Source organism: Foliimonas ilicis (assembly GCF_039939195.1).
Classification (GTDB): Bacteria; Pseudomonadota; Alphaproteobacteria; order Rhizobiales; family Rhizobiaceae; genus Foliimonas; species Foliimonas ilicis.
The window spans coordinates 167,651-280,841 of record NZ_JBDUUH010000006.1 but is presented as its reverse complement, the minus strand read 5'-3'; the positions used below and the strand labels follow the sequence as shown (position 1 = coordinate 280,841).

The 113,191-nt window shown below is 57.7% G+C and carries 104 protein-coding genes, 15 pseudogenes, 1 riboswitch and 1 other annotated feature (2 of these 121 cut by a window edge); of the genes and pseudogenes, 56 read left to right on the top strand and 63 right to left on the bottom strand.

All coding sequences use genetic code 11. From position 1 onward, the window contains the following. The 5 genes from ABFT80_RS15525 to urtE form a co-directional block, all read left to right on the top strand. Positions 1-1,221, top strand: partial view of an urea ABC transporter substrate-binding protein gene (locus ABFT80_RS15525; RefSeq protein ID WP_455189948.1) — the 3' portion only. The gene continues 21 nt to the left of window position 1, outside the view; the window shows 1,221 of its 1,242 coding nt (coding positions 22-1,242); the start codon falls outside the window, past its left edge; its stop codon occupies positions 1,219-1,221. 86 nt (positions 1,222-1,307) lie between these two features. After that, positions 1,308-2,174: an ABC transporter permease subunit gene (locus tag ABFT80_RS15520; protein ID WP_347972810.1), complete on the top strand. Its 867-nt coding sequence runs from the start codon at positions 1,308-1,310 to the stop codon at positions 2,172-2,174. Positions 2,175-2,178: 4 nt separating this feature from the next. After that, positions 2,179-3,246: a branched-chain amino acid ABC transporter permease gene (locus tag ABFT80_RS15515; RefSeq protein ID WP_347972809.1), complete on the top strand. Its 1,068-nt coding sequence runs from the start codon at positions 2,179-2,181 to the stop codon at positions 3,244-3,246. Continuing rightward, on the top strand, positions 3,246-3,962 hold the full coding sequence (locus ABFT80_RS15510; RefSeq protein WP_347972808.1) for an ABC transporter ATP-binding protein: 717 nt from the start codon (positions 3,246-3,248) through the stop codon (positions 3,960-3,962). The genes ABFT80_RS15515 and ABFT80_RS15510 overlap by 1 nt, the downstream gene beginning before the upstream one ends. Further along, complete coding sequence (gene urtE / locus ABFT80_RS15505) at positions 3,955-4,665, top strand: urea ABC transporter ATP-binding subunit UrtE (RefSeq protein ID WP_347972807.1); 711 nt, start codon at positions 3,955-3,957, stop codon at positions 4,663-4,665. Before ABFT80_RS15510 ends, urtE begins: the two co-directional genes overlap by 8 nt. A gap of 85 nt (positions 4,666-4,750) precedes the next feature. On the opposite strand, the gene ABFT80_RS15500 is transcribed toward urtE, so the two are convergent. The 9 genes from ABFT80_RS15500 to ABFT80_RS15460 all read right to left on the bottom strand — a co-directional run bounded on the left by ABFT80_RS15500 (position 4,751) and on the right by ABFT80_RS15460 (position 16,367). Next, complete coding sequence (locus ABFT80_RS15500) at positions 4,751-5,491, bottom strand: sulfite exporter TauE/SafE family protein (protein ID WP_347972806.1); 741 nt, start codon at positions 5,489-5,491, stop codon at positions 4,751-4,753. Positions 5,492-5,591: 100 nt separating this feature from the next. Beyond that, on the bottom strand, positions 5,592-6,347 hold the full coding sequence (locus ABFT80_RS15495; RefSeq protein WP_347972805.1) for an SDR family NAD(P)-dependent oxidoreductase: 756 nt from the start codon (positions 6,345-6,347) through the stop codon (positions 5,592-5,594). A 13-nt stretch (positions 6,348-6,360) separates the two neighbouring features. Beyond that, a complete protein-coding gene (locus tag ABFT80_RS15490; protein WP_347972804.1) occupies positions 6,361-7,956 on the bottom strand; it encodes a rhodanese-like domain-containing protein in 1,596 nt (531 codons plus the stop codon). 56 nt (positions 7,957-8,012) lie between these two features. Continuing rightward, positions 8,013-9,080 (bottom strand): ABC transporter substrate-binding protein, encoded by a 1,068-nt coding sequence (locus ABFT80_RS15485; protein ID WP_347972803.1) that lies wholly within the window; start codon positions 9,078-9,080, stop codon positions 8,013-8,015. 46 nt (positions 9,081-9,126) lie between these two features. After that, a complete protein-coding gene (locus ABFT80_RS15480) occupies positions 9,127-10,515 on the bottom strand; it encodes an LLM class flavin-dependent oxidoreductase (protein ID WP_347972802.1) in 1,389 nt (462 codons plus the stop codon). 13 nt (positions 10,516-10,528) lie between these two features. Next, positions 10,529-12,094 carry an FAD-dependent oxidoreductase gene (locus ABFT80_RS15475; protein ID WP_347972801.1) on the bottom strand — a complete coding sequence of 522 codons (1,566 nt, stop codon included), beginning with the start codon at positions 12,092-12,094 and terminating at the stop codon, positions 10,529-10,531. Between the two features lie 11 nt (positions 12,095-12,105). Next, the gene (locus ABFT80_RS15470; RefSeq protein WP_347972800.1) at positions 12,106-13,845 is read right to left on the bottom strand and encodes an ABC transporter permease; all 1,740 of its coding nucleotides are present in this window, start codon (positions 13,843-13,845) and stop codon (positions 12,106-12,108) included. Further along, complete coding sequence (locus ABFT80_RS15465; protein WP_347972799.1) at positions 13,842-14,993, bottom strand: ABC transporter ATP-binding protein; 1,152 nt, start codon at positions 14,991-14,993, stop codon at positions 13,842-13,844. Before ABFT80_RS15465 ends, ABFT80_RS15470 begins: the two co-directional genes overlap by 4 nt. A 36-nt stretch (positions 14,994-15,029) precedes the next feature. Further along, positions 15,030-16,367 (bottom strand): LLM class flavin-dependent oxidoreductase, encoded by a 1,338-nt coding sequence (locus ABFT80_RS15460; RefSeq protein WP_347972798.1) that lies wholly within the window; start codon positions 16,365-16,367, stop codon positions 15,030-15,032. Between ABFT80_RS15460 and ABFT80_RS15455 the strand changes: the two genes are divergently transcribed. The 10 genes from ABFT80_RS15455 (at position 16,361) to ABFT80_RS15410 (ending at position 26,195) form a co-directional block, all read left to right on the top strand. Further along, positions 16,361-16,528: a hypothetical protein gene (locus tag ABFT80_RS15455; RefSeq protein WP_347972797.1), complete on the top strand. Its 168-nt coding sequence runs from the start codon at positions 16,361-16,363 to the stop codon at positions 16,526-16,528. The two genes, ABFT80_RS15460 and ABFT80_RS15455, sit on opposite strands and share 7 nt — an antisense overlap. Positions 16,529-16,922: 394 nt before the next feature. After that, a complete protein-coding gene (gene tauA / locus ABFT80_RS15450) occupies positions 16,923-17,936 on the top strand; it encodes a taurine ABC transporter substrate-binding protein (RefSeq protein ID WP_347972796.1) in 1,014 nt (337 codons plus the stop codon). Between the two features lie 21 nt (positions 17,937-17,957). After that, positions 17,958-18,731 (top strand): taurine ABC transporter ATP-binding protein, encoded by a 774-nt coding sequence (locus ABFT80_RS15445; protein ID WP_347972795.1) that lies wholly within the window; start codon positions 17,958-17,960, stop codon positions 18,729-18,731. After that, on the top strand, positions 18,728-19,609 hold the full coding sequence (locus ABFT80_RS15440; protein ID WP_347972794.1) for an ABC transporter permease subunit: 882 nt from the start codon (positions 18,728-18,730) through the stop codon (positions 19,607-19,609). Before ABFT80_RS15445 ends, ABFT80_RS15440 begins: the two co-directional genes overlap by 4 nt. A gap of 32 nt (positions 19,610-19,641) precedes the next feature. After that, positions 19,642-20,964, top strand: a complete 1,323-nt coding sequence (locus tag ABFT80_RS15435) for an LLM class flavin-dependent oxidoreductase (protein ID WP_347972793.1) — start codon at positions 19,642-19,644, stop codon at positions 20,962-20,964. Between the two features lie 214 nt (positions 20,965-21,178). Further along, complete coding sequence (locus ABFT80_RS15430; RefSeq protein WP_347972792.1) at positions 21,179-22,198, top strand: isopenicillin N synthase family dioxygenase; 1,020 nt, start codon at positions 21,179-21,181, stop codon at positions 22,196-22,198. Positions 22,199-22,327: 129 nt separating this feature from the next. Further along, positions 22,328-23,512, top strand: coding sequence for an FMNH2-dependent alkanesulfonate monooxygenase (ssuD, locus tag ABFT80_RS15425; RefSeq protein WP_347972791.1), 1,185 nt, complete (start codon positions 22,328-22,330; stop codon positions 23,510-23,512). A gap of 38 nt (positions 23,513-23,550) precedes the next feature. Continuing rightward, positions 23,551-24,552, top strand: coding sequence for an ABC transporter substrate-binding protein (locus ABFT80_RS15420; RefSeq protein ID WP_347972790.1), 1,002 nt, complete (start codon positions 23,551-23,553; stop codon positions 24,550-24,552). After that, positions 24,533-25,372, top strand: a complete 840-nt coding sequence (locus ABFT80_RS15415; RefSeq protein ID WP_455189947.1) for an ABC transporter ATP-binding protein — start codon at positions 24,533-24,535, stop codon at positions 25,370-25,372. Before ABFT80_RS15420 ends, ABFT80_RS15415 begins: the two co-directional genes overlap by 20 nt. After that, on the top strand, positions 25,365-26,195 hold the full coding sequence (locus tag ABFT80_RS15410) for an ABC transporter permease (RefSeq protein ID WP_347972789.1): 831 nt from the start codon (positions 25,365-25,367) through the stop codon (positions 26,193-26,195). The genes ABFT80_RS15415 and ABFT80_RS15410 overlap by 8 nt, the downstream gene beginning before the upstream one ends. A 12-nt stretch (positions 26,196-26,207) precedes the next feature. Here ABFT80_RS15410 and ABFT80_RS15405 read toward each other — a convergent pair whose 3' ends face one another. The 4 genes from ABFT80_RS15405 to ABFT80_RS15390 form a co-directional block, all read right to left on the bottom strand. After that, positions 26,208-27,071, bottom strand: coding sequence for an NADPH-dependent oxidoreductase (locus ABFT80_RS15405; protein WP_347972788.1), 864 nt, complete (start codon positions 27,069-27,071; stop codon positions 26,208-26,210). Positions 27,072-27,334: 263 nt separating this feature from the next. Then, the gene (locus ABFT80_RS15400; protein ID WP_347972787.1) at positions 27,335-28,600 is read right to left on the bottom strand and encodes an autotransporter outer membrane beta-barrel domain-containing protein; all 1,266 of its coding nucleotides are present in this window, start codon (positions 28,598-28,600) and stop codon (positions 27,335-27,337) included. Next, positions 28,597-31,431, bottom strand: coding sequence for a cadherin-like beta sandwich domain-containing protein (locus tag ABFT80_RS15395; protein ID WP_347972786.1), 2,835 nt, complete (start codon positions 31,429-31,431; stop codon positions 28,597-28,599). Before ABFT80_RS15395 ends, ABFT80_RS15400 begins: the two co-directional genes overlap by 4 nt. 322 nt (positions 31,432-31,753) lie before the next feature. Continuing rightward, complete coding sequence (locus ABFT80_RS15390) at positions 31,754-31,801, bottom strand: hypothetical protein (RefSeq protein WP_347972885.1); 48 nt, start codon at positions 31,799-31,801, stop codon at positions 31,754-31,756. Between the two features lie 169 nt (positions 31,802-31,970). Here ABFT80_RS15390 and ABFT80_RS15385 point away from each other — a divergent pair. The 3 genes and pseudogenes from ABFT80_RS15385 to ABFT80_RS15375 all read left to right on the top strand — a co-directional run bounded on the left by ABFT80_RS15385 (position 31,971) and on the right by ABFT80_RS15375 (position 32,970). Continuing rightward, a pseudogene (locus tag ABFT80_RS15385) lies at positions 31,971-32,127 on the top strand (cold-shock protein). Positions 32,128-32,351: 224 nt separating this feature from the next. Continuing rightward, a complete protein-coding gene (locus ABFT80_RS15380) occupies positions 32,352-32,627 on the top strand; it encodes a ribbon-helix-helix domain-containing protein (RefSeq protein ID WP_347972785.1) in 276 nt (91 codons plus the stop codon). Then, entirely contained in the window at positions 32,611-32,970 is a 360-nt protein-coding gene (locus tag ABFT80_RS15375) for a type II toxin-antitoxin system RelE/ParE family toxin (protein ID WP_347972784.1), read from the top strand. Before ABFT80_RS15380 ends, ABFT80_RS15375 begins: the two co-directional genes overlap by 17 nt. A gap of 246 nt (positions 32,971-33,216) precedes the next feature. Here the strand turns inward: ABFT80_RS15375 and ABFT80_RS15370 are convergent. From ABFT80_RS15370 to wrbA, 5 genes and pseudogenes are all read right to left on the bottom strand, one after another. Then, a pseudogene (locus ABFT80_RS15370) lies at positions 33,217-33,624 on the bottom strand (recombinase family protein); the annotation flags it as partial. After that, positions 33,543-33,785, bottom strand: coding sequence for a type II toxin-antitoxin system HicB family antitoxin (locus ABFT80_RS15365; protein ID WP_347972889.1), 243 nt, complete (start codon positions 33,783-33,785; stop codon positions 33,543-33,545). The gene ABFT80_RS15365 and the pseudogene ABFT80_RS15370, both read right to left, overlap by 82 nt. Positions 33,786-33,951: 166 nt before the next feature. Continuing rightward, complete coding sequence (locus ABFT80_RS15360) at positions 33,952-34,428, bottom strand: MucR family transcriptional regulator (protein ID WP_347972884.1); 477 nt, start codon at positions 34,426-34,428, stop codon at positions 33,952-33,954. 335 nt (positions 34,429-34,763) lie between these two features. After that, positions 34,764-35,990, bottom strand: coding sequence for an MFS transporter (locus tag ABFT80_RS15355; protein ID WP_347972783.1), 1,227 nt, complete (start codon positions 35,988-35,990; stop codon positions 34,764-34,766). After that, entirely contained in the window at positions 35,990-36,616 is a 627-nt protein-coding gene (wrbA, locus tag ABFT80_RS15350; RefSeq protein WP_347972782.1) for an NAD(P)H:quinone oxidoreductase, read from the bottom strand. The genes ABFT80_RS15355 and wrbA overlap by 1 nt, the downstream gene beginning before the upstream one ends. Before the next feature lie 102 nt (positions 36,617-36,718). Between wrbA and ABFT80_RS15345 the strand changes: the two genes are divergently transcribed. Next, positions 36,719-37,633 (top strand): LysR family transcriptional regulator, encoded by a 915-nt coding sequence (locus ABFT80_RS15345; RefSeq protein ID WP_347972781.1) that lies wholly within the window; start codon positions 36,719-36,721, stop codon positions 37,631-37,633. 819 nt (positions 37,634-38,452) lie between these two features. Then, positions 38,453-39,595, top strand: a complete 1,143-nt coding sequence (locus tag ABFT80_RS15340) for an MFS transporter (protein WP_347972883.1) — start codon at positions 38,453-38,455, stop codon at positions 39,593-39,595. A 452-nt stretch (positions 39,596-40,047) separates the two neighbouring features. Here ABFT80_RS15340 and ABFT80_RS15335 read toward each other — a convergent pair. After that, positions 40,048-40,122 (bottom strand): annotated as a pseudogene (locus ABFT80_RS15335) (ATPase); the annotation flags it as partial. A gap of 545 nt (positions 40,123-40,667) precedes the next feature. Between ABFT80_RS15335 and ABFT80_RS15330 the strand changes: the two are divergent. Then, positions 40,668-41,795, top strand: a complete 1,128-nt coding sequence (locus ABFT80_RS15330; protein WP_347972780.1) for a Fic family protein — start codon at positions 40,668-40,670, stop codon at positions 41,793-41,795. Continuing rightward, the gene (locus ABFT80_RS15325; protein WP_347972779.1) at positions 41,792-41,935 is read left to right on the top strand and encodes a hypothetical protein; all 144 of its coding nucleotides are present in this window, start codon (positions 41,792-41,794) and stop codon (positions 41,933-41,935) included. Before ABFT80_RS15330 ends, ABFT80_RS15325 begins: the two co-directional genes overlap by 4 nt. Positions 41,936-42,698: 763 nt before the next feature. Here the strand turns inward: ABFT80_RS15325 and ABFT80_RS15320 are convergent. Further along, positions 42,699-43,748 carry a DUF4238 domain-containing protein gene (locus tag ABFT80_RS15320; protein ID WP_347972882.1) on the bottom strand — a complete coding sequence of 350 codons (1,050 nt, stop codon included), beginning with the start codon at positions 43,746-43,748 and terminating at the stop codon, positions 42,699-42,701. A 207-nt stretch (positions 43,749-43,955) separates the two neighbouring features. Between ABFT80_RS15320 and ABFT80_RS15315 the strand changes: the two genes are divergently transcribed. From ABFT80_RS15315 to ABFT80_RS15300, 4 genes are all read left to right on the top strand, one after another. Further along, positions 43,956-44,390, top strand: coding sequence for a transposase (locus tag ABFT80_RS15315; RefSeq protein WP_347972778.1), 435 nt, complete (start codon positions 43,956-43,958; stop codon positions 44,388-44,390). 42 nt (positions 44,391-44,432) lie between these two features. Continuing rightward, positions 44,433-44,558: a hypothetical protein gene (locus ABFT80_RS15310; protein ID WP_347972777.1), complete on the top strand. Its 126-nt coding sequence runs from the start codon at positions 44,433-44,435 to the stop codon at positions 44,556-44,558. 470 nt (positions 44,559-45,028) lie between these two features. Beyond that, complete coding sequence (locus ABFT80_RS15305) at positions 45,029-45,313, top strand: helix-turn-helix transcriptional regulator (protein ID WP_455189949.1); 285 nt, start codon at positions 45,029-45,031, stop codon at positions 45,311-45,313. Then, entirely contained in the window at positions 45,303-46,625 is a 1,323-nt protein-coding gene (locus ABFT80_RS15300) for a type II toxin-antitoxin system HipA family toxin (RefSeq protein ID WP_347972881.1), read from the top strand. Before ABFT80_RS15305 ends, ABFT80_RS15300 begins: the two co-directional genes overlap by 11 nt. A gap of 386 nt (positions 46,626-47,011) precedes the next feature. Here ABFT80_RS15300 and ABFT80_RS15295 read toward each other — a convergent pair. The 8 genes and pseudogenes from ABFT80_RS15295 to ABFT80_RS15260 all read right to left on the bottom strand — a co-directional run. After that, positions 47,012-47,356 (bottom strand): annotated as a pseudogene (locus ABFT80_RS15295) (Tn3 family transposase); the annotation flags it as partial. Between the two features lie 103 nt (positions 47,357-47,459). Next, on the bottom strand, positions 47,460-48,305 hold the full coding sequence (locus ABFT80_RS15290) for a fumarylacetoacetate hydrolase family protein (protein ID WP_347972775.1): 846 nt from the start codon (positions 48,303-48,305) through the stop codon (positions 47,460-47,462). Positions 48,306-48,349: 44 nt separating this feature from the next. Continuing rightward, a complete protein-coding gene (locus tag ABFT80_RS15285; protein ID WP_347972774.1) occupies positions 48,350-49,135 on the bottom strand; it encodes a glutathione S-transferase family protein in 786 nt (261 codons plus the stop codon). Positions 49,136-49,152: 17 nt separating this feature from the next. After that, positions 49,153-49,935, bottom strand: a complete 783-nt coding sequence (locus ABFT80_RS15280; RefSeq protein WP_347972773.1) for an SDR family oxidoreductase — start codon at positions 49,933-49,935, stop codon at positions 49,153-49,155. A gap of 62 nt (positions 49,936-49,997) precedes the next feature. After that, entirely contained in the window at positions 49,998-50,978 is a 981-nt protein-coding gene (locus tag ABFT80_RS15275) for an ABC transporter substrate-binding protein (protein WP_347972772.1), read from the bottom strand. Between the two features lie 27 nt (positions 50,979-51,005). Continuing rightward, the gene (locus ABFT80_RS15270; protein ID WP_347972771.1) at positions 51,006-51,809 is read right to left on the bottom strand and encodes an ABC transporter ATP-binding protein; all 804 of its coding nucleotides are present in this window, start codon (positions 51,807-51,809) and stop codon (positions 51,006-51,008) included. A 1-nt stretch (position 51,810) separates the two neighbouring features. Continuing rightward, a complete protein-coding gene (locus tag ABFT80_RS15265; protein ID WP_347972770.1) occupies positions 51,811-52,638 on the bottom strand; it encodes an ABC transporter permease in 828 nt (275 codons plus the stop codon). 1 nt (position 52,639) lies between these two features. Then, positions 52,640-53,662, bottom strand: coding sequence for a polysaccharide deacetylase family protein (locus tag ABFT80_RS15260; protein ID WP_347972769.1), 1,023 nt, complete (start codon positions 53,660-53,662; stop codon positions 52,640-52,642). Between the two features lie 71 nt (positions 53,663-53,733). Between ABFT80_RS15260 and ABFT80_RS15255 the strand changes: the two genes are divergently transcribed. Further along, positions 53,734-54,444, top strand: coding sequence for a GntR family transcriptional regulator (locus tag ABFT80_RS15255; RefSeq protein ID WP_347972768.1), 711 nt, complete (start codon positions 53,734-53,736; stop codon positions 54,442-54,444). A 65-nt stretch (positions 54,445-54,509) separates the two neighbouring features. Here the strand turns inward: ABFT80_RS15255 and ABFT80_RS15250 are convergent, their stop codons facing one another. After that, positions 54,510-55,430 carry a LysR substrate-binding domain-containing protein gene (locus ABFT80_RS15250; protein WP_347972767.1) on the bottom strand — a complete coding sequence of 307 codons (921 nt, stop codon included), beginning with the start codon at positions 55,428-55,430 and terminating at the stop codon, positions 54,510-54,512. 183 nt (positions 55,431-55,613) lie between these two features. Between ABFT80_RS15250 and ABFT80_RS15245 the strand changes: the two genes are divergently transcribed. From ABFT80_RS15245 to ABFT80_RS15215, 7 genes and pseudogenes are all read left to right on the top strand, one after another. Further along, complete coding sequence (locus ABFT80_RS15245) at positions 55,614-57,662, top strand: NADH:flavin oxidoreductase (protein ID WP_347972880.1); 2,049 nt, start codon at positions 55,614-55,616, stop codon at positions 57,660-57,662. A gap of 36 nt (positions 57,663-57,698) precedes the next feature. Beyond that, positions 57,699-59,321: an ABC transporter substrate-binding protein gene (locus ABFT80_RS15240; RefSeq protein WP_347972766.1), complete on the top strand. Its 1,623-nt coding sequence runs from the start codon at positions 57,699-57,701 to the stop codon at positions 59,319-59,321. A 97-nt stretch (positions 59,322-59,418) separates the two neighbouring features. After that, a complete protein-coding gene (locus ABFT80_RS15235) occupies positions 59,419-60,369 on the top strand; it encodes an ABC transporter permease (protein WP_347972765.1) in 951 nt (316 codons plus the stop codon). A gap of 2 nt (positions 60,370-60,371) precedes the next feature. Then, a complete protein-coding gene (locus ABFT80_RS15230) occupies positions 60,372-61,229 on the top strand; it encodes an ABC transporter permease (protein WP_347972764.1) in 858 nt (285 codons plus the stop codon). A 1-nt stretch (position 61,230) separates the two neighbouring features. After that, positions 61,231-62,892, top strand: a complete 1,662-nt coding sequence (locus ABFT80_RS15225; RefSeq protein WP_347972763.1) for an ABC transporter ATP-binding protein — start codon at positions 61,231-61,233, stop codon at positions 62,890-62,892. A 61-nt stretch (positions 62,893-62,953) separates the two neighbouring features. Beyond that, positions 62,954-63,139 (top strand): annotated as a pseudogene (locus ABFT80_RS15220) (AraC family transcriptional regulator); the annotation flags it as partial. A 113-nt stretch (positions 63,140-63,252) separates the two neighbouring features. Continuing rightward, a complete protein-coding gene (locus ABFT80_RS15215) occupies positions 63,253-63,420 on the top strand; it encodes a helix-turn-helix domain-containing protein (protein ID WP_347972762.1) in 168 nt (55 codons plus the stop codon). 21 nt (positions 63,421-63,441) lie between these two features. On the opposite strand, the gene ABFT80_RS15210 is transcribed toward ABFT80_RS15215, so the two are convergent. Next, positions 63,442-63,987: a MarR family winged helix-turn-helix transcriptional regulator gene (locus ABFT80_RS15210; RefSeq protein ID WP_347972761.1), complete on the bottom strand. Its 546-nt coding sequence runs from the start codon at positions 63,985-63,987 to the stop codon at positions 63,442-63,444. A 680-nt stretch (positions 63,988-64,667) separates the two neighbouring features. After that, positions 64,668-64,723: a sequence feature (sul1 is cis-regulatory element that is thought to sense ions involved in sulfur or methionine metabolism; They are found in Alphaproteobacteria), on the top strand. A 76-nt stretch (positions 64,724-64,799) separates the two neighbouring features. On the opposite strand from ABFT80_RS15210, the gene ABFT80_RS15205 reads away from it, so the two are divergent. Continuing rightward, positions 64,800-66,287, top strand: a complete 1,488-nt coding sequence (locus ABFT80_RS15205; RefSeq protein WP_347972760.1) for a SulP family inorganic anion transporter — start codon at positions 64,800-64,802, stop codon at positions 66,285-66,287. Between the two features lie 392 nt (positions 66,288-66,679). Here the strand turns inward: ABFT80_RS15205 and ABFT80_RS15200 are convergent, their stop codons facing one another. The 5 genes from ABFT80_RS15200 to ABFT80_RS15180 all read right to left on the bottom strand — a co-directional run bounded on the left by ABFT80_RS15200 (position 66,680) and on the right by ABFT80_RS15180 (position 70,340). Continuing rightward, positions 66,680-67,858 carry a GGDEF domain-containing protein gene (locus tag ABFT80_RS15200; protein WP_347972759.1) on the bottom strand — a complete coding sequence of 393 codons (1,179 nt, stop codon included), beginning with the start codon at positions 67,856-67,858 and terminating at the stop codon, positions 66,680-66,682. A 37-nt stretch (positions 67,859-67,895) separates the two neighbouring features. Beyond that, on the bottom strand, positions 67,896-68,249 hold the full coding sequence (locus ABFT80_RS15195) for a hypothetical protein (protein ID WP_347972758.1): 354 nt from the start codon (positions 68,247-68,249) through the stop codon (positions 67,896-67,898). Between the two features lie 92 nt (positions 68,250-68,341). After that, a complete protein-coding gene (locus ABFT80_RS15190; RefSeq protein ID WP_347972757.1) occupies positions 68,342-69,595 on the bottom strand; it encodes an AAA family ATPase in 1,254 nt (417 codons plus the stop codon). 11 nt (positions 69,596-69,606) lie between these two features. After that, complete coding sequence (locus ABFT80_RS15185) at positions 69,607-70,041, bottom strand: type II toxin-antitoxin system VapC family toxin (protein WP_347972756.1); 435 nt, start codon at positions 70,039-70,041, stop codon at positions 69,607-69,609. Next, positions 70,041-70,340 carry a ferritin family protein gene (locus tag ABFT80_RS15180; RefSeq protein WP_347972755.1) on the bottom strand — a complete coding sequence of 100 codons (300 nt, stop codon included), beginning with the start codon at positions 70,338-70,340 and terminating at the stop codon, positions 70,041-70,043. Before ABFT80_RS15180 ends, ABFT80_RS15185 begins: the two co-directional genes overlap by 1 nt. Before the next feature lie 213 nt (positions 70,341-70,553). Here ABFT80_RS15180 and ABFT80_RS15175 point away from each other — a divergent pair. From ABFT80_RS15175 to ABFT80_RS15145, 6 genes and pseudogenes are all read left to right on the top strand, one after another. Beyond that, a pseudogene (locus tag ABFT80_RS15175) lies at positions 70,554-70,823 on the top strand (DUF3363 domain-containing protein); the annotation flags it as partial. 110 nt (positions 70,824-70,933) lie between these two features. Continuing rightward, complete coding sequence (locus tag ABFT80_RS15170) at positions 70,934-71,185, top strand: type II toxin-antitoxin system Phd/YefM family antitoxin (protein ID WP_347972754.1); 252 nt, start codon at positions 70,934-70,936, stop codon at positions 71,183-71,185. A 5-nt stretch (positions 71,186-71,190) separates the two neighbouring features. Then, positions 71,191-71,628 (top strand): PIN domain-containing protein, encoded by a 438-nt coding sequence (locus ABFT80_RS15165; protein WP_347972753.1) that lies wholly within the window; start codon positions 71,191-71,193, stop codon positions 71,626-71,628. 85 nt (positions 71,629-71,713) lie between these two features. Beyond that, a riboswitch (TPP riboswitch) is annotated at positions 71,714-71,828 on the top strand. An 80-nt stretch (positions 71,829-71,908) separates the two neighbouring features. After that, on the top strand, positions 71,909-72,556 hold the full coding sequence (locus tag ABFT80_RS15160; protein ID WP_347972752.1) for a TenA family protein: 648 nt from the start codon (positions 71,909-71,911) through the stop codon (positions 72,554-72,556). A gap of 3 nt (positions 72,557-72,559) precedes the next feature. Next, positions 72,560-73,222 (top strand): thiaminase II, encoded by a 663-nt coding sequence (tenA, locus tag ABFT80_RS15155; RefSeq protein WP_347972751.1) that lies wholly within the window; start codon positions 72,560-72,562, stop codon positions 73,220-73,222. Positions 73,223-73,879: 657 nt separating this feature from the next. Next, entirely contained in the window at positions 73,880-73,993 is a 114-nt protein-coding gene (locus ABFT80_RS15145) for a polysaccharide deacetylase family protein (RefSeq protein WP_347972750.1), read from the top strand. Positions 73,994-74,518: 525 nt separating this feature from the next. On the opposite strand, the gene ABFT80_RS15140 is transcribed toward ABFT80_RS15145, so the two are convergent. Both ABFT80_RS15140 and parS read right to left on the bottom strand, forming a co-directional pair. Further along, the gene (locus ABFT80_RS15140) at positions 74,519-74,980 is read right to left on the bottom strand and encodes an RES family NAD+ phosphorylase (protein ID WP_347972749.1); all 462 of its coding nucleotides are present in this window, start codon (positions 74,978-74,980) and stop codon (positions 74,519-74,521) included. Beyond that, complete coding sequence (parS, locus tag ABFT80_RS15135; RefSeq protein WP_347972748.1) at positions 74,980-75,417, bottom strand: type II RES/Xre toxin-antitoxin system antitoxin; 438 nt, start codon at positions 75,415-75,417, stop codon at positions 74,980-74,982. The genes ABFT80_RS15140 and parS overlap by 1 nt, the downstream gene beginning before the upstream one ends. 534 nt (positions 75,418-75,951) lie before the next feature. Here parS and ABFT80_RS15125 point away from each other — a divergent pair. Next, on the top strand, positions 75,952-76,707 hold the full coding sequence (locus tag ABFT80_RS15125; protein WP_347972879.1) for a L,D-transpeptidase: 756 nt from the start codon (positions 75,952-75,954) through the stop codon (positions 76,705-76,707). Here ABFT80_RS15125 and ABFT80_RS15120 read toward each other — a convergent pair. After that, positions 76,682-77,296 carry a transposase family protein gene (locus tag ABFT80_RS15120; RefSeq protein ID WP_347972747.1) on the bottom strand — a complete coding sequence of 205 codons (615 nt, stop codon included), beginning with the start codon at positions 77,294-77,296 and terminating at the stop codon, positions 76,682-76,684. The two genes, ABFT80_RS15125 and ABFT80_RS15120, sit on opposite strands and share 26 nt — an antisense overlap. Before the next feature lie 940 nt (positions 77,297-78,236). On the opposite strand from ABFT80_RS15120, the gene ABFT80_RS15115 reads away from it, so the two are divergent. The 3 genes and pseudogenes from ABFT80_RS15115 to ABFT80_RS15105 all read left to right on the top strand — a co-directional run bounded on the left by ABFT80_RS15115 (position 78,237) and on the right by ABFT80_RS15105 (position 79,605). After that, positions 78,237-78,509, top strand: coding sequence for a CopG family ribbon-helix-helix protein (locus ABFT80_RS15115; RefSeq protein ID WP_347972878.1), 273 nt, complete (start codon positions 78,237-78,239; stop codon positions 78,507-78,509). Beyond that, entirely contained in the window at positions 78,497-78,790 is a 294-nt protein-coding gene (locus ABFT80_RS15110) for a type II toxin-antitoxin system RelE/ParE family toxin (RefSeq protein WP_455189946.1), read from the top strand. Before ABFT80_RS15115 ends, ABFT80_RS15110 begins: the two co-directional genes overlap by 13 nt. A gap of 102 nt (positions 78,791-78,892) precedes the next feature. Next, positions 78,893-79,605 (top strand): annotated as a pseudogene (locus tag ABFT80_RS15105) (IS6 family transposase). A gap of 99 nt (positions 79,606-79,704) precedes the next feature. Here the strand turns inward: ABFT80_RS15105 and ABFT80_RS15100 are convergent. Then, entirely contained in the window at positions 79,705-81,702 is a 1,998-nt protein-coding gene (locus ABFT80_RS15100) for a CocE/NonD family hydrolase (protein ID WP_347972876.1), read from the bottom strand. 82 nt (positions 81,703-81,784) lie between these two features. Continuing rightward, positions 81,785-83,350 carry an ABC transporter substrate-binding protein gene (locus ABFT80_RS15095; RefSeq protein WP_347972746.1) on the bottom strand — a complete coding sequence of 522 codons (1,566 nt, stop codon included), beginning with the start codon at positions 83,348-83,350 and terminating at the stop codon, positions 81,785-81,787. Positions 83,351-83,458: 108 nt separating this feature from the next. Between ABFT80_RS15095 and ABFT80_RS15090 the strand changes: the two genes are divergently transcribed. Further along, positions 83,459-84,244: a helix-turn-helix transcriptional regulator gene (locus ABFT80_RS15090; protein WP_347972745.1), complete on the top strand. Its 786-nt coding sequence runs from the start codon at positions 83,459-83,461 to the stop codon at positions 84,242-84,244. Between the two features lie 127 nt (positions 84,245-84,371). Here ABFT80_RS15090 and ABFT80_RS28110 read toward each other — a convergent pair. From ABFT80_RS28110 to ABFT80_RS15060, 7 genes and pseudogenes are all read right to left on the bottom strand, one after another. After that, positions 84,372-84,699 (bottom strand): annotated as a pseudogene (locus tag ABFT80_RS28110) (DDE-type integrase/transposase/recombinase); the annotation flags it as partial. A 320-nt stretch (positions 84,700-85,019) separates the two neighbouring features. Then, positions 85,020-86,969, bottom strand: coding sequence for a MacB family efflux pump subunit (locus ABFT80_RS15085; RefSeq protein ID WP_347972744.1), 1,950 nt, complete (start codon positions 86,967-86,969; stop codon positions 85,020-85,022). Between the two features lie 7 nt (positions 86,970-86,976). Further along, positions 86,977-88,170, bottom strand: coding sequence for an efflux RND transporter periplasmic adaptor subunit (locus tag ABFT80_RS15080; RefSeq protein ID WP_347972743.1), 1,194 nt, complete (start codon positions 88,168-88,170; stop codon positions 86,977-86,979). Positions 88,171-88,265: 95 nt separating this feature from the next. Then, positions 88,266-89,615 (bottom strand): sensor histidine kinase, encoded by a 1,350-nt coding sequence (locus ABFT80_RS15075; protein WP_347972742.1) that lies wholly within the window; start codon positions 89,613-89,615, stop codon positions 88,266-88,268. A 1-nt stretch (position 89,616) separates the two neighbouring features. Beyond that, a complete protein-coding gene (locus ABFT80_RS15070) occupies positions 89,617-90,291 on the bottom strand; it encodes a response regulator transcription factor (protein ID WP_347972741.1) in 675 nt (224 codons plus the stop codon). A 212-nt stretch (positions 90,292-90,503) separates the two neighbouring features. Continuing rightward, complete coding sequence (locus ABFT80_RS15065; RefSeq protein ID WP_347972740.1) at positions 90,504-90,788, bottom strand: YMGG-like glycine zipper-containing protein; 285 nt, start codon at positions 90,786-90,788, stop codon at positions 90,504-90,506. Positions 90,789-90,940: 152 nt separating this feature from the next. Continuing rightward, positions 90,941-91,644 (bottom strand): annotated as a pseudogene (locus tag ABFT80_RS15060) (IS6 family transposase). Between the two features lie 507 nt (positions 91,645-92,151). Between ABFT80_RS15060 and ABFT80_RS15055 the strand changes: the two are divergent. The 4 genes and pseudogenes from ABFT80_RS15055 to ABFT80_RS15040 all read left to right on the top strand — a co-directional run. Further along, entirely contained in the window at positions 92,152-92,619 is a 468-nt protein-coding gene (locus ABFT80_RS15055) for a mobile mystery protein A (RefSeq protein WP_347972739.1), read from the top strand. Next, positions 92,616-93,212: a mobile mystery protein B gene (locus ABFT80_RS15050; RefSeq protein ID WP_347972738.1), complete on the top strand. Its 597-nt coding sequence runs from the start codon at positions 92,616-92,618 to the stop codon at positions 93,210-93,212. The genes ABFT80_RS15055 and ABFT80_RS15050 overlap by 4 nt, the downstream gene beginning before the upstream one ends. Positions 93,213-93,274: 62 nt before the next feature. Beyond that, entirely contained in the window at positions 93,275-93,430 is a 156-nt protein-coding gene (locus ABFT80_RS15045; protein ID WP_347972737.1) for a hypothetical protein, read from the top strand. A gap of 4 nt (positions 93,431-93,434) precedes the next feature. Continuing rightward, a pseudogene (locus ABFT80_RS15040) lies at positions 93,435-93,915 on the top strand (DUF4158 domain-containing protein); the annotation flags it as partial. A gap of 125 nt (positions 93,916-94,040) precedes the next feature. Here ABFT80_RS15040 and ABFT80_RS15035 read toward each other — a convergent pair. Continuing rightward, entirely contained in the window at positions 94,041-95,024 is a 984-nt protein-coding gene (locus ABFT80_RS15035; RefSeq protein WP_347972736.1) for an NADPH:quinone reductase, read from the bottom strand. A gap of 143 nt (positions 95,025-95,167) precedes the next feature. Between ABFT80_RS15035 and ABFT80_RS15030 the strand changes: the two genes are divergently transcribed. Continuing rightward, complete coding sequence (locus ABFT80_RS15030) at positions 95,168-95,479, top strand: winged helix-turn-helix transcriptional regulator (RefSeq protein WP_347972735.1); 312 nt, start codon at positions 95,168-95,170, stop codon at positions 95,477-95,479. Between the two features lie 147 nt (positions 95,480-95,626). On the opposite strand, the gene ABFT80_RS15025 is transcribed toward ABFT80_RS15030, so the two are convergent. Together ABFT80_RS15025 and ABFT80_RS15020 are read right to left on the bottom strand one after the other, a co-directional pair. After that, positions 95,627-96,346: a DUF4143 domain-containing protein gene (locus tag ABFT80_RS15025; protein WP_347972734.1), complete on the bottom strand. Its 720-nt coding sequence runs from the start codon at positions 96,344-96,346 to the stop codon at positions 95,627-95,629. 69 nt (positions 96,347-96,415) lie between these two features. After that, positions 96,416-96,565, bottom strand: a pseudogene (locus tag ABFT80_RS15020) (DDE-type integrase/transposase/recombinase); the annotation flags it as partial. 321 nt (positions 96,566-96,886) lie between these two features. Between ABFT80_RS15020 and ABFT80_RS15015 the strand changes: the two are divergent. Beyond that, positions 96,887-98,474: pseudogene (locus tag ABFT80_RS15015) on the top strand (ABC transporter substrate-binding protein). A gap of 93 nt (positions 98,475-98,567) precedes the next feature. On the opposite strand, the gene ABFT80_RS15010 reads toward ABFT80_RS15015, so the two are convergent. Next, positions 98,568-99,338: a class II aldolase/adducin family protein gene (locus tag ABFT80_RS15010; RefSeq protein WP_347972733.1), complete on the bottom strand. Its 771-nt coding sequence runs from the start codon at positions 99,336-99,338 to the stop codon at positions 98,568-98,570. 80 nt (positions 99,339-99,418) lie between these two features. On the opposite strand from ABFT80_RS15010, the pseudogene ABFT80_RS15005 reads away from it, so the two are divergent. Next, positions 99,419-99,634, top strand: a pseudogene (locus tag ABFT80_RS15005) (Tn3 family transposase); the annotation flags it as partial. 243 nt (positions 99,635-99,877) lie between these two features. On the opposite strand, the gene ABFT80_RS15000 reads toward ABFT80_RS15005, so the two are convergent. Then, entirely contained in the window at positions 99,878-100,195 is a 318-nt protein-coding gene (locus ABFT80_RS15000) for a type II toxin-antitoxin system RelE/ParE family toxin (RefSeq protein ID WP_347972731.1), read from the bottom strand. Further along, complete coding sequence (locus ABFT80_RS14995; RefSeq protein WP_347972730.1) at positions 100,192-100,443, bottom strand: antitoxin; 252 nt, start codon at positions 100,441-100,443, stop codon at positions 100,192-100,194. Before ABFT80_RS14995 ends, ABFT80_RS15000 begins: the two co-directional genes overlap by 4 nt. A gap of 257 nt (positions 100,444-100,700) precedes the next feature. Between ABFT80_RS14995 and ABFT80_RS14990 the strand changes: the two are divergent. Beyond that, positions 100,701-101,406: pseudogene (locus ABFT80_RS14990) on the top strand (IS6 family transposase). Here the strand turns inward: ABFT80_RS14990 and ABFT80_RS14985 are convergent. From ABFT80_RS14985 to ABFT80_RS14975, 3 genes are all read right to left on the bottom strand, one after another. Continuing rightward, positions 101,340-101,669 (bottom strand): DUF4158 domain-containing protein, encoded by a 330-nt coding sequence (locus tag ABFT80_RS14985; RefSeq protein WP_347972729.1) that lies wholly within the window; start codon positions 101,667-101,669, stop codon positions 101,340-101,342. The pseudogene ABFT80_RS14990 and the gene ABFT80_RS14985 sit on opposite strands and share 67 nt — an antisense overlap. Before the next feature lie 235 nt (positions 101,670-101,904). After that, on the bottom strand, positions 101,905-103,248 hold the full coding sequence (locus ABFT80_RS14980; protein ID WP_347972728.1) for an MFS transporter: 1,344 nt from the start codon (positions 103,246-103,248) through the stop codon (positions 101,905-101,907). 33 nt (positions 103,249-103,281) lie between these two features. Then, entirely contained in the window at positions 103,282-104,103 is an 822-nt protein-coding gene (locus ABFT80_RS14975) for a carbon-nitrogen hydrolase family protein (RefSeq protein ID WP_347972727.1), read from the bottom strand. A gap of 97 nt (positions 104,104-104,200) precedes the next feature. Between ABFT80_RS14975 and ABFT80_RS28105 the strand changes: the two are divergent. Both ABFT80_RS28105 and ABFT80_RS14970 read left to right on the top strand, forming a co-directional pair. After that, positions 104,201-104,380 (top strand): annotated as a pseudogene (locus ABFT80_RS28105) (LysR family transcriptional regulator); the annotation flags it as partial. A gap of 63 nt (positions 104,381-104,443) precedes the next feature. Then, the gene (locus ABFT80_RS14970; protein WP_347972726.1) at positions 104,444-105,094 is read left to right on the top strand and encodes a LysR family substrate-binding domain-containing protein; all 651 of its coding nucleotides are present in this window, start codon (positions 104,444-104,446) and stop codon (positions 105,092-105,094) included. Positions 105,095-105,246: 152 nt separating this feature from the next. Here ABFT80_RS14970 and ABFT80_RS14965 read toward each other — a convergent pair whose 3' ends face one another. The 7 genes in view from ABFT80_RS14965 to ABFT80_RS14935 are tightly spaced (at most 59 nt apart) and all read right to left on the bottom strand, a layout consistent with a single transcriptional unit that may run on beyond the window. After that, entirely contained in the window at positions 105,247-105,867 is a 621-nt protein-coding gene (locus tag ABFT80_RS14965) for a sarcosine oxidase subunit gamma (RefSeq protein ID WP_347972725.1), read from the bottom strand. After that, positions 105,860-108,832, bottom strand: coding sequence for a sarcosine oxidase subunit alpha family protein (locus tag ABFT80_RS14960; RefSeq protein ID WP_347972724.1), 2,973 nt, complete (start codon positions 108,830-108,832; stop codon positions 105,860-105,862). The genes ABFT80_RS14965 and ABFT80_RS14960 overlap by 8 nt, the downstream gene beginning before the upstream one ends. Next, on the bottom strand, positions 108,829-109,143 hold the full coding sequence (locus ABFT80_RS14955; protein WP_347972723.1) for a sarcosine oxidase subunit delta: 315 nt from the start codon (positions 109,141-109,143) through the stop codon (positions 108,829-108,831). Before ABFT80_RS14955 ends, ABFT80_RS14960 begins: the two co-directional genes overlap by 4 nt. A 9-nt stretch (positions 109,144-109,152) precedes the next feature. Further along, complete coding sequence (locus ABFT80_RS14950; protein ID WP_347972722.1) at positions 109,153-110,403, bottom strand: sarcosine oxidase subunit beta family protein; 1,251 nt, start codon at positions 110,401-110,403, stop codon at positions 109,153-109,155. Positions 110,404-110,462: 59 nt separating this feature from the next. Continuing rightward, the gene (gene glnT / locus ABFT80_RS14945; RefSeq protein ID WP_347972721.1) at positions 110,463-111,770 is read right to left on the bottom strand and encodes a type III glutamate--ammonia ligase; all 1,308 of its coding nucleotides are present in this window, start codon (positions 111,768-111,770) and stop codon (positions 110,463-110,465) included. A 24-nt stretch (positions 111,771-111,794) separates the two neighbouring features. Next, the gene (locus ABFT80_RS14940; protein WP_347972720.1) at positions 111,795-113,123 is read right to left on the bottom strand and encodes an FMN-binding glutamate synthase family protein; all 1,329 of its coding nucleotides are present in this window, start codon (positions 113,121-113,123) and stop codon (positions 111,795-111,797) included. Between the two features lie 13 nt (positions 113,124-113,136). Next, positions 113,137-113,191 carry the 3' portion of a GXGXG domain-containing protein gene (locus tag ABFT80_RS14935; protein ID WP_347972719.1) on the bottom strand. It continues 632 nt past the right edge of the window, so 55 of the gene's 687 nt are visible here — the last part of the coding sequence; the start codon falls outside the window, past its right edge — the gene reads right to left on this strand; it ends in the stop codon at positions 113,137-113,139.

The following is a 113,191-nucleotide window of genomic DNA, read 5'->3' as shown; positions in this document are numbered from 1 at the left end:
GCACTTGCCGGAAGTTTTCTGGTCGCAGCCGCCACGTCTGCCATAGTCCCGGCCTTCGCCAGTGAGCCTATCAAGATCGGTGTTCTGGAAGATCAATCCGGCGATTTCGCGCTTGCGACATCTGGGAAAGTGGAGGCTATCCAGCTTGCGACCGAAGAGATCAATGCCAAGGGCGGTATATCCGGACGGCCGATCGAACTCGTCATCTACGACACCCAATCGGAAAATACCCGTTATCAGGAGTTTATGCGCCGGGTTCTTCAGCGTGATAAAGCCGACGTCGTATTCGCCGGTTATTCATCGTCGGAGCGCGAAGCCTACCGGCCGATCGTCAACCAGCTCGACGGTTTTGTCTTCTACAACAACCAATATGAGGGCGGCGTCTGCGACGGCAATATGGTGATTACCGGCGCGGTGGCCGAGCAGCAGATTTCGACGCTCATTCCCTGGATGATGGAGAAATACGGCAAGAAGGTCTACACGATCGCTGCCGATTATAGCTTCGGCTGGATTTCAGCCGAATGGATGCACACGATCGTCAAGGAGAATAACGGCGAGTTGGTCGGTCAGGAATTGATCCCGCTCGGAGTTTCGCAATTCTCCCAGACCATCCAGAACATCCAGCAGGCAAAACCTGATTTCGTTGTGGTTCTGCTGGTCGGCAACGCGCAATCCTCCTATTTTGAACAGGCTTCCGCTGCAAATTTGAATCTGCCGATGGCCTCTTCGATCGGTGTCAATCAGAGCTATGAGCACAAGCGGTTCAAGCCGCCGACACTAGCCAATATGCATGTCACCACGAACTTCATCGAAGAGATCGACACGCCTTCGGCCAAGGAATTCGTCGCTCGGTTCAGGAAAAAGTTTCCGGATATTCCCTACATCAATCAGGAAGCCGAAAACTCCTATCTGGCCGTCTATCTCTACAAGGAGATGGTCGAGCAGGCGAATGGATCAACAAAGCGCGCGGATCTGCAGAAGGAGATCGCCAAGGGCAACATCTGCACGGATGCGCCGGAAGGAAAGGTCTGCATAGACCCAAAAAGCCAGCATGTCTCCCACTCGATCTATCTCGCCAAGGTCGGCGAAGATCACTCGATCACCTTTCCTGCCTATTGGCAGGACGTACAACCCTACTGGCTGGGGCAGGCCGGTTGCGATCTGACGAAATACGATCCCAGCACGCAATATTCTCCTGACAATCCTCCGCCGAAAGATTGATGAAGCGTTTTCCGATATCGATTGATTGGATTGCCCCGGCACCAGTTGCCCGGGCGATCTCCCTACATTTTATAACAGGCCCTTGAATGGAAACCGGCTATCTCGCCTTCGCCATGATGATGCAATTCGCGGATGCTTTCGCGTTTCTGGTGCTGGCCGCCTGCGGTCTTGCCATCGTCTTCGGCATGATGGGCATCGTCAATCTGGCCCATGGCGAGTTCATCATGTGCGGGGCCTATGTAACGGTGGCCGCCGTTCATGCCGGCGTGCCACTGCCTCTGGCCATCGCAATCGGTGCAATCATCTCCGCGCTTGCCGGGATGGTCATCGAGTTCATATGCATACGCCATCTCTACGGTCGCCCCCTGGATTCCATCGTGCTGACATGGGGGATCAGCCTTGTCGTCACGCAGGCAACCCTGATCACGCTCGGCTCCAACATGCCAGGCATCGGAACGCCCTATGGCAGCTTCGAGGTCGGACCCTATTCCTACTCGGTCTACCGCCTCGTCCTGTTCGCAGCGGCAGTGGCCGTTCTGGCCGGTCTTTATATTCTCTTCAACTGGACGCGCTTCGGGATTGCGGCGCGCGCAACTATGCAGGTGCCGCATATGGCCTCGGCTTCGGGAGTGGACACAAGACGCGTCTACAGTTGGACATTTGCCATCGGTGCAGGACTGGCAGGTCTCACCGGTGGGCTCTATGCGCCCACCATGACGCTCGTGCCGACAATGGGCACGAGCTTCATGACCGAAGCCTTTGTCACAGTTGTCGTCGGTGGCGCGGATGTGTTTCTCGGAACCGCACCCGCCGCCGCCATCCTGGCTGTCATCAAGGCAGGAATGACATATTGGAAAGGACAGCTTTTCGGCCAAATCGGCCTTCTTATCGCGGCAATCATTGTCATTCGCCTATTGCCCAAGGGCATCTCCGGCTTTCTGACGCGTGACTGAAATCATGCAATCAATTCGCCGCTTTTTCAGCTTGCTCGAAGGACCGCAAACGATCGGCAGGGGCCGCCCCTTCTGGTCCGGCTTTGCATTCCTCATCGCTGTGGCACTTGTCTATCCTCTCCTTGCCGATGGCTATACAGTTGGCAACACTGTCTACTTTCTCAACTCGATCTTCATCGCGATGGGCCTATGCCTCATCTGGGGCTATGGCGGCGTGTTGAGCTTCGGGCAGACCGCCTTTTTCGGCATCGCCGGTTACAGCTATGCGGTGCTTACGATCAATCTTGGCACCGCCTACGGGTTAACGTTCGCTGCGCTTGCACTGTCGATCCTTGCTGCATCGCTATTTGCCGCGATTCTTGGCTGTTTCCTGTTCTTCAGCCGTATCAACGGTGTCTTTCTCGGCATTGTGACCCTCTCGGTAACGTTGGTGCTGGAGCGCTTTATGGCGCAGACATCCGGCCCCGAATGGAAGATAGGAGTCGCCCGGCTCAACGGAACCAACGGCATGAACACCATGCCGCCACTGACCCTGCCCTGGAGCGGCAGCGATATCGTGTTCTATCCCGATCCACCGCTTTACTACCTCGTGCTCGGCCTGCTTCTGATCATTTATCTCGGCCTGCGAATCCTGCTCAATTCGCGGTTCGGAAACGTTCTTGTCTCCATTCGCGAAAACCCGGAGCGCAGCGAGATGCTCGGCTACGACATACGGAAATATCAGCTTGGCGCATTCGTAATCGGTGCGGCTCTCGCCGGTCTGTCCGGCGCCCTCTACACTGCATGGGGCCAGTATATTACCCCATCCAGCATGGGCATGACGGCCGCGGCGCTCCCCATCGTCTGGGTCGCGGTGGGCGGTCGATCCGATATTACCGCCGCAGCAATCGGAACAGTCATCGTGCTTGCCGTATTTCAGGCACTCACCATCTATGGCAATCAATATGCGCTGGTCGTCATGGGCGCACTACTCATCCTGACCGTCCTGCTCATGCCAGACGGGCTGATCCTTACCGGTATAGCAAAATTCGCGAAGCTGGCCCAAAAATACCGTGGCCGGAGCGACAACTGATGGCCCTTCTCGAAATTCAGAACCTAGCCAAAAGCTTCGGTGGCCTGCAAGCCACGGCAGGCGTCGATTTCAAGCTGGAAACGGGCGATCTGCACTGCCTTATCGGACCGAATGGGGCGGGCAAAAGCACGTTGTTCAGGCTTATTCTCGGGGCACTCTCTCTCGACAGCGGGAAGATATTTCTCGCAGGAAAAGACATCACCCGGCTGAAGCCGTTCCAACGGGTGCGCGAAGGCATGAGCGTCAAATTTCAGGTGCCGGGGATATTCAAGGCACTCAGCGTCAGGCAGAACCTCCAGATCGCAATGCAATATCACTGTGATGCAGGGGAGCTTGACGAAAAGATCGCCGATCTGCTCGCTTTTCTCGGATTGGCCGAGGAAGCTGCAAAGCCGGCAGGAAGCCTCAGTCATGGACGAAAGCAATGGCTCGAAATCGGCATGGCGATCTGCCTGAAGCCGCGCCTGCTTCTGCTAGACGAACCCACCGCCGGAATGTCGCCAGATGAGACACATGCAACGGGTGAACTGGTCAAGTCCCTGAATGCCGGAGGCGTGACGGTGCTGGCCGTTGAGCATGATATGGAATTCGTCCGCCAAGTCGCACAACGCGTTACAGTCATGCATCTCGGACGCGTCTTTGCTCAAGGGACCGTCGACGAAATCATGGCCGATGAGCGCGTCGAAGCCATCTATCTGGGGCGGCCTCATGTCTGACGTTGTTCTCAAGGTGAACGGTCTGAAAAGCGGGTATGATGATAAGCCCGTTCTCCAGGGAATTGATTTTGAAGTTCGCCAAGGAGAAATCACGGCGATCGCTGGCCGTAACGGCGTGGGAAAATCGACTCTGATGAAGACATTGATCGGCCTTCTTCCGGTTACGGCCGGATCCATAGTCTTCGAGGGTGAAACTGTCCAAAACCTGCCTGTTCACAAGAGAGCACGACGCGGCATCGGTTATGTTCCACAAGGGCGCGATGTCTTTCCGCGGCTGACAGTATCCGAGAATCTTGCGATCGGAGCGATGGCCGCACAAAATCCGGACAAACACTACCAGGAGCGTGTGTTCAGCTATTTTCCGATACTTGCGGAAAGATTGAATCAAAGAGCCGGCATTCTATCAGGAGGGCAGCAGCAGCAACTTGCCATTGCACGAGCGCTTGTCGCAAAACCGCAGCTTCTGCTCATGGACGAACCATCAGAAGGAATCCAGCCAAACGTCACCCAGGACATTGCGCGCATCATAGTTCGTCTCAAGCAGGATACGAATCTCAGTATTATTCTGGTGGAACAGAATATCGATATGATCTGCTCCGTGGCGCAGCGGGTCTACGTCATGGAAAAAGGCCTTATCGTTGCCAAATTTGAATCCGGGGACCATCTCGATCCGGATGTCTTGCGGCGTTATCTTGCGATTTAAGCGGGATTTGTTGAATAATCTCGACGGTAAGTTCTTAGATTACCGCATCTGCGACGACACCCCTCATCTTCCGGGATAGTAAAACTTATAAAATCAGTTGCAGAACGCCTCGCGAAAAATAGACGGCGCCGATCGCTGTTACGATCCATCGCGTCCACAGACGAAAATTCCTGTCCGACATACGGTGCAAGATGATGTTGCCGGCTCGTGTGCCAATGATGGCAATCGGCGCTGCGGCGGCGACAGCCATCCACCCTTCCGTGGAAAGGGTCATTGCCGCATTCCAGTAAAAGACGACCTTGGTTGTGTGTGTGATGAACTGAAACGCTGCTTTCGTGGCAATGATCTTGCGACGGTCCATGGTGGTGCGAATAAAGAAAAGATCAACCGTCGGACCTGAAACCCCGAGCCCAATTGCCAACCCGCCGGAAATGAAGCCACAGATGAAAGCGTGCAACGGCCGCTGCCCGTCGAGTTGCAGTTTTCCAAGAGGCAACCAAACAAGGATAGGCATTAAGCCGATTGTGATCGACACCACCACGAGGCTTGGGCGGTAATTGACGAAGAGCAGCAGGCTCGCGGCCAAAACGAGCCCGAGTATCAGCAGAAGCAGTGTGCGCGAATCCAGATAGCTGCGGGAGAACCATGCCCGCGAGCCGTTCGATACCATCTGCACCATTCCGTGCACGGCGATCGCTGTTGCTACTGGCATTGCCAGCATCAAGACCCAAAGCAGGACAAGCCCGCCCGCCATGCCAAAAATGCCTGACAGCAGTGACGTAAGGAACACGACCACTGTCATACCGGCAAGGAGGGCAATCGTCACAAGTCTTGTTCCATCGGTGGCGTCAGGGCTCACGGCCCCGCAAGATCAGGTATCTGATTCGCAACTCGGCGCTTCCACCAAAGGCGAATTCACCATCCCATCAGGGCAAATAGAGACCGCCGCTGACGTGAATGGTCTGTCCGGTTATGAAGCCCCCTGTAGGCAGGGCAAGCAAGCGGACGATCTCCGATACGTTTCTAGGTTCGCCCTCATGGCCGACAAGCGTGCATCCGCCGCCGGGAAACTTGCCGCCTGCCCCGGAAGTCGCCGAACGCTGTCCGCCGATACGCCCCGGCACGACAATGTTGGACGTCACGCCATGTTCACCGAATTCAGCCGCCAAAGCCTTGGCAAAACCGACCAGCGCAGCCTTGGCAGTCGCGACATGCAAACGTTCAGATACGCCTGCGTGAGCGCTGACACCACCGATGGTGATGATACGCCCGAAGCGGCGCTTCGCCATGTCGGGCACTACGGCCTGCGTAACGAGAAAGGCTCCTTCTACCGCAACGGCGTAAACCGAGCGAAAGGTTTCCAGATCCAGTTCCGCCAGCGGTTTCTCGCCACGAATTGCAGCATTGTTGACGAGAATATCTACCGGGCCTGCTTTTTCCCGGATGCGCGCGATCAATTCGGCTACGGCGTGTTCATCCGTGATGTCCGCAAGCAGAGCAGTCGCCTGCCCGCCTGCCGCACGAATCTCTTCGGCAACGGCCTCGATCTCGTCCAGCGAAGAGCGTGCATGCGTGATAATGTGTGCGCCTTCTTCCGCCAATGCGAGCGCCGTCTCGCGACCAATGCGTCGCGCCGATCCGGTGACCAGCGCGACTTTTCCGGCGAGCGGTCGGTTCGTCATGCCACGCTCCTCGTCAAAGATTGAAGGACAATGTGCCGTCGCGGCGAACCTGTTCAACGAGATCGAGTTCCCATTGAAGGTACTGGCGCATCGCTTCCTCACGTTTTTCGCGACGCTCAAATGCCTTCAGGAACACATCGTTCGGTTCCGAGGCTAAAAATTCCTCATTACGCTGCAGCGCAAGATCAGCCTGGACCCAGCCGTTGGTTCCACCTTTCAGAACAGTCACGGAAGCGCCGGTGGCAGCCGCCAGTTCGGCTCCACCGAGCCGGGCAAAGACTCCATCCGGCGACGTCACCACATAATGCTCCGCTTTTGGAAGCGCGGCCACATCTTCGACAAGACGACCGCGAACGGCGAACCACGCACCGGGAATGTGACCTGCGCGATACTGACGGCTCGTGGCGAAATCAACGACGACTGTCTCGTTCTTTCCCACCAACGACGCCAGTTCCGACGCGGAAATCTCTTCTACTGAAACAGCGTCAAGCGTCAGGATCGTCTCCGGCGCATCGCCTGTCTCAAGCTCGGCATCTCCATCTTGCGCATCAAGCACGAACACCCAGGCGAAACCCATTCGGTTGAGCCATGCAGCGGCAGTGCGAGCCCGTACGCCATCGCTATCGGTCAGCACAATGCGTGCCTGACGCACGGCGATGAATGTGTCTGTCGCCTGAACAAGCTGCCCGCCGGGCGCCGACAGAAAACCTTTCAAATGTCCGGCCCGGAATTCCGCCGGATCGCGGACATCGAAGCGATAAAGCGCGACGCTGTCCTGTTCGCTCACAAACTGCGCCAACTGATCGGTCGAGACAGTCTTAACCCCGAAATTTTCCGATAACCGCGCGGCTGCCGATCGCGCCCAATCGAGAGCCTCTGCCGTCGGCTGTGGCGCAATACGGGTCGCGCCGCGTTCGACTTCACGACCCGAGAGATGCCATCCTTGCGTTCCGTCTTTCAGCGAAACGACCTTGTTGGGCAGGCCGGCATCGATGAGTGTCTGCGCGCCAATGATCGAGCGTGTCCGCCCGCCGCAATTCACCACTACCAGCGCAGAGTCATCCTTCACCGTTTCCTTCACCCGCAGCACAAGTTCACCCCCGGGCAAATCGATGGCACCGGGGATTGTAATCCAGTTGTATTCGTCGAAGGGACGGCTATCGATCAGGACGACATTTTCGCCCGCGTCGCGTTTCTGCTCAAGTTGGGCAGCGGTAATGTGTGGTGTCTCATAGCTCACCTCCACGAATTCGCCGAAGGCTTTGCTGGGCACATAGACACCCTCGAACGTCTCAAATCCCGCAGCCTTCCAGGCAGCTACACCGCCTGAAAGTACGGAAACCTCGACATAGCCCGCGTGGCGGAACAAGGGTGCCGCACGCTCCGCCAGGCCTTCGCCATCGTCCACGAGAACGATCGGCGTGCCGACCCGCGGCACCAAGGCGCTGAGTATCCGCTCGATACGGCTGAAGGGCACATTGGAGGCGGCGAGAATATGATCCTCGGCAAACAGGCCCTCCTCCCTTATGTCCAGCAAGGCAAGCTCTTTGTCAGCGCGCAGTCTGGCGTGAAGGGTCTTTGCGTCGATGCTCGGCAAGGTGGCAGTCAAGATTTATCTCCGGTGATTGTGCCGACCCCGCCTGTGAGGACGGGGCCGTAATCTGCTCACTGACGTTTGAAGACCTCGTCGAACTTTTCAAGGAATTCCTCAGACGCCTTACCACCGATGTCCTGATCGGCGACAATGATCTTGAGTTCGCTCAAGCGCGGCAGTCCGCCCGGGATCGGCGTGTCGGGATGGGTCGGGATGTAAGATCCCGCCTGCGAGACGACGTCCTGACCTTCGGCGCTTGCAAGAACCTCGACCAGCAGCTTTGCCGCTGCCGGGTTCGGGCCGCCTTCAAAGATCGCCAGATACTGCTCGTTCGCAACCACGCCTTCTTCCAGAATGTAGGACTCGATGTTTTGGCCGCGTTCCTTCGCTGTGATCACATTCTGCGAGGAGATCAATGGCGACAGGTCGCGCTCGCCGGCAACGAGCAGGCGAACCGATTCAGCATTGCCGCGCGTGAAGAGAAAATCCTGTTCGGCCAAGCCGGCGATCGTATCCCAATCGATGATCTTGTGGGCCAACAACGTCTGGAACCACGTCAACTGCGAAGAAGCCGTGCGCGGATCGGAAAACACGATCTTTCCCTTCCATTTCGGGTCGAGGAAGTCGGTGATCTTCTTGGGCAGTAGGGACGGATCTGTGTACACTTTTGGATTGTAGGCCGCGGACAAAAGCGTCGCGCCGACGGCTGTGAAATACCCGTCATCCTCGCGGAAGTACCCGCTGATCTTCTCGAAATCGCTCACCTTATGTGCGGTCAGCCAGCCCTTGTCGCGCCATCCATTGAGAATGAAGCGCTGGCTGATGAAGGTGACATCCGGATTTGTACGGCCCGCGGCTTTTTCAGCCTCGATTGTCGGAATGAGATCCAGTGTCTGTTTCTGGACGATGTTCAGACGAACGTCGGGAAATGTCTTGCGCCAGAAGTCCAAGACAGCCGTGCTCGTTTCCTGACGGTAGGATGTGTAAAAAACGACCTGCCCTTCCTTCTTCGCTTCTGCGTAGAGATCGGCGAAGCGCTCCGGCAGCGTTTCGGCCGAAGCTGAAACCGGCGCGTTCAGGGTGGCGGCAAGACTCAACGCTGCAACGGCCTTGAGGAAATGTCTTTTGGTGATCGTCATCAATGTTGCTCCAAGAGTAATGGGTTCAATTTTCAACTGGATTTGGTCAGCTTTCGACTGCCGCTTCTGCATGCGCGGCACCATCGATCGCCTTGTTATGCTTGTGATTTCTGGCCGGACGTTTGAGCCCAAGATGCTCGCGCAGGGTCCGGCCTTCATATTCGGTTCGGAACAGGCCGCGCTTTCGCAGCTCCGGCAGAACCAGTTCTATGAAGTCGGTCAGACCTCCGGGCAGGTAAGGCGGCATGACGTTGAAACCGTCAGCACCGCCATTGACGAAGCGATCCTCCATCGCGTCAGCAATCTGTTCGGGCGCTCCCACAACCTGCCAGTGGCCGCGCGCTCCGGCGACCCGAAGCGCCAGTTGCAGGATCGACAGCTTCTCGCGCTGCCCCAGTTCCAACAGTAGTGTCTGGCGACTCTGGGCCGCATTGGTAATCGGAATATCCGTGGGCACCGGCGCATCGTGCGGCAGGTGGCGCAGAGGTATGCCGAGCCTGTGCTCCAGTATCGACAAGGCGACATCCGGATGAATAAGATTCTGAAGCTGGTCAAATTTGGCCCGCGCTTCTTCTTCCGTGCGCCCGACAACAGGGAATATGCCCGGCATGATTTTGACGTCATCGGGCGAGCGCCCATGCTCTACCGCTTGCTGTTTCACGTCCCGATAAAAGGCCTGCGCATCGGCAAGCGTCTGTTGCGCAGTAAAGACGATCTCGGCGGAAGCACCGGCAAGCGCCTTGCCGGCACCCGAAGATCCCGCCTGCACCAGAACCGGCCAGCCCTGAGGTGAACGCGGAATGTTCAGCGGACCACGGACGCCGAAGAATTCACCGCGATGGTCCAGCTTATAGACCTTGTCGGGGTCGAAGAATACACCGCTTTCCTTGTCGCGGATGAAAGCCTCGTCTTCCCAACTGTCCCACAGGCCCTGGGCGACACCCAGAAACTCGGTCGCGCGCCGGTAGCGGTCTCCATGGGCAAGATGCTGCTCCCGGCCGAAATTGTAAGCTTCCGCCTCATTTCCCGAAGTTACGAGATTCCAGCCTGCGCGCCCGCCGCTGATATGATCGAGCGACGCAAACTTGCGCGCCAGTATGTAAGGCTCGTTGTAAGTGGTTGAAGCGGTGGCGACGAGGCCGATGCGCTCGGTGACGGCCGCCAGCCCACTGAGAAGAGTCAGCGGCTCAAACTGCGCGACATAGTGTGTTGAGAAGCGTGCCAGAGCGCCCCAATCTTCGCCTCTGGCTCCGGCGCTATCCGCCAGAAACAGGAGATCGAACTTCGCCGCTTCGGCAGCTTTGGCAAGTTCCGCATAATGGCGGAAATTAACGCCTGCATCGGCCTGCGCATCAGGATGGCGCCAAGCCGCAGCGTGGTGGCCCGTAGGATAAAGAAAGGCTCCAAGGGCCATATGTCCAGATTTAGTGGTCATGTTCGGAAATCCATTACTGGCTCACGGCCAGAAGCTTGCTGGCACTCTCGGTCCAGTCCGATTGGCTTGCAGCTTCCTTGCCCGCGATCTGGCCGGTGACGAAGCACTCGGCGAGATTGCCTGCGCCGAGATAGAGAAAGCCCCAGATCGAGCCTATTTCACCGGCCTCGTAGAGCCGCGGGATGACTTCGCCATGCGCATTGATGACCCGCTGCTTTTCATCATGCACAGGCCCGCCCTGCGTGTTGTTAACGACCGGCCAAAGCGTGCCGACGTAAAACGGCGCTTGCTTCACCGCAAAGAGAGAGCCACCGGGGCGGCCGAAAGCCGTGTCTTCTTCCGCCTCGACTGAGGCGTTCCATCGATCCAGACTTTCCGCCAAAACCTTCGGATCAGCACCGATCAGAGCCGCGAGTTCTTCAACCGTGTCGGCCCGCTTCAGTATGCCGTTCTCGACCTCGCGCAGATTGTCGCCGCTCCACTCATAGGGCTCCACCGAGCTATCGTTCACGACAGCCTGACCGAGAGGGTAGAGCTTGCGCCCCTCCTCATCCAGAATGAGATAGGCCGGGATTTTCGGGAACTTTTGCGTCACCGGATCGAATTCATCGAGCGGGCGATGACCGGTATCCTGCACATAGGGATGGTATTCGTTCATGAAGCGCCGCCCTGTGCTGTCGAGGATGATCCACGACATGCGAACGTCAGGCTCCCGCACCTGCGGCGTCCAATCCGGCAGGCGCTTCACACGAAGCGCATAAGGATAATCGGGGTCGGGATGGCGGAACCCGTAAGAACCATGGAAATTCCACATATGCCAAAGATCAGCCCCCACAGCCTGCGCCATGCGGATGCCGTCGCCGGTGTTGCCACGCGTGGCAACAGGCAAGACCGGGCGTATCTGCCAATATTTGCGTTGGAATTCCGGGTCTGCCTCGAACCCGCCTGTCGCAAGGATCACGCCACGCCGCGCGGCTATTCGACTGACAGCATCCCCTTGCCGGACGACCGCCCCCGTCACCTCGCCCGACTCCGTAATCAGACGCTCTGCCGCAGTGCTCAGCCGCACCTCGATGCCACGCGAGCGTATATTGTCGTGAAGCAGCTTGAACACATTGGGTCCAAGCAGGCGTCCACGCGCATGCGGATATTCTTTGCGTGCATCGAAGCCGGGAATGGATGCGACCTCGACGATGCCAAGCGCATCGTGCCCCGGAAACGGATAATTACCGCCGCGATCGCGCAGCACGATTTCAGCACCGTTCACCTTCGCGAGTTCGCGAAAATACGCCTCCAGTTCGGTCATGCCCGAAGAAATGGCATCGAGCACGACATCGGGCACATCCGGCCCTGCGCTGTGGCGAATGTATTCGCGCCCGCGCGGCAGATCGGTGATGCTGCGAACGCCGCCACCCGCGCAGATTGAGATGCCGCCGGGGTCAGGCATTTTTTCTATCAAAAGCACCCGTGCGCCTGCATCGTGGGCAGCGATTGCCGAAGCCGCGCCGGCAAAGCCGAAGCCCACGACCAGAACATCCCATGTCTCGTCGAATGGTTTGGGCGAAAATTCTCGTGTCATTGCTGTTCCTGTTACGTGATGGCGGTCGTCTTTTTACGATTGAAGGCGCGGGCCAAAAGCAGCATCGCCAAGCTGACGCCGACGATAATCACCGCGAGTGCTGCCGCGAGTTCCACCGCACCGTCCTCGATGAATTGCAGCACCACAGTCGGCATCACTTGCGTGTCCGACTGGGCGAGGATTGCCGACATGGAAAGTTCGCGAAGGCTGAGAGAGAAGACCAAGACCCAGGCGATGCCGACAGCGCCGCGCACCAGCGGGAAAGTCACGTCGCGGATGCTGCGAAGCCAGCCTGCACCGGATATGCGTGCCGCCTCTTCCAGATCGGTCGACAATTGCTGGATGCCGTTGCGCACCATAACAAAAGCGATCGGCAACAGCTTGCCAGCATAGGAAATCAGAATCAGTGTCAAAGTGCCGTAGAACAAATCCACATAGCCCATAAGAACACCGACCGCATAGGCGATCGAGGGGAACCCGTAGGCGATCATCACGAGAAAAGTGATCAGCTCGCGCCCGAAGAAGCGAAACCTCTCGACGATCCAGCCAAGCACCAGCCCAAGTGTCGCGCAGACTGTCGCGGTCGCGAGCGCCAGCAGGATCGAATGCAGGATCGAGCTCCACGCCGGATAATATGGATCGATGATCAGAGCGTAGTGCTTGCCGACCAGATTTCCGAAATTGATATCCGCACCGAAATTCGTCAGCAGCGAAAGCAGAACCAGCGAACCCAGCGGCAGGATCGCGGTTACAACCGCGACAAGCAGGCAAAAGCCCCCTGCCAGCCAACGCCAGCGACCGAGCGTGACGACCTGCTCCGGCGTTGCTTTGCCCGAAAGCGTACGGAAATTCTCGGCGCGGATCACATATTTCTGGATCAGCAGGCTGATGGCCGTGAAAAGCATGATCGGCATGGCGACCGCCGCCGCATAATTGAACTTTGGCGGGAAAGTCAGCAAATCGTATATCTTGGTGGTGATGACCGAGAAATTGGCCATGGTCCCGATGGCGGCAGGAGCGCCGAAGGACGACAACGCATCCAGCATAACCAGAATGACTGCCGAAAGGATTGCCGGGCGCACCAGCGGCAGCGTGATGGTGAGCGTGCTCCGCAGACGATTTGCGCCGAGCACGCGGGCAGCCTGTTCATGGCTGGAGTCGATATTGTTCAGCGCCACGTTCACGGCAAAGAACACCAGCGGGTAGACACCTATGATTTCGATGAAAACCAACCCGCCGAAGCTCATAATATTCAATGGCGCATGCGTAAAACCGAGATATTCGATCGCAAACTTGTTGAGATAACCGGAGTTTGGCGCGGCCAGAAATATCCACGAGATAACCGAAATGAAGGTCGGGATAACGAAGGAAATTCCTGCTGACAGGAAGACCAGCGATTTTCCCGGCGCATCGGTGCGCGCCACGATCCAGGCCAACGGAATTCCGAGTGCGCAGGCTCCCAGCGTGACCCAGAAAACCAGCCACACCGAATTCATCGTGGCCGTCAGCATACCCCGGCGCGAGAACGCCTCGCCAAAAGTGTCGAAGGTCAAATTTCCCTGTTGATCGATAAGGCTGTAGCCAATCAGCAGCGTCAGAGGATATGCGATCAGCGCGAACAAAATGGCCAGTGCCGCGCCGATGACGACCACGCGAACGGGCTGAATTGCCGAGATTCGACGACGCAATGTCGTGCCGAGAGAAAACTGACGCGTGTCGTAACGCTGGTGAGGTGCAGCTATGTCGGTCATACGACAATCCACGCGCTGTCCGGCCGCGCCCAAAGCCGGGTCTTGCCGTCCACAAAAGAACCGCGCTCGCGTGCCTGCACGCGCAGCAGCGTGTCGGCGGCTTGAAGCTTCAACTCATAATGCCTGCCGAGAAAGGCTTCCGAGACGAAGTTCGCCTCGATCGGCTGCTCCTCGGAAGCCGAGGTCTCTACCTTGAAACGCACATCCTGCGGACGCAGCAACGTCGTCGCCTGCGCGCCGACCACAACCTGCTCTACCCAAGCCTTCGGCCCGTTGCTCCAGAACTGCCCGCCAATATCGAGCTTCAAAAGTACGCGGCCAGCCTTGGCATCGACCTTTACGACGGTGCCATCCAGCAGATTGGCACTTCCCACAAAACTGCCGACAAAGCGGCTCGCTGGCTTGCGGTACACTTCTTCCGGAGTACCGATTTGCTCGATCCGACCCTTGTTCATGACCACGATGCGGTCAGCCAGCACGAGAGCCTCGTCCTGATCATGGGTGACGTAGAGAGACGTGATCCCCAGATCGCGCTGGAGATTGCGCAGCTCGAACCGCATTTCCTCGCGCAACGAGGCGTCAAGATTTGACAGCGGCTCGTCCAGAAGCAGAAGCGAGGGCCGCGTCACCAACGCGCGCGCCAGTGCCACGCGTTGCTGTTGCCCGCCCGAAAGCTCTGCTGGATAGCGCTTTGCGAGGGAACCGAGTTGCACGAGTTCCAGCGCGGAGGTAACGCCTGCCTGAATCTCAGCCCGCCGTTTCCCCGCCATCTTCAAACCATAGGCGACATTCTCGGCTACCGTCTTATGGGGCCAAATCGCATAGGTCTGGAACACCATTCCCAGATGCCGCTTTTCCGGCGGGAGCGCAAAACTGGCATCCGACGCCATAACCCCGTCGAGATGAATCTCGCCTGCATCAGGCTGTAGAAACCCTGCGACCATGCGCAACGTCGTCGTTTTGCCGCAACCGCTTGGCCCCAAAAGGACCACGCTTTCGCCGGTCGCAACTTCGAGGTCGATGCCATTGACGGCAGCCGTGTCACCCAGCTTTTTCTTGAGACCGCGCAGAACCAGCCGGGCGGAAATGCTCTCATTATCCTGAGATGCGGTCCGCTGCGTTGGAAGATGTAAGTAAGAAGCAGGCAATGAAATCTCCAGAAAACTAGGCGTCAGCCGGGCGCATCACGCGGTGCGCGCGTAGCGGCTTGGTGGCCGAGGAAGGCCAAAATGATCGCGCAGCGTCCTCCCGGCATATTCTTTACGAAACAGTCCGCGCTCGCGCAGGATCGGCACGACCTCGTCGACGAATTCCGACAGACCGGAAGGCACGATAGCGGGCATGATGTTGAAGCCGTCAGCCGCACCATTTTCGAACCAGAACTGAATGTGATCGGCCACCGCCTTCGGCGTCCCGGCCAGAACCTTGTGGCCGCGTCCACCTGCCAGCCTATGTAGAAGCTGCCTCAACGTAGGCTGCTCGCGTTTCACGATTTCCAAGATCACACCGGCACGGCTTTGCGCGCCCTGAACTGTCTCCGGCACCGGAAAAGCTTCGATCGCAATTTTCTCGTCCAAAGGAAAACCGGTGAAGTCGAAGCCATCGAAGCGTTGCGAAAGATGCTTGAGGCCGACGGCTGGAAGCGTCAGCTCGTTCAGCGCCTGTTCGTTGGCGCGGGCTTCGGCCTCGGTCGATCCCAATATCGGAGAAAGGCCCGGCAGGATCTTTATGCCCGATGGATCGCGTCCGAACGCGCGTGCCCGTCCCTTCACATCGTCAAAGAATACCTTTGCATCAACGAATTCCTGTTGGGCGGTGAAGATCGCTTCGGCATAGCGGGCAGCAAAATTGCGGCCGCTTTCCGAAGATCCCGCCTGAACAAGAAGCGGATAGCCCTGCGGCGAACGCGGCTGGTCAAGTGGCCCGCGCACGTCGAAATGCTCGCCATGGTGATCAATTTGATGGATTTTGCCTGTGTCGGCATAAATTCCAGCGGACCGATCGTAGACACGTGCATCGTCTTCCCAGCTATCCCAGAGCTTACCAACCACATCAATGAATTCGGTTGCGCGCTGATAGCGGCTCTCATGCTGGCTACGCTCCGAACGTCCAAAATTCCCGGCGGCCTCCGCAGACCATGAGGTAACGATGTTCCAGCCTGCGCGCCCGCCACTAATGTGATCGAGCGAGGCGAACTGACGTGCAAGATTATAAGGCTCGTTGTAAGTGGTGGTGGCCGTCGCGATCAGGCCGATCCGCTCCGTCGACCCGGCCAATGCAGCGAGAAGCGTTAATGGCTCCAGCTTGCCCTGCGCAATATGGCGTACGCTGCGCCCAATGGCCAGCTGATCGGCGAGAAACAGACTATCGAAACGTCCGCTCTCCGCAATGCGCGCGATTTCACGATAATAGCCGATATCAGTTATGCGATCGGGCTGCGACTTCGGATGCAACCACGACGCTTCGTGATGCCCGGTTGTCGGAATGAATACATTGAGATGCAAAGACGTGTCAGATGTCATTTTATTTTCTTGAAGATATTGACTGGGAAAAAAGTCGCACGCCGTGCAATCAAAAACCCGCCAGCGCAGCAGATATTGCCGCGCAGCACAAATCTTATGAGTTTCAGAAAGTATTCGCTGCAGAAGAGGTGATTATTGGCGTATCAACACGCCGCATTTAGCCCAAACATTGCCTTAGCCAGTCATTTACTCAATCTTTCGTTGACTGCGTAACGATAGACAGAGAGCATCACTGCCAACAGAGAAAATAATCTAATATCTATAAAATTAGTAGATTAAACGCATCCTTTGGGCAGAGGATGGTTTGCGCGACGCTATAAGCCGTGCCGGTTTGAAAACCCCATTAACGTCGTTGGGGTTTGTAGGATGGCGTCATCACATCTCTAAGCATCGCTCAAGGAATGGCCGCGAGTTACGTTGTCGGCATAGCGTGCGCCGCTAAAGTTCAGCAGGAATTTTCTTCTTGGCCCACTGAAGTTGGAATGGACTGGCTCTCCCGGATTCACAAAACCCTCCATGATTAGCGGGAATTCAGCCAACCAAGGATATCTCCTCATGGATGCAATCAACCGTCGAACCGCAGTTTCTGCTTTAGCCGCATTCGCAACGCTTACATTCACACTGCCCATCTTGGCAGAAGACCTGAAGCTCACCATCGGATATCAGACCGTCGTTGAACCGTCGAAGGTCGCACAGGCAGATGGCCTGTATGAGAAAACGCTCGGCGCAACGATCGACTGGCGCAAATTCGATTCCGGCGCAGATGTGATCGCAGCAATCGCTTCGGGCGCAATCGACATTGGCTATGTCGGGTCTAGCCCGCTTGCTGCGGCCGCCAGCCGTGAGCTGCCCATCCAGACGATTTTCGTCGTCGGGCTGATCGGGGAATCCGAAGCGCTCGTCGCACGCAACGGTTCGGGTATTGCAAAGATCGCTGATCTGGCTGGCAAGAAAGTGGCGGTACCTTTCGTATCGACCACGCATTACAGCCTTCTCGCCGCTCTGAAGCATGAAGGCGTGGATCCGAAAACGGTCGAAATCCTCAATCTTCGCCCTCCGGAAATCGCGGCAGCATGGGAACGCGGCGACATCGATGCCGCCTATGTCTGGGACCCCGCGCTGGGACAAATCCGTACGAATGGCGAGATCATCGTGGATTCCGCCAAGGTCGCCGAATGGGGCGCGCCGACTTTCGACGCGTGGATCGTGCGGACTGAATTTGCCGAAAAATCTCCAAAAGCCGTCACCGATTTCGTCAAGGTCACCGGCGCTGCATATGCCGAATTCCTGAAAGCACCGGATTCCTGGAGCACATCTTCAGAACAGGCTGGAAAGATCGCAAAATTGACGGGCGCAAATGTCACTGATGTTCCGCTGCTTCTCAAAGGCTATGTTTTCCCATCACTTACCGATCAGGCTTCAAGCGACTTTCTCGGCGGCGGCACCGTGAAGGCAGTTGCTGCTACCTCCGAATTCCTGAAGGAACAAGGACGCATCGACGCAGTGTTGCCGGATTATGCAAACTACGTGACCTCCAAATATGCGACCGAAGCCGCGGCCTCGAACTGATCGATCTGCAAGGAGCGCGCGATGGGAACGCTGAAACTGAACAATGTGGTCGTTCGCTATGAAGGCCAGTCGTCGGTTGCGGTCGATCGCGTGTCTCTTTCCGTGTCTTCAGGCGAGTTTGTCGTTCTTACCGGAAGGTCCGGTTGCGGGAAAACATCGCTTTTGAATGTTGCCGCCGGCTTCATCACGCCAGCTTCGGGATCGGTTGCGGTCGACGGCCGGGCGGTCATCTCGCCCGGAGCTGACCGGGCCGTCGTTTTTCAGAACGATGCATTGTTTCCGTGGCTCTCGGCGATGGACAATGTTGCATTCGCATTGCGTATGCGCGGCGTGGCGCGGGCCGAGCGAAAAGCGCGAGCGCTGGATTTGCTCTCTCAGGTGCGGCTCGGTGATGTCGGCAGCAAGCCGATATGGGAACTTTCCGGAGGCATGCGGCAACGGGTGGGACTTGCCCGCGCGCTTGCCGCATCGCCTGACTTCCTGTTGATGGACGAGCCGCTCGGTGCACTCGACGCGCTGACCCGAGAAAGAATGCAGACGTTGTTGCTCGACATATGGGCAACAACGGGTGCCGGTGTGCTCATGGTCACGCATGGCACCGAGGAAGCATTGCTTCTCGCGACAAGCGTCATCGTCATGGCCCCAGGCCCCGGCCACATCACGCACCGGATCGAAACCGGTTTCGGCCGTCGTTACGCTGATGGAGAGCCGCTCAAATCCATCAAGGCTGATCCTTCCTTCGCCGCAACACGCGCAGAACTTTCCGATGCGATATTCGAGGGAGAAGCGGCATGAGCATCGCGCAACAATCCACGTCGCTTGAGCGCGGCTTGCCAAACGAACATTCGGCCAAGCGGGTCGTGCCGGATGCATCTGCCGTGCCGTGGTCGGGTCCAGCACGAAAGCGCTCGCTGAGCGCACGCAGCATCAGCCTGTTGACCGTCTTGGTCCTGCTGCTCGTTTGGGCGCTTGCTGCCGAGCTTCGGGTCGTGTCGCCTGTTTTTCTACCTTCACCGCTGGTCGTGGCGAAAAAATTCTTCGTTCTGATCGACAAGGGCTATGTGGACGCGACGCTGCTTGTGCATTTAAAAGCGAGCCTCTGGCGGGTCTTTTCCGCATTGCTGGCTGCGCTGGCGCTCGGCGTTCCGATAGGTCTGGCTGTGGGCCTAAGTCCCGTCGGCAGAGGGATTTTCGATCCTCTTCTGGAATTTCTGCGGCCCATACCGCCATTGGCCTATCTGCCGCTGGTTATCATCTGGTTCGGCATCGGTGAATTGTCCAAGGTTCTGGTGATCGCCATAGCGATGCTGGCGCCTATTGCCCTGTCAGCGGCGTCAGGCGTGCGCAACGCGGGACAAGAAAAAATCAACGCAGCGCGCGCCTTGGGCGCTTCTCGCGGACAGGTGATTTATCACGTCGTATTGCCAGCAGCGCTTCCCTCTATCCTGACCGGCCTGCGTATAGCGCTGGGTGTCGGCTGGACCACATTGGTCGCAGCAGAACTGATTGCTGCCACTCAAGGGCTAGGCTTCATGATACAGTCAGCCGCACAGTTTCTCGTCACCGATATCGTGATCGTCGGGATTTTTGTCATCGCTGCCACCGCTTTCGTTTTCGAGTTCGCGATAAGACGCATTGAAACGATTTTTGTGCCGTGGTCCGGGGAAAACTGACCGAACAGGCAAACTAAGAGAACCCCTTTGATATGACGCAGCCACGCAAACTCAAGCTGGGCGCATTCATGCGCCCGGTCAGCCTTCACACTGGAGCTTGGCGTTATCCGGGCGCGGTTGCGGACGCCAATTTCAACTTTCCGCTTCTGAAAAAGATGATCCAGACGCTGGAGGCAGCGAAGTTCGACGCTTTCTTCATGGCAGATCATCTTGCCGTACTGAATATGCCGATTGAAGCTTTGAAGCGAAGCCACACAGTCACGTCTTTCGAGCCATTCACGCTTCTGTCCGCTCTTGCAGCCGTTACCGAGAAAATCGGACTGGTTGCGACGGCGTCCACGACATTCGACGAGCCCTATCACGTCGCACGTCGTTTCGCGTCGCTCGATCATATCAGCGGAGGTCGCGCCGGATGGAATATCGTGACGACCTCCAATCCGGATGCGGCACGCAATTTTGGTCGTGACGAGCATGTAGATCATGCGCATCGATACGCCCGCGCGCGCGAATTCTACGATGTCGTCACGGGCCTATGGGACAGCTTCGACGACGATGCATTTACCCGAAATCAGGAAAGCGGGCTCTATTTCGATCCCGAAAAAATGCATGTGCTTGGCCATAAGGGTGACCAGCTTTCGGTGCGCGGACCGCTGAACATTGCAAGGCCGCCACAGGGCTGCCCGGTCATCGTTCAGGCGGGAGCATCAGAGCCCGGACGGCAATTGGCGGCCGAGACTGCAGAAGTGGTATTTGCGGCGCCTGACAGTCTCGCCGCTGGCAAGGCGTTCTATGCAGATGTGAAATCCAGAACGGAAGCTGCGGGCCGTCACCGCGATGACATCAAAATCCTGCCTGGAGCCCTCGTGCTGGTCGCCGACACGCAACAAGAGGCCGAAGACAGGCGGGCGAAACTCGACAGTCTTGTCTATTATGAAAGTGCGATTGCCTCGCTTTCCATCGCGCTCGGTCATGACGTCTCGTCGTTAGATTCAGACGCGCCACTTCCTGAGCTTCCTGAAAGCAATGCCAGCAAATCCAGTCGCGAACGGGTCATCGCCTTGGCAAGGGCTGAAAATCTGACGGTCAGGCAGCTTGCGCAGAGGCTGGGCGGCTATTCAGGACTGGCTTTTATTGGGACGCCGGAAAGCATAGCGGACGAGATGGAGCAGTGGCTTCTTGAAGAAGGATCTGACGGATTCAATGTAAGCTTTCCGTATCTTCCTGTCGGGCTGGAAGATTTTGTCACCAAACTCATTCCTGAATTGCAGCGGCGCGGTATTTTCCGGTGCGAATATGAAGGCTCAACGTTGCGCGAAAATCTGGGACTAGCCCGCTCCAAGAGCCGTTTCCTCTGACGAGGCTTGGAAGAACGAATTTCACGCCGCTATCGGAATATCTTAAACGCGATACACGCCCGTTTAGGCCTTTATTCCCCTGCCGACCGACATCACGCACGGCTGTTTCTGTGCTTAAGAACTCAGCCGTGCCAGTATTTTCATGAGAGAATCTGGCGGCGACAGGCATCTGGATCTGGTGCCTTGCTCCGCAGCTTTCCTGCAGGAGGAAAAGTTGCCCCGAATAGTGCCTATACTTGATTTGGCCCGCTTCGATCAGGGTGCATCGGAGCGCCGGTTGTTTCTGGCAGACTTGCGCTCTGCTGCACGCGATGTCGGCTTTTTCTACCTCGCCGGCCATGGCATTCCGCATTCAGAAATTCACGACGTGCTTTCGGCCTCGCGACACTTTTTTGCGCTGCCCGAGGCTGAAAAGCTGGCAATAGAAATGGTCTACTCATCACAGTTTCGTGGATACACGCGGGCTGGCGGCGAGTTCACCAAGGGTAAGGTCGACTGGCGCGAGCAGCTCGACATCGGTGTGGAACGTGACGCGATCGAGCAGAAAAACGGGATTCCCGCATGGACCCGGCTGCAGGGTCCGAACCAATGGCCAAGCGCCCTGCCCGCGCTGAAACCGGCATTATTGGCCTGGCAGGCACGGGTGACGGATGTCGCGATCAGGTTGCTGAAAGCTTTCGCCCTTGCGCTCGATCAGGCTGAAGATGCCTTCGATCCGATATACGCCGATCAGCCCAATCATCGCATGAAGATCGTTCGTTATCCCGGGCGCGACTCCATAGAAGACGACCAAGGTGTCGGCGCGCATAAGGATGGCGGATTCCTGACTTTGCTTTTGCAGGATGAGCATAAGGGCCTGCAGGTGGAATATGACGGAGAATGGATCGACGTTGACCCCATCTACGGCACCCTCGTCGTCAATATCGGCGAATTGCTTGAGCTTGCCTCCGATGGATTCTTGCGAGCCACTGTGCACCGGGTGCTAACGCCTCCGACCGGAACTGACCGTATCTCCGTGCCGTTCTTCTTCAGTGCCAGACTTGATGCGACGATCCCTCACCTCAATCTGCCGGAGGAATTGGCCAGCCAGTCTCGCGGGGCTGCAAGCGATCCCGATAATCCGCTGTTTCGCGATGTCGGCACCAATGTGCTGAAGAGCCGGTTACGGTCTCATCCTGACGTAGCACGTCGGCATTATGCCGACTTGCTGGAAACGAGCAGCGCAACAGGTTGAGCAGATTGTGCACCTCGCCTGAATAACGGCCGCAAGGGGGATATCGAACTCTTCAAGATGCTATTTTTGGAATAATCTACCTTCTCTATCGAAATTAGAAAATTACGGTATCGTCACGGGAGTTCATTCATGACGATATCGAAAATTTCGCCCAAAACCGCTTCTGATCCACTTCATTTCTTCTGGTTCATTCCGACCCATGGAGACGGAACATATTTGGGCACCGAGCATCTGTCCCGGCGCCCGGATTATCGTTATTTCAAGCAGATAGCGGTGGCTGTCGACCAATTGGGCTTCGAGGGCGTTCTGCTTCCCACCGGCCAGAGCTGCGAGGATTCCTGGATCACCGCGACCGGACTTGCAACGGTCACGGAGCGGCTGAAATATCTGGTGGCATTGCGTCCCGGCGTTACCTCGCCAACCTTTGCCGCCCGCCAGACAGCAGCACTCGACAGGCTTTCGGACGGGCGACTTCTTCTCAATGTCGTCGTCGGTGGAAATCCCACCGAACTTGCCGGTGACGGCATCTATCTCGGCCATGACGAGCGCTATGAACAAGCTGGCGAATTCCTCGACATATGGAAGCGTCTGCTTACCGGCGAGACCGTCGATTTTGAAGGTAAATATTATAATTTGAAGGGCGCACGCGTCGATTTCCCGCCCGTACAGACGCCGCACCCGCCGCTTTACTTCGGAGGGTCGTCTGGCGCGGGACAGGATCTCGCAGGCGAAACCGTCGATATGTATCTGACCTGGGGTGAGCCGGTAGATCAGGTGCGCGAAAAGCTCGAGCAAGTACGTGAACGCGCTGCCCGTTTCGGCCGCAAGTTGCGATTTGGAATGCGCATCCACTTCATCGTTCGCGAAACGGAAGAGGAGGCATGGCGCGCAGCCGACAAGCTGATCGAGAATATTTCGGACGAGCAGATCGAGCGGTCCTACAAGCGCTTTCAGCAGGAAATGGACTCGGTCGGCCAGAAACGCCAAGCCGAGTTGCATGGCGGACGTCGCGACAAGCTCGTCGTTGCCCCGAACCTATGGGCGGGCGTGGGGCTGGTGCGAACAGGCGTTGGCACAGCGCTGGTCGGCACGCCTAAACAGATCGCCGAACGCCTGCGCGAATATCAGGCGCTCGGCATCGATACGATCATCGGCTCCGGTTATCCGCATCTAGAGGAAGCTTACCGCGTCGCCGAGCTTCTCTTCCCCGAACTGGGCATCACCGCTGGCCGTCACGGGCTGCGCGACGCCGTCGCCAATGAATTTTCCGTTGGCAATTATGGCGGATCAAAGCTCGGTGCCGCTGCTGGCTGACACAACAATTTCAAACATTTCGAATGAGGGACGATATCGTGAAGAAATTTTTTGCAGCCATCGCCGCAACCACCATGCTCACCTCGATGTTTGCGGTGACTGGCGCGCATGCAGAAGGCCTAATCCGCATTTCCGAGCAGTTCGGCACGATCTATCTGCCACTGCATGTGATCCGCGATCAGAACCTTCTCGAAAAGCATGCCAAGGCAGTAGGCCTCGATTCAATCGAGGTCGAATGGGCAAAGATCAGCGGTGGTGCAGCCGTCAATGATGCCATCCTGTCGGGTGCGATCGACATTGCCGCTGCCGGTATCGGGCCGTTCCTGACATTGTGGGACCGCACGGATGGTGCCGTGAAAATCATCGGCGGCCTTTCGAACCAGCCGAACTATCTCATCACCAGAAATCCCGAAATCAAGACGCTGGCCGACTTTACAACTGCTGACAAGATCGCTTTGCCCGCAGTTGGTGTATCGGTTCAGGCAAGAATTCTTCAAATCGCGGCTGAACAGGAATTCGGAGTAGGCAATCACAACAGGCTCGATAATATCACCGTTACGCTGCCACATCCGGACGCCACCAATGCGCTGCTTTCCGGCGCGACCGAGGTAAATTCGCATCTGTCGAATACGCCTTTCCAGGAACGGGCACTGCAAGACGAGAAAATCCATCGCGTTTTCTCGTCCTATGACGTACTCGGCGGGCCGGTGACGCCGACCTATGTCTATTCGACGACGGAATTCCGCGAGGAAAATCCACTGACCTACAAGGCGTTCTTCGAGGCGTTCAAGGAAGCGTCGGCATGGATCGAAGCCAACAAGAAAGAAGCCGCCGAAACATATATCCGTGTCGAGCAGTCGAGCCTCGAACCGGAATTCGTGCAGTCGCTCTTGGAGTCGCCGGATTCCAGATACACGCTGGTGCCGTCGGCCTCATTCAAATTCGCCGATTTCCTTCATCGAACCGGCGCAATCAGCAAGAAGGCCGAAAGCTGGAAGGACTACACGTTCGAAGATCTTCATGGCGAAGAAGGCAGCTGATCCAATGCTCGCCCCTGCTGAAAAACGGCCGGCATCGCCACCTGTATTCGAAGCTCGCAATTTGACGATCGATTATTCCACCGATCATGGCACCGTGCGCGCCGTGGAGGATGTCTCGCTTGAGGTTGGTGAGGGCGAACGCCTTGTTCTTCTCGGGCCTTCAGGCTGCGGGAAGTCGACGATCCTCAAGGCAGTGGCGGGGTTCATCAAGCCGAAGGCAGGGGTAATCGAAGTGCGTGGCCGCAAAGTACAGGGGCCAGGACCGGACCGCATCGTGGTGTTTCAGGAGTTCGATCAGCTACTGCCTTGGAAAACGGTGCGCCAGAACGTCGAATTTCCGCTGCGTGTGTCAAAAAAACTCAACAAGGTAGAAATTCGCGACCGCGCCGATACTGCCTTGCGCAAAGTAGGCTTGGAGCGTGTGCTCGATGCGTACCCGCATACACTTTCAGGCGGCATGAAACAGCGCGCGGCGATTGCGCGCGCGCTGGTGACTGATGCCGATATCCTGCTCATGGACGAGCCCTTCGCAGCGCTGGATGCTCTTACGCGCAAGCAGTTGCAGCAGGACCTTCTCGCACTAGCCGAAGACATCGGCTTTACCTTACTGTTCGTCACGCACTCGATCGAGGAAGCGATCCTCATCGGGACGAAGCTGCATCTCTTAAGCCCGCATCCGGGCCGTACCATCGCCAGCTTCGACACCAGCGAATTCGGCTGGGAGCAGTATGGCAATCGCCGCTTCGAGGATGTCTCGAGCGAAGTTCACGATCTGCTTTTCAAGCGGCCGGCAAATCATAAGGAACTCGCCAATGTCTAGCGTCGTGTCGCCCTCCAGCGATGCGGCTGGTTTGCCCCGCTTCGCAGCCAATCTCTGGAAATCGGGATTCGTGCGAAAGACACTGATCCTGATCGCCCTCGCTACGATCTGGCAGATTGCGGCGACCATAAATGCCAAGCCGATCCTGTTTCCGACCTTCACCGCGACAATGTCGGCGCTGTGGAATGCAATTCTCAACGAGAATTTGCTGCTTTCTACATGGGGCTCCCTGTCGGTTCTCCTCAAGGGCTACGCAATCGCAATCGCGCTTGCACTTGTCATCGTGTCGCTCGCCGTAACAAGCGCCTTCATCCGCGAGACGCTGCAGTCCCTGATCGCGATGTTCAATCCTTTGCCGGCAATCGCGCTTCTGCCGCTTGCCATGCTCTGGTTCGGTCTTGGTGAAACAAGCCTGCTGGTGGTGCTCGTTCATGCGGTGCTCTGGCCTTTTGCGCTGGCCACTTTGTCAGGCTTCGACGGAGTACCGGAAACGCAACGCCTGGTGGGCCGCAATTATGGCCTGAAGGGACCAGCTTATGTCGTGAAAATCCTTATTCCAGCGGCCCTTCCATCGATCCTTTATGGTTTGAAGATCGGCTGGGCATTCGCATGGCGCACGCTTATCGCGGCCGAACTGGTGTTCGGCGTCTCTTCGAGTTCCGGTGGTCTCGGCTGGTACGTCTTCCGCAACCGCAACGAGCTTTTCACCGACAAGGTTTTTGCCGGATTGGCGCTCGTGATCATCATTGGCCTGTTAGTCGAAGGCGTGATCTTCCGGCTTACAGAGCGACTGACTGTTCGCCGCTGGGGAATGCAGCGCTGATCAACAGCGCTGCTATTTGAGCGGGAAGCCGAGGCGGTTCAGCACATCGCGTAGAAGATGCCTGCCTTTCAGTGCCGCAACGGTTTGCAGACGCGCAATAACCAGCTCGCTCCACGATGCGGGATCAAGCCCCTGTTCGGCGCGGAACGCCGAAGTGTGGCGGTCGTGGCGCGCTATGGCTTCCTGCTGGGCATCTTGCGAATAGCGCTCATAGTGAAGCACCGCTGCCTGCGGCAGACGCGGCTTGACCGCCGTTTGCACAGATCGGTCCAGATAGCCGACCACCAGCCCAAACACTGCAAAGCTCGATGGCGGCAGGTCGATCTCGGCTGCCACCTCGGCAGGATGATTGCGCAACGCGCCGACATAGACGGTGCCGAAACCAAGCGATTCCGCTGCAACCAAAGCATTTTGCGCCGCGAGCGCGGCATCTATGCTGGCAATCAGGAAAGTCTCTGTGAAGGCAAGCCCTTCAAGTTCGCGGCCTGTTGCTGCCGCGATGTTTCCGGCGCGCGCAAGATCGGCCACCCAGACGAGTAGCAAAGGCGCATCCTTGATGTGCTTCTGGTTGCCCGCAAGCTCGGCAAGGCGGGCCTTGCGAGCCGGGTCCTGCACGGCAACCACGCTCCACGCCTGCAAATTGGAGGATGTCGGCGCAGATTGCGCAGCGGCGACAATCGCTTCGATCGTGCCCTTCGGCAGCGGGTCAGGATGGAAAGCGCGCACGGAACGATGATCGAGCAAGCCTGCAATCGTGTCGTTCCAACCCCTCGCGGTCTGGAGCGGTTCGCGATACCGCTGGCGATAGGCCGCCTGCTGATCGTCCTTATCAACCAGAAGTGTATCGTGGGGTTGGATCACGTCTACGACGCTCATGCCTATACTCCTGAAAGCGAATAGTGAATGTAACTTAGCAGCGTGTAGGCCACGAGCGTATGCGCATAATGCTCCACGTCGCCTTCTATTCCGCCGCCTCGCGGGCTGCGTGAACGTTCGCGGATTAGGGAGACCGAGATTTCCACGCGATGTCGTCGTTTCATATTCGGAGCGGAACAGCCCGCGCCGGCGCAGTTCAGGCACGACCAGATCGATGAAATCAGTCAGCCCGCCGCAATGAACCGAACTTCAGATTCAGGTGTCTAGAACCTTACTCCCAGCTTGGCACCGAATGCATGGTCTTGGTTGCCCGATCCGCCGAAGCTTGTCCGGTAGTCGAAGCCGAGGTTCCAGTCGTTGTCGAAGCCCATGTCGAGCGAAAGGCCGAGTGTGGCATAGTCGCGAACGGTCGGATCGATGTCGATCGCATAGGGCAGCCCGCCGATATCGGTATAGCCAATGCTCGCCCGCGACGATCCATCGAAGTCATGGGTGTATTCGGCCCGAACCCCAGGGGTCAGGACACCCCAATCCATATCGAACGCATAGCTCGCTCGAATGCCGAGAACACCCGACAGGGTGTCGATCGTCTGATCGCCATAGGTCAGCCCGTAGATCCCGCCGCCCTTCTCGGTGAATCCATCCAGCAAGGAACGTGAGAGTTCGGCCCGCCCATAGGGCGAAATCAGCCATTTCGCGCCGCGGAATTCATACGATGCCGCAAGCGAACCGAAGAGTTGCGCGCCGCTGCGGCTACCCTCGGCGAAATCGCCATTGGCGGTGACAAAGCGCCTCGAGTCGAAATCCAGCCGGCTTGCGCCGATGAGGCCATCGATGAAGAAGTTATCGACCGGTTTGTAGCTGCCGTAGAGGGCGCCGCTGAAGGCTGTTCCGCGGCTTCCCGTGCCGTTGGAACCAATATCGGTCTGATCCCTGCTGTAGCCGACGCCGAAACCACCGACGAACCGCTCCGAGAAGCGGTAGTCGACACCGCCGCTGACGCCGACCATGGTGGAGTCGAGATCAATGCCGCCGCTGTCGCGTTCGCTGAAATTTACGAATCCTCCCGACCAGACAGCGAACGGTCCAAAATCAGGAGCCATCAACGGTGAGGAAGACGATAGCTCCGAATTCGCCGTGGAGGCCCGCGATGCCGGGGTGGCGTCGCTCGCCCCATAGGCAAGCATTCCCGGCATCTGCGCCGCTTGTTGGCCGCCGCTGGCGTCCTGGCGCGCGGCCGTCAGTTGTTCGAGTTCCCGCTGCGCGGGGCTGACCGAGCTGTTCTGCTGCAGGCCGAAGCGGACGCTCATGCTCGATGCACGCCGGTCGCCTTCATTATGAAGCTGTTCGAGCCGGCTTCCGAAGTTGCGTGTCTGGGTTTGTGCAAAACGGCGCGCCGCACCAACCTGCGCGTTCAGCAGGCCGATGACCTCGGGGTCCTGCGACGGGTCTGGGCGTGGCACCTCGGCGCGCGTGACGGTCACCGTATAGATCAGGCTCGTGCTGCCGTTCTGGGCGGTCACAGTCACGGAGACTGTGTTCGGCCGATGGCGAGCGGCACCGGCTGGCTGGCGGCACCCGAGGCGGCCGGCTGGCCGGCGATGGTTATGGCGGCGTTGGCGTGCGCGGCGGTCGGGGTCAGCGTCAGCATCTCGACCCCGTGGTCCACGGTGACCGAATATGCCCGCGTACCCGGCGCGAATGCCGGTTCCAGCGTGCCTGCGCTGAGCAGGAGCCCCGCGAGGTTCGCATTGGCCGAGCCTGCGCGCACGATCGTCACCGTATAGGTCTGCGTGCTCATACCGTCCTGCGCCGTCACCACGATGGAGACCGCATTCGTCCCCACCGCGAGCGGCAGTGCTTGACCGGGAGTGCCGGAAGCGACTGCCTGTCCGTTTACGGTCACCGTGGCGTTGGTATCGGCTACCGCCGGTGTGAATGTCAGGCTTTCAGTGTCGTGATCGAGATTGACCGTATAATTTGAGGTTCCGGGTGAAAACGCCGGCTCCAGCGCGCCGGCGCCGATCGACAATGCCGCGAGACTGGCGTTCGACGCGGCAAGGCGATTGACCGTCAGCAGGTAGGAAAGCACCGTCCCGTCTGCAGCGGTCACGTCGATGCGGATCGGCGTCGCTCCGACCGCAAGCGCCACCGGCTGGCTCGCGCTGCCCGAAGCAACCGCCTGGCCGTTGACCGTCACCGTCGCAGTCGCCTCGGCCACCGTCGGTGTGACGGAGAGGCTGTCCACCTCATGGCCGACATTCAGTCCGTAGCCGAGAACAGTGGGCGCGAAGGCGGGATCGATCGTTCCTGCGCTCGTCGCCAGACCGGTTAGCCGGACGTCGCCCGAAGGCGCACGCGTCGCCGTTACCGTATAGGTCTGTGTGCTCGTGCCGTCATGTGCCGTCACGAGAATGGTGATCACATTGGCTCCCACCAAGAGCGGAACCGGCTGGCTTGCGTTGCCCGAGGCGACCGCCTGGCCGTCGACCGTCACCGTCGCGTCGCTGTTCGATACGAGCGGCGTGAGCGTCAGGGTTTCTGTGTCGTGATCGACGGCGAGCGTATAGTTCAGCGTTCCGGGAGCGAAGACGGGGCTGAGCGCGCCTGCGCTGGACACAATCGAGGACAGGCTGGCATCATCCGAAAAGCGCACCCACACCGAGTTGTTGGTGTAGGCGACGTTGCCGTTCCCCGCCGCATCTGTGACCGAGCCGGCCGCTATCTGGATGCCGTAAGTGCCGGGAACGGTCATGCCGAAATCCACCTGATAGGTGATGTTGTCGCTCGTGCGCAGATTGGTCAGGGCCGCAGAGCCTCCAGCCGGCGGAAGGGGCGTTATGCTCCCCACCGCGAACCCCGTCACAGGCTTGGAAAACACGATCTCAAGCGTGACGTTTCCCACGTCGGACGGAGGGCTGCCGACGACACTGACGGCCTGCACCTCCGGCGATGTCGTGTCGACAAGCACGCCGCTGGTATTGCCGGTATTGTTCAAGGCAAGGTTGGCATTGGCGTAAGCAACGCTTCTGATCATGCCGCCATTGGCGCTCAAGGTTCCGACAACGACGCCGTTGGGCGCCAGATCGCCGGCCTGCACGCTGTACCTGAACACAAGGGCGCTGGAGCCACTGCCGCTGACATAGTCCGCAGTGCGCGTGACCGTGCCGACCGTCAGCGCGATTTGAGGCGTGCCGGTAACGGTAACGTCGCGATCGAAGTTGACCGTGAATTGCAGCGGATCGCCGGCCTTGTAGGTGCCATTGGCTGGAACAGCCACGGATGTCACAGTAGGCGTGGGTGCGCCAGTCGGCACGAAAGTGATTGTCCCGTCTGCGCGATCGGCGCCGGTGCATTGCTGCTGAGACGTACATGTCCAGTATGGGGCTGTCCCCGCCCTGACAAATCCCGGATTGTGGAAATCCACATAAAACTCGTCAGGGTCTGTGCTGCCTGTAAGAACCGTTTTAATGTTCCCCCACGGAAAGATAGCACTTCCATTAACCTGATAGCGCCCTCCGGTCGCGTGGCCTGCAAAACTGTAGTCTATCCTTGTCGTACCATAGGGCGCCGTTACCGTGAAATCATTGGCAGTGGGCTTCGGCGGCGTCGTGTCGACAAGCACGCCGGCAGTGCTGGCTATGTTGTTCAACGCAAGGTTGGCATCGATCTGAGCGGCGGTTCTGATCGTGCCGCCATTGGCACTCAGGCCGGTAACGGCGATGCCACTCAGTGCCATATCGCCGGGCTGCACCGTGTGCGTGAAGACAAGGGCGCTGGTGCCGCTCCCGCTGACATAATCCGCATAGCGCGGGCCCCCACCGACATTCAGCGCGATTCGAGGCGTGCCGGTGACCGTGACGTCGAGATCGAAGTTGACGGTGAATTGCAGCGGATCGCCAGCCCTGTAGCTGCCATTGACCGGAACAGCCACGGATGTCACGACGGGCGTAGGTGCGCCCGTCGGCACGAAGGTGATCGTCCCGTCCGCGCGATCGGCGCCGGTGCATTGCTGGTAAGACGTACATGTCCAGTATCGGACAGTCCCGGCCCCGATAAATCCCGGACTTTGGAAGAACACGTAGAAGGCAGGGTCGCTGCTGACCATAAGCGCCGAAGAGGAGGGCCCCAACGGACTGTAATCGTCGGTATCAACCCGATAGGTCCCTCCGGTCGCGTGGCCCGCAAAGCTGTAGTCTATCCTCGTCGAACCATAGGGCGCCGTTACCGTGAAATCACTGGCGGTGGGCTGCTGCGCCGACGCCGGTGCGGTCAGCGCAATCTGAACGCAGGCCACCAGCACAAAAAAGAAAAAACCCACGCGTCCGAAAACCGCGCCGAAGCCGCCCCGCATCGTCATCCCCATACCGCCCTTTTAAGCCCGCGCGCACAATGACGGGTGGCTGGCGGAAAATCAATACACACGGTATGGTTGTTGAAAAGGGCTGGCTGTGAGTTCGTCCGTTGGGAAACCGGGTCGGGCGCATCGAATGCGAGCTGCGCGCGCCACAACCATTGTTCAATGCCGACGCGGGATGGACCCGACGCTAAGTGGACGCTCGGCGTCCACTCTTGCAGTTCAAGCAAAAACTATCTTCACACCGCGCCGCAACTTGGCGAGGCAGTCCAAAATTTTAGCTTCGGCCAGGCCAGCCTCGTCGCGGAGAGGCGGCGGGCCACGGCTACAGTCCGAAAATCTCAAAATTGTCGCGGCCGGAAAGTTCGCGCACGGCATCCAGTTCAACCAAGCGCTCGAACAGTTGCCGCTTGCCCAGGGCGACGGCGAGCTCGTCGTCAATGTTCCGGGTACAGCATCATCGTCGAGAGCAAGCGCAACAGTGGCGATGGGGCTGGCCGGTCACGAGCGAAGCTCGAAGGAGGTGTAGCGCCAGTGCCGAAATCTCCTGCTCATTACCGGACAATCTTGGCCCCGACGTATTCGTTCATATCTCTGCAGTTGGCTTCGGCAACTCACTATGGCCAGAAGGTGAGCTTTGACATTGGCCAGAACTGCAAGACTGGCAAATCAAAAGCTGAGAACGTCACGGTTCTTTGAAGTTGCCAGCCAAACCGCCACTGGTGGGTCGACACAATATCAGGCGGTCTTGATGAGGATCGAACCTTCGGTGCGATTTCCTCTCCCGGCCCTTCCCCCTCCTCTCATTCCAGCTGTCCCTTCGCGAGTCTCGACGGCGAGTTGGCGTTTTCGGTGCCATGGAAGCGAAGATTCTTGCTGTATGCCACTGAGTAGCATATCCTGGTGCCGAAAGGAGATCGAAGATGAGTGTCAAAGCGTCTGTCTCACTAACCGAATCACAAGATTCCTTTGTACGGAATCTTGTGGCTGAAGGCCGGTTTTCCAGCGTAAGTGCGGCTATCCAGCATGGGCTGGAGATGTTGCGCGATGAAACGGAAGCTCGACGATCCCACACAGAAGCACTGAGTGTACTGCTTGCGGAGCGCCGTGCCGGCAAGTTCGTTAGTCTGGAAGAAGGCCGTCGTCAGACCCTGGATATGATCAACAGAAAAAAGGCGGAATATGGCCTTTCGGATTGAACGGTCCGAAGCTGCTGCGGCTGATCTGGAACTGATATTCGATTTTCTCATTACTGCCGGAATTGATTTTGGCGATGATCCGGAGACAGTGTTCGCACACGCATCATCTCGTATTGCGGAGATCGTGCAAGCCATGGAGCGGATCGCAGACGCACCGTTTCAGGGCACCCTCCGCCCCGAGCTGGGGGATGGCATCCGAAACGTGACAAAACATCGAGCCATATTCTATTTTGACGTTCTGGAAGAACAGCAGCCGGTAAGGATTCTGGCCATATTCTTTGGAGGACAGGACCATAAGCGCCGAATGCTGATTAGAATGCTAGGTCGAGCGGAAGGACTGTAAAGACCCTTGCAACGTCGATGATTTAGACCAGTTCCAAAGCTACAGAACCCGATTGCCCTCGAAACAAGGCAATTACATTCAACTTTACCTGTTGATTCCTATCGTCTTTTGGAGGCAGTCCAAATGGGCCGACCAGCCTCGACATCGACCTGCCCCCTGCCGTGCCTTGATCGCGCACTGATGACGCGGGACGGCATGACCTAGGGATTGCGGGCCTTGAGCAACTTCTGAGCCGCCTCGAACGTCTCCGCGCTGCTCGGCCGCGACGACGCGATAGCCGATGGGTGGGCGTGAGCCGTTCCAGAAGCCTTGCCGCGCATTCTCCTTCAAGGCCCGCATGACGTGCTTGGCGTTTTCCTTGGATTGGTATTCATCGAACAGCGCCATGATCTGCCGCATCATGACGTGCATAGGGTCATCGCCCATTTCCTGTGTGATCGAAACCAGCTTCACGCTGTTCTTCGCCAGCTTGCGGACATAGAACTCAAGCTCGAAGTGATCACGGAATAACCGGCTGAACGAATGGACCACGACCATATTGAAGGGCGCGGGCTTGAACGTTCCCGCCTCGATCATGCGCTGGAACTCGGGGCGGCGGTCATTGGTCGCCGACGCGCCCGGTTCAATGAAGGTCTCGACCAGTTGCAGGCCGCGCGGCTCGATACCTTTTCCCGGCACATCTCGAGATAGACGGCCAGCGACTTGCGGCCTTCCTCGATCAGATTGTGGACGCTCTCGGCATAGAAGTCGGCCCCGCCATTCAGACCAACAAACTCGCCGCGCAGCATCTGAATCTCGGGATCGAAAGCGATCACCGCTTTCTCGCCGTTGATTTAAACGACATTGTTCATGGCTTTACTCCTTGTTCGTCCAGCCATTTACGGATGCTGGCAACCGCACCTTTGTCCGTATCCGGGGTCGGTTGCGAGGGCATGAGTACCTTCGATTTCCAGGCCATGTCGAACATATGGATGATGCAGCTTAAGCCGATTTCCTCGCACGACCACGTGTTGCAGCGGCCTTCGAAGGTACCTTTGTAACGGTCTCGCCGGCTCGTCGTCCAAGCCCCATATTTTTTGCGAGCTGAGACCTCGCGGCCGCATAGCTTGGAGCAACCATCGGATAGTCCTTCGGAAGGCCCCACTTCCCCCGATATGCGTCAGGCGTCAGACCGTAATGTGTCATGAGGTGACGCTTCAGAGATTTGAAGCGTTTACCGTCTTCAAGACAGATCAAATAATCGTCGGATATGGATTTCTTGACCGAAACAGCGGGCTTCTGAGGCTCAGTTTCTGGTTCCGGTTCCTTGCTTAGCGATGCGATTGAAGCATGAACGCTGGCTATGAGATTGGCGACCTCCGCAGCCGGTACCGGATTATTAGAAACGTAAGCCGACACAATCTCTGCGGTCAGTTCAATTTGAGTGTCGCTTTTCAAATTCAGGAGTTCATTAGCCATAACGTCACCTTTTCGAAAATTCTCGACGGATGGGTAAGCCATTGAAACTGGTGACGCAAGCAATCGCATTGTTGATGGAGGTCGAAACTTCCGCCCTGTTTTCGAGCGATGCATGACACGCGCTGCAACCATCCTTTGGCTCATGATTTTTGGAGAGACTGGGAGTAGGCAGTGAATAACGACTTCTTTTTGGCCGAGATTGACGCCACTACTGGTGGTGACCATCCTGAACGGCCCCATTTGCGCGGCGGCTGCAATCCGAGCATTCTGGCCAAAAACAGGGCCGACCGGTGCGGGTCTCGTGTCGCCAGGATGGTGGTGATTAAAGTCGATGCTCATTGGAGATCTCCACGTCTATTGCTGACACGCCCTCCTCCGAGCTGCCCTAGCGTCGAGATCACCACGATCACTGTCATCACGGCGGCACCCGCCACAATGTATGCGGCCGATTCCCAGCCAAACCAATCAAGTGCGCTTCCGATAGCTGCCGGACCAAGAATCTGGCCGAGATTGTTGCCCTGCACGATCAGGCCCAAAACCACCGGCACCAGCCCGGCTGCCGGCGCCACGATTGATGCGGAGGACAACAGGATTGCCGGGATCAACCCGCCCACAGCTGAGAACAGGAAGCAGAGGAAGAAGGCGGCACTGCTTGGCAATATGGGGAGAAAGATGCCGAAGCCGGCCAGTCCCATCACGAGGCACGCAGCGATCAGCAATGCAGGCCGGCTGATACCTTTGGACAAAAGCAGGCCCGCCGCCAGATTGCCGATGACATTTACGACTGACACCAGCGCACCGAGCCATCCCGCTGCCTGGTGCGATACGCCCAGCCGCTCCATAAGCAAGACCGGCAGGAAGCTGAACACGGCGAAAAACATCAGGCTATAAAGCGCGAACGTGATTGAAAGCCCAACGGTCCCCCGATCGCTCGACACAGCCATCGTGGCATGGCGCAAGCCACTCCACGACATGGACCGGCCTCGCGCGCTGGCGGGAATGGCGACAGGAACAGCCAGGCAGATAGCCAGCGCCAGCGCACTGCTCGCCCACCACATCATCCGCCAGTCCTCAAACAGCGGCCCTGCCAGCATAGCTGTCGCCAGGCCGACCGGCATGAAGCAGCTCCAGAGCGCAAAGGCCAGATCGCGGTCAGATGGCCGCGTAACAGACGCAAGCAGCGAGGGAGCCGCGACCGTCACCAGAAGAAAGCCTCCCCCCTCAATAACGCGACCGATGAATAGGCTGGGAAGGCCGATAGTCAGCGCGCCAAGTGCGGCACCCGTTGCCGTGACCAGAAGTCCGATGATGAGGATGCCCCTCGCGCCGAAACGCACGACAAACGCCCCGGTCGGAATGCCGCCGAAAACCCCGATCACCGCGAATATCCCGGCCAGCCAGCCAATCGCCGTCATGCCGATACCAAGGTCGGCCTGCAGCAGAGGTGCTGCGATCGCCGCCTTGCCGACCTGCAATGCGGCCGCGACCCCACACCCCACGATCACAAGCACCGCAGGCCAATGGGTGGAAGACGGTTTGGCCGTGGTTGTGATGGCGTCCATCACGACACCTTTGCCGCGTGGCCGACAACGACGGCGGCGGTTATTTTCGCGACATGTCGCCCCTGGAAGCGGGCACCTGCCAGCTCGTTCTCACTGGGTTCACGGTGCCCGCCCTTGCCGTCATCGGCCAGTGTAGATGCGCCATATGGAGAGCAACCGGTGATTTCGTCCATCCGCATCTGCCCCTTGAAGCTGTAGGGAAGCCCGACAATGATCATCCCGAGATGGAACAGAACGGTATGAGTGGACTGGATTGTTGTTTCCTGCCCGCCATGCTGGCTGCCCGTAGAGGTGAAGACGCTGCCCACCTTTCCGACCAGCTTGTCCTCGAACCAGAGCCCGCCGGTCTGGTCGAGAAAGTTCTTCATCTGAGACGCCATATTGCCGAAGCGGGTAGGCGTTCCGATGATGATGGCGTCGTAGTCGACAAGCTCAGCCACGGTTGCGACGGGAACTGATTGGTCGATCTTATATCCGGACTTTGCCGCCACCGCTTCGGGGACAAGCTCAGGCACGCGCCTTATCGTCACCGCTGCGCCCGCCTCACGCACACCATCTGCCACGGCCAAAGCCATTGTCTCGATATGCCCATATGAGGAATAGTAAAGCACCAGCACCTTCGTCATCTCTGTGACCTCGCATTCATCTCGTATGGCGCGGAGGTTGCACCAAATTTCCGAACGGATTAAGTGATATAAAATTCATAAAGATGATCATGAGAATCGATCATGTTGGATACTCTTACGCTTGATCAGATCCGCACGTTCGTGACGATTGCCGATAGCGGTAGCTTTCGCGCCGCGGCCAGGAAACTGTCACGCGTTCAGTCCGGCGTCAGCGTTGCCATCGCCAACCTTGAGACCACGCTTGGCGTCGCGTTGTTCGACCGTTCGGGGCATCGGCCGGTCCTTACACCGCAGGGGCACGTGTTGCTTGGCAATGCACGCGACATCATTCTCCGCGTGGACGTATTGCGCGCTCAGGCCCGCGGCTTCGCGGACGGCGTGGAAACGGAGTTGGGAATTTCTGTCGATACGCTCTTCCCCATGCCGGAGGTTGCGCGCGCGATCTCACAAATGCGACACGATTTCCCCGCCGTCGCCATTCGGGTATGGGCGGAGCCTATGGGTGGCCCGCTCGAAGCTCTTAGAGAGAACCGCTGTACACTTGCCGTGATGGTCGGTGAAGATTTCCGTGACCGCCGCATCAGATTTGAGCCACTGGTATCGATCAATCAGTTCGCCGTGGTTTCAGCAGCGCATCCGCTGGCCCAATGCCATACAGATCACCCGCTTGAATTGATGGATATTGCCGATCATCTCCAGATCGTTCTGTCTGACCCTTCGGACTTATCCGCCGGGCGGGACTTCGGCGTGGTGTCGTCCCAGACCTGTCGCGTCAACACACAGGACACCAAACACAATCTCATCCTGGGTGGAGCAGGCTGGGGTCGGCTGCCGCATTGGGTCGTTGAACGGGATTTGGAACAGGGCAAATTGGTGAGGCTCAATCTCAGCGCCATGGGCCGCAATGGTGAGGTCACGTCAAGCGCCTATGTCGCACATCGGCGGGACGAGGCGCTGGGGCCGGCGGCAAGGCAGTTGGTGAACGATCTAATTCTCCAAGGGACTAACAGCGCCTAGAAAATTATGTGACGAAAATTCGTTGGCGCAATCTGCTAACTGTGCCTGGTTTTCATCGATCGCCCTGGCAAACAAGATGGCGCGTGTAGTCTGGACGAGGCTGACGCGGCAAGAAGATTATCGGAATCCGGCGCAGACGACAGCTGCATGAACGCGGCTATCGTCGAGGTCGGCAAAGAGGTGTGAGAAGTCGATGACCTGAATGGGCGCAAGTTCGAACGATCCGGAACGGTAAAACCAGTACTGCTCTTGGAACTCCGAGCTCGGGAACAAGATTTGGACCTGATCCGCTGATCACCATCCCGGCCAGCGGCTTCTGAAACGCCGCAATTAAAGGCCTGACAGAAGACCGCATTCGATCACACCCTCAAAAGGTCAGAAACGACTTGCACTCCGGGCGCCAAACACAGAAGAGCATTGACTAGATTGGGCCAAGCTTGTTGTCTTGCCATCAACACAAGCATATGACGACGGAGCGTCGGCTTTACTCTGCCGGGGGCGCCAATGAGCCGTTCGCCATCCGCGACGGTCGCCCGATCGCCAGGCAGCAGCAATATAGCAGCGCGTTGACGGCGAAGCTGGAGCTGGAAGCTCTCGACGAATCTTAGGCGTGTGGCTCAAGCTGACCGTGGCCGCGACCATTTGAAAAGCCGTTGGATGGCGATTTAAGGCGCCTTTAGCGGCTATATTGTAGACATAGCGCTCGTCAACATCGGATCGCCTTTCTCCTCCAGATTCCGCTTCCCTACCGCGAGTCAATGAGCCGCATGATTGTGGGCCGATCCGAAATGACCGCGACCGGATGAGCTCGGCACCAGCATCGCCAACATCGCGCTGCCGACGGTGGCCGAAGCCTTCTCCGCACCGTTTTCGCAAGTTCAGGCGGTGGTCGTCGCCTATCTCGGAACCTTGACGATCTCGGTTATCATCGCCGGTCAACTCGGCGACCGTTTTGGCCTGAAGTCGATGCTCGTCACAGGCTTGCTCCTGTTCGCGGTCGCCTCGCTGTTGTGCGCCGTCGCACCGACACTGTGGCTGCTGATTGGCGCGCGGGCGCTTCAGGGCATCGGTGCGGCATTCCTGATGACGCTCGCCATGGCGCTGATGCGCCAGACCGCCAACGAGGCGCATGTCGGGCGGGCCATGGGTATGCTCGGGACCACATCGGCGCTTGGAACGGCACTTGGGCCGTCGCTCGGTGGGCTGCTGATCCCCTTGGCGGGTTGGCGCGGCATCTTCTGGGTGCAGGTGCCGCTGGTGGTTCTCGCGCTAGTCCTCGCTCTCTCCGCGCTGCCAAGCGATCCCGGCAGGGGAAAGGCCCCGTCGGCAAGCCCGTGGTCGGTGATGGACAGGCGACTGGCACCCAATCTTGTCGTCAACATACTGGTTGCGGCCGTCATGATGGCCACGCTGGTGGTCGGCCCCTTTTTCCTCAGCCGCGCTCTTGGCCTGGAGGCGAGGCATGTCGGCTTTATCATGGCGGTCGGCCCCGCGATTTCAATCTTCAGCGGGGTTCCGTCCGGTCGGCTCGTCGATCTATGGGGAAGCCGTCGCGTCCTTGCCATCGGTCTCATCCTGCTGACGGTCGGAGCGTTCCTCTTGGCCCTCTTGCCGAGCATGATCGGCGTTGTTGGCTATGTGTTGTCCATCGTCGTGCTGGCGCCGGGCTACCAGCTCTTTCAGGCCGCGAACAACACAGCGGTCTTGGCGGACGTTTCCAAGGACCGGCGTGGCACGGTTTCGGGGCTGCTCAGTTTTTCCCGCAACATCGGCCTCATCGCAGGCGCATCCTGCATGGGCGCTTTCTTCGCCTTCGGCACCGGAACAGAGGATATCATCCGTGCGACGCCGGCCGCGATCGCGACCGGGATGCAACTGACCTTCCTGCTGGCCGCCGGAATGATGCTCGTCGCTACCGGGATTGCGCTTGGGCTTCGTGTTGCCGCCGAACGCCCGATATAGCCGCCTCTGCCGCGCAGTCGGTGCCGAAAGCCGCCGATTGCCGCCTATCGCGTGATACTGCCGCCGGTCACCGGTTTCCCCGGGGTGAGATAGTAAGCTCCGCCGAACCACGCTACAACCCGATGTAGGTCTTGCGAGCGGCGATGGCGGCTTGCAACCCCATGCACGAACCCGCTTCGCGGGAGGGGCGCTACGGGCTGAGATGGCGTAGTATTCGTAGCTTTTTGAGCAGCTAGCGGCGGGCGAGCCGACCATGGAGTTCCCTTCAACGAGAGAAATTCGCCATGGCTGTCCCGTCGACCGATGCACCTATTTCTCCGCTTCGCCAGCGCATGCAGCACGACATGCTTATGCGGGGCCTGGGCTCCCACACGCAGCACGACTCGTCACGTCCGGTGCTTTGCCGCGTTCCTCGGACGCTCGCCTGACACCGCGACGCCAGAGATATCCGCCGCTTCGGTTTTAAAGCGCCAGGATTCTTTCCCGGTCTCGACTATCTCGCAATAATGGGTCAGGCGATCCAAAAGCTGAGAACGTCACGGTTCTTTGAAGTTGCCAGCCAAACCCGCCACTGGTGGGTCGGCACAATATCAGGCTTCGCCTTGATGGGATACGAACCGTTGGCGCCGCGTGAAAGCAAGGATTTTCAGTGGCTTGATGCTGCAACGCTAACCGGCGTGGTGGATCGCGGGTCTCCACCCGCGGTAAAACCCTATTCCCCCGGATCGAGATGACTGCGATCAAGACAACGCGCTCGACTTGCGCGCCCCGTTGACCAGATCGGCGTGAGTGTAACGCCATGAAGGAGTAGAAAGTAGCTTCTACTGCACCAACAATACCTGCATCTTAACTGATGCCAAATTCAACCATGAGAAGATCGGAAATTACACCTTACAACATTCCGGTACTGAAATGACATCGACATCGTCTTCGACCGGTGTATCACGTGATTTTCGTGGCTTGAAGTCCCCCTGTCCCGTCCTTTCCCCACTTGATACGCGAGCGATAGGAAAACTTGCTATTGCTCGCTGATTGCGGGTAAAATGAGTTATAGAAAGGCGCTCTATAACTCATGATCTGGAACTGGCAGCAGGCCGATTGGCCGGAATTCACCTATGACGCGGCAAAGATCGAACCGCTCGAAAAGCAATTCCTGTTACGCTCGGGCGAGTTTATCGGCGCGTACCGGCATGTACGGCCCGATGAACGGGATATGTTGCGTATCGAGCTTATCAGCGATGAAGCCTTAAAGACCTCGGAGATCGAGGGCGAAATGCTGAGCCGCGAAAGCCTGCAATCCTCGCTCCGCAACCAGTTCGGTCTTGGCTCGGAAAATCAGCGCATCCCGCCAAAGGAGCGCGGCATCTCGGAGATGATGGTCGAACTTTATCAAGGCTTTGCCGATCCGCTCTCCCATGAATCGCTGTTCGCCTGGCACGATATGGTCATGGCCGGGGAGCGCCGGATCGAGACCATCGGTGCCTACCGCAACCATAGCGATCCGATGCATATCGTCTCGGGTGGTATCGGCCAGTCCAAAATCCACTTTGAAGCGCCGCCGTCCAAACAGGTGCCAGCGGAGATGGAACGGTATGTCACCTGGTTCAACAAAACGGCGCCGGACGGAGATGCACCGTTATCGCCCCTGATCCGCAGCGGCATGGCACATATCTTTTTCGAGAGCATTCATCCCTTCGAGGACGGCAATGGCCGGATCGGGCGGGCGCTCTCCGAAAAGGCCTTGGCACAAAGCCTCGGCCAGCCCAGCCTGATCTCGCTTGCTTATACGATCGAACGGAACCGCAAGCGCTATTACGACATGCTGGAAGCCAGCAACAAGGATATGCAGATTACTGACTGGCTTGCCTATTTTGGCCGAACAGTTCTTGAGGCCCAGCACGCCACCATGCGTCGGGTCGAATTCTATATCGCCAAGGCGCGCTTGTATGAACGGATCGGCCATCAGGTCAATGAACGGCAGGCAAAAGCGATCGCCCGCATGTTCAGCGAGGGGATCGACGGCTTCAGGGGCGGGCTAAGTGCCGAGAACTATCTCAGTATGACGAAGGCGTCACGAGCCACCGCCACGCGTGATTTGCACGAGCTGGTCGAGATCGGCGCGCTGACCAGAACCGGGGAGCGCCGCTATACTCGCTATCACCTCAATATTGATACCGATAATGACGAGGCACGCGCATGAGCAAGCGGCCATTTATCCAAAAAGGCATTGAGGAACTGGAAGCGGTGTTTGATGAAAAGCGTGATGATGCCCGCTTCTTGAAGACGTTGATCCATGAGCTCGGACAGGCGCGCGTTCAAAGAGGCGACCGCCAAGGCTGAGAAGGCATTGGCAGCACTGCAAAACGCCCATGAACTTTATGAGGCGATCCGTCTGTGCGGGGCCGATATCGCAACCTTGAGAGCAAAATTGCCACCGCCGCCGTGCAACAACGGGCGTCTGCATTCTTGTCATCCGCCAAGTATGAACATGGAAGACGTAGCGCTAGGTAGGCTAGGGTTTCTGGGTTGAGCGCCGAAGAGAAAGCGCACGATTGAATGACTGAAACGGGGCCGATAACGGACTGGCAGGTTTTGGGCGAGTTTCTAGCATAGTTGCCCTTCTCTGCAACTGCCGCTCATGGCGCGCGACTACATCGCGACCTTTGTCCGCTTCGAATTTGCCTTGAAGCGTGGCGGCTTTCTTGCCAGAAACGTTGGGGCCGGCGCAGAGCCGCCGCTTCGTGGTCCGCAAGAACAGGCCCAAGGCCGAGACCCCGGCAGCTAAATAATTCCGGTACAGAGCCCGCCGGTGACCGGTGGGCTTCGTGCTGTCTCTGCTGTCGAATGTTCCGCTCGCCGCGCGGGCAAGGGCCGCCCCGTCCTAATGGCACAAGGTCGATTTCCATGGCAGCATGGGTCATCGACTTCACACCGGCCCTGACGGCGTTCAGCATTCTCACGGGTGCCGTCGTGGTGTTCATTGTCTTCTGGGACATCCTGTTGTCGCCGGTCATGACCTGTGCGCTCAAGCTGGCGCTTTATGCCGCCAAGGGTGCGGCCGTGTTCGTGCTGTCCACGATGATATTTCACCTGCCGATTGGGGTTAATCCCACAGGTCGGACTGGTCGACGCCGCGCTTTGCGCGGCGGGCACGGACTGTGTAGGAAAGCGTTGTCGGCCAATCCGCGGGCGCGGGTATATTACGTGCGGTATGCAGCAGTTCCCGTCGATCGGGATCGTGGACGTAGCCCTCCGTCACCGCCACAAATGTACCGCTACCAGGCGCGGTCTCCTGCAATGTCTCAACGTCGTACCACATGTCCCGGCGGCGGTGCTTGGCGGCCTGATAGGCCGCTTCGACGAGCACCCTGTCGTTCCAATCCTTGAAATAAAGGTTGGCGTTACCCTTGATGGCTTGCAGCTCGTTATAGGCGACGACGTCCGACACACGATCGATGACGACCGGCTCCGCCGCACGCCCGCCCGGGCTGTAAATGGCCGGATCAAACGACAGCAGCAGCATGTGCGGGGTGAGCGGCATCACCAGCATGCAGCCGGGGCTTGCAAGACCACCGCCTCCCAACACGTCTTTTTGCAGGTGGAAACGATTCGTGTAGATCACGGGATCATCAGAGGTAATGAAGGAAAGCGGCGTGCGGTTGAGAAGGATACAGGTTTCAAGGTGTGACGTAGTGTCGATACTGTTTCTGAAAGCGTAGAGAGCCATTTCGATGGCCATCTCGTGGGTTATGACGAGCCCTTCAAGCAGCTCGGGCGTGGCCTCTGCCGCCAAAAGGTCGCGTTGCGCCTCCGCCATCCGGATTTCTCCTTTCAGCCACGCTGCGCTCCTGTAGGACTGCAACAGCATGAATGCATGCAGCGTCCGCAGGTCATCACGTGATAAGGCACGCGGATCGTCGACGGCCCGCCGCATGTTGGCCGCGTATGCACCTTCGGGCTGCTGCAATGCATTTTCCAGGACCCCGTCCGATCCATAGAAATAGGGCTTGGCACACTGTCCTCGCGCCGGTGCTGCTTCAATGGACCGTTCCCGGGCCATGTTGAAAACGTTGATGGCGGCGCCTGTGCTGTCGGCGCAGAAAGCTCGGAGGTAGCACCTCGGAACGAAATGCTGGGACTTGTTGGCTGGCATGCTGCCTGGAATGATGTGTCGCTTCGGCCGGATATGCAACACGTCAGTGCCCAAGATGCGGGCGCAATCAGGCACTCTTTTGTAACTCCTTTTGCACTGAACTTGTGCACAGAAAGATTTCAACCCGGCTCCTTGGCAGACATGCCCGGATGCGTCCATTTCTGTAACAGAAATCAATAAGGGTCATCGGCATGGATTCGGGCACGCATGGCGGGAACGGAAGAGAGCTGGGCGATGGGCATCGGACACGTCAATGGGCTGGAAGCCATACTGAACGACACGGCTAATGAACTGCCTGATCTCGTACGCGAAGAGGGTCGTGATCTCATGGCGCAAATCGGTGAAAAGACCGTCAGAATTGGCAGCAAAACCCAGAAGCTCGCCTCTCTGGCCAAGCAGACCGATGTGGCGCGGCGTCTTCAGACGATGCCGGGTATAGGGCCGATGACCGCTGTGGCCGTCGAGGCGTTTGCGCCGGCGATGGAAAACTTCAAATCGGGGCGCGACTTTGCCGCTTGGCTCGGCCTCGTGCCGCGACAGTTTTCGTCCGGCGGCAAGGAAAGGCAGGGCAAGGTCTCGAGGGCCGGTCAGATCGACATTCGTCGGCTGCTGATCATTGGCGCCATGGCTCGCGTGAATTGAGCGAGCCGCAAGGAAACATCCATTGATCCCTGGATGATACGTATGCTTGGAAGAAAGCCTCGAATGCTGGTGGCGATCGCGCTGGCGAACAAGATGGTGCGTATGATCTGGGCGATGCTGACGCGGCAAGAGGATTATCGGAATCCGGCGCTGACGGCGGCTGCATGAATGCAGCTACGTCAACGTCGGCAAAGAGATGTGAGAAGTCGATGACCTGAATGGGCGCAAGATCGAACGATCCGGATCAGGAAAACCAGTACTGCTCTTGGAGCTCCGAGCTCGGGAACAAGATTTGGACCTGATCCGCTGATCACCACCCCGGCCAGCGGCTTCTGAAACGCCGCAGAAAGCCTGACAGAAGACCGCATTCGATCACACCCTCAAAAGGTCAGAAACGACTTGCGCAACGGGCGGCAACCACAGAAGAGCAGTGCGAAATCCATATAACGTTTAAAATTATGATCACGAAGCACTCATATGACCAAACAAATGAACAAAACTTGACTTCCCGCTAGCATCACCGCAAAGTGTATAAAATTATGGACATGAAAGCATCTTACGTCCATCTGAATGAACAAAAGGTAACAAAATTGCCCCGCACGAGAAGCTACTCACGAGTGACGCGCCAAGCGCTCACCATGCTCGGAAAGCTGATCCGCATCGGCCGGGCCGAGCGAGGCCTGACGGCGCAGGAACTGGCCGACCGCGCCGGCATCAGCCGGACGACCCTGTCCAGCATTGAAAAAGGCGCGCCAGGCCCCGAGATCGGCATTGTCTTCGAGGTCGCCTCACTCGTCGGCATGCGTCTCTTCGACTATGACGAACGCACTCTGCAGGTGCAGAATGCCCGCCTCGACGAAAAACTGACTCTGCTGCCCAAGAGCGTTCGTCACGCGGTGAAGGAAACCAATGATGACTTCTAAGGCCGACGCCACAGAAGCCTTTGTCTGGATTTGGCTACCCGGGGCAACAGAACCGGTGGTCGCAGGCCGCCTCGACCACGATGGCGAACGCCTGCTCTTTACCTATGGCGCCAGCTACCGCAGCCGAAAGAACGCCATTCCTATCTACGAGCCTGAACTTCCCCTTCAGGAAGGCGCGATCGTGCCCATCAACGGCTTGCAGATGGCGAGCTGCATTCGCGACGGCTCGCCCGATGCCTGGGGCCGCCGCGTGATCATCAACCGGCTGACGCGAAAGAAGCCAGACGCTGACGGCGTGCCGGAAATCAGCGAGCTTACCTATCTGCTTCACTCAGGCTCCGACCGGACGGGCGCTCTTGATTTTCAGGCATCGGCAACAGAGTATGTCCCCCGCCGCGCCGCGCAAGCATCACTCGACGAACTCATGGAAGCGGCCGCCCTCGTTGAAAAAGGCGTCCCTCTGACGCCCGCGCTCGACCATGCTCTCAACCACGGCACCTCGATCGGCGGCGCGCGCCCCAAAGCGCTTATCAACGACGACACAAATAAGTTCATCGCTAAATTCTCGGCGAGCAACGATACCTACAGCGTCGTGAAGGCTGAATTCATCGCAATGAAACTGGCAAGCGCCAGCGGGCTTGACGTAGCATCTGTGTCGATAACCCGCGCCGCGCACAAGGACGTGCTGCTGATAGAGCGCTTCGATCGCAAGAACACCAAGGACGGCTGGACGCGGCAGGCGATGGTCTCGGCGCTGACCATACTTGGGCTTGATGAGATGATGGCCCGCTATGCTTCTTATGAGGATTTGGCGGAGCTGATCCGCCATCGCTTCACGGCTCCCAAGGATACGCTCAAGGAGCTCTACGGGCGGATTTGCTTTAACGTGCTGTGTGGCAACACCGACGACCATGCCCGCAACCATGCAGCATTCTGGGACGGGAAAATGATGACACTGACGCCCGCCTATGACATCTGCCCGCAAAACCGCACGGGCACCGAAGCCACACAGGCCATGCTGATCAAGGGCGAGGGCCGCGCCAGCACGCTGGCGACCTGCCTTGCGGCCGCGCCGGACTACCACCTGAAAGAGGCGGAAGCCGCCGCGCTGATCGAAGAGCAGATCACGACCATCGCCGGACAGTGGCAGGCGGTCTGTGAGAAAGCCGAACTGACCCCTGTCGACCGCCAGTTTTTCGCCGGACGTCAGTTTCTCAATAGCTACGCCATAGAGGGACTCGATGGCCATAAGTCGCTGCAGGATGCGTTTGGTGCCGCCCGGAAGGCGCTGATCGCCAGCGGAGACGCCTGAAATGGGAGCGCCGCAGCTTCTCAAAAGACGCGCTTTGCGGGGAGCATTTCTCCGCTCCCTGGGCCATGCGTCATGGGCTGCGGAGCAGACCGCGTCAGGGATTAACTTTCTGGGCGGCCACGACCAGGCGCCTTTCTCCGCATGGGCAGGCCCCGCCCATCTCACCAGCACATTAGGCTTCACCACGATAGCGGTGCCCCTTGCAGGTGGATGGGTCGCGAGCCTTGCTGGCGTCACCACAAATGATGCGGCCGATTTCATATCCTCGGCCAACGAGGCCTTCCGCGCCCATATCCTCCGGCAATGCGAAGCGGTGAAAAACGAGCTGAGCGCCCTGTCCGAAACTGTCAGCCGTCTTGACCAGCCGCGCCGCTATCCGGTGGCCTCAAGGCGAAGAGGCCAAACACATGATCGCTTGCGCCACCGGTGTCCGTAAAGTGCTCCTGGATGTCGAGGATCGTATCCTGTTCGAAGAGGCCATCGAGCACATAGGCCGCTTGGCTTTCAGTGGGACTGATGGGCAAAATACTGAAATAACCGTACTGATCCGACAGGTGGCTGTAAAACTTCGGCCCCGGTTTGCTGCCGTAATGCAGATTGGCATCGCTGCGTTTTGCCGCGCGGTCGCTCGCGCGTAAGAACTGTCCGTCGGACGATGCGGTCGTTCCATTGCCCCACAGGCCGGAATGCGGGTGACGGGCATGAGCGTCGGTGATGCTGGCCTGAGCGGCGATAGGTTTCGGAGGGGCTGTCCGGTGAAGAGCAAATAACAGTCATTCCGGCGTCAGGAAGGACGATAAGAATTCCTCCCTGTTGTCTCTGTGTGATCGTTGCTTAGCCTTGGGCTTTAACCGCTTGGCGCTGAACGCCAAGATTTTCGATGGAAAGATCCATCAGCTGACCAGCTTCCAGGTAGATCGGCGGTTTCTTTCCCATACCCACGCCAGGCGGTGTGCCAGTTGTTACCACGTCGCCAGGCAACAGTTCCATGAATTTGCTAATGTATGACAAGAGGTACGGGACTTTAAAAATCATCGTTGCCGTTGATCCTGTCTGCATCACCTTTCCATCGACCCTGAGTTCCATTTGGAGATTGTCAACGTTTTTAACTTCGTCAGGCGTGACAAGCCACGGACCGAGCGGCCCAAACGTCGGCGCGCTTTTGCCTTTCAACCACTGACCGGTCCCCTCTATCTGCCAACTGCGTTCTGAGACGTCATTACATATGCAAAAGCCTGCGACGTGCGACATCGCCTCGTTTTCGGCGACGTTAAATGCACGTTTGCCGATGACGAATGCTAGTTCAATTTCCCAATCCGTTTTCAGCGAACCCCGTGGAATAACGACATCATCGTTCGGTCCAACAATGCAGTTGGGTGCTTTAGAAAACAGAATTGGCTCAACGGGGATCGGCATCCCAGACTCAGCGGCGTGATCAGCATAGTTCAGGCCGACGGCAATGAAGTTTGTGGGAACTGCCACGCAAGAGCCGAGACGTATCCCTTCGTCGACTTTTGGCAATATAGACAAGTCGAGACGGCGGAGAGTTTCGACACTGTCCTGATCGAGGAACACGCCAGGATCGTCGTTGGTGATATCATGCACATCTCTTAGAGAGCCATTTGCATCGATAACTCCGCGTCGTTCAAATCCGGGATTACCATACCGTACAAGTTTCATTCGAATGTTCCTTTCCTTGAAGGTTGAAAGTAAAACTTACGTAGTCACGAAGATTGGGCGTTTTTCCCCCATTCGGGCTCGACTTGCAGCGGCCTTATTTCAAGAAACTCTGAGAGACGTGAGCCGGTGGGAAAGGCCTGCGGGAACGATGGGCGGGCCGTGGCTCTTTCATACCAACCTGAAACGAGTGGATAAAAGCCTTCCCATCCTGCCAGTTTCAAGTCGTACATCCTGTCCACAAGCGGGAGTGCGACTGCATCTGCTATGGTGTAGGCTGCTCCCGCAAGCCAACCGTCTGTCGAGCCAAGGTGTCGTTCCATTCTCGAAAGACTTGTGTCGAACCTGTCTAACGCCGCTCGAATGGCACCTTCATCGAAGCCTCCCTTTCCCATTTCGCGGTAGAAGTGCTTTCTGATCGGCCGAATATCGGACTGTTGCTTTTGGAAGCTATCGTCGTCCAAGCCATCAAACCGTGGCAAAAACGCCATGTTGAACGATGGCGGTCTGACCGCGGGCGTTGGTACTTCTTCGAGGAACCTCATAATCGCTCTCATGTGCGCCCGCCCAGCGGCGGTAGGAGGAGACATGGCCGGATCGGGAGAGACTTCGTCGAGATATTCGCAAATTACGCTCGAGTCAGTTACCACTGTGCCGTCGTGCACCAGCGTCGGCACTACGCCATTTGGATTTATCTCCAAGTACTCAGGCCTCAAATGCTCGTTGGTGGCTAAATTGATGAGATGGTCCTCCCAATCGAGTCCTTTCTCTGCCAACACAAGACGCACTTTCTGGCTGCACGTCGAATGTGCAGCGTGATAAAGTTTCAACATTTTTGATTACCTTGTGTTTATAAAAGGCCGTGGAAAGAGCCGCCATCCAACTGAATGCTTTGGCCAGACATAAACCCGGCATGCGCACTGCAAACAAATGCGCACGTGTTCCCAAACTCTTCTGGTCGACCAAACCTATCGGCCGCGATGGTTTTTACGATTTTCCGCCGAGCCTCCTCATAAGTGATGCCGTCTTCTTTCGAGACTTTTTCTGCCATGAATACCTGCCTCCCCGTATCGAAGCGCTCCGGAAGCAGGTTATTGATGGTGACGTTATCGATAATTACCTCGCGCGACGTCGCCTTGCAAAAAGCTGTCAATCCTGTGCGTGCGGCCACACTGAGGCCCATGTCGCTGATATGCGGTGATTTCACCATTGCGGAAGTGATGTTGACGATCCTGCCGAACTTTCGCTCCCGCATAGCTGGAAGAACAGCTTGGATAAGATAGACTGCAGCCAACATATTGGCGTTGAGCGCCTGTTCCCACATCTGCGGCGTAATCATGCTGTAGTGCTTGGGCGTGGGCCCCGCATTATTGTTCACGAGGATGTCGGGGTCTGGACACGCCTCAAGTAACGCACGTCTTCCCTCGTCGGTGTTGATATCCGCTCGAACGGGAACCACAACGTTACCGGTTGCATTCAAAATCTCGGTCGCCGTTGCTTCTAGTCTGTCGCCGTCTAGCCCGTTGATAAACACGGAACACCCTGCTTCAGACAGTGCCTTCGCGCAGGCTTTCCCAAGCCCTCTCGATGAGGCGCACACGATGGCGCGCTTTCCTTTGATACCCAAGTCCATTTTGTGAAGTCTCCTCGTTTACCGCCCTGTCTTCATTGCCTTGGCAATGTCGTCAGGAGGATTCATGCGCGTAAGCCGCCATCGCTTTCCGGGATCAGATATTTATCTGGGTCGGGTGTGTTGCTCTTCATGAAACCACCCTTTTCGATCATGTCCGTCAACGCGGCCGTCATACCCTCCAAGGACACTGCAGCGGTTTTCGAGTAGATCGGATCGGTGACAAAATATGACTCGTAAATGCGGTCGAGCAGCTCTGGATTACGATTTGTGACCTCGGCCAGAAGTGTGACGGCCTCTTCCCGGTTTGATTGGTCATAGAGCCATTCGTGTGCAGCTTTTAAGGCAGCGGAGGTTTTCGCTCCCGCTCCAGTCGCGGCCCATTGTCGATCGACTGTGTACAAGATTGAAGGATATTCTCTGAGGCCAGAATAGCGTATCAAAGCGGGGTGTCCTTCGTTCACCGCCAGTTCCCCTGACGGCTGAAACAGGACTGCCGCGGAGATGCTTTTTTGCTGCAGTGCTATGATCTTCGACGGTGACGTTCCAACTACCAGAAAATCAAATTCATCTGGCCCGATACCCACTTGCGCCAGCATCTCCTCGGTCTGCCAACACTCGCTGTTCTGCAGTGCCGAGACCCCTATTACTTTGCCCCTCAAGTCTTCCAATTTCTCGATGTCAGGCTGCACATTAAGGGTCCAGTCAGCTTTGTTCATAGGCGCGCACAGAGCCCCGATTCCAGTACCACCCTGTTCGAATGCAGCGACCATCGGTTCTGGCTGAACCGCCACAAAATCGAGGCTTCTGCTGATGACCATTTGGATTCCCTGCGGTGACGACTGCAGGTTTGTAAAGGTCGCTTCGAGTCCATTTTTGGTGAACAGCCCTTTGCGATCGGCGATGATCAAATCCCAGTAGATTGAATTGCCAACCACATTTCCGATCGCGACTTTGTCAGTTTGCGCCCTTACGATCGATGGCATGTATAGTGTTCCAGCTACCGCTGATGCACCGGCCACGAACCTTCTTCTGTTGAGTTTCATGATTTCCTCCCATTTCTTTTTCTCTTTTCAGTGAGCTTGGCTCTCCTGTGATTTACCCTCCGTCACCATTTCCCAGATCTGTTCGACTTTTTCCTGAAATGGCTGACTGCGCTTGATATCGAGAGCACGAGGGCGTGGAAACTCGATAGGGATGATGTCTTTGACGTGCCCAGGTCTGGCTCCCAAAACTGCTACTCTGTCTGCGAGGAGCACCGCTTCGTCGATTTGGTGCGTGATGAAGATGACCGTCTTGCCTGCTTCGGCGACAATCCTCATCAGTTCCTGTTGCATGCGCTCACGTGTAAGGGCGTCCAATGCTGCAAATGGCTCATCCATCAACAAGATGTCCGGATCGATAGCAAATGCTCTCGCGAGGTTTACGCGCTGGCGCATCCCTCCAGACAGCTCGTAAGGGTATGAATCCTCAAAGCCTGCCAGCCCGACCATCCTAATTACTTGGCTTGCGCGTTCGACGGCCTCTTTCTTGGGGACGTTCTTAACTTCAAGCCCGAAAGTGACATTCTCGAGGGTCGTGCGCCAAGGGAACAGGCTATCATTCTGGAACACGAAGCCACGTTCGTGACCTGGTCCAATTAAGGGACGACCGTCCATTTCTATCGATCCCGTTGAGGGCTTTTCAAGGCCTTGGATCGTACGCAGTAAGGTGGTCTTCCCGCACCCAGACGCTCCAACGATCACATAGAACTCACCTGACTGGATATCGATGTTGATGTCGTCAAGCACCGTGAGGGGGCCAGATTTGCGTGGGAATATCTTTGACAGCCCGCGAACGGCGAGTTTTGTGCTGGTGTGGTTCATGGTTGCAAGCATCTCAGTCCTCCAGCGCCGCTCGTTTACCGTGCGTAACTCTGACCTCAACCGCCTGAACGGCCCAGGTTAAAGTCACACCGATGACGGCGAGGCAAATTACAGAAGCGAATAACACGGGGACATTGAACGTCTGTCCGGCGTTGAGGATCAGAAAGCCGAAGCCAGCGTTGGAACCAAACAGTTCGCCAATCACCACGCCAACGACAGCACGGCCGACCGCCAGACGAATACCCGTGATTACGAACGGTAACGCTGCGGGCAGCATGATCTTGCGGATCACGTTACGCTTGCTGGTGTTAAATGCTTTTGCGACATCGATGTAATTCGCATCCACATTCCTTATGCCTGCTGCCGTGCTGATAATGATCGGGAAGACCGAAATCAGGAATACGACGGCAACCTTCGATGCGACGCCGATCCCTAACCAAAGGATGAACAGCGGAGCGATTGCGACAAGCGGGGTGGAATAAAGCGCATTCAGATAGACTTCGAGATAGTCGCTTGCTGTTCGGCTTGCTCCCAAAAGCACCCCGACTGCTACACCGATAACGGTTGCTATCACCATTCCGTAAAGGAGCGCGGTAGCGCTTGCGCTGAAGTGTTTCCATAGCTCTCCAGAAACGGCAAGGTTGTAGAGGGCCTCCATCACAGAGGATAAAGGTACGAAGAAAAGCCTGTTAGTGAACAGGAACCGTCCCGACAGTTCCCACGCAACAACAAGGACGAGGAGCGTTATCAATGAACGATAGAACCGCGGTTTCATGAAGAACGGTTTTGCTTGATCGTTCGCAAGTGTGGCTGGAATTGTAGCGACTGCAGGACTTGGCATGTCAGCCTCCTAAGTGGCGCTTGAAGTGATCAGCGACTTCACCGCGCATCGGCAGCCAAATGTCATCCCTTCCCACGCACACCTTGGCGATTTCTTCGTATGCCCAAGCACCGCCTGGTCGACCGTAGCAGTGCGCGTGCGCGGTCACCTCTATGGCGAAGGTGCTGTCCTTGGTTAGGAGTGCGTGCTCCAGGAAATCATTGAAATTCTCCACGAACTGCCGAGGCGTCTTCCCGAAGCGCATGGCATGCGGGAGATCATTGATTTCCATTCCAAAAGGTACCGCGACGATGCTCCCATTTGGAAATTCCTGCGAGTACGGGACGTCGCTGTCCAGAACGTCGCTGTGCCATTCGTATCCGGCCGCCACCAATCGATTTACAGTTGCAGCACCCGCCGTCCCACGCGGACTTATCCAGCCTTTGGGGCGAGCACCAGTAGCCGCCTCAATCGCCGCAGTGGTGTCGCGGATATTCTTTTCGTCTTCGTCCGCCGAAAGTGTCGAAGGTATAAGGTCTTGCGCGTAGCTGTGAGCGGAGATTTCGTGACCAGCTTGGGAGATGGATTTTACGATGGCTGCCTGACGTTCTGCCAGAATACCACTCACCATCACGCTTGCTCTGGTCTTGGTCCGGTCGAGCACTCTCAGGAGACGATTGATGCCGTTGACTGATCCGTAACGACCCCAGGACAAAGCGTTTTCGTCGAAGTTGCCTGAGGGAAGTGGGTTGCCCATAGGCCCGATCCCAGGTGCTTTCCCGTCTGACCACGCCTCATAAGCGATGTTGAATATCACCGCGACTGTACGGCCATCTGGCCACGTCATTGTTTGAGGCGCATGAGTGATTTTGGGTGTTGCGGGTTTGTCGAGCAAGCGGACCTCCCTTGCTTGGGGATGCACCAGCTTATGGATGCATCCTGGTTCCTCCTCGTCGCAAACAGCTTCCTCCCGTTGACGACAAGGCAGAACCTTGCACAGATGAAAAACCATGTCAAATGTTCGATCATTCTTGATTTTTGGCATTATGTTCGTCAAATCGTCTTGCCTGAGAAGCTGCCTTTCTCTATCAGTGTAAAGGGAGAGAATTCTGAGGCATGGACACGATGGTCAAACGGACCGAAGAATCGACGTTGACGTCGGCAATAGCTGAAAATCTTCGCCGCGAAATCGTGAGTGGTAAGTTCCGGCCAGGCGAAAAGTTGAAAGCACGAGAACTTGCCCAGCGGTATGAGGTTGGCATTGGGCCCGTTCGTGAAGCTTTGAACCGTCTGACCAGCGATCGTATCGTGGTATTTAACGATCACAGAGGTTTTGCCGTCGCTGAGATTGGTGTGAGCGAACTTGAAGATCTCCTGCTCGCGCGCCTTTGGGTTAATGAAAGGGCGCTGAGGGAGTCGTTATCCAAGGGCGGCAGTGAATGGGAAGACGAGCTTGTCCTCGCCCATCACCGACTGCTGGGTGCGACGAAAAACAGAGGCGAGGGAATTTCCGATGAGTGGGAGCGCGCGCACCGCCGTTTTCATCGTGCACTGGTAAGTGCTTGTGGGTCTTCCTGGATTGTCGATGCGTGTGACCGCCTATTCGACATGGCTGACCTATATCGATCGGTGGCAAGAACGGCACCAGACTACAACCGTGGAGGGCGAGACGCGGAACACGAGGAACTTATGAATGCTGCGCTGGAGAGACGCATTGATGACGCCGTTGCCCTTTTGAACCACCACTTTACGAAGACGGCAGATAGCTGCCGAACTGTCTTGTCTTCGGAGATCGCCCCCCGGGCACGGCGAAAGCACTTCGCATGACGATCGCACGCCTTTGCATCGCCCTCTCACATGCTGTGGTGAAATACACATATTTCGACATCCAACTAAATACTCAGCTTCTCTAATTCTGAAGACATCTCATACTGAAGCCAATCACAGATCTCTCTGGCCACATGAGGGACTGCTCTATTTTTCGGGATGATCAGACGATGAGTACGCCCGGTAGCGCGCTGTTTATTTGAAGAACGCACCAAGGTTTTATCGTTCAGCGCACTCGCGATTACGCTGATCCATCCAAGCGCGACCCCTTTGCCCTGGGTGGCTGCTTGCAAGATGACGGCATAATCCGAAAACTGGTTCCATGTACCAACCTCTGCCGTTTCTACAACCGGACCGCTGAGAAAGGGCTTCCATTGATCTCGTTTGTGATCCGTCAAATGCAGAAATACCTGCTGCGATAGACCGGTCACCTCGTCGACCGAGCCGTGATCGGCCAAATATTGCGGGCTACACACAGGAACAATGATCTCAGGTGCGAAGTCCCAGATCTCATAACGCGGATCGCCGTCTTCGACGATACGGGTGGCGATATCAACATCGCCAGTCACATCTCGCATAACTCCGGAGATGAGTTCGAACCGAAGGTCGATATCTGGGAACGCCTCATTAAAATCTCCTAGTCTTGGGATCAGCCAGTGTGTCGCGAACGAACTCGACATGGACATCGTCACTGAACGTTTTCCTGCATTCTTGCGAATTTCTTTAATGGACTCGCTAATCGCCGCCATACTCTCCTGAACGGTATCGAAAAATTTCTGGCCTTCTCGGGTAACGATCAGTCCTTTCGAATGACGTTCGAAAAGGCGAAACCCCAACTCCTCTTCCAACTGAGCGATGCTGCGGCTGACGGATGGTTGCGTGACATTAAATTCAGTCGCCGCTGCGGTGAAGCTGCCGTGACGTGCGGCCGCTTCGAAAACGAGAAGCGTGCGCGGTGAAGGGATTGTGCGAGAGAGGTTTGCCATACGCTCAAGTTATAGCGAGCCTACGTTTTTTGAAGCTACAAAATGTATTTTTTTCAGCCGACTATCGTGGGTAGGCAAGCTCCCTTCTGGGCACATACCCAAAAAATCTGAAGTGACCGACACGATCGGAAGATAACGGAAGGGCGCGCCAAAGTATTTCAGTGGAGCATATCCGTGAACGTCATGTCGATGACTGATCGCACCCAAGCCACCGCCGTAAACCGCGACCCCCTGCTTCAGCCGTTCCAACTGAAGCATCTGATGCTGAAGAACCGCATAATAAGCACTAGCCACGCATCGATGATGGACGATGGCGGCATGCCGCTCGAACGCTATCAGCGTTACCATGAGGAGAAGGCCAAGGGCGGCATCGCCATGACGATGATCGGCGGCTCGGCCATGTCCTCGCGTGACTCAAGCTGGGGTGGCGGACAGCTCGATCTCAGCTCGGATGCGATCATCCCGCATCTGACCGCCATGGCCGAGCGTATCCATAAACATGGTTGCGCGATCATGTCCCAAGTCTCGCATCTCGGCCGGCGCGCGACCGCCTATTCAAGCACTTGGTTGCCCGTCGTGGCGCCTTCACGCATTCGCGAAACGCGAAATCGCAACTTTCCGCGCGAGATGGACGAATACGATATCCGCCGCATCGTTACGGATTATGCAGAATCCGCGCGCCGCTGCCGCGATGCAGGCCTTGATGGCGTGGAGACCGTAACGGGCGGGCATTTGATCGGCCAGTTTCTTTCGCCCCTGACTAACACGCGCACTGACGGCTTCGGCGGTTCGATGCGCAATCGCGCCCGCTTTGGCCTGATGGTGCATCAAGCGATCCGCAAGGCGGTGGGCGACAATTTCCTTGTCGGCATTCGCCTCGTTATGGACGAAGGCGGCGACGGTGGCCTTAGTGCTGAAGATTGCGCCGAAATCGCCCAGCTTTTCGAGGCAGAGGGCCATCTCGACTTCTTCAACAGCATCTATGGACGCATGGACTCCGACCTACTGCTGTCCGAGCACAATATGCCGGGCCTCTTCCAGAAGAGTGCACCTTTCCTGAAGGAAGTCGAAGCGTTTCGCCGTGAAGTGAAACTTCCGCTTATCCATGCGGCAGCCGTCCGCGATGTCGCCACCGCGCGGCATGCCATTCGTGAGAACATTGTGGATCTCATCGGCATGACGCGGGCGCATATCGCCGATCCCCAGCTCGTCAACAAGATCATACGCGGTGAAGAAGACCGCATCCGTCCTTGCGTCGGCGCATCATATTGCCTCTACAAAAAGGTACATTGCGTCCACAACCCATCAAGCGGTCGAGAAACGGTACTACCTCACGAACTCACCAAGGCTGAAGTAGCTCGAAAAATTGTCGTGATTGGCGGCGGCCCTGGCGGTCTGGAGGCCGCGCGCGTCTGTGCCGAGCGCGGCCATCAAGTCGTTCTGTTCGAAGCAGCTTCAGAACTTGGCGGACAAATTCGTATTGCCACCGCTGCGCATGAACGCCGCAACCTTCTCGGCATAGTTGACTGGCGTATCGAGGAATTGCAGCGTCTTGGTGTCGATATGCGCCTCAACAGCTATGTCGACGAAACCGATGTGATGGTGGAAAATCCAAGCGCTATCGTGGTTGCGACCGGTGGCATTCCCGACACGAATTTCATCGAGGGCGGCGAGCTTTGTACTACTGTCTGGGATATTCTGACCGCTTCTGTTCCTGCTGCCGAAAATATCTTGATCTACGATGGCACAGGTCGCCAGGCTGCCGCCTCCTGCGCACTCGAACTCGTCGCCAAGGGCAAAAAACTTCGTTATGCTATGCTCGATGAAATGCTCGCCTTCGAGATGTCTTACACCGACAAATCAGGCTTTCGTAAAAAGTTTGCCGAACTGAGCATTCCACGCACCGTCGACATCCGTCTCATTAAGGTTGAGCGAGACGGCAATAGTTTGCTTGCGAGCTTCCGAAACGAGCTCACAGGTGAGATTACGGCACATCACGCCAATCAGATAGTTGTCGACAACGGCACGGTGCCGGTGGACGACATCTTTTCCGCCTTGCGAGATCAGTCGTCCAATTTTGGCGAAACCCATTTCGATGTTCGTTCCAAGAACGACATTGCGCACGCCACAACAAAAGATGGCTTCGAAATCCACCGCATCGGCGATGCGATTGCCAGCCGCGACATCTACTCAGCGATACAGGACGCGTTTCGTCTCTGCAGCAAGCTTTGAGACAAGAAAACAGAAACAAAAATGGGAGAACTAAACATGTCTAAAATTGAGATTGGCTATGAAAATCTGAACGCATCCGAGAAGGCAAAGCTTGATCGCGACCTGCGTTCCGGCGCATCGCGCCGCGACGTTATGAAGATGCTGTTTGCCGCAGGCATGGCAACGACGCTTGCAGGTTACATCGCAATAGATGCCACGAAGGCTTTCGCGCAGACGCCAAAGAAGGGCGGCAAAATCCGCGTTGCAACCTATGCCAGCAGCACCGCCGATACCCTCGATCCGGCTCGCGCAATCTTTAACATCGACTATATCCGCGTAAACAGCATTTATAATGGCCTGACCCGTCTCGACGACACGCTGACTCCACAGATGGAGCTGGCAGAAGCGTTTGAAACTGAAGACGCAAAGCGTTGGGTCATCAAGCTGCGGAAGAACGTAACCTTCCACGATGGTTCTGCCTTCGGTGCCGACGATGTTGTCTTCACGCTTAATCGGCACAAGGACCCGGCGACCGCATCGAGCGCCAAGTCAATCGCCGCACAGATCGAAACCGTTTCGAAATCTGGTGACCATGAAGTCACCCTGGAACTGACAGGCGCAAATGCCGACTTCCCTGCGCTCATGGGAACGCCTGCTTTCCTGATCGTCAAAAACGGCACTGACAATTTTGCCAAAGGCATAGGTACAGGCCCGTTCAAAATCACCGAGTTCACCCCGGGCACGCGCTCTATGATGGCAGCGAATGAAAATTACTGGAAAGAGGGTAGCGGTCCTTACCTCGACCAGATCGAGATATTCGCGGTCCAAGAGGAAACGGCACGTGTCAACGCGCTTTTGGCGGGCGACGTGGATATCATTGCCAACGTGAATCCGCGTGCAGCCTCCCAAGTGACGGATGCCGGCCACCAACTTCTGCGCACCGTGGCGGGTCAGTACACCAACCTGATCATTCGCCTCGATCAGGAACCCGGCACCAATGCCAAGTTCGTGCAGGCGATGAAGCATCTGATCAATCGCGATCTCGTTAAAAAAGCAGTCTTCCGCGGCTTCGCGCAGGCTGGCAATGATCAGCCGATCCCGCCTTCCAACCGCTTTTATCGCAAGGACCTGGCACCCGCTGCTTATGATCCTGAAAAGGCGAAAGCGTTGCTCAATGAAGCTGGCCTTATCGGCAAGACGATTCCGGTCGTCGCCTCTCCAGCCGCGCAGCAGTCGGTGGAAATCGCAATGGTCTTGCAGCAAGCCGCAGGCCAGATCGGTCTCAACCTCGACGTACAGCGCGTTCCGGCAGACGGTTACTGGTCGAACTACTGGCTAAAGGCACCGATCTGTTTCGGCAACATCAACCCGCGCCCGACACCCGATGCGATGTTCTCGCAGTTTTACAAATCGGACGCGGCCTGGAACGAAAGCAAGTTCAAAAACGAAAAATTCGACTCCATGCTTACCGAAGCGCGCGGGATCACCGACGATGCCAAACGCATGGAAATTTACAGTGAACTGCAAGGTATTGTGAGCTCCGAGGCGGGTACGATCATCCCGACCTTCTATGACGGTCTGGATGCCTATAACTCCAAAGTGAAGGGCATCCGTCCGCTACCAAGCGGTAACCTGATGGGCAATTCCTTTGCCGAATACGTCTGGCTCGAAGAAGCTTGATGAAAGTGAGAGCGCCTCTACGGCGCTCTTCACTCGGCTGATGGCATGTCGAAGTCCTGGTTCCGAAACAAATGTATCTAAGAGTTGGGCTTTTGCCATGAACTCCCCGGTTTTCAATCTAGCGGTAAAACGCCTCGGCATAGCTATCGTGACGCTGTTGATCGTAGCCTTCACGGTCTTTTTTGCGACCGAAATGCTGCCTGGCGATGTTGCCGAAATCCTGCTCGGACAGGCAGCAACGCCTGAAGCTGTCGCTGGCCTTCGCGAAGCGATGGGCCTGAACCAACCTGCGCTCCTGCGCTTCTTGCAGTGGCTCGGTAATCTGTTGACTGGTGACTTTGGCACGTCTTACGCCAACAACATGCCTATCGCCGATCTGATCGGAGGTAGGCTGATCAACTCGCTCAAGCTCGCTGGTGTGACGGCTGGAATTTCAGTGCCGATTGCCCTGACGCTTGGCATTACCGCTGCAATCATGCGCGGCACGATCTACGATCGCATCATTTCGACCCTGACGATTTCGGTGATTTCTGTTCCGGAATTCATGGTCGCGACCATCGCCGTGATTGTCTTTTCCGTCTATCTTGGCTGGCTGCCTGCCCTCTCCATGGCAAATGAGGTGCAGTCAATCGTCCAGTTGTTCAAGGTCTTCGCCATGCCTGTAATCACGTTGAGCTTCGTGGTTTCGGTACAGATGATCCGCATGACGCGTGCTGCCGTGCTTGAGACGCTGAATACGCCCTATGTCGAGATGGCATTACTGAAAGGCGCATCGCGCCGTCGCATGGTCGTTCACCATGCCCTCCCCAACGCACTGGGTCCCATCGTCAACGCAGTTGCGCTGTCGCTGTCCTATTTACTCGGTGGCGTGATTATCGTCGAGACGATCTTCAACTATCCGGGGGTTGCCAAGTTGATGCTCGATGCGGTCGCCACCCGTGATCTGCCTCTAATCCAAAGCTGTGCGATGATTTTCTGCCTGGCTTATCTTCTGCTTATCACCATCGCCGATCTGATCGCTATCGTATCCAATCCGAGACTGCGTTGATCATGGCATTTCCCTTTTCCGACACAAAAACTGTCAAGCCACCTCGCTTCGGCTACCGGGTCAATTTGATTGGTGCGGTTTCCTTTCTGATTGTCCTTGCCTGGGCGATCGTCGCGATCATCGCTCCGTGGATCGCACCACATCCGATCGGTGAAATTGTCGATTTCGATTTCTTCGGTCCGATAACAACGCAGTTCCCGCTAGGCAGCGATTATCTCGGTCGCGACATGCTTTCACGCATCCTGCTCGGTGCGCGCTATACGGTCGGCATCTCCTTGGCAGCGGTGTTTCTCGCCTGCTTCTGTGGCGTGACGTTGGGCATGACAGCCGCCGTCGTCGGAGGCCATTTCGACAGCGTGCTTAGCCGTTTCCTCGATGCCCTGATTTCAATCCCAAACAAAATTCTGGCGCTGGTTATCATTGCTGCCGTTGGCACGTCGATACCGGTTCTGATCATCACGCTCGGCATCATTTACACGCCTGGTTCATATCGCTTTGCGCGGGCGCTCGCCGTTAACATCAACACGATGGACTACGTCATGGTCGCACGCGCACGTGGCGAAAGTGTCGGCTATCTGATCCGCGCCGAGATTTTACCCGGCATCATCGGTCCGGTGCTTGCCGACTTCGGCCTGCGCTTCGTCTTTATTGTACTGCTTCTTTCGGCCATGTCTTTCCTGGGCTTGGGCGTTCAACCGCCGTTCGCCGACTGGGGCGCATTGGTGAAGGAGAATATCGGAGGTCTATCGTTCGCAGCTCCGGCGGTGATCTTCCCCTCCATCGCGATTGCAAGCCTGACGATCAGCGTCAACCTGCTGATCGACAATCTGCCCCAGAAAATCCGAGACAGAAGCGAATGACATGGCCAATTTCGTAGAAGTTCGCGATCTGCACGTCGATGCCAAGACAGACTCCGGGCTTACCGTCGATATCATCCGTGGCGTTTCCTTCGACATCGCCGAGGGCGAGATCGTCGCGCTAATAGGCGAATCCGGTTCCGGCAAGACGACTATCGCTTTGACGCTCATGGGCCATACGCGGCCGGGCTGCCGCATTGCTGGCGGCAGCGTGATGCTTGCTGGCGAAGACATGGCAAAACTTCCAGAACGCAAGCGCAGCGAGAAGCGCGGCACAGAAGTTTCTTATGTGCCGCAGAGTGCGGCAGCCTCTTTTAATCCATCGCACAAGATCATGAATCAGGTGATCGAGATCACCAAGATTCACAATCTGATGCCTGCCGAAGAAGCCCGTAAGAAAGCTGTTGAGCTATTCCGCGCGCTGGCATTGCCGAATCCAGACACCATCGGCGAGCGCTATCCGCATCAGGTGTCGGGCGGTCAGTTGCAGCGTCTTGCGGCTGCCATGGCGCTGATCGGCGGGCCGAAGCTTGTCATCTTCGACGAACCGACCACCGCGCTTGACGTGACGACGCAGATCGAAGTCCTCCGCGCCTTCAAGTCGGTGATGAAGAAGGGAGGCATCGGCGGCGTGTACGTCTCGCACGATCTCGCAGTTGTTGCCCAGATTGCCGATCGCATCGTCGTGCTGCGTAATGGCGAAGTGCAAGAAATCGGTGTTACTCAGGAGCTGCTGGAAAATCCGCGGCATCCTTACACCCGCCAGTTGCTCGATGCATTCGAACCCGCAACTTACGCGGCCACAAAAGAAGCCCCCGCAGAGCCTGAAACAGCATTGCTTGCCGTCAAAGATGTTGCAGCCGGTTATGGCCCCATCGACAAAAAGACCGGAGATCCGGCCATGGTTGCAGTCAATGGTGTTAGCTTCGAACTGCCGCGCGGCAAGAATCTCGGCATCATCGGCGAATCCGGGTGCGGCAAGTCCACGCTAGCTCGTGTCATCTCCGGCATTCTGCCCGCCGGCCGCGGTTCGATTGAATTCGAGGGCAAGACGCTCGCGACGGATCTACGCCAGCGCAGCCGCGACCAGCTACGTGAAATACAGATTGTGTTCCAGTTCGCCGACACGGCACTCAACCCAGCTAAATCGATCGAGGATATTCTGGGACGTCCACTGATCTTCTATCACCGCATGAGTGCCAAGGAACGCAATGCTCGTATTAACGAACTACTCGACATGGTGCATATGCCGCGCAATATGCGATATCGTTGTCCAGGCGAGCTTTCGGGCGGCCAGAAGCAGCGCATCAATTTTGCACGCGCTCTGGCGGCAAATCCCAAGCTCATCCTATGCGATGAAATCACCTCTGCACTCGACACGGTGGTAGCGGCAGCAATCATCGACCTGCTGAAGGAATTGCAACGCGAGCTTTCGCTTTCCTATCTCTTCATCAGCCATGACCTATCGATCGTACGCGCGATCTGCGACGAAGTCGTCGTCATGTATCGTGGCGAGAAAGTCGAGCAGCTTAGCCCCGAAGCAATGGGCTTGGAAGCTGGTCATCCATATTCACGCCTGCTCTTCTCCTCGGTGCCTAAGCTCGACACGAACTGGCTCGACAGCCTCGAACAGGGCTCGCTGCCCACGGGAAATGATCGGGGTTGATCACAAGCAAGATTTAAACTGAGGGCACGAATGCTGTCGCTACGAGGGGTTGGAACAAGAAATGAGCGCAGGCGTGTTCCACATGGGCGGTTCCACCGACGCTGCCAATGTCCGCATGCTGATAGGCCACTGCGCCTTCGTCTCGGACGAAGCCGGCCTCCTCGTGTCGCTCCTGCCGCAACTTGTCCATATCCGCGCAGAGAAGCGGCTCATGACGCTGGTCGGACTCCTGAACGACGAGACGCGAGCGAACCGGCCCGGCCGGGACGTCATACTGGGTCGCCTGCTTGAGATCCCGCTGATCGACTTGCCATCGCACTACGGGAGATGCACGAACGCCCCGAGGAGCATTGGACGGTCTTGGACCTCGCGAGGGAGGCTGCGCTTTCGCGCTCGACATTCTTCGAGCGGTTCCGTCGCGAAGTCGGGGTCGCGCCGATGGAATACCTGCTGGGCTGGCGCATGGCTCTGGCAAAAGATCGGCTGCTCCGGAAAGCGTCACCGTGGCGCAAGTGGCCGTACGCGTAGGCTCCAGTTCGGCGAACACGTTCAGTGTCGCGTTTTCTCGCCATGTCGGAACGCCGCCAGCCTATTACGCACGAGCGGTGCCTTAGTACGGTTATGTCCGCTTTGGGCATGGTGAATCCCTCGCAGAACGTCCGAGATCGGTGGGAACCCGCCACTCGGGTCAGGCGGGAGGCATTCGATCAGGCTGCGCTCGACGGCGGCGTGGTCGGCCATGCTGGCATCCGCCAGTGCGAGCCCCTCGTCGGTCAGTTCAACGATCACGCCGCGCCCGTCGCGCTTGTTGGCCGTGCGGGTGATGTAGCCGTCGGCTTCCATCCGGCGCAGAAGGTTCGAAAGCCCGCCTGAAGTCACGAGGAGCGTCGAGAGCAGTTCCGTCGGTGACATGCGATAGGGCTCGCCGGAAACGCGGATCGTCGCCAGCACTGCATAGACCGGATACATGATGCCGTGCCGGGACAGCGCCTTGTCCACGGCGCGCATGATGATGTCGTTGAGATGCAGGATGCGACCGACGACTGCCTTGCCGCTCCCGTTGATATCGGGGCGGGCAGCTCGCCACTGCGCCATGCCATTGTCTTTCAGGAAACGGTCGGGAAACTGCCGCAGCGGAGATACGCGAGGCGCTCAAAGACATCTCCAGGCGACCAATCCCTGATCGTACCGGGGCTATTCAATATGCAATGGCTGCAGTGGAGTGCGCTGCCCGTGATCTGACCGGCGAACCGAACCTTACGCTTGGCCGGTTGATCCCAAGGCTCAATGTCCCTGTCCGTTGGATACCGCGTTCGAAAAGCTTTGGGGTTATGCGTCCGAGAACGGGCGTCATGTTCGGGAAAGAACCGAGTCCAGCGCCGCTGAAGCCGAGCTTGTCGTGAGCATCGCGTGCGCTGTCAGCGTATTTCTGATTCAGCGAGAAACCGAGATCAGCAGCTTGTCCGGCACCCCATGACCGCCGGACATGATGAAGGTATTTCGACCCATCATCCATTCTCAGGGAGAGCGGAGCTTGCGCATGTTATTTAGTCAACGGTATCTCCGCGCGATAGAGAGCAAGGCGCTCTCGGTGGAGATTCCTGAAATAGCACGCCGCAAGGTCTGGGCTCAGCTTTCAGTGTTTAATGCGCCGATGCGGATTCAACGTAACCGGTGTCGCATCCGCACCTTGACCGCCGCGTCCTATGTTGTGGCGGGTTCAGACCGAGACATAATTGCAAAACCGGACTGCGTGAGCTACTTATCGTCATCCACAAGGACCCGGTGAAACTCCGGGTGGCTCTTCTGGCCGCCGATCCGCCAGACAACACAGCAACGCAACCTATTCCATTTTCGAGGACCGAGTTTCGCTCGGCCCGTTGCCTCAACTGTGAAAAATATCTCCCATGCGAACTTTTTCAAACTATCGTCAGGAGTGGTTCTCCAACATCCGTGGCGACGTGCTTTCGGGTATCGTCGTCGCCCTCGCGCTCATCCCGGAAGCAATTGGCTTCTCCGTGATCGCAGGCGTCGACCCGAAGGTCGGCCTCTACGCCTCCTTCGCAATCGCTTGCATGGCGGCATTTGTGGGCGGTCGGCCGGGCATGATCTCTGCCGCCACGGCAGCGACCGCTGTTGTCATGATCTCGTTGGTCAAGGAGCACGGTCTTCAGTATCTGTTCGCCGCCACCATCCTGATGGGCATCATCCAGATCGTCGCGGGATGGCTGAGGCTTGGCCGCGTGATGCGCTTCGTCTCCCGCTCGGTCATCACGGGCTTCGTCAACGCACTTGCGATCCTGATCTTCATGGCCCAGTTGCCCGAACTTATCGGGGTTCCGACGCTCACCTACGTGATGATCGCTGGCGGCCTCGCTATCATCTACCTCTTTCCATACGTGACCAAAGCTATCCCATCGCCGCTCGTGGCCATCGTGGTACTCACGGCCATGGCGTGGTGGTTCGGCATGGACCTACGCACCGTCGGCGACCTCGGAGAGCTTCCGTCTTCGATCCCATTCCTGATGCTTCCGCAGGTTCCGTTGACCTGGGAGACGCTGCAGATCATCTTCCCATACTCAGTGACGCTCGCTGCCGTCGGCCTGCTGGAATCGCTGCTTACCGCGCAGATCGTCGACGACATGACGGACACGCCCAGCAACAAGAGCCAGGAATGTGTTGGTCAGGGCGCGGGAAACATCGCCTCGGCGCTGATCGGCGGCATGGGCGGATGCGCCATGATCGGACAGTCGGTCATCAACGTAACATCTGGTGGTCGAGGACGGCTTTCAACGTTCGTGGCGGGTGCTTTCCTGCTATTCCTGATCGTCGTCCTCAACGACCTCGTCCAGATCATCCCCATGGCCGCGCTCGTTGCGGTCATGATCATGGTTTCCATTGGCACTTTCTCCTGGCGGTCGATCCTCGACCTGAGACGCCATCCGCTTCCGTCCTCCGTCGTCATGCTGGCGACGGTCATCACCGTCGTCGTAACGCATGATCTGGCAAAGGGCGTGATCGTTGGCGTCCTGCTGTCAGGCATTTTTTTTGCTGGCAAGGTAGCCCGTCTGTTCAGGGTCACGCGCGTGGAGGATGCCGAACAAAACAGTGTCACCTATGCAGTGGAGGGGCAGGTCTTTTTTGCGTCGGCGGAAGCCTTCATCCATGCGTTCGACTTCACGGATAAGGGTCAGCGGATCATCATCGATCTCACAAAGGCCCATCTCTGGGACATCACCGCAATTGGCGCGTTGGACAAGATCGTATTGAAGTTCCGTCAGGCGGGCGACGACGTCGAGGTCCTCGGCTTCAACGAAGCGAGTGCTGATATGATTGACCGCTTCGCTCTGCACGACAAGGATGAGCGGCTTGCGGCAAGCGCCTCACTACACTGAACAACGTGGCTGCGTACATTCGTGCGCAGCCATCTACCCCGCTACTGTTCCCTTTTGTTCCGCTCCAAGGTCGGTTTATTCCAAGGCAAAAGCTCATCAATTTGGCTCTGGTTGTGGCCGTTGACGATAGCGCGACGGACGCATTTGTTCTATTTGAAGATTATCTTGCGACGTGATGCTAAGTTTTCGTATTACCATAAGCTTGCCAAGGAATATCGAGAACAGCTTCGCTAAAGTGCGCGAGATTTCTGGAAAGGGATAAAGAACGGCGGATTTAGTCGAAACGCTTACGAAGCTGCGTGACTACACTGACCAGCCCGGCATGGCGACATGCCGGGCATGGAGTGAGAATGGCCGAAAGTTCCGCGCGCCGGTTCCAGCGCGATTTCCCTCTACGGAACGGCGTATAATCCATTTCGATTTTCGACACGGCGCCGACTGTCATGAGCCTTGCGGCGATAGAGGTCTTTGTCCGCCTCGGCTAAAACACCATCTGCATACAATCGGCCTTTAGGCTCCCAGTCCGCGACACCAATACTGGCCGATAGATAGATCTCTTCGCCGGAGATCACGACGGGCGTTCTTGCCAAAGCGTCGTGAATTTTTTCCACACTCTCCACGACTTCGTCCTTACTGGTCTCCGGCATAAGGATACAAAATTCATCACCGCCCAGACGTGCGACGAAATCGCCTGCGCGCACTGACGAAGACAATATGCCGGCAAGGTGAACGAGCGCCGTATCTCCGGCCGCATGACCGTATTTGTCATTCAGCTGTTTGAACTTGTTCAGGTCGATTAGCGCCACAGAATATGGAATCGCCGAGAGCGTGCTCCTGCGATGCTCGTCCAGCAGAGCAGCCCGCAAAGCGCGTCTGTTTCCGATCCCTGTCAAATCATCGGTCTCCGAAAGCCGAGCAAGTTCGGCTTGCAACTTGTCTATGGCCATAAATGCGAAGCCGAAATTCCACACCATTCCGCTGAAAATCGTGCATAGGAGCGCGTAGGAAGCCAACTGATAAAATGATGGAAAAGTCATCGCGCCTGTCAGGACAGCGAAATTTCCGCCGATAACAGACAACTGCCCCACGGCGGCAATGGCGAACGCGACTGACGCAACGCCCGTGCCAAGAGATTGTCGTGCCGGTTTGAGCAGATAGATTATCGAAAGCACCATGACCGTCATTTGACCCGTCGCATAGACCATGCTGCGCAATCGATCCTGATCGTGGAAAAAGATCATCGCGAACACGGAAACCAAGGTCAAAATGACGGCCGTCAACTGACCCCCTCGTTTTCCGTAGAAACGACGAATTCCAATCCAGGACTGACAGAATCCGTATATGACAATTGCATTGCCCAGTATCGCGGGAACCAGCGAGCCTTGATTGCCCTGTATCGTCAGAATGCTTCCGCCAATCATTGAGATGACTGAGCCCGCCAGCCAATGTTGAGCGGCGACGTGCGGATGATAACGATATGCGAATGCTGTCCAAATCACCGTAACTGTAAGCGATTTGAGAAAGATCACGACGTAGAGTGTTAGGAAATCCAACGCCAAGACAGGGCCCATCTCACTTGCTCGTTGGGTTCAGCTACTGTCTGCATCTTCAAAATGGCTTAACGAAATAGATAAAATGCCAAGTTGTTTGTCTCCACAGCGAGCGCGGCTTTCGGCTGACGCGCCAGTTTGGTGAGAGATGGAAATTATCGCCGTCGATCGCGGCAAACCAAACGAAATTATGGTTGAGTTGGAGATAGGCGCGCGCGAAGAAGAGGGCGGAGAAAGCCCGGCGCATTTCCGTGCCTCGACCTGGCCCCTGTTCGCGCCAGACGAGGCTGGCGCCTGGTTCAAGCAGGTCTTCGAGAAATGCGAAAAGCGATGTGGCTCGTGGTGCGGTCTGAAGAATTTCATTCCAAGCGCAGCGGGCGACATCGTCCATGTCGAAGGACATCTGGCTCATGGGGCGCCCGCTTGGCATCCGCAGATGGGCAGGGCACGCGCTTGGAGGATCGATTATGTAGCGTTGGGATCTCGTGCTCATCGTAGGCGGGCCTATAAAAACGAATGCACGGTCAACGCGCCTGCGACGCTGGAGCCGACCCATTTCTCAGCGTCCGCAGCCTTGAGGTCGATCGCATCGGTTTCATAGTTGACGCAAACGAGCGTCTGGACGGCCGGCTCGTCGAGCTGTGTCAACGCCTCCACGAGACGGCGCTTGTTGTCGCTATCCAGGCCTAAAAACAGGCTCGAATCCACGATGATCATCCAGGGCGTTGGCCTTGGGTCCGCCCTGATCATTCGGAGAAGGATGTCGAACAGCGCAAAGCTATGTTCGGAAGCAGCCAATCCGCCCGTCTCGTAAAAGAAATCGCTACCGGCCGAGCGGACTTCGGCGCGATACTCCCCAATCCGGCGAATGCGTGATCGGAAGGTCGAGCTACAGAACAACTCTTCGCGGAGCGCGTCCCAGACCTGATCCTCGCTCATTCCCAGCTGCGGCGCGAGCGCGCGTAAATCACGGCGAAACGGGTCTTTGATCCGGTTCGGCTTCAGGTTCTGACTATCCAGATATACAATGTTGAACAGCGACCGGGGCCAGTGTGCTGCGACGTTTCCGTCAACCTCTATATGAAGCCGGGTCTGATGGAGTTTCGGTACATGTTTGACGGCCACAGGCTCTTCACTGAGCCGCACGGTTGTTCTCGCGCCGTTCACAGAGACGGCGGCCTCGATCATCATTGACGGGGAACCAGGCCCGAACAGGCGCCAACGCTTGCGGAAATTCTCGAAGTTCGCGCCGCCTGCAAAGGCCGCAATGCTCTCGCAAAGGCTGGATTTCCCGGAACTATTCAGCCCGAAAACGACATTGTGCCGACCAAGGGAAATGCTGGTCCGTTGGCGGAACGGGCCAATATTCTCGATCGAGATATTGGTGATCCCGTGCTTGAGCAAGCTGTCGGCGCTGGCGATGCGCGCGAAGACCCATTCATGGTGTTGCGATTTCCAGCGTTTTAGGTCGATAGCGGTGTGTCGGCTGGCATTGTCGTCGATCTGTTTTCCGTGGAACTGGCACATCCATATGCCGTTCGCCTCGCTCGCCCGTTCTTCAGGGGTGAGGCTGCCGTCGTAGCGTGGCCCTCCTGACGAAGCGGCGGTGATGTGTGCGCCCACTCCGACCATCGTCAGTCCTGACTTGCGGTCGTCGGACAGTCCGATCGTCAATTGGCGGCAGTCGGGGTAGGAGCAGATGTATCCGGCCCGTTGCGCCATCAACCTGAGTGCCGGTTTCGTGAAATCGTCGCGCACACGTGTCGAGGTCATACTGGCCGCGACGCCAGCAACGGATTGATGACGACTACCCCGGCAAAATCTTTCTCATTGTCGGTGACGACGGTGCAGCCATGGGCTTCGGCGACGGCGGCGATGATCGTGTCGAGCGCGCTGCGGGGCCGACCCTGCGATTTCCCTTCCGCCATCAGACGCGCCCAAATCAGGCCGGAGTTTTCGTCGAAGGGCAGTATGCGGCCCGCGAACAGCGCCTGCGGCCCCTCCGGCCCGGAGAACCACGCCTCAAGCTGATCGCGGCGTTTGCCAGCCGGCTTGTCCAGAACCCCTCGGCGGATTTCAGCGACGGTCAGCGAGGCAATGAAAAGGTCTTCGTCGTTCTGCTCGCTCATCCAAGCGAGCAAGGAGTCCGACGGGGCCGGTTTTGCGATGTCGCTGATGATGTTGGTATCGAGCAGGTAGCGCATCAGATTTCGACGGCTCGCCCTTCTTCATGGACACGGACGAGATCGAGGTCCGCGCCCACGAGAGGGGACCGTCGTAGCGCCGCCAAAATCCCACCCTTCTTCGGCGGCTCGCCGCCAATGGTCTGAGTGACCGCCTCGCGGAGGCGCGACGCCTCCGGGCCGTCTTCAGCCAAGCGACGCGCCAAGGACCGTATAAGATCGCGATCCGCATCTCGGGCCAACACTTCGAAGCGCGCCAGGCCGCGCTCGCTCAAACGAGATCGATAGTTTTGAATAGCGCGTTTCTGCGAGCTGCCCATAGCCGCCTCCTGGATATTTCCAGTAATATAACCGCACGGCGCGAATCCTTCAAGGATTCTCTGAAAGGCACAGCCGCTTGAAACCCTAAAAACCGCAAAGCCTATCGGCAACAGGCCATTTCAGCCCATTGTCGCGATCGTCTCCGCAATCAAGCAAGACGATTGCGGGATTAGAGGGCTATAGCGTAGACGTAGTGCTCATCATCGTCGGGCACGGCCCGGCAGCGCGAGCTGGACGCGCTCGGCCAGAAACTGGCCGGCGAAATGAACATGCCGTTCCAGCAATCCGCTGCCGGCACCTATCGTCAACGCTTCATCCTGTCATCCGGTCGCTTCGCCATGATCGACGACGGGCTGGGCTTCAAGCTCGTGCCGTGGACGCCATCCGTGGAGAACCACATCGGCCGGCATATCTCCGGCGTCGCCCGCGCAGATGGCGGCGTCGACTGGTCCTTCGGCCGCAAGCGCGGGCTCGGCCTGTGAGCGCCGACCGAAGGCGGCATGTTGCCGACCGGCCACCGTGGCGGCCGCGCCTTGCGTCCGGCACATCGACGCTATATATGACTACCAATAGTCATATTCGGAGTCCTGCCATGAAGGAAATCCAGCTCAAGGACGCGAAGGCGACATTGTCCGCCGTGGTCGACCGGGCCGTCGCCGGCGATCCGACCGTGATCACCAGGCATGGCCGCAAGGAGGCCGTGCTCGTCTCCTTCGACGAGTGGGAGCGCATCTCGAAGGCCCCGGACTTCGCGGACCTGCTTCTGTCCTTCCCCGGCGAGCCGGGCGACATTCCGGAGCGGTCGCGCAAGCCCGCCCGCGCCCTGCGCGACGCAGCCCTTTAAGCTTCATGTACCTGTTCGACACCAACATCGTTTCCGCCGACGCGCCGACGAAACAGCAGATCGGCGTGGAGGCGTTCGCGGCCTGGGTGCGCGCGAACGGCGACCGCCTCTATCTCTCGGCCGTCACCATTGCCGAGATCGAGGCGGGCATCGCCCGCGCCGTCAGGATCGGCGCGACCACCAAGGCCGACAGGCTGCGGCGCTGGCTTACGACTGTCGAACACTTCTATGCCGGCCGCATCCTCGCTTTCGGCATCGCGGAAGCGCGTGAGGCTGGCGCGATCCTCGATCGGGCGCGGGCGCACGATCCCGGCTTCGAGGACATCGCCATTGCCGCCACGGCGGCCGCGCACGGCATGACCGTCCTGACGGCCAACGAGCGCCACTTCGCGCCGCTCGGCGTTCCGGTCGCCAATCCACTGAAGCAATTGCCGGCAAGCTGAACCAGTCACACGCCCGGTCCTTCGGTCGCAAGCGCGGGACCGCGCTTATAGCAAGGTGACATCTTTCCCGACCCCACCTACAATGGCGCCGACCAAGGGGAGCCCCGCAAGGGGCTGAGATACCGCTGGCGCAAGCAGCGCGGTGACCCTTCGAACCTGATCCGGATCATGCCGGCGAAGGGATGGGATTGTCGAAGCCTGCCTTTTGCCGGCCTCCCTGCGAGGCCGCACCATGCCAGAAAACACGCGGTCTCGCTGCCAGCCACGAAAGGGCAGCACCATGACCGAACGTTTCACCGAAAACCTGAAACGCGCCAGCGAGCCGACCTGGACGAAGGCGGTCGAGCACCGCTTCGTCACCGAACTGTTCACTGATGCCATCTCCGACGAGGTGATGGCCGCCTACCTCGTGCAGGACCACCGCTTCCTCGACAGTTTCCTGACGCTGCTCGGCGCCGCCATCGCCACCGCCGACACGTTCGAGGCCCGGCTGCGCTTCGGCCGCTTCGCCGGCCTCATCTCGGGCGAGGAGAACACCTATTTCCTGCGCGCCTTCGAGGCGCTCGGCGTGACGCAGGATCAGCGCGCGACCATTGCGGACACGGAACCGACGAAAGGCTTTCAGGCGATCATGCGCGAGGCGGCCGCCACGCGCTCCTATGCCGCCGCGCTTTCCGTTCTCAACGTCGCCGAATGGCTCTATCTCGACTGGGCCTCGCGCGCGCCGACGCCGCTGCCGGAGAACTTTGTCCATGCGGAATGGATCACGCTGCACGACAATCCCGACTTCCGCGAATTCGTCGCCTTCCTGCGCTCCGAACTGGACCGGGTCGGGCCGGCCGAGGCCGAAGTGAGCCAGGACTTCTTCCCGCGGGCCGTTTCGTTGGAACTGGCCTTCTTCGACGCAGCCTATGAAGCGGGAGAGTGAGCCATGGATGTCTTCGATCGCCTCAGCCAGGAAGCCACCCCCGAATGGGAGAGCTATGTCGACCATGCCTTCGTGCGGCAGTTGGGGAAAGGCACGCTGCCGGAATCAGCCTTCCGCACTTATCTCGTTCAGGACTACTTGTTCCTCATCCAGTTCGCCCGCGCTTGGGCGCTCGCCGCCTACAAGAGCCGGACCATCGCCGACATCCGCGCCGCGCAGGCGGGGCTCGCCGGCATACTGGACGAGACCGAACTGCATGTGCGGCTCTGCGAGCGCTGGGATATTTCCCGCGACGAGATCGAGGCCGCGCCCGAGCATCAGGCGACGGTCGCCTATACCCGCTTCGTGCTCGACTGCGGCGCGGCTGGCGATCTGCTCGATCTGCAGGTCGCGCTGGCGCCCTGCGTCATCGGTTATGCCGAAATCGCGAACAGGCTCGCGCCGGATGGCGTCGACGCCTTGGGTGAGCATCCCTATCGCGAGTGGATCGCAGAATATGCAGGCGAAGCCTATCAGGCCGTGGCGGCCGGCGCACGACGTCAACTGGATGATCTCGCCGAACGCAGCATGACGGACAGACGGTTCACGAAACTGGCCGCGCTGTTCGGCAAGGCGTCGCGGCTGGAGGCGGACTTCTGGCAGATGGGGCTCGACTCAGCCTCCTGAAGTGAATGGCGGCCCTCGCGACGGACCGACAGCGACAAGTATTTTCCGCAATCCCTACGCTCCTCTACGACGCCCGGGCCATCCGCGATTGAAACCCGTGCCGTGCCTGTTCTTCTTCGCCGATTCGCAACGAAGAAGAGGAGCAGCCCCGCCTCGTCCGCCACCCGTGTCCTTTGGCTCCAGATCGTCGTCGTCTTCTCGATCGTGCTCGTCGCGGTCTGGACGGCGACGCAGTGGACCGCGTGGCGGCTCAGGCGCAGCTCGGCCATCCCTGGTTCGAGCTGGCCGGATGGCCGGTCTACTATCCGCCCGCCTTCTTCCGGAGGCCAAGCCCTTGCCGGATATGCAGGACATACGCTTACCCAACAAAGTAGATGTGGGACTTTTCTCAAAAGCGTGCTTCTTGCATGAAGGTAAGGCGCAGTTTCGGGCTATAGCCTGATTATGCTGGCCTACCGGGGGCGCTGATCGCGCGTGCCGGTAGCCGTCCCTTGTCGCGCAAATCCTGAAACCGGCGTCAGATCGTTACGGCCCGAAGCTCGGAAGGCTTTGTGTCGCGTGTTCGTCACGGAGCACAAACGGCCGGCTGCATGATATGCGACAGTGGAGACAGCGACAAAGAGGACGGTTCTACAATCCGAGATCCCGCGCTCTGCGATGGCACAGGAAGGGAAAATCTACCTGACATTTGACGACGGTCCCCTCACGGGGACCGAAAACATCCTTAATGTCCTTCAAGCCGAAAGCGTGCCGGCCCCCAAAGATCAGTAGGCCTGCTATCAATGCCCTGCGCTTTCCTGGTCGTCGCGCGAGGGCCACCCATAGGGGAGCGTGAGAAGTGATGTCGCCAGGACGCTGCCGAGCACAGGAGCGTGCGCAGTCTTGGGTAATGCTGACATACGATTCCAAGAAGAAGGGAAGCTTGATGACACTTACATCAGGCTAGATGGGCTAGCATGTCAGGCAAGCGCGTAGTGTCACCTTGGAGTGGACCCCATTTCACCCCACAAATGCGTCTGACGATATTGCGAATTGATGAGGCGCGTTGAGATAACACGCCTATGGTGAGTCCGCTTCTTGTCCTCAGCGACCAAGGCTGACAGTCTCCTCCTGGACCCGGCTCTGCCGTCCGGGAGAAGCAAACGAATGGCAGGTTTCGAGCGGCGCCCACTATTGGGGTCAGAACAACCACGAATGCAGTGTCGGACAGGAGGACGACCTGACGCGCAAGGAGGCGCGCTTCGTCAGGCGGGCGCATAACGCCGAACCCGGAGCACACCCAGTCCTCGCACGCACTCAAAATAGTCGGGGATCAAGTGAAAAGGATTCCTGGCCGACGATCCGGATGTCGCCTGAAGCCGGATGGCCATGATTTATCAGCACATTTGCGTCCGGTGAATTGGCGACAGGCACAACGACCGAAGGCACACGCAACAATAGGGTGGCGCGTCCTTCATGCCATTCGTCTCCCCTCTCCTGACTCCAGGCCTCATGGCGACGCCAATCCGGTGGCAGATCCGACAGTTCAAGGCTGTCTATCGTCACGGCGTCCGGCAGCTCATACGTTACCATGACGAGTTCCGGCAGGAGCGCCGGGTCCTCGACATGGACGAGCTTCTCGAGAACGCAGAGGGCGGGAGAAGTAGCACAGTAGGTGACCGCATGGCCGACGGTGTTCCAGCGTCCGTCGAAATGAAGACCATAGCCGCCGTCGAGTGCTCGAGCATACTGCTTGCCTGACAGACGCCAGAGCAACATCAGGCGGCTGCGCCCCAGGCGATCTTGCCGAGGATGGTTTCGATGACACGCGCGCCGGCTTCGGTTTGAGCCACTACCAGCGGCGTCTCACTGTCGAGTTCGAGGAGTGGACGACGAAGCCAGCGGTTCGCCTTGTCATGATCACCGAAGACCTGCTCGGCCAGAGACTGGACGCGCAAGATCCGGACAGCGCGGTCCGACTCGTCCACAGTCAGTGACTGCTGCTTGTCCGCGCGGTGACGGCGAGTGCGCTGCGGGATTACAAATGTCTCAATTTCCCGCTCGGTCATTCCGGCCTGGCTAAGCCCCCGAAGGGCAGAGAGCGGGAGCCTGTTGCGAACCGCCAGCGCCAAGTCAGCTTGTGACCGCACGACCTGACCCAGCACGCTCTGACCGCCGAGCTTTCGTGCGACTTCCTCGACAATGGCAATCGACATGGCAGCCTCCTTGTTGTTAGTGGCAACTTGCCGTAAATATAGACGGCAGATTGCCAAACATCAAGGTGAGCACCAGGGATTCGGACTCCGACAGCGCGACGGCTTTGTCGCTGACGCCGACGGCCGCCCGGATCGCATCTCCGAAGGCTATGCGGGTCCGGTGGTGCCAGCCGCCAGCGACCGACAACAACTCATAGGGACGGCCGCGACATAACCCTTGCACTCTTCTTCAACGGGTCTCATTAAGAGTCCAATGTAAACACTGCCCGTTCCGGGGGACGAAATGACACTCTCATGAGCGATTTAGGTTCCGGACGCAGATCATGCGTGCGAACGATTATTCGAGTAATCCAGGTGACCGACAAGCGCTACCAAGACGGGCTCGATAACTGCCAACCAATAGAAAACCTGGTGTATCAAACCGACTTCCCATACGGTCTGCCTAAGTTTTCTGCTGTGTTAAGTTCATTCACTACTTTGACGCGTTTTCTGACAATTCGGCGCGTCGCTGGATTTTCAGCGGGAGAGAACCGGATGTCTAGATTTAACCGCCGCAAGTTTCTGGCAATGGCTGCGACGACCGCTACATCAGCCGCTCTCGCAGCTTGCACAAGTGGCCCCCAACGTGCAGCGTTTGTTCAAACTGCAGAACCATTTCCGACATTGCCTGCACAATATAGCGCCAGTCCTGATTTCGGCGATCCTCATCTGATGTATGCGGCCACATTCGACGATGGCCGCGATATCCCTGCGGTACCGATCGAACGGATTGATCCGAAATTCTATCGCCAAATCGTCCCGAACCCAACCGTAGAACAACCGGGAACTGTCGTTGTTGACACGGCAAACCATTTTCTCTTTCTCGTTGGCTACAACGGTGAGGCAATCCGCTACGGCGTTGGGCTTGGACGTCAGGGCTTTGAATGGTCGGGTCGCGGGGTAATCCAATGGAAACAGAAGTGGCCGCGCTGGTTTCCTCCCAACGAAATGATCGACCGGCAACCTGAACTCGAAAAATATCGAGCACGGCAGATACCCGGCACAAATGATTGGGAGGGTGGCATGGAAGGTGGTGTCAGCAATCCGCTCGGAGCCCGCGCGCTCTACATTTTCCAGGAGGGCAAAGATACGCTCTATCGCCTCCACGGCTCTCCGGAGTGGTCATCGATCGGCAAGTCGGTTTCGTCGGGATGCGTACGGCTAATGCACCAGGACATCATCGATCTCTATGATCGCGTGCCCGACGGCACGCCTATCGTGGTCGTCAGCGGATCGTCGTCGGCTGTCTGACTTCACCTTTTCCTTGAGAGGTTCGTGTGGAGCGGTAAGCCGTGTGATTTCGGCGTCGGCCTGAGATTCCGTACGACAGCGACGTGAAGTCGAAGGCCTCCATTCGGTCAATTTTGCCAATCACCGAGGGCGGGATCGACGGCGGCAATCCTTGCCTGCGGATGACGCGGAGCAAGGTGTCGTTGCTGACGGGAAGCATGAGCTGCTGTGCAAAAAGCGCCGCCGGGCGTCCTCCAAGCGCGAGGGCCAGATGGTGGACGAGATGCTCGGGACGCCCGGTTCGTCTGGCGTAGGAAGGTAGGACATCGCCGAACCGCTCGGAGAATATCTGCCTGCCGCAGAGCACCGCGTCACAGGTGAACCTCCGCGTGCGTACGAGAAGTCTGACGCGCCTTCCCGACAGGGGGAGGTCCGCGACCTGTCGGTAATAGCGGCTTCGAACCGTTCGCGACATTCGTCCGCATGCCAGACATGACGCGGTAGCGCCGGCTCGGGAAAGCAAGATGCAGGTCTCATCGCCAATGTGGGTGATGCGTTCGGCGATGAAGCCAGCCGGTACCAAATCAGAGGGCCGAAACTTGGTGCTCATCAGGCTGATTCCTTTGTGGAAACCAGCAAAGCAGCATCGTTACAACTGCATCAAAACTGAGTCAGAGCCAATATTCCGCGCCGATTAACAGATTCTACCATGATGTGCCACTTGGGAGAATTCCTGCCGGATGCCGTTTCTGGACGCGGCATCAGTCCGGAAATTCTTCCCACACTTCGGCATAGGATTTGAACCCGATGCGTTCATAGGTGGATTTTGCTTTCGGATGGTCATTGGTGTCCGTGTGAAGCCTATGCGGTCAGGTCGGTCGCTCCATATAGCTCGGAGGGACCAATCCAACAGATACGGTCCTGGACGACGGCCTTGAGCAGCTGGGATCAGGCCAAAGTGTTTTAGCTCTACCTCCCTCTCACCAAAACTATCGAACTCGTACAGCCCGAGTGCTTGCCCGTCGTGCCGTAAAATGTAGAGAGCGGTGGAACAGCTGCGCAAGAACGTCGAAAGCTCGTTCCTTGGCATTCGGAGACGCTCATCCCATTGCAAGGTTGCACCTACGCATTGATAGAGCTGAAGATAATCTTCAGCATCAGGGCTTTCCTTCGCGATGCGCGCACCCGCAACTGGCGGTGACAAAGCAGCACCATGCGGGGACTCAACTTGTTCCATATATGTGACGAGGAGACGGACCATAATTCGCGGCAGGCTCGATAATTGCCAATGAATAGCAGATCCGGTTTATATAATCGACTTCTCACACGGTCTGCCTGATTTTTGCGACTGCCAGACGCAGATTCGATGCGCCCACCCATAAGGTGTTGATCCAACATGACCTTATGGCGAAAGGCGCACTGTCGCAAAACTCGGATGCAAAAGTAAAACTTTCGCGACTGACTTCTGCGACAGTTTCGGCGCATGGACAACTCAACAGCGAAGAGCTATATTATCACTAGGTATTACCATGTGATAAAGGGCTATGGATATGGCGACATCTCTCAAGATTGATGATGGCTTGAAAAGCCGCGTCCAGCAGCTCGCTAGCCAGCGCCAGCGCTCGGCGCACTGGATCATGCTCGAAGCGATCCAGCAGTATGTAGACCGCGAGGAAGCCCGCGAGAGTTTCAAACAGGAAGCCTTGGCATCCTGGGCGGCCTATAAGGAAACAGGCAAGCACCTAACCGGCCAGGAAGTCCGGACCTGGTTGAACACTTGGGGTACCGACGACGAAAAGGCGATGCCTGAGTGCCACAAGTAATCGTCACGGAAGGCGCGGCCGTGGGGTTGGCGCGCTGTCGGCGCATTTTGTCCGGGAAAGCGCCGGAAGCTGCCAAGCGGGCCGGCCAGGCCATCGAACGGCAATTCCTGCTTCTGGAAAAAACGCCGGAAATCGGCCGGCCCTTCCCCGAGGAGCCGGAGCTGCGCGAGCTAGTAATACCGTTCGGGGATTCCGGCTATGTGGCGCTGTATCGCCACGAACCAGCCGACGATGCGGTGTATGTGCTGGCCTTCCGGCATCAAAAAGAAGTCGGATATTGAACGGCCCGAATTTTAGGCAGACCGTGTGAGAAGTCGGTTATATAAATCGGATCGGCACCGTAAATTTAACCAGTTAGCGATGAATTATTGTGACTTCGAGTGATGCCCGAAGCTCGTGATCCACTCTATCGCCGCCACCGTTTTCCAGCTGAAATCATCGCCGAGGCGGTGTGGCTGTATTTCCGCTTCCCGCTCAGCCTTCGCATGGTGGAAGATATGCTTGCCTATAAAGGCATCATCGTCACGCACCAGACGATCCGCACGTGGGCGGAGAAATTCGGACGGAACTTTGCCAACAAGATCCGTCGGCGCACGCGACGCCTTGGCGACAAGTGGCACCTCGATGAAGCAGTGTTTCGATCAATGGCAGGAAACACTGGTTGTGGAGGGCCGTCGATCAGGATGGTTTTGTTCTGGATGTCCTGGTGCAAAGCCGCAGGAATACCAAGGCTGCCAAGCGTTTGATCCGCAAAGTGCTCAAGGAACAAGGTTGTGCGCCGCGTGTCATGGTGACGGACAAACTTAGATCCTATGCGGCGGCCAACGGGCAGATTGGTCTGACCGTCTGTGATCATCGTAAGCACAAGGGGCTCAACAACCGGGCGGAGAATTCGCGCCAGCCAGTTCGACGACGGGAGCGGATCATGAAGCGCTTCAAATCACCCCGTCAGCTTCAGCGCTTCGTTTCAATCCATGATCCCATTGCCAACCTCCATCATTTTCCTCGTAACCAATATTCATCATCTGAGAACCGTGGACTTCGGAATACTGCAATGATGGCGTGGCGCGAGATCACAGGCGTGAAGGCTGCGTAAAGTCAGCGACAATGCTGAAACTGCGGCTTTCGCCAATTACGCTCGATAACTTTACAGTGCCATCCCATCTTGTTCTGACCCCGATTTGCGACACAATCTTCACATGTGGTCACGCAGTATGCGGCGGGTGCGCTCTCGCGTGAATACATTGCGATCGTCTTGGAAAGCTTCAATACGCTCTGAAATCACCCATTCAGTCTCCGTGCACGACAGCGTCGAGACACTGTTCGTACGGGTCTGCCATTCATCGCGCTCCGTAATGCACGTCCAGCGCGCTTCTGCTGTCATCGACAATGGATCGCCTTGCGTGATCGACCACACCTCTTCGTGAATATCGCGGGTACACAGCCCGTTATCAGGATGACGGCTGAGGCCGGAATCTTCGTCGATCCGATAGCGGGTTACGCCGTCCGCCAGATTACGCGCGATGGATCGGCTGGAAGACCCTTCCTTCAAGATGTCGTAGTGCGGCAGTGGATCCGGATTTGTTGGTTCAGCTACCTTAATCCTGCGATGCGTACCCAACAGCGGTAGTTCCAGCTGTAGTTTAGCAAGGTCGACGGCCAGCGTTGCGTCATTCGGCGGAGGCAGTATCATTGGCCAGTAAGCGCTGGAGAGTGCCAGGCGGATGCGGTGTCCCGGCCCGAATCGATAGCCGCAGGCGTCGAGCACCAACACGATCTCGACCGGCTTGCCCGGCTCAAGCGGTTGAGGCTCGGCGTTGCCGAGACGATGTGCAAGGTTGAGAACGCCGTAAGAGACACGCGTGGCAACACCGTCTGGATGAATATCCACCAGCCGCGCCGCAAGGTTGGCGAGAGGCACATCACTTGAAAGCACTACCTTGAGCACCGGCTGGCCAAGGACGACACATTCTTCGGCAAGCACCGTGCTTTCAAAGACGAGGGATCCGGCATCATCTATGCGCTGATCACCGGCCATCTCTGCATCAGGCTTCGGGGTGAAGAACCCTCCTGCCATCGTGCCGGTATCGAGAGGTGACTGTAGTAAGGCGCTGCCTGATAAGCCGGATACCGGATCGTGTTCGAGGTGGCCCGAGGAAGCTAGGTGCAGAGTGATAGTCTCCGGTTCAGCCCACCTGTTCTTGGCGATCCAATAACCTGGATCTGCCTCCCGCCGGCGCGCAGGCCTAGGGCCGTCGAGAATATAGGCGCGCATCCGGGGAGTGGATTCCACGCCGTTCCCTTCCCCGCATAGCCAATGACGCCACCATGCAATCGCCTCGCCGTGGAAGTCTGCCCGAGGCTTTGGAAAGGCGAAATGAGGATATTTATGGACCCAGGGACCAATCAGCGCCCAAGTCTTTTCAGGCATCCCTACTACCGCCTTTAGCGGTGTGTTGCGATAGCCGTCGGCCCACCCGGCGATCATCAGCGCGGGAACCGAAAACTCCTCGAAAGTTTCGCATATCGATCCATGACGCCAGAAGTCGTCGCGGCGCTGGTGTGAGAGCCATTGCTCCATGAAGAACGGCTCCTGCTCAAGCCGCTCAAGCCACATGCCGAGCCAGCGCTCGCCGACGATGTCAGGGTCCGGCGCCCGCGACTGGTAGGCGCTCATCGTCGCCGCCCATGACAATTGCGCCGAAAGATGCGTGCCATTCTTGTAGTGAATGTCGTCGTTGTAGCGATCCACAGTCGAGGCGATGGAAATCACTGCCTTCAGCGCTGGCGGCTTCAACGCTGCCACCTGAAGGCAATTGAAGCCGCCCCAGGAAATACCCATCATGCCGACACTGCCATTTGACCAGCCTTGGGCGGCGATCCATTCGATCACCTCGACTGCGTCGGCAAGCTCACGCGCGGTATATTCGCCGTCGATCACCCCGTCTGACTCACCGCAACCGCGAATGTCGACGCGCACGCCGGCAATACCGGCTGCGGCAAAGATCGGATAGGTGGACTCGTCGCGCGGCGCGGTGCCGTTGCGCTTGCGGTATGGAAGAAACTCCAGCACGGCCGGCACGACACTTTCCGCGCCCGCGCTATCTGGCATCCAGATGCGCGCTGCCAGCCGTGTGCCATCCTTCAGGATGATCCACTCGTTTTCGATAACGTGAAAATTCGTTTTCGACATGGGATTTCTCAATAAATGATGGGCGCGGCGGCAAATCCACTGCGCATTACGCACGGACCAGGTTTAATGGATCTGCCTGGGCTCAGCCCTCTAGCCAGACGCGGCTGGCAATACGTCCGTTGGAGATATCATTGCCGATGTCGTGGACAAACCCCTTCAGATGCTTCGAGGCAGCGTTTACATAGTTGTTGAATACGGGAAGTATTAGTCCGCCTTCGTCGCGCACCATGATCGCCATCTCTCGATAGAGAGCTCGACGCTTGTCCTGGTCGAATTCGGCGCGAGCTTGCATCGCCATGGTGTCGAAGTCAGGGCGCTTGAAGCGGGTATCGTTCCATTCCGCATTCGAGACATAGGAGGTTGAATAGCGTGAATCCTGTGTTGGGCGCCCGCCCCAGTAGGAAGCGCAGAATGGTTGGACATTCCAAACTTCTGACCAATAGCCGTCGCTTGGAACGCGCTGCAGGTCGATCTTGATGCCGGCTTTGACGGCGCTCTGCTGGAAGAGTTGGGCTGCATCCACCGCGCCAGGAAACGCTGCCTCGGAGGTACGAAGCAAGAGTGGCCCGTCATGACCCGATTTCTTGAAATGGAAGGCGGCCTTCTCGGGATCGTAGACGCGTTGTTCGATATCGGTCGGGGCCAGTGCATAATTGGCGTTCACCGGGTAATCGTTGCCAATAGTCCCGAAACCGCCGACCACGCGGTCCAGTATGGCCTCGCGGTCGACGGCATATTTAAGCGCCAGCCGCAAATCAGCGTTATCGAACGGCGCCGTATCGCAATGCATAAGGAAGGAGTAAAATCCCTTGCCGGAACTCTGAAGGATATCGATATTCGGGACCTTGGACAGAAACGGTGCCACCTTCGGCTCCACCGTATTGATGAAGTCGACTTGACCGGCGCTCAACGCATTGGTGCGGGCGGTGGAATCGTTCATGACGATTATATCGACGTTATCGACATGGCCTCGATCGTCGCGCCAATCGTTGGCATTTTTCTCGAAGGTGGCTCGGATGCCTGGCTCAAAAGCGATCAGTTTGTATGGTCCGGTACCGATTGCCGCTGAGGGATTCCCGGTGCCGCCCTCCGGTTGAATCTGGAGGTGGTAGTCAGTTAGCAGGAGGGGAAGGTCAACATCACCTTCCACCAAAGTAATGACAACGTCGCCGGCACGATCCTCGATCTGCTTCATGTCCGACAGCAATCCGAGCGCGCCCGACTTTGAGCCGTCGTCCGCATGGCGGCGTAGCGTGGCGACCACATCCGCGGCCGTCATCGGCTTGCCATCATGGAAACTGACGCCTTGCCGGATTTTGAAGATCCATTCTTTGGCGTCGGCAGATGAAGTCCATGACACGGCCAGCGATGGAAGCGGTTCACCCGTTTCCGGGTGAGATTCGACAAGTGTATCTCCCCAGCAATGGGCTATGACGAACGCCACACTGGCGGATGCCAGTGCCGGGTCGAGCGTGTCTGCGGAAGCCCCTCCCGCGAGCCCCATTCGCAAGGTCCCGCCGCGCACCGGGGTCTGCGCCTGAACCGGTGATGCGATAAGCGTACCTGCCGTGGCCGAAATGCCCAAAAGCGCGCTTCCCTGGAGAAATTTACGACGTGAAATATCTAGCGTTCTGCTAAACTCGGTCATTTTTTTGGCCCCTCGTTGCCAGCGTTTATTTCCTCGATAGTGGACCCAGTTCAATCTTATGCAATTTCGCGGCTTGACGCGCCTTTAAGCAGGTTTACGCTAATCATCATGAACAGGACCCGTGCGAATTTTAGCGACAATCTGAAACTTGCTTGCAGCACCAGGCATTCGATTTCGGATCTATGCCGCGCCATCAGCATCAACAGGCAGCAATTTAATCGTTACATCAACACAGGCGCGCTGCCGTCGGCGAATAACCGGCTCAGAATTGCTGCCGCTTTCGGTCTGGATTCGTCTGACTTCGATCTTCCGACGGGGGCCTTTCGCCATAAGTTAAATGAGAGACTTCAGCCCGCAATGGAGGAAGGGCCTCTAGCCGACGCCTTTCCCGGTGACCTGCAGGCGTTGCGCCCGCATTTCGGGTTTTATCAGACCTGGCACAGATCAGTTTCCTGGCCCGACAGAATCGTTAGTTCCTGCTCCCACCTGCGGGAAAAAAACGGACAAGCATTGGTAACATCACTCGAACGTATCGAGGACACGCAACGCGGCGTCGGGCAACGTTCCCGCTATGTCGGACTCGCTGCTTACCGGCGACAGCGTATCTTTTTGACCGAACTGACTCGCGGCAATGCGCCCACCTTCGGGCAAACGATCCTTATGCCGTTTGAAATCCATCAACGTAAGTATCTGCGTGGCCTGACGATGGGCGTGTCGTGGCGAAATGGAAACGAACCATATGCGACCCGCACGATCTGGCACTATCGTGGGCTTGGTACCGATATACGGGCACTTATCTCCAATTGCGGTATCTACAAATTGACCTCTGCAGCCTTGCCTTCAGTGGTCGTGTCGTTCCTCGGCGAAAAAGACCCTCTGGCAGTCAGTCTTTGACAGCGCGCATGCGGCCCACGAACGTCCCTTCGACGATCATGACTGTCACTATGGTGCTGTCAGGTTAAGTCGGTTAGGACGAAAGTTTCGTGAATGCCGGTTTTTAGGCAGCAACATCCGTGATGGATTACCAGTGTGCAAATGCCCTTGTACGATGGTTAGTTGCAGGGGCGGTGCGTTTTGAGCGAGGCCGCACCAAGAGAATTGCGCACCACCGACAAAGCTGAAAAGAACCGCTGAGGGTTTCCGATAGATCGAAATGTTTGCATTAGCGCTCCCGTTTTTCGCAGTGGCAAATGCGAGTTCTATGCTCGATTATTTAATCCTTTGTGGGAACCGGTGCTCGGGAGTTGGCATGACTTGGCGTTTGCGGCGGCGTAAGATCGTAGTTTTTCGGTAATCATTCGTTTTGGCGCTCCCAGGCGTACTTCTCCCCGCCGCTTAAGCAAATTGACATATCCGCTTGTGCAAACGTCCGAGACTACACGGGGTGAAGAGAAGGCGACTTCAATTTGAAGCCACAGTGACCGCTTCCAAGCCTGGGCGTTGGGAGTGCGGATGACCGAATTAGGGTCGGAAGCAGAATGGTGGTTTTCGGAGAGCAGTCTAAGAATGAGGACCTTCATCTGGAAGCAGCAGTCAGGCTCCATAGCCGAAGCGGATGGGCCCGGCGCTCAATAGCCGCGACACGCCGTCACGTAGATTATGAGCACTGGCCGGCGAAATCTGTCGAAAAATAACATCAACTCCTGATCAGTTCGTCGATGTCGCCTCATCAGTCGCGCGCCAAGGCTTCGATCGGGTCCAGATTGGCGGCGTTGCGCGCGGGCAGGAAGCCGAAGACGACACCGATCATGGTCGAACAGGCGAAGGCGATGATGATCGATCCCGAGGAGAAGATCATCTTGAAGTCGGGGCTCAACAAGTTGAAAAGAGCGCCAATGCCGAGAGCGAGCATGACCCCCATCAAGCCGCCGACAAGACAAACCAGAACGGCCTCGATCAGGAATTGTGAGAGGATGTCGCTGCGTCGCGCGCCCACGGCCACACGGACGCCAATCTCCCTGGTGCGCTCGGTGACCGACACCAGCATGATATTCATGACCCCGATGCCGCCGACAATCAGCGAGATAACCGCTACTGACGAAATCAGCAGCGTCAGGGTTCGCGTAGTGGTCTCGATAGTCTCACGAATGGTCGCCGAGTTGGTAAGGAAGAAGTCCTTCGCGCCATGCCGACGCTCGATAAGGCGGGAAACTGCCGCCTCGACATTGCCCGGATCGACATCGTCGCTGATACGGACAGTTATGCCGTCGACATTTGGTCGACCCAGCATGCGGCCCATAACGGTGGTATAGGGCGCATAAACGGTTAGGGTATCGACGGCCGGGCCGAAGGAATTCTCGGGTTTCGTCACCCCCACAACCCTCGCCGGCATTGTGCCCAGAAGGATGACCTGTCCCACCGGGTTCACGCGGTCGGGAAACAAGTCGCGTGCGGCGTTTGCATCGATCACCACATTCTGGCTGTAGCCGGTGACGTCCCGGGCGTCGAACAGATGTCCTTGCGCCAGTTCCAGGCCCCTCGCGCGGAAGAAGTCCGCGCCGGCCCCGGTGACCGCGGCATTGACAGTCACGGCGGCGCGCTTGACAGTCACGCTGGCCGAGACGGTTGGCGTAACGCTGTCGACATAGGGCTGGTTCGCCAGCGCTTCTGCGTCGGCCGGAACCAGGGTTCGAATCTTGCCCGCGTCCAGATCGCCGATGCCTTTCCCGGCCCGCACCTCGATCGTATTGGTGCCAAGCGAGGTGATACTGTTGAGGATCTGTTGCTGCGAACCAGCTCCCAGGGCCGAAATCGCGGCCACCGAGGCGATGCCGATGATGATGCCGAGCATGGTCAGAAGCGAGCGCATCTTGTGGGCCCAGATTGCAGTCGCGGCCATGCGGAAGGCTTCGGTCATCCGGTCGATTGCGCCGCGCCAGCCAGCGTCAGGCGCGCGCTCCCGAGCGGGACGTCCTGTTGCGGCCGCCCTCGGCACATTCCGAACATCGGAAATGATGACGCCGTCGCTGATTTCCACAACCCGATCCGTATGGTCCGCGATCTTCTTGTCGTGCGTCACCAGGATGATGGTGTGCCCTTCGGCGTGAAGCTCACGCAGGATTGTCATGACCTCCGCGCCGCTGTGGGTGTCCAGCGCCCCGGTCGGTTCGTCGGCCAGAATTATCTCGCCGCCATTCATCAGGGCGCGGGCGATCGACACCCTCTGCTGCTGGCCGCCCGACAGCTTGCCGGGGATATTGTCCATGCGCTCCGACAGACCCAACCGCGTAAGCAAGGCGATCGCCCGTTTGTGCCGGTCGGATCGGCCGCGTCCGGCATAGATGGCCGGCACCTCGACGTTGCTGGCTGCGCTGAGATCGCCAAGCAGATGATAGCGCTGGAAGATGAAACCGAACCGCTCACGGCGTAGCGCTGCAAGTTCGTCCACACCCATCTTCGACGTCTCGCGCCCTTCGATCCAATAGTTGCCTGTCGTCGGCCGATCCAGACATCCAAGGATGTTCATCAAGGTCGACTTACCAGAGCCGGAAGCGCCGATAATGGCCATCATCTCACCGGCCTCGATATCGAGGTCGACATCCTTCAGCACCCGCACCATCTCGTCGCCTGCGGGGAAGGCGCGAGATACCCCGCGTACGCGTATCAGCGGCTCGGTCATGGCGCGCCTACCGCTTGGACCCGGGCAGTTGAGACTGGCCGTCTGCACGCTCGTCGGTGGACGCGCCCAAGACAATAATCTCCCCAACCTCAAGGCCGCCAAGAACCTGCATGTCGGCGCCGTTGTCGATGCCGACCTGGATTTCTCGCATTTGGACGTTGCCGTCCGCACCGAGCACGCGGACACGCGCCGTATCGCCGGCCCGAGGCGCGCCTTCCACTGCGCTCAGTGGAACCAGCACAGCGCCGCCGACACGGCTGAGCACTATGGACACCTGCGCGGTCATGGCGGGTCGTAATACCCCGTCCGCGTTGGCGACGTCGATCAGCCCTGTGTAGTAAACGGCTCCGCCGGTTGAGCCCTGTCCGCTTGTTGCGGCGTTGCTCTCGTTGGCGATGGAGGCAGGGGCGGGCTCAACCTGGCGCAACTCGCCATCAAAACGCCGGCGCGGGGCGCCAAGAATGCTGAACCAGACCGGCATGTCTTTTCGTACACGGATGACATCGGCTTCCGAAATGTCCGCGCGCACAGTCATCGTGTCCAATCGCGCGATCATCACGATGGTCGGAGCACTCTGAAGGGCATTTACGGTCTGACCTTCGTCGGCGACAACAGCGACCACCGTGCCGGCGATGGGGGCGGTGATGCGGGTATAGCCCAACTCGACGCCTGCCGACTCCACCGCGACCTGCGCCTGACTGATCTGTGCGTCCAGCGCCTGGACCTCCGCCCGCGCAGTGGCCAAGGCGGCCACAGCAGCATCATACTCGGCGCGCGGGGTCGAGCCGGAGGCCAGCATCGCGCGCCGGCGCTCGTAATCTTTCTCGGCCAGAGTCAGACCGGCCATGCGCGCCACATGGACGGCGCGGATGTTGGCCAGGGCGGCTTCCCGATCCCGCAAGGTGTTGCGCTGAGTCTGGGAATCGATCTCGGCCACCAACTGCCCGGTCTCGACGACCTCGCCGATCTTGACAGCCAGATGCTCAACGCGACCGGAAGCCTGGGCCCCGACGCGCACCAGTTCCAGCGGTTCAAGAACCCCGGTCGCCAGCACGACTTCCTCGATGTCGCCCGTTCGCACTTGGGTGGTCACCAGTTCAGGCTTCTCCGGCGGACGCAGAAACAGAAACCAGACGGCTAGCGTACCAACAAGGGCTGCCGCCACCAGGATCAGACGCTTGTGGGTGATGTATCGTGTCATTGAGCCTTTGGACCGCGCTATTGAGAATCGCGGCCGTTGTCTCTCACGAGTATTGCCCCAAAATTACGGAGCAGTCGGCCAAACGGACGCGCTTTCTAAGGCTGTTGGAAAACGCGCATGTCGCGCCAGCGCACGGCAAACGTGCTACCCTTGCCGGGGGCCGAAGAAAGCTCGACGTAACCGCCGTGGCGGGTCACGATCTCGTTGACCATGCTGAGCCCCAGGCCGGCTCCCGAGCCATGCGGACTGACCCGGTAGAACGGCTCGAATATACGCGTATGCTTATCGTCGGCTATGCCGCATCCATGATCGGCTACGGTCACGCTGCCGTCAGTCTCAATTCCGATAGATATCTGTCCCCGGCCGCCTCCGTATTGGATCGCATTACGCACCAGATTGATGAATGCGCGCTCCAAAGCTTCGGCATCGCCGCGAACGAACACGTGTTCCGCGCTGCTATCGAACGAAATATCGTAGCCCTCTGCAATGGCGAAGGGCGCGAGGTCGGCGACCACCTTGGAGACAACATGGTTGAGGTCCACAGGCAAATCCTGTTGAGGCTTCTGCCGGTACTTCTCAGTGTCGAGAAGCTGGTTCGCAATCGCTGTAAGGCGCTTGATGCCCGACTGCAGGTGCATCTTGTCCTCACTTGGCGTGAGGGTATCGATTCTCACCTGAAGTATAGCGATCGGCGTTCGAAGTTCGTGCGCGGCGTTGACGAAGAAGCGCTCCGTCGACTCGAAGCCGCTATCGAGACGGCGCAGCGCCCTGTTGATGTCACGCACAAGACGAAGGACCTCGTTGGGCAGGCCCCGCTCTTCCACCAGAGCGCCACGTGTGTCGAGGTCCATTCTGTCGAGGCGTTCCTTCAGATCGCTGAAAGACCGCAGGGCCCAGCGCGTGACGAACGGAACGCCGATCAAGGAGATCGCGACGAGGATCAAGGCTGGTACGCCGACGGCAAGATTGCCCAGCAGGACGGTCAGACCATATTGGGACATGAGAGCACCGCCGGTGAGAATTGTTGCCTCACCGCTCCGTGTCTCGAACCGCTCCATTCTGGCCACACTCAGCGGATCGTCAAGATAACCATGGAGTTCGACGCTTCTGAATGTCTTCAGAAATGGCGTATTGCTGGCAATGCCTTGGGGAGTTGCGCCGTATGACAGGACACCACCATTGCCCAGGTCCGCCACGAACCACAGGTCAGGCGCGTCCTCCATCATCTCTGTTAGTTTGGCCGTCGGCTCCAGACGGGCTCTGCCATCCGGCCCAAGACCGATCGAATCGGCGATTTCCTGAGACAGCCAGACGGACGTGATCGCCACATCGGGCTTTAGGCCGGAAAGGAAATAGAAAACCAGGCCGAGCGAGGCGATGACCGCGCACACCTGCAGGACGATGAAGCCAAGTGTGAATCGCCAGCGGAGAGATGAGCTTCTCATCCTATTTCTGCTCATGAAGGTAATAGCCGATGCCACGAATGTTCTTGATGACAATATCAGCCTCAGCATCGCTGAGCTTCCGGCGCAGGCGAGACATATTGGCCTCCAGCGAGTTCGACTGGATCTCATCGTCAAAGGAATAGACCTGCTCCTCCAGCGACGAGCGCAACACAGTGCGTCCGCGGTTTCTCAGAAGCGTCTCCATGATAAGTAGCTCGCGGCGGGTAAGCGCCAGCCGAACTCCGTTGACATGCACATCGCATGACACACGGTCGAAGGTGACATTTCCGGCAGCCAGGACGGACGGTCCCGCTATCGGGGCTCGCCTCAATACGGCACTCATTCTGGCAATCAGCTCGGGTATTTCGAACGGCTTCGGCAAATAATCATCAGCGCCATCGTTCAGGCCGGAAATCCGCTCGTTGGTCGACCTGAGTGCGGAGATGATTATCGATCGGGTGCTTGATCCCGTGCGACGCAAATCTGCAAGAAACGTGCTGCCGTCGCCATCCGGCAGTTGTCTGTCGATAAGGACGATGTCGTAGTCGGCCACCGCGATTGCCTCCCGCGCAGTTGCGAGGTCTCCCACGGCGTCAAGGACAATGCCGTGCTGTGAAAGGGCTGCCTTCAGCGCGTCGGTCATTTCCGGGTCGTCTTCGATAAGCAGAAGTTTCATAGTGGCCTGATCGGTTAAGTTCCGGATAGTCGTCGTCCGACAGTCTTTACAGCAAAACCGCGCCTCGGGCTCAGACGAGCGCGACTATCATGCGATCCTGGCCTTACGGTTATTAGACGCCAGGAACCTGTTGCAAATGTCGATACCGGACAAACCAAAGTTGGCCCGGCATCCATCAGGTCCTTGAACTTACGCCGACAAGTCAGCACTCTTTATCGGCAGCGACCATATTGATCCCGGTACCTGCAACCGTAGTGACGGCGGTCACGTTGTTCCCAGCGCTCGCGTCGGTTTCTGTCGTTACGCTCGCTGACATTGCCAACGACTGCGCCTCCCACACCACCTGCCGCAGCACCTACCGCAGCGCCTTCCCATGTGCCGCTTGCCAGCCCACCAATAATTGCACCGCTCGCCGCACCTATGCCTGCGCCTTTTTCCGTCTGGCTGCACGCTGTCAGCGCCAGACAAACGAGTACGCCTGAAATGATGTTCTTCATTTCCGTCCTTTCGATCCATATCGTGCTCCGACCGTCCGTCGATCATTGAGGTGAGCCGAGGTGGAGGTGTATGGCTACCGGGGATTACGTGGAAGTTACACGGGGCTGTCACATTGTTTGAATTAAGGCGCGGAAGACCCCTGTTCGGGCTCTCAGGCGTGTTGATCGGCCACAGCATTCCATTCGGTCAAGGCCTTGCGACGATGGATGAGGATTTGTGAAGCGGATCGATTTGCACGAGTTGGAGTGAAGAGGTTGCGGACTGCAGAGAAGATTGACAGAAATTGCTGTAAGGACCCGATGGACCGAAACCCTTGCTATGTTCGCTCCCGTTTTCGAAACGGTAGATGAGAATTCTCGGCACGGTTATTAAGTCCCTTGTGGGACCGGTGCTCGACATGCGGCATGACTTGGCGCCTTGCCGCTCCATATGAGCGCAACTTGTCTGTAATCATGCGCTTGGGCGCCATGCCTTGCTTCTTCAGCAGACGGATTAACAGGCGCTTGGCAGCCTTGGTGTTCCGGCGCATTTGCACGATTTCATCGAGAACGTAGCCGTCCTGATCAACTGCACGCCGGAGCCAGCATTTCCTGCCGTTGATTCGCATGACAAGCTCATCGAGATACCAGATATCATGCTGCGAAGGCGGCTTGCGGTGTAAGCGGTGGATGTAGTCAGCGCCGTGCTTGCGGCACCATCTCCGGATTGTCTCATAAGAAACGACAATGCCGCGCTCGAGCATCATCTCTTCTACTTCGCGAGGCTGACATTGAAACGATAATAGAGCCAGATCGTCCGGGCGACGATCTCGATGGGAAAACGATGGTTCTTATACGTCGGGGATGTCTGGTTCATCCGGAAAAACTACCGCTCTGCGGTTTACGGAAGATCAATGTGACAACGCCGGTTGGGCGACTGTTCGAGAAGGATAACCATCGCATGGCGCGGCATTCAGGTTGAAATCACTTTCACGCCGGAGAAATTCGGGATGATCGAGCATATTGAATTGTAAAGCGAAAGCAGGCTTGCGCTGCCCGCTCCAGAAACCGGCTACCGCTTTCACTTTACACCCATCGGCACCGCTGGACAGGGGGCGGCGCGGTTGCCTATGTCACCTCATGGCTGATTTTGAGTCGAGCGCACGCGCTGGTGCGGCTCGCAGCTATCCTTGTTCTAGGGCGGCCAAAATTCGCGGCTGATCACCGGGTCCACCGCATATATAATGATGTGCATCATCTCATAATTTGCCTATCTATTGATTGTCGAATTATGAAAATGTGCATATCGATAAATTGACAAAAGTTTTTAATGGCCTATCTTTAAATAGGCATAAAACACAATATACCCATAAGGCGATATGCAATGAGCGTGAAAGACACAGCCAGAAAGCAGTATGTGCAGATCGTAGATCGCACGGCCAGCCAGATTGCAGCTCTGAAGAAACCTTCAGAGGGATGGCTTTCCATGCTCCGCAAGGCACTCGGCATGTCCGGCGCGCAAGTGGCCACACGCGCAGGCGTTAGCCGCAATGCGGTCTATCAGGCGGAACGCAACGAGCGCGATGGCGCAATCACCATCAACCAAATGCACAAGCTTGCCGAGGCAATGGGCGGACACTTTGTCTATGCCATCGTTCCCGACGATGGGCGCGTGGAAAACGTCATTCGCGCGCAGGCGCGCCGCAAAGCCGAAGCGCGCATCATGCGCGCCAGCGCGCACATGGCGCTGGAAAAGCAATCGCTGACGAATGCGCAGACAGCGCAGCGCATTGAAGACCTGACCGATGAACTCATTCGCGACATGCCTTCCGACTTCTGGGAGGTCAGATGACGTTTGAAGAACCGGACGGCGCAACGCCACTCGATCCCGACGAAATGCAGAGGTTGAAATTCTCGCATGTGACGACGCGCGGGGAACTGGACGAACTGGAACAGGCCAATATCGAACAGGGGCTCGCTTGGATATCACGACGACGCAGCGGCTCGATCTTTGATGACGCCTTTGTCAGGATGCTGCACAAGAGACTCTTCAGCGATGTGTGGGCGTGGGCGGGCGAATACCGCAAAACAGAGAAAAATATCGGCATCGATCCACTTCAGATTTCCGTACAGCTGCGCACGCTGCTGGATGATGCGCGCTATTGGGCCGAAAACGACGTTTTCCCGCCCCTTGAAGCCGCAGCGCGCTTTCATCACCGCATGGTGCAGATTCATCCCTTTCCAAACGGCAATGGTCGTCACGCGCGGATCGCCGCCGATATCCTGCTTGAAGAAGTCTACAAGCATCCGCTTATCGCCTGGGCCAGCGGATTTGATCTTCAGGCCGACAACGAGCGCCGTAACGTCTATATCGCTGCCCTGCGAACTGCTGACGGTGGCGATTTCGCTCCGCTGCTGACCTTCGTTGGCGCGACACAGTTGTAGGCGGATGAGATCGCCGCTGGCCGGAAGGCCAGCCGCATTCGGATCACGGGCCGGAGATCGGTGTGGCGATCGGCCTTCAGCATACGGGATCGGAGCCGGTTCGGCTTCTGGACGGCACGCAGGCGCAGCGCAATTCGTGGAAGGTGATAGACGCCCGTGAGCTGCCCTATAGCCAGTTTGAAAACCGACTGTCGCGATTGGGCTTAAAAGAAGTGTGAGTTCATGGCGAGGCGTGAGCATAATCGGCTTGGCTTTGCCATTCAGCTATGTCTGACGCGAGATTCGGGCTGAGTGCTCGGAGCAGAAGAGGCCCGGCTCGCGCGATACAAAGATATGTTGCTGACCAAATCGGTGCCAACCAAGCATCATTTGCACTCTAATGGCGCCGTAATGAATCCCGCTGCGATCATGCCTACGCCTGTTGGTGTATATGGATATCAGAAGTGCGACGGCGGAAGATCGTCGAGCAGCGCTATTGGCTGCAATTCAGACGGCGACGATGTCCGACGACGGTGCCACGATAGCGAGCTCCATTGTCGCTACGTTTCGAGAACGCGAGTCCCTTCGCCTGGCAGTCGACACGATCGAACGGATGGGCCTTGCCGGTCGCGCGATAGCCCGCTGACGCGCGGAGAGAACTCTGATCGAAGACACCTCTCTCGATACGCTCCAATCATTGGATAGGCTGTCAGATGTCGACCCGTCGATGGCAGTTCGTGACAGCGGACACCAAACGCTCCGCAGTGCCTGTCTTGATACAGCATGGAAGAGCCGAAATTTGGGTCGGATCGAACGTCCATCCCACCTTCTGCTCTGCCAAATTCCAGCTTATGGTAGCACCAAAATCGTCTTACCCAGATCTCCACGCTCGACAGCTTCATGTGCCTCTACGATGGAGGCAAGCGGCAGCGTTCGTCCGATCTGATGGGTCAACTGCTTTGCCTCAAGCGCCGAATTGATGGCCTCAGCCGCTTCCAGATGGGCCTGCTTTGGCATCACGTAAACCAGTACGAAGCGTATGGTCACGTCGAGCATTACCAGGGGCCAGAACGGTAGCTTTGGCTCGGGCACCGCATCGCTGGCATAACTGGCGACGACGCCATTCGGCGAGATCGTTTTGACGATCAGCTCAAGATTGGCGCCGAACGCGACTTCAACAAAGCGGTCAACGCCACGGCCATCGGCATCGCCTGTGAACCCGGCTATTGCGGTCGTCAAATCGTCGACATGACGATTGAGAACAAGGTCCGCACCTGCCGTTGATGCGGATGCTGCAGCCTCGGCGTTACCAACCGTGGCAATGACCCTGGCACCACCCAGCTTGGCGAACTGGATTGCGTATCGGCCGACGGCCCCGGCACCGCCCGAAACCAGAACGGTCTTGCCATCGACTGGACCGTCGGCAAACACACAGCGCCAGGCGGTCATGGCGGGAATACCCAAACACGCACCTTCCTCGAAGCTCACGCCATCCGGCAGTCGCACCGCCTTGTATGCGGGTACCGTCGTGAATTCGGCGGCTGAGCCGTTCCGGCGGCCCAGCGTGGATTCATAGAACCAGACGCGTTCGCCAATGCGGTCTTCGAGCTCGGGGGAGCCGACGCCGACAATTTCCCCGGCGCCATCCTGATTGGGAACGACCCGCGGAAACGCCATACCGCGACCACCGCGACTCTTGGTATCGGACGGGTTGACGCCCGAGGCACGGACGCGAACCAGGATTTCGCCCGGACCAGGCGTCGGATCCGGCAAGTCCCCAATTTCAAGAACCTCGCGAGCGGGGCCATTTTTTGAGTACCAGGCAGCTTTCATGGAACGATCCTCTTGTTTCGCACCGAAGTTAGAGGCTTAATACGTCTAGAACAGTACGTACAAAGAGAACATGTACTATCATGAATGATAGCATCCCTATCCAAACACGCCCGCGTCGACGTGCCGAACGCACCGGATGCGCCGTGGAGGTGACGCTCTCAGTCATCGGAGGGTTGTGGAAGCCGGTGATCCTGTTTCACCTGCTCAATGGCAAATTGCGCTTCAATGCCCTGTGTCGCATGGTCCCCAACGCGACGGCGCGTATGGTGACGCTCCAGTTGCGGGAACTGGAGCGGGATGGGATCATCAATCGCATTGTCTATCCGGAAGTGCCGCCGCGAGTGGAATATGAACTGACCGATCTGGGCCGTTCGCTTGAGACGGTTCTCCTCAGCATGCGCAACTGGGGTGCTGGCTTTGCTGGCATTGAGCAGACCGATCCGAATTGCCGGTAATGCACATTTGGAGTCCTGTCTCGACACAGCAGAACTAGGGAACGTGCGCTACCCCACCTGAGAGTTAACGCTGAGCCTGAGCGCCATCACCGAAACGAGCGCAGACAATTCGTCGATCGGCTATAACTATCCCAGACGCTTCCAGACTTAGGATAACTCAAAAAGCTTCCGGCCCAATGCGGGCAACGAAATCGCCTCTACATCATCCTTCAAGGGGAAAGACTCGACGCCAGGATACACTACGAAACGTCGTTCCGGATCAAGATCGGCGCACGCTTGGTGAAACCCTTTTTCTACTTTTGGCGACAGGCTGCGCTTGATTTCAATCGCCCAAGGGCGTCGTTCCGGAAGGGTAAGCAATAGGTCTATTTCAGCACCTGCGGCGGTCCTATAGAAGTTGCTTTGCGTGCCGCTTGGCGCGGCGGCAATCAGCGTTTCAATCACGAAACCTTCCCAACTGGCCCCAGCGACCGGATGGCCTAAAACATCTTCCTGCGTTGTCAGACCAAGGAGCGTGTGGACTATACCGCTATCGCGAACATAGATGAGTGGCGATTTGACCAAGCGCTTTCCAATGTTCGCATGCCAAGGTTCGAGTCGTCGTACCAACAAAAAGTCGATCAGGAGATCCAGATAGGAGGCAATGGTTTTGCCATCCACGCCGAGAGCTCGAGCAAATTCTGCAGCATTGAGCAGACTCGACTGGTGATGAGCGAGCATGGTCCAGAACCGGGGGGCCGAAGCTGATGAGGTGGAACGGCCCTTCTCAAACGGCATCAAGTGCCTAACGTGGTCGTGTTGAAACGCGACAAAGAAGAAGGACCGCTCCATGAAGAAGATTACCACAGTCGGGCTCGATCTGGCCAAATCCGTTTTTCAGGTTCATCGCATATCGAACTGCTCGACGAGTGACGGTGCTAGATTGCAAGCGTACTTTTACCTGTCGTTTGCGCACTCGATGCCGAACAGGATCGTCGCGGCGCAGCTCATCGATTTGAAACCGAGCATGGATCGGATTCGGCGCTTGATACGTCGGTGATCCTGTTCGATGCGATTGTTGAGGTACTGACTCTGCCGGATGCGGATTGGTTTCAGCGATCCCCGTGATCGATTTCGCAGGCGGCTTTCCCATCGCAGGCAATGATTGCCTCCCGGTTTGTCTGGCTACCGTCAATGACAACACGATCCGGTCGGCTATGACGGCGACAAGCAGGCTTGAAGATTCCGGTTCGGGGCAAGGGCGACCCGCTTGGTAGGTGGAGGAAAATTCAAGTCGCTGTAATCGTACCTGGCGGCATATCACGCGGGTACGAGCGGCTCATCACGGAAGTAATATCGGGGTGAAATGGTGACAATAGCGTTTCGGCTGGTATGCTCACGCGCTTCCTGAACAGATCAGAGGTTATCATGAAGAATTCGCTTGCAATGCTGCATCTAAAGGCGCGATCCGGCGGGCCGTCCCGTCGCGATTTTCTGCAAAAGGCAGCATTGTTAGGCGTTTCCTCATTAGCAGCACAGACACTGTTCTCTGGAAAAACTGATGCCGCGCCCTCCAAGGGCGGTATCATGCGCGCCGGTATGGTTGGCGGCGAGGCCACGAACAGCCTTGATCCCGCCACATGGCAAAGCCAGGTGCCCTATACGTTCGGTCGTTGTTGGGGCGAGCAGATGCTGGAGGTTTCGCCCGATGGCGAGATTGAGCCGCGACTTGCCGACGAGTGGGAAGCAACTCCCGACGCGATGACCTGGACTTTCCGTATTCGCAAGGGTGTTACATTTCATAACGGTAAGGATCTGACGCCGGACGATGTCGTAGAGACCCTTTCACGCCATGCAGATGAGGCGTCACAATCCGCGGCCCTGCCTTTCGTAGAGGGGATCAAAGACATGAAGATCGATGGCGAGTATGTCGTCATTACTCTTGCCGAGCCCAACGCGGACTTGCCTTACTTCCTCACCGACTATCATCTTATGATCCAGCCGAACGGTGGACGCGACGATCCGACGGCCCGGCATAGGCACCGGTCCTTACAAGGTCGCAGTCAATGAGCCTGGTGTGCGCCATATCGGCGAGCGATATGAAGGTTACTGGGCGAGCGACGTTCGCGGGCATGCTGAGCAGGTCGAGATCATTGTCGCAAACGACGCGACCGCCCGCATGTCTGCCCTGCAGTCCGGGGAAGTGCATCTGATCAACCGCGTCGAGCCGAACCTTGTCCATATCGTGGAGCGTGCTCCCGGCATCGTAGTCCGCAATGCAGTCGGCAAGGCACATTATGTCATGATCGCCCACTGCAACACTGCACCATTCGACAATGTCGATATGCGTCTCGCGTTGAAGTATGCTGTCGATCGCGAGCAGATGATTCAAACGATCCTCAGCGGCCATGGCACGATCGGCAACGACCTGCCGGTCAACAACACTTATGCCTATTTCTCCGACGACATTGAGCAACGTGTCTACGATCCAGATAAGGCTGCCTTCCATTTCAAGAAATCCGGCCATGATGGTCCGGTTCTCTTGCGCACATCGGATGTTGCCTTTCCCGGCGCGGTAAATGCAGCACAGCTCTTTCATCAGAGCGCTGCCAAGGCTGGAATCCAGATAGATGTTAGACGGGAGCCAGGCGATGGCTATTGGTCTGAAGTGTGGAACAAGCAACCCTTCTCGATGTCCTACTGGACCGGGCGGCCTACACAGGATCAGGTTTTTTCACTGGCTTATGTCTCCGACGCGCAGTGGAACGACACGCGCTTTTTCCGCGATGATTTCGACAAGCTGATCCTGGACGCGCGTAGCGAGCTCGACGCGGATCGACGCACTGAGCTTTATGGAGCCGCGGCACGAATTCTTCATGACGAGGGCGGGGCGATCACGCCGATGTTCAATAATAATATCGATGCAACAAGCGAGGCCGTGCAGGGCTGGACCGACGATCCTCATGGCGAGTTGATGGCCGGCCATGCTCTGACGAAGTGCTGGCTCTCAAGCTAGAGCGGCATGATCTTGGGTTGAATCGTTTTGGGATCCTCATAGTGCGACTGAGCGGAGCAAAGCATTCGTCAGAATTCTCGCTGCTTTGACGGCCTAATCCTTGTATGAGGTGTCCAGCGCCTCGAGCAGGCGCAGATGTGCATCCCACTCGAGCGCAAGGTCGCCATCGTCGAATGCCATCTGGTCATACTGATCGGTGACACGTTTGGCGATGTCGATGCTTATCGGTTGCAGTTTTCGTCCCATAGAGAGCGACGCGACCTGAATTTCGCAAGCACGTTCGAGATAGAACATGTTCGAGAACATTTCACCGGAAGTCTTGCCGACGGTCAGCAGACCGTGATTGCGTAAAATCAGGACTGGGTGTTCGCCAAGGTCGGCAACGATCCGGTCGCGCTCGTCTAGGTCCAGTGCGATACCCTCGAAGTCGTGATAGCCGACGCGCCCATGAAATTGCAGGGCGATCTGATTCAGTGGCAGCAACCCTTCGGACAGACAGGAAACGGCGACACCGGCACGCGTGTGTGTATGCATGACGAAAGCGGCGTCGTGCCGGCTGCGATGCACCGCGCTGTGAATGACGAAGCCTGCAGGATTCACGCGCGCCGGATTGTCATCCACCTTGTTTCCATCAACATCGATCTTCACCAGCGATGAAGCGGTGATCTCTTCCCATCGGTATCCATAGGGATTGATTAAAAAGCAGCCATCCTCGCCCGGAACGCGGGCGGTGATGTGGGTGTAGATAAGGTCCGTCATCCGGTAGTGCGCAGCAAGCCGATAAGCGGCAGCAAGGTCGCGGCGAACCCGCTGCTCTTCGTGTGAAAACTGTGCCATCTTTTCGGATACTGCGGGACGCGACATTCCATACCTCATGTAGGTTGAGTTGAAGTTCTTTAGCGGCTGCCACAGAAAACGTTGAGAGCCGCACGTCAGAAGTGAGCGTTTCCGGTATCGTCTACTGGAATTCCACCTATATGGCCGACGCCGTGGCCCATCTGCGATCAACGGGCGAATTCGTTCCGGATGACCTCCTGGCTCACACGTCGCCGGTAGGATGGGAGCATATCGCCTTCTCCGGCGACTTTCTCTGGGATCGCGCCGCGTTGGCAACGAACCGAAAGCTGCTCAACCTCTCGTCCAAAAAGCGGGCGGCATGACGACGCTCCCCACCCGTTCACCATTGGCGTTGTTTAGCGTACTTTCAACGCGATGCCCTCGTGTAGCCAGAAGCGCACAACGCAGGTATGGCGGGAAATGCGGAAATTGGAGAAAGATGCACCACTCCTCGACTGGCCGGAGGCCGTTTCTTACCGACAGATGGAGCTCGATGCTCATCAGAAGATTGTCGAGAGCCTTGGGGATCGTGCAGCCCCAGTCACAGGCAAATGATCGACTGCCGTCTAACTCTCCCTGCTGATCCTGTCCGTCAGTCGCATCATTAGGTCCATGCGCTCGTGAAAAATCGCCACGATCAACGCAGGCGCACTCTCACGCGGCAGGCAAAAGACGTAGTGGTGTTCGCAGCGCGCCATCTGCAGCGTGGGGTAGACGTCACTTATGTCCCTGAAAGAGCCCTGTCCGGTTGCAAGGCTCCCAATGCCCTGCTCTAGCTTTGAGATATAGCGGCGCACCTGCGCAGCGCCCCATTGCTTGCGCGTGTGGCGGATGATGCCGCGCATATCGGCTTCTGCCTCTGCCGTGAGTATATAGGCCTTCAAGCTCGGTCCCCGGCGAGTTCCTCATCAAGAATTTCGCCGATGCTCTTGGTGGACACTTTTCCTGCAAGCCCATCGTTGATACGGTTTCCCAGCAGGGTTGTCAGTTCCTGCCATGCCTGATCTGCATCAGCATCGCCAGGGAACAAGCGTTCTAGGGCGTATTGTTTGATGGACTTGCCCTGCAAGGCGGCAAGTGCCTTCAGGCTTTGGTGCTGCTGGTCCGTTATGTCGATCGTCAGGCGGCTCATGGGATAAACTCCGGTGAATTACACAAACCCACATTAGCACATATGTAGGCACGAGGCCACCGCCTGAACTTCTAGCCCACATCTCTTCTCTCGATTGGGCACACTGCCGCAGACGAGTTGATATCTCTGGCCCACGGAGGCAGACCCTTAGAGGGCCATGTTCGACTTGGAAGAAAGATGGTGCGTTATCTGGCCAGCCCGACCGATGGCACCGTAAAGTTAACCCGCTGGCTATCCGCCCTGTGCGATCTTTCAGCATGACCCAAGTCGCTCGTGATCGCCTTTATCGCCGCCATCGGTTTCCAGCTGAAGTGATTGGGGCTTTATCTTCGTTTTCCGCTCAGTCTGCGCATGGTGGAAGATCTCCTGGCGGCACGTGGAATCATCGTTTCGCACCAGACCGTGCGTCTCTGGGTGGAGAAATTCGGCAGGCATTTCGCCAATGATATCCGGAGGCGATCCGCCGGCAGACTTGGCGACAAATGGCACCTCGATGAGGTCGTCATCTCCATTGACGGCAAAAAACAATGGCTTTGGCGCGCTGTCGATCAGGCTGGGTTCGTTCTCGACGTGCTGGCGCAAAGCCGCCGCAATACCAAGGCCGCCAAACGCCTTATACGAAAGCTTATGAAAGGACATGCGCACTCGCCACGCGTCATGATCACCGACAAACTGCGATCCTATGGCGCGGCAAAGCGCGATATCATGCCCGGCGTCGAGCATCGTTCGCACAAAGGCCTGAACAACCGGGCGGAGAACTCCCATCAACCGACCCGGCGGCGAGAACGGATCATGAAGGGCTTTAAGTCAGCCCAACATCTCCAGCGTTTCGTTTCAATTCATGACCCTGTCGCCAACCTCTTTCACATTCCACGCCACGAGATCTCATCAGACAATCACCGCGAACTGAGAACCGAAGCCATGCAGATGTGGAACGAAATAGCATGCCTCCAAGCCGCATAAGCGAAAGCCGCGCGCAACATTTTTGATCGGTATCCGTTAACTTTACGATGCCGATTGAGGATCTGCGCCAACGTCGTGCCAGGGTGGCGAAACAGGGCCAGTTGCATGCCGATGCCGATGCGGTTCCGGTCTTCCCGCCGCAGGCGGATCGGATCGATATCCGTCGGCTCAAAGGTGTAGAGCCTGGCAAGGTCATCCCGCTCCGTCGGGATTCCCAGCAACTGGTGCCGCTCGCCGTCGCTCAGTAATTCGTGTTTCGCCATTCCGGCCTCCTCCCTTCGTCCACAAAAGACCCTTCCAATCCGTGGACAAGATTAAAGAGACATATTCTGTGGACGGATTTCGAATCGTTCGATAGGCCGAGTTGCACTCGTCCCTCTCCGGCCGAGGCCGCCAGGCGACTTGGGCTCGGCCGCTCCACAATCTATCGGGAAATGAGGCGGCTTGCATCAGCCGCCGCTTGAGCCAAAATCTCGCTTTGTTCTTCCTTGGCGTTGTTTAGCGTACTTTCAACGCGATGCCCTCATCTTCCCTATGCACAAGACTGCCCTTAGACGTCTCGGGCATGAATAGCACCGCAATCAGTACAGCTATGGAGATTGAAGTCATATAGAGCGCCGGGGCGATGTTCGAGCCGGTCTGCGTCACCAGCCAAAGGCCAACAAACGGCGCCGTTCCTCCGAAAATCGTGTAGGCCATATTGTAGCTGATGGCCGAAGCACTAAAGCGGGTGCGCGTTGGGAACAGCTCCAGAAGAGCGATGCCCATTGGCCCCCAGAACATGCCGCAGCCAACGGCGAGAAGGCTCTGGCCAAGAATGGCCGAAGTCAGATCGCCCTGAGCAGCGAGTATGTAAGCCGGTACGGAAACGAGCGCGTTGAATAAGACGCCGACCAGCAGGAGGGGCTTGCGACCGAACCTGTCCGATAGATGTCCACCCCAGATCATCACGACAAAAGCCACGAAGAGAGCGATACTGTTCGAGATCAAAGCGGAGTTTCTGTCCAAGCCGACAGTGGTCGTCAGGTAGCTGACAAAATAACCAGACAGGGTGTAGAAGCCAAGGCTTGAGAACGCGGCCAGCGAGAAGCTGAACAGCATCTGCTTCTTATGGCCGACCATCGCATCGCGGATGGGCGTAGCGGTCACGCGGTTTGCAGCCTGGGTTGCCTTGAATGCGGGCGATTCATCCACCTTGCTACGGATGTACAGACCGATCAGCGCAAGCGGACCGCCGATGAGAAAAGGAAGGCGCCAGCCCCACGACTCATATGCTTCGCCGCTCATTGCGTTGGTGAGGAAAAGCACCAGAAGTGCTGCAAAGATGGGCGGGAGATTGGCGAAGGAATAAGTGAAGGCGACATAGAGGCCTCGCTTTTCAGCTGGTGCATGTTCGGCCACAAAGGAGTTCGAGCCAACCGTTTCGCCGGCAGCTGAAAGACCCTGGATCAGGCGGCAGATGACCAGAAGGATCGGAGCCATGATGCCGATTTGCGAGTAGGTCGGGAGCAGGCCGATCGCGACGGTTGCAGCACCCATCATTAGGATGACGAGCGAAAGGACGCGGCGGCGCCCGATCCGGTCACCAAGCCCGCCGAAGACGAAGCCGCCAAGCGGGCGCATCAGGAAGCCCACGGCATAGACCGCAAAAGTGGAAAGAAGTGCGGCCGCCGGATCGGTATTTGGGAAGAACAGCTTCGCAATCACTGTCGCTGAGTAGGCATAGATGACAAAGTCGTACCATTCCACGAACTGGCCGAGTGCGGCAGATCCAAGAACGCGCCGCATAGCCTGCGATTTTAGCTGCGGATCCGCATCACCTGTTGCAACGTAAGTCGTCATACTACTTCCCCCTCCGTCCCTTGAATTTTCGATTTATCGGTCCTGGCGAATTACGTAGCGGCGATGCTCCAGGCATGGCAGCACGTCGCGCACGGCCTGTATCCGCGTGCCGTCCAATTGCGCAATCGCGAGACCCGTACCTTCCGGTACGGACGCGATCGGTATGCCATTGGGGTCGACGATCATGCTCAAACCCACCGACAACGGCGCCGGCTGGCATGAGGCCGCAACGAAGGCCGTGCTTTCAATGGCGCGTGCCTTAAGCAGCGTTTCCCAATGATATTCCTTAAGTGGCCCGGCAACCCAGCCGGATGCAACGAGCAGGATCTCGGCACCGCGGTCGACCAGCAGCCTTGTCATCTCGGGAAAACGTAGATCGTAACAATTCAACAGGCCAAAACGGAAGCCCGCGTGATCGAAAGTGACGAGTTCGCCGAAATCCGGCTGCAATGGTGCCGGTTCGTTCTTCTCGGATTCCTTGTAGTGAAACGCATCATACAGATGCAGCTTCTGGTAGCGCCCCAGCGGTGCGCCATCCGGGCCGAAAGCCAGCATCATGTTGCGGGCCAGCGTGCCCGTGCCGACGGCATAGGTGCCAACCACAACGGCGATGCTGTTCGCGGCCGCTATCGCCTGCACACGATCTTCAAAACGCAGTGCATGTAACAGCGCCGCTTCCGCGATTCGTTCGGCTGTTGCAGTGAAATCGAACATGGTAGCCTCAGGAAACACTACGATGTCGGCGCCGCGCTGCGCTGCCTCGACCGACATTGCCTCGACCGCCTGGAGGTTGCTCTCGACGTCTGGCCCGCCGACAAGTTGGGCGACCGCGACAGATATGCTTTTCTCGGACATGATTTCCCGTTCATTCTATAACCGCTGCATTTGACATGTCCGGCGATCAGCCGTCTAATATCAATTCACAACTCATTGATAATCAAGCGGCATCAATTTGCACATTCCTGACCTTGCAAAACTTCGCTATTTCGTGGCCGTGGCTGACACGCTGAGCTTCCGAAAGGCAGCTGAAAACCTGAACATTGCGCAGCCCGCGATTACGCGCGCGATCCAGGCGTTGGAGAAGGAGCTCGGCCTAGTGCTTCTCCTGCGCACAACGCGGCGTGTGAAGCTTACCGACGCCGGCGCCCTTCTTGCCGCCGATGCAAGGCAAGCGTTGGGCCTTTTGGAGCGCTCAGTGCGCCAGGCGCGCCAGCTTGCGAACGGGAAAGCGGGCGAGATTATCATAGCTTACTCGGCACAGGCCGCGCATGGGCCGATGGCTGATTTGGTCGTGCGGTTCAAGAACGAAAATCCTTCTGCGACCTTGAGCCTCTACCAAATGTCGTCGCATGAGCAGCTCCAAGCAATCGAGCGTGGCGAGGTTGATATAGGGTTCATGCTTTCGGCAGCCTGCAAGTCATCGCTGAGCCAATTACGGGTTTGCCGAGAAAGATTTGTGTTGCTGCTATCTGGGCATCATCCGTTAGCTAAGGCCGAGACGATCGGCCTTAGCGCGCTTCGCGATGCACCTTTTGTGATGGGGACGAGCAAGCGATGGGAAACCTTCCGCTCGCTTGTGAACAGCGCTTGCGTACAGGCCGGCTTTCTGCCGAACATCGTTGAGGAAGCCGACGACGTCCCGGTCCTGTTGCAGTTAGTAGCGCTACAGCGCGGCGTTACCCTCTACGGCGCGGCGATCTCGTCAACGCTGCCCAGCCAGGTTATAGCCGTGCCAATCAGCGACCCCCATGCGAACTTCGACATCGTGGTCGCATGGGACGGAAAGCGAAACGCTCCACTAGTCGATAAGTTCGTAGGCTTTCTGCGAGCCCTCATTACGATTTGATCACTGACAACGGAAGGAGGACTTCGAAGTTGGACCAATCTGACACCGAACGGTAATGGGTGTGACGGAGCTGAGAGCAAAGAGATTTGAACACTGTGCCGCACAGTCAGGATTTTACAATTCGTCTCATGCTCGAATGGCTCGTGACAGGGTTAATTTCCAAATGTCCTCTGAGCTTTATCGATACCGAATTCCGCCGCTGCATCGACCGCGGCGTGCCAGAGACTTTCAGCATAGCTGGTCGGGCAAAGGATATGATAAATGTCGCGGTCATCAAGACCCCGCCAGATTACCACGTTAGTGTGGTCGATGATGGTGGTTGCCGCGCTTCCGAACGGAAAGGCGGAATCATCGAGGTCGATCGAGATCAGCTTGGCAAGGACGTTACGCACGAGCGGGCCACCAACAGCCAACAGGCAGCGCGCATTAGACTGGTCGGAAACCGACGCTGTATCCCCAAATGCATTGGTGAGTTCGTCCGCAAGCGCCATCCCCCCTCTCGGCATCACAACGAGAAACTGCTCCGGGCCGCTCCAGATCAACAGCGCATCTCCTGCACGCAGGGCTCTGGCCATCTGCGGCGCCTCGACACCAAAGCGGCGCTTGGCTTCGATATTCAATGCCCCCCACCTTCCACGCCGGCAAGCGACCAGCGCAAGATCGAAACCCCGAATCTCGCGCAGCACAACTCCGGCAGACCCATCCTGTCTGCCTAGACGCGCGGAGGCTTCCGCCTTGAGCGGCGATCGTGGTGTCCAGACAAACTCAGCCACGTTGACGCCCTCCTTCAGGGTCATAGAAGACGGGGTTGCATATCTCGACCTCGATGTCGCTTGAGCGCAGCGCATCCCACGCGCGCACGATCTCGCCATGACGTTCGCGCCCGTTCGCGACCAGCGCCAGTCCGATCCACTGATCCAGCACCGGCGAAAAACATACCGAGGTAACATAGCCCTGATCCGTCGCAGGACCGGGATTTGCACCGCGCGGCACGATATGCGCGCCGGATCGAAGCTGCGCCGATGGGCTGACGAGTTTGACGCCGACGACCACCTGACGGTCCGATGCGACAAGCGCCGGGCGCTGCGCCAGCACGCGACCGATATAATCCTTCTTTTTCGAGGCCATCTTGCCAAGACCCAGATCTCCGGCAGTGGTCGTACCGTTCAATTCCGGACCAGCGACATGGCCTTTCTCGATGCGCATCGCGCCAAGTGCCTCGGTACCGTAAGGCGTCACACCGAATGGCTCACCCGCGATCATCAGGTTTCGCGCCATCGCGTCGCCCAGATGCGCTGGCACCGCGATCTCGAAAGCAAGCTCGCCGGAAAACGAAATGCGGAAAAGCCGCGCCTTCTGGCCGCCACGCAAACTGATCTCCCGCACGCCCATAAAAGGAAAGCCTTCATTCGAAAGGTCCTCCGACGGGTCGGCGAGCCGTTGCAGAAGGTCACGGGAACGCGGCCCAGCAACCGAGAACTGCGCCCACTGGTCGGTAGCCGAAGTAAGCTGCACGTCGAGCCCTGGCCAAAGAACCTGACGGCAATATTCCAGATGCTGCATCACCGGACCTGCCTTGGCCGTGGTGGTGGTCAAACAGTAATGATCTTCGGCCAATCTGGCAGTGGTGCCGTCGTCATAGGCAATACCGTCCTCGCGAAGCATCAAACCGTAGCGTGCCTTGCCGACGGCAAGGGTGGAGAATGTGTTGATATAGACGTGATCGAGGAAGATGCCCGCATCGCCACCCATCACGTCGATTTTTCCAAGAGTGGAAACGTCGCAAAAGCCGACGCCGCTCCGCACCGCCAGTACCTCCCGGCGCATCGATTCCAGCCAGTGGGTCTCATCCGGCAACGCATACCATTGCGCGCGCTTCCATGGCCCTACATCCACGAAAACCGCGCCGCGTTCGGCAGCCCATGAATGCGAGGGCGTGTAGCGGACAGGGCGGAAGTTGCGGCCGCGGCTAGTTCCCGCAAAGGCGGCGATGGCGACTGGATTGAGAGGAGCGCGATACATCGTGGTGCCGGTTTCCGGAATCGTTTTTCCTGCCAGCTCGGCCATAATCGCCAGACCGTTGACATTTGAGGTGCGCCCCTGGTCGGTGGCCATGCCGAGCGTGGTGTAGCGTTTCAGATGTTCGACCGAACGGAACCCCTCGCGGTGCGCTATCTCGATATCTTTGACGGTGACGTCATGCTGAAAATCGACGAAGGCCTTGCCTTTGCCCTCTATGTGCCAAAGCGGGCTAATGGAGAAAGGCTCATCGGCGGCTGAGGCCGCCTCGCCTGCCGAACCCGCGCTGCCTGTGTCGCTTGCCGCAGCCAGACCGGCTGCATGGCCTTCTCGCAGACAGGCCCCTAAACCGAATGAACCGGCGGCAGCACCCGCGACGGATACGCCTGGAGGGCAGTCTCCTGGCAGAAAGGCCGCGAGGCGGTCGTTCCAGACCGGTTTGCCGCGTTGCTGCGAGGTCAGGCCGACGGAGGGGTTCCAGCCGCCCGAGATGGCAAGCATGTCCGCATCGATATGGACGGTTCCACCATTCGCTCGCGCTTGGACGCCGGAAACTCCACCCTTCCCGCCGGTGACTTTTTCGACCACGCCGGAATGGACGGCGACGCCGTACTGGCGCGCAAGCTCCATCAGATGCGCTGGCAGATCGCGACGAGGATCGATTACAGCCGCGATTTCCAATCCTGCCCGGCGCGCTGTCTCCAAAGTGCGCCAGCCGTCATCATTGTTGGTGAAGAGTGCCAACCGTCTGCCGGGTGCAGCAGCGAAACGATGAATATAGGTTCTCACCGCAGAGGAAAGCATGACGCCGGGCGTGTCGTTGCCCGGAAACACGAGAGGGCGTTCGACAGCTCCGGCTGCGACAATCATATGCTTCGCCACGATGCGCCATAGTCGCTGACGCGGCTGATGATCCGGCACCAAGGCGAAATGGTCGTTCACGCGCTCCAGCACGCCATAGCTGCCGCCATCGAACGCGCCGAACACACCGGCGCGGCGCATGATGCGCACGTTGGGAGCGGCTTCCAGTTCTGCTTTTGCGCGGGCGAGCCATTCGTCTGCGCCAGAGCCGTCAATGTCAGCACCGTCAGAAAGGAGCCTGCCGCCGAGACGCCAATCATCCTCGCAAAGGATGACGCGTGCACCCGCTCGTGCCGCAGCCAACGCCGCAGACAGTCCAGTCGCGCCCGCGCCTGCCACCAGCACATCGCAATGCGCCCACGCTTTTTCGTAACGATCGGGATCGGGCTCGCCACTCGCGCGGCCAAGCCCCGCCGCACGACGGATCAGGGGCTCGTAGAGCTTTTCCCACAATGCCGACGGCCACATAAACGTCTTGTAATAGAAGCCTGCAACGAAAAAAGGCGAGAACAATGAGTTGACTGCCATCGCGTCGAAACGCAGCGAAGGCCAGCGGTTCTGGCTCTGCGCATCAAGCCCATCAAAGAGCTCGACTGTCGTCGCCTTGGTGTTTGGTTCACGGTGTGCACCGGATCGCAACTCAACCAGTGTATTCGGTTCTTCGGGTCCGGCAGTCAAGATGCCGCGCGGTCGGTGATATTTGAAGGAACGCCCGACCAGACCAACTCCGTTAGCCACCAGTGCCGAGGCCAGTGTGTCACCGACAAAGCCGGTCATGGCGCGCCCATCAAATGTGAAGGAGAGCGGTTTCGAGCGATCGATGAGACCGCCTTCTGCCAGACGGTGACCGGCGCTCATCGAACGTCCTCTCTCTTCGCAGCAGACGAGCCAGTGCCGGGAGCCGCACGCACCGCACTTATGGTATGCGTGAGCGTATCACGGGTCACGACCAGCCACGCCCGGCAGCCGCCGCCGTGATACCAGAACTCATCCATCACACCTGCCGGGTTGTCACGCATGTAGACATGCTCGAAAAAAGCGTCTTCGACCCCGGCGGCGATGGCACCATTCTCGTCAACGACGAGTTCCGGACGTCGCAGGCTCGCGTCTCCGAGATAGGAAAACTCGCCGACGTCGCGTGTTCCGCAATATGGACAATTGATGCGCATGATTGATCTTCAGTGCAGGTTCGGTTGCGGGCCTTGGCCCTTCTCATCGATGACCGCGCCGGTTCTGAAGCGGTCGAGGCGGAAGCGTGCGGCTTCCTCATGCGGCTCATCGCGGGCGATCAGATGGGCGAAGGCGACCCCGGAGCCGGGGGTGGCCTTGAAACCGCCATAACACCAGCCCGCATTGAGATAGAGCCCATCGACCGGCGTGCGATCGATGATCGGCGTGCCATCCATGGACATATCGACGACACCACCCCAAGCACGCAGCATACGCAGCCGCCCGATCATCGGCATGATCGCCATGCCGCCTTCGCATACATCCTCCACCACCGGCAGATTTCCGCGCTGGGCGTAGCTGTTGTAGCCGTCAATGTCTCCGCCAAAGACCAAGCCTCCCTTGTCCGACTGGCTGACGTAAAAATGACCGGCGCCGAAAGTGATGACACCGGGAATGAGCGGCTTGATCGCTTCGGACACGAACGCCTGAAGTACATGGCTTTCGATCGGCAGACGCAAGCCCGCCATGGCGGCCAGCCGCGACGAGTTACCGGCTACAGCAAAGCCAACCTTAGCCGCACCGATAGTTCCGCGCGTGGTCTCGACGCCGGTGATACGCCCTCCCTGACGCACCACGCCGGTGACCTCGCAATTCTGGATGATGTCGACGCCGAGCCTGTCTGCGGCGCGCGCATAGCCCCATACAACCGCGTCGTGGCGGGCGGTGCCGCCCCGGCGCTGCAACAGACCACCGAGAACGGGAAACCGCGAATTTTCGTAATCGAGGAAGGGGAGCGTCTGGCGGATTTGCTCCGCGTCAAGCAGTTCAGCGTTGATGCCGTTGATGCGCATGGCATTGCCGCGGCGGGCAAAAGCGTCGCGCTGGGCATCGGAATGATAAAGATTGATGACGCCCCTCTGGCTGACCATCGTGTTGTAGTTGAGATCCTGCTCCATGCGTTCCCACAGCTTCATGGAGAACTCATAGAAGCCGACATTGCCGGGCAGCATGTAGTTGGAACGCACGATGGTGGTGTTGCGACCGGCATTGCCGGAGCCGATCCAGCCCTTCTCCAGCACCGCCACATTGCGTATGCCGTAGCGCTCCGCGAGATAATAGGCGGTCGCGAGGCCATGCCCCCCACCGCCTACGATGATCACATCGTAATGCGGCTTGGGAGGTGCATCACGCCATGCAGGCTTCCAGTTGCGGTGGCCCGAAAGTGCGGCCCGTAGAAGAGAAAATGATGAGTATTTCATCGCATGCGCGGCTCTTTCGAATTCGGTCACGCGGTGACGTGACCGAAAACTGTTTCAATCTAGATGTCGAGCGTATGATCACGTTCCCATTGGCTGAGATGGGAGGCGTAGCTGTTCCATTCCGCCTGCTTCAGCTTTACGTAAGCGGCTGAAAACTCGCTGCCCATTGCCTCGGTCAACGCAGTGTCTTTTTCGTATTCGCGCAGCGCGTCGAGTAGATTAAGCGGTAGTTTCTTGCCGTGCTTTACGGTGTGGCCTTCCTTGTACATGTCAATATCGCAGCGCTCGCCTGGATCGGCCTTGGTACGCACTCCATCGAGACCTGCCGCCAGAATTACCGCCTGCATCAGATAGGGGTTGGCTGCACCGTCGGGCAGCCTGAGCTCGAAGCGACCAGGACCGGGCACACGCACCATATGGGTGCGGTTGTTTCCGGTCCACGTCACCGTGTTGGGAGCCCAGGTCGCGCCAGAAATGGTGCGTGGCGCGTTGATCCGCTTGTAGGAATTGACGCACGGATTGGTAATGGCGGCGAGCGCCGGGGCATGAGCCATAATGCCCCCAAGGAAATGTCGTCCCTGTTCCGACAGGCCAAGTTCGGCGTTGTCATCGGCGAACCGGTTGACACGACCGGTCTCGTCCCAGACGGAGATGTGAGCGTGGCAGCCATTGCCGGTAAGGCCGGTAAAAGGCTTTGGCATGAAGGTGGCACGCAGGCCATGCTTTTCCGCGACAGACTTGACCATGAACTTGAAGAAGGAATGCTGGTCGGCCATTGCCAGGGCGTCATTGAATCCCCAGTTCATTTCGAACTGTCCGTTGGCGTCCTCATGATCACTTTGGTAGGGACCCCAGCCGAGCTCCAGCATGTAGTCGGATATCTCGGAGATGACGTCGTAACGGCGCATGATCGCCTGTTGATCGTAGCACGGCTTTGACGCCGTATCGTATTCGTCGGAGATACGGGTACCGTCAGGAGTAACCAGAAAAAATTCGGCCTCCACACCGGTCTTCATGTGGAGGCCTTCTTTCGCAGCATCGGCAATGACACGCTTGAGGGTATTTCGCGGAGCCTGAGCGACCCCTTTGTCCTCCATGATACAGTCGGAGGCGAGCCAGGCCACCTCCGGTTTCCACGGCAATTGCACCACCGATTCGGGATCGGGAACTGCAAGCATGTCGGGATGGGCGGGTGTAAGGTCGAGCCATGTGGCGAACCCTGCAAATCCCGCGCCATCTTTCTGCATGCCTGCTATCGCCTGAGCGGGCACAAGCTTGGCGCGCTGCGCTCCGAACAGGTCCGCATATGAAATCATAAAATATTTGACGCCGTTGCTTTTTGCATATTCGGCGAGATCGTTCCCCATATTTATTCCTCGCAGTCTTGTGAATTAAAAGCCGTTCCTTCCAGGTATCCAGCCGGTCCCTGCCAACGGAACGCCAGCCATGGCTGCCGCCTCGATGGTGAGCGCGGAGAGATCCTCCGGCTCCAGATTGTGCACATGGTTCTTGCCGCAGGCACGGGCTAGCGTCTGCGCTTCCAGCGTCATGACCTTCAGATAATTGGTCAAACGACGACCGGCCGCGACCGGATCGACACGCTTCATCAGTTCGGGATCCTGAGTCGTGATGCCTGCCGGGTCACGGCCCTCATGCCAGTCATCATAAGCGCCTGCCGTAGTGCCGAGCGCCTGATATTCGTCTTCCCATCGCGGGTCGTTATCACCCAGCGCGACGAGCGCAGCCGTTCCTATGGAAACAGCGTCCGCACCAAGCGCAAGCGCCTTTGCAACATCGGCGCCGTTGCGGATGCCACCGGAGACGATGAGTTGAACCTTGCGGTGCATCCCAAGATCCTGAAGCGCCTGCACGGCCGGGCGTATGCAAGCAAGCGTCGGCAGGCCGACATGTTCGATGAACACCTCCTGAGTGGCTGCGGTTCCACCCTGCATGCCGTCGAGCACCACGACATCGGCACCCGCCTTAACCGCCAGCGCCGTATCGTAATAGGGACGAGCACCACCGACCTTCACGTAGATCGGCTTCTCCCAATCGGTAATCTCGCGTAACTCGAGTATCTTGATCTCCAGATCGTCCGGCCCGGTCCAATCGGGATGCCGGCAGGCCGAGCGTTGGTCGATTCCCTTGGGCAGAGTGCGCATATCGGCAACGCGGTCGGAAATCTTCTGGCCCAGCAGCATGCCGCCGCCGCCCGGCTTTGCCCCCTGACCAACAACGACCTCAATCGCGTCGGCGCGGCGCAGATCGCGCGGGTTCATGCCATAGCGGGACGGCAAATACTGATAGACTAGGATGCTGGAATGGCCGCGCTCCTCCTCGGTCATTCCGCCATCACCGGTGGTCGTTGAGGTCCCGGCTGCCGACGCGCCGCGTCCCAATGCTTCCTTGGCAGGTCCAGACAGCGAGCCGAAGCTCATGCCAGCGATCGTGATTGGAATCTTCAGATGGATCGGCTTCTTCGCATAGCGGTTGCCGAGAACGACGCCGGTTTCGCATTTCTCGCGATAGCCTTCGAGCGGATAACGTGAAATCGATGCACCAAGGAAAACCAGATCGTCAAAATGCGGCACCTTGCGCTTCGCACCGCCACCGCGAATATCATATATGCCGGTGGCCGCTGCACGACGGATTTCCGACAGCGTGTAGTCGTCGAAAGTCGCAGACTTGCGTGGCGTCGTGGGAGGGTTTTTGTAGGTCATTGAAATCTGCCCCTCAATACGCGTCGGCGTTGTCGACGTTGAAATTGTAAAGTTTGCGAGCCGATCCG

What these genes read in the sequence shown, in the direction of transcription:
- ABFT80_RS15520 (WP_347972810.1), top strand. Translation starts at nt 1,308, where the DNA reads ATGGAAACCGGCTATCTCGCCTTCGCCATGATGATGCAATTCGCGGAT.
- ABFT80_RS15515 (WP_347972809.1), top strand. Translation starts at nt 2,179, where the DNA reads ATGCAATCAATTCGCCGCTTTTTCAGCTTGCTCGAAGGACCGCAAACG.
- ABFT80_RS15510 (WP_347972808.1), top strand. Translation starts at nt 3,246, where the DNA reads ATGGCCCTTCTCGAAATTCAGAACCTAGCCAAAAGCTTCGGTGGCCTG.
- urtE (WP_347972807.1), top strand. Translation starts at nt 3,955, where the DNA reads ATGTCTGACGTTGTTCTCAAGGTGAACGGTCTGAAAAGCGGGTATGAT.
- ABFT80_RS15495 (WP_347972805.1), bottom strand. Translation starts at nt 6,347, where the DNA reads ATGACGAACCGACCGCTCGCCGGAAAAGTCGCGCTGGTCACCGGATCG.
- ABFT80_RS15485 (WP_347972803.1), bottom strand. Translation starts at nt 9,080, where the DNA reads ATGACGATCACCAAAAGACATTTCCTCAAGGCCGTTGCAGCGTTGAGT.
- ABFT80_RS15480 (WP_347972802.1), bottom strand. Translation starts at nt 10,515, where the DNA reads ATGACCACTAAATCTGGACATATGGCCCTTGGAGCCTTTCTTTATCCT.
- ABFT80_RS15475 (WP_347972801.1), bottom strand. Translation starts at nt 12,094, where the DNA reads ATGACACGAGAATTTTCGCCCAAACCATTCGACGAGACATGGGATGTT.
- ABFT80_RS15470 (WP_347972800.1), bottom strand. Translation starts at nt 13,845, where the DNA reads ATGACCGACATAGCTGCACCTCACCAGCGTTACGACACGCGTCAGTTT.
- ABFT80_RS15455 (WP_347972797.1), top strand. Translation starts at nt 16,361, where the DNA reads ATGTCATTTTATTTTCTTGAAGATATTGACTGGGAAAAAAGTCGCACG.
- ABFT80_RS15460 (WP_347972798.1), bottom strand. Translation starts at nt 16,367, where the DNA reads ATGACATCTGACACGTCTTTGCATCTCAATGTATTCATTCCGACAACC.
- tauA (WP_347972796.1), top strand. Translation starts at nt 16,923, where the DNA reads ATGGATGCAATCAACCGTCGAACCGCAGTTTCTGCTTTAGCCGCATTC.
- ABFT80_RS15445 (WP_347972795.1), top strand. Translation starts at nt 17,958, where the DNA reads ATGGGAACGCTGAAACTGAACAATGTGGTCGTTCGCTATGAAGGCCAG.
- ABFT80_RS15440 (WP_347972794.1), top strand. Translation starts at nt 18,728, where the DNA reads ATGAGCATCGCGCAACAATCCACGTCGCTTGAGCGCGGCTTGCCAAAC.
- ABFT80_RS15435 (WP_347972793.1), top strand. Translation starts at nt 19,642, where the DNA reads ATGACGCAGCCACGCAAACTCAAGCTGGGCGCATTCATGCGCCCGGTC.
- ssuD (WP_347972791.1), top strand. Translation starts at nt 22,328, where the DNA reads ATGACGATATCGAAAATTTCGCCCAAAACCGCTTCTGATCCACTTCAT.
- ABFT80_RS15415 (WP_455189947.1), top strand. Translation starts at nt 24,533, where the DNA reads ATGGCGAAGAAGGCAGCTGATCCAATGCTCGCCCCTGCTGAAAAACGG.
- ABFT80_RS15410 (WP_347972789.1), top strand. Translation starts at nt 25,365, where the DNA reads ATGTCTAGCGTCGTGTCGCCCTCCAGCGATGCGGCTGGTTTGCCCCGC.
- ABFT80_RS15405 (WP_347972788.1), bottom strand. Translation starts at nt 27,071, where the DNA reads ATGAGCGTCGTAGACGTGATCCAACCCCACGATACACTTCTGGTTGAT.
- ABFT80_RS15395 (WP_347972786.1), bottom strand. Translation starts at nt 31,431, where the DNA reads ATGACGATGCGGGGCGGCTTCGGCGCGGTTTTCGGACGCGTGGGTTTT.
- ABFT80_RS15380 (WP_347972785.1), top strand. Translation starts at nt 32,352, where the DNA reads ATGAGTGTCAAAGCGTCTGTCTCACTAACCGAATCACAAGATTCCTTT.
- ABFT80_RS15375 (WP_347972784.1), top strand. Translation starts at nt 32,611, where the DNA reads ATGGCCTTTCGGATTGAACGGTCCGAAGCTGCTGCGGCTGATCTGGAA.
- ABFT80_RS15360 (WP_347972884.1), bottom strand. Translation starts at nt 34,428, where the DNA reads ATGGCTAATGAACTCCTGAATTTGAAAAGCGACACTCAAATTGAACTG.
- ABFT80_RS15355 (WP_347972783.1), bottom strand. Translation starts at nt 35,990, where the DNA reads ATGGACGCCATCACAACCACGGCCAAACCGTCTTCCACCCATTGGCCT.
- wrbA (WP_347972782.1), bottom strand. Translation starts at nt 36,616, where the DNA reads ATGACGAAGGTGCTGGTGCTTTACTATTCCTCATATGGGCATATCGAG.
- ABFT80_RS15345 (WP_347972781.1), top strand. Translation starts at nt 36,719, where the DNA reads ATGTTGGATACTCTTACGCTTGATCAGATCCGCACGTTCGTGACGATT.
- ABFT80_RS15330 (WP_347972780.1), top strand. Translation starts at nt 40,668, where the DNA reads ATGATCTGGAACTGGCAGCAGGCCGATTGGCCGGAATTCACCTATGAC.
- ABFT80_RS15325 (WP_347972779.1), top strand. Translation starts at nt 41,792, where the DNA reads ATGAGCAAGCGGCCATTTATCCAAAAAGGCATTGAGGAACTGGAAGCG.
- ABFT80_RS15320 (WP_347972882.1), bottom strand. Translation starts at nt 43,748, where the DNA reads ATGCCAGCCAACAAGTCCCAGCATTTCGTTCCGAGGTGCTACCTCCGA.
- ABFT80_RS15315 (WP_347972778.1), top strand. Translation starts at nt 43,956, where the DNA reads ATGGCGGGAACGGAAGAGAGCTGGGCGATGGGCATCGGACACGTCAAT.
- ABFT80_RS15310 (WP_347972777.1), top strand. Translation starts at nt 44,433, where the DNA reads ATGCTTGGAAGAAAGCCTCGAATGCTGGTGGCGATCGCGCTGGCGAAC.
- ABFT80_RS15305 (WP_455189949.1), top strand. Translation starts at nt 45,029, where the DNA reads ATGCTCGGAAAGCTGATCCGCATCGGCCGGGCCGAGCGAGGCCTGACG.
- ABFT80_RS15300 (WP_347972881.1), top strand. Translation starts at nt 45,303, where the DNA reads ATGACTTCTAAGGCCGACGCCACAGAAGCCTTTGTCTGGATTTGGCTA.
- ABFT80_RS15290 (WP_347972775.1), bottom strand. Translation starts at nt 48,305, where the DNA reads ATGAAACTTGTACGGTATGGTAATCCCGGATTTGAACGACGCGGAGTT.
- ABFT80_RS15285 (WP_347972774.1), bottom strand. Translation starts at nt 49,135, where the DNA reads ATGTTGAAACTTTATCACGCTGCACATTCGACGTGCAGCCAGAAAGTG.
- ABFT80_RS15280 (WP_347972773.1), bottom strand. Translation starts at nt 49,935, where the DNA reads ATGGACTTGGGTATCAAAGGAAAGCGCGCCATCGTGTGCGCCTCATCG.
- ABFT80_RS15275 (WP_347972772.1), bottom strand. Translation starts at nt 50,978, where the DNA reads ATGAAACTCAACAGAAGAAGGTTCGTGGCCGGTGCATCAGCGGTAGCT.
- ABFT80_RS15270 (WP_347972771.1), bottom strand. Translation starts at nt 51,809, where the DNA reads ATGCTTGCAACCATGAACCACACCAGCACAAAACTCGCCGTTCGCGGG.
- ABFT80_RS15265 (WP_347972770.1), bottom strand. Translation starts at nt 52,638, where the DNA reads ATGCCAAGTCCTGCAGTCGCTACAATTCCAGCCACACTTGCGAACGAT.
- ABFT80_RS15260 (WP_347972769.1), bottom strand. Translation starts at nt 53,662, where the DNA reads ATGCCAAAAATCAAGAATGATCGAACATTTGACATGGTTTTTCATCTG.
- ABFT80_RS15255 (WP_347972768.1), top strand. Translation starts at nt 53,734, where the DNA reads ATGGACACGATGGTCAAACGGACCGAAGAATCGACGTTGACGTCGGCA.
- ABFT80_RS15250 (WP_347972767.1), bottom strand. Translation starts at nt 55,430, where the DNA reads ATGGCAAACCTCTCTCGCACAATCCCTTCACCGCGCACGCTTCTCGTT.
- ABFT80_RS15245 (WP_347972880.1), top strand. Translation starts at nt 55,614, where the DNA reads ATGTCGATGACTGATCGCACCCAAGCCACCGCCGTAAACCGCGACCCC.
- ABFT80_RS15240 (WP_347972766.1), top strand. Translation starts at nt 57,699, where the DNA reads ATGTCTAAAATTGAGATTGGCTATGAAAATCTGAACGCATCCGAGAAG.
- ABFT80_RS15235 (WP_347972765.1), top strand. Translation starts at nt 59,419, where the DNA reads ATGAACTCCCCGGTTTTCAATCTAGCGGTAAAACGCCTCGGCATAGCT.
- ABFT80_RS15230 (WP_347972764.1), top strand. Translation starts at nt 60,372, where the DNA reads ATGGCATTTCCCTTTTCCGACACAAAAACTGTCAAGCCACCTCGCTTC.
- ABFT80_RS15225 (WP_347972763.1), top strand. Translation starts at nt 61,231, where the DNA reads ATGGCCAATTTCGTAGAAGTTCGCGATCTGCACGTCGATGCCAAGACA.
- ABFT80_RS15210 (WP_347972761.1), bottom strand. Translation starts at nt 63,987, where the DNA reads ATGGCGCAGTGGCGAGCTGCCCGCCCCGATATCAACGGGAGCGGCAAG.
- ABFT80_RS15205 (WP_347972760.1), top strand. Translation starts at nt 64,800, where the DNA reads ATGCGAACTTTTTCAAACTATCGTCAGGAGTGGTTCTCCAACATCCGT.
- ABFT80_RS15200 (WP_347972759.1), bottom strand. Translation starts at nt 67,858, where the DNA reads ATGGGCCCTGTCTTGGCGTTGGATTTCCTAACACTCTACGTCGTGATC.
- ABFT80_RS15195 (WP_347972758.1), bottom strand. Translation starts at nt 68,249, where the DNA reads ATGAGCCAGATGTCCTTCGACATGGACGATGTCGCCCGCTGCGCTTGG.
- ABFT80_RS15185 (WP_347972756.1), bottom strand. Translation starts at nt 70,041, where the DNA reads ATGCGCTACCTGCTCGATACCAACATCATCAGCGACATCGCAAAACCG.
- ABFT80_RS15180 (WP_347972755.1), bottom strand. Translation starts at nt 70,340, where the DNA reads ATGGGCAGCTCGCAGAAACGCGCTATTCAAAACTATCGATCTCGTTTG.
- ABFT80_RS15170 (WP_347972754.1), top strand. Translation starts at nt 70,934, where the DNA reads ATGAAGGAAATCCAGCTCAAGGACGCGAAGGCGACATTGTCCGCCGTG.
- ABFT80_RS15165 (WP_347972753.1), top strand. Translation starts at nt 71,191, where the DNA reads ATGTACCTGTTCGACACCAACATCGTTTCCGCCGACGCGCCGACGAAA.
- ABFT80_RS15160 (WP_347972752.1), top strand. Translation starts at nt 71,909, where the DNA reads ATGACCGAACGTTTCACCGAAAACCTGAAACGCGCCAGCGAGCCGACC.
- tenA (WP_347972751.1), top strand. Translation starts at nt 72,560, where the DNA reads ATGGATGTCTTCGATCGCCTCAGCCAGGAAGCCACCCCCGAATGGGAG.
- ABFT80_RS15145 (WP_347972750.1), top strand. Translation starts at nt 73,880, where the DNA reads ATGGCACAGGAAGGGAAAATCTACCTGACATTTGACGACGGTCCCCTC.
- ABFT80_RS15140 (WP_347972749.1), bottom strand. Translation starts at nt 74,980, where the DNA reads ATGTTGCTCTGGCGTCTGTCAGGCAAGCAGTATGCTCGAGCACTCGAC.
- parS (WP_347972748.1), bottom strand. Translation starts at nt 75,417, where the DNA reads ATGTCGATTGCCATTGTCGAGGAAGTCGCACGAAAGCTCGGCGGTCAG.
- ABFT80_RS15125 (WP_347972879.1), top strand. Translation starts at nt 75,952, where the DNA reads ATGTCTAGATTTAACCGCCGCAAGTTTCTGGCAATGGCTGCGACGACC.
- ABFT80_RS15120 (WP_347972747.1), bottom strand. Translation starts at nt 77,296, where the DNA reads ATGAGCACCAAGTTTCGGCCCTCTGATTTGGTACCGGCTGGCTTCATC.
- ABFT80_RS15115 (WP_347972878.1), top strand. Translation starts at nt 78,237, where the DNA reads ATGGCGACATCTCTCAAGATTGATGATGGCTTGAAAAGCCGCGTCCAG.
- ABFT80_RS15100 (WP_347972876.1), bottom strand. Translation starts at nt 81,702, where the DNA reads ATGTCGAAAACGAATTTTCACGTTATCGAAAACGAGTGGATCATCCTG.
- ABFT80_RS15095 (WP_347972746.1), bottom strand. Translation starts at nt 83,350, where the DNA reads ATGACCGAGTTTAGCAGAACGCTAGATATTTCACGTCGTAAATTTCTC.
- ABFT80_RS15090 (WP_347972745.1), top strand. Translation starts at nt 83,459, where the DNA reads ATGAACAGGACCCGTGCGAATTTTAGCGACAATCTGAAACTTGCTTGC.
- ABFT80_RS15085 (WP_347972744.1), bottom strand. Translation starts at nt 86,969, where the DNA reads ATGACCGAGCCGCTGATACGCGTACGCGGGGTATCTCGCGCCTTCCCC.
- ABFT80_RS15080 (WP_347972743.1), bottom strand. Translation starts at nt 88,170, where the DNA reads ATGACACGATACATCACCCACAAGCGTCTGATCCTGGTGGCGGCAGCC.
- ABFT80_RS15075 (WP_347972742.1), bottom strand. Translation starts at nt 89,615, where the DNA reads ATGAGAAGCTCATCTCTCCGCTGGCGATTCACACTTGGCTTCATCGTC.
- ABFT80_RS15070 (WP_347972741.1), bottom strand. Translation starts at nt 90,291, where the DNA reads ATGAAACTTCTGCTTATCGAAGACGACCCGGAAATGACCGACGCGCTG.
- ABFT80_RS15065 (WP_347972740.1), bottom strand. Translation starts at nt 90,788, where the DNA reads ATGAAGAACATCATTTCAGGCGTACTCGTTTGTCTGGCGCTGACAGCG.
- ABFT80_RS15055 (WP_347972739.1), top strand. Translation starts at nt 92,152, where the DNA reads ATGAGCGTGAAAGACACAGCCAGAAAGCAGTATGTGCAGATCGTAGAT.
- ABFT80_RS15050 (WP_347972738.1), top strand. Translation starts at nt 92,616, where the DNA reads ATGACGTTTGAAGAACCGGACGGCGCAACGCCACTCGATCCCGACGAA.
- ABFT80_RS15035 (WP_347972736.1), bottom strand. Translation starts at nt 95,024, where the DNA reads ATGAAAGCTGCCTGGTACTCAAAAAATGGCCCCGCTCGCGAGGTTCTT.
- ABFT80_RS15010 (WP_347972733.1), bottom strand. Translation starts at nt 99,338, where the DNA reads ATGTCGCGTCCCGCAGTATCCGAAAAGATGGCACAGTTTTCACACGAA.
- ABFT80_RS14995 (WP_347972730.1), bottom strand. Translation starts at nt 100,443, where the DNA reads ATGAGCCGCCTGACGATCGACATAACGGACCAGCAGCACCAAAGCCTG.
- ABFT80_RS14985 (WP_347972729.1), bottom strand. Translation starts at nt 101,669, where the DNA reads ATGGCGAAACACGAATTACTGAGCGACGGCGAGCGGCACCAGTTGCTG.
- ABFT80_RS14980 (WP_347972728.1), bottom strand. Translation starts at nt 103,248, where the DNA reads ATGACGACTTACGTTGCAACAGGTGATGCGGATCCGCAGCTAAAATCG.
- ABFT80_RS14975 (WP_347972727.1), bottom strand. Translation starts at nt 104,103, where the DNA reads ATGTCCGAGAAAAGCATATCTGTCGCGGTCGCCCAACTTGTCGGCGGG.
- ABFT80_RS14960 (WP_347972724.1), bottom strand. Translation starts at nt 108,832, where the DNA reads ATGAGCGCCGGTCACCGTCTGGCAGAAGGCGGTCTCATCGATCGCTCG.
- ABFT80_RS14955 (WP_347972723.1), bottom strand. Translation starts at nt 109,143, where the DNA reads ATGCGCATCAATTGTCCATATTGCGGAACACGCGACGTCGGCGAGTTT.
- ABFT80_RS14950 (WP_347972722.1), bottom strand. Translation starts at nt 110,403, where the DNA reads ATGAAATACTCATCATTTTCTCTTCTACGGGCCGCACTTTCGGGCCAC.
- glnT (WP_347972721.1), bottom strand. Translation starts at nt 111,770, where the DNA reads ATGGGGAACGATCTCGCCGAATATGCAAAAAGCAACGGCGTCAAATAT.
- ABFT80_RS14940 (WP_347972720.1), bottom strand. Translation starts at nt 113,123, where the DNA reads ATGACCTACAAAAACCCTCCCACGACGCCACGCAAGTCTGCGACTTTC.